A 113,443-nucleotide genomic window follows, 5' to 3' on the forward strand; every position below is an offset into this window, starting at 1 on the left:
CGACTACGCCAAGTCGTCGCTGCGGGTACGGCTTTTGGGCGAGGTCGCCGAGGAGTGGCGGGCCTTCCTGGCGAGCGGCCTGGTCGACGTCGGCCCCGACGACGAGTCGGCCTCGTGGCTGACGCCGTGGGCGGTCCTCCTGGCCGAACGGCCCGAGGAGGCCGCGTCCGAGGTCAGCGCCATGTTCCGGGAGCGCCAGAAGCAGCTCGACCAGTTCATCACGCTCGTCGGACGGCAGCGCAAGGAGTACCAGGCACACGACCTCTTCGAGTTCGTCACCGACAACGAACGGCAGCTCGGCCGGGCCATGCGGCTCTTCGGACTCGTCCCGGCGGGGGAGCCCGGTCCCGCCGTCGGCCCGCCCGAGCCCCTTCCCCAGCCCCGGAGTTCCCGGAGCTGAACAGGGGGACGGGCGGGCGCCCGGCGGCGCCTGCGGTCAGAGCAGCAGCGGCCCGGCGAGGAAGGAGAGACCGGCGGCCAGGGCCATCAGACCCGTCCAGACGACACCCCGCGCGATGTACCGGTGCTTGGCCATTCCGACCCGGGCCAGGATCGGGATCAACTGCCAGATCTCGGCCCGCTCCGCCTCGTCGTCCTGCGACGGGGGAGTGCCGTCCGCCGAGGCCAGTAACGGCAGGCTGAACCGGTTCGGGGCGGGCGGCGGCGCGAGGCGGGGCCGGAGGGCCTGGGCGACGCAGTACACGGCCGGCAGGAAGGCCGCCACGTGCAGCACGAGCAGCCCGGCGGCCACCCACGCCCCCGGACCGCCACGCGTCCACGCCTCGCGCACCACCGCACCCTGCGGTACGGACGCGGCCACGAGACCCGCCTGGACGGCGCCCAGGATGCCGACCTTGGCGTCGGCGAACTGGTTCGACGCCTGGAGCGAGGTGTAGACGGCGAGACCGGAGCGCAGACCGGCCGCCGTGCGCTCCGCGGAGCGCGAACCCGTCGCGGCGGGGCCGGCGTCGGAGCTGTCGGAAGCGTCGGCGGTGCCGCCGGACGCGGCAGCGGAGTGGGACATGGGGAGCCTCCCGGCATCGAGGTGGTCGAGGACTCCCAGTAACGGCCTCGGCCCCGGCCGAGAACAGTCATAAATGCGGATTCGACTCACTTGGGAGAGCACCATGTCCTTCTTGACCCGCGCGCTGCCCGGCCGGCTCCTCGCCGGGGCCCTCGCGCTCTCCGCGGCCGTGGCGGGCAGCGGTTGTGCGGCCTTCGAGGCCCCGAAGGTCCGGCATTGCGCCTGGCTGGACCCGTCGGCCGAGGACGTCGGCGGCACGGCGCGCACCGCCGTGCTGGTCGACCGGAGCTCCTCCGCCCGGCCCGGAGCCCGCACCGCTCCGGGAGCCCCGGTCCCGGACTGGCCCGCGACCCTGGTCCGCAGGCTCGACCTCGCGGGCCTTGAGGGCGGGACCCTCTCCATAGCCGGTTTCGACGGCACCCGCGCGACCGTCGACTGGGAGGCCGAGGCGGCCTCCGTCACCCACGCGGAGGGCACCGACGAAGCGAAGGAGGACCAACGCCGGGCCCGGCGCGGATGTCTGGTGGAGCGGCTCCGGCAGGCGTCGGCCGGGGCACCGCGGTCGGGCCGTACGGACCCGCTGGGCGCCCTGGCGGCGACCGTCGACCAGCTCGGCCCCGGAGAGGGCCGCCGCCGCGTCCTGGTGGCGACCGACGGGCTGGCCAACACGGGCTGCGCCGACCTTCGGCAGGCCGGGTTCGACGGGACCGCGGAGATCGACGCGATCGTCGCGCGCTGCCGCTCGGCGGGTGAACTGCCCGCTCTGCGGGGAGTCGAGGTCCAGCTCGTGGGCATCGGTCTCACGGCCGGCGGACCCGTGCCGACGTCCGTGCAGACCGCCTGGCTGACGACCCTCTGGACGCGCCTGTGCCGGGCGGCCGGCGCCTCCGACTGCCGGACGGAGGCCTCGGGACGCACCCGGAAGGCAGGGGAGCGTGCCGCCGAGCGGCAGGTGGCCGAGGAGCCCGCGGTCACCTTCCCCGCCGTGTCGGAGCGACCCGCCGGGCGGGTCACCACGCTCACGCTCCCCGGTTCGGTGCTCTTCGCGACCGACACCTCCGCCCTGTCGCCGCAGGCGCGCGGCACGCTGGACGCCGCGGCGAAGCGGATCCGGGAGCTGGGGCCCCTCTCCGTCGCCGTCTCCGGGCACACCGACTCGCGGGGCACCGAGGAGCGCGGCAAGCGGCTCTCGCGGGACCGCGCCGAGGCCGTCCGCGCCGCCCTCACCGCGCGCGGCATCGCGGTGGAGTCGGCCCGCGGCCACTCCGACGACCGGCCCCGCTGCACACCCGAGTACCGCGACGGCGAGCCGGACCACGCGGCGATGGCCTGCAACCGGCGGGTCGAGATCGCCGTCACCGTCCGCCGCTGACCCCACCGGCCGGTCCGACCAGGGCCGCACCCCGAGCCACGACCCGGAGAGAAGGACACCGTCCGATGACCGAGAACCACCGAGGCGTCCCCTGCCACCACGGCTGCGGATGCGACATCCGGCACCTGGTGAAGAGCGCCGAACAGGGGCCGGAGCGCACCCCTGAGAACCTCGACAACGGCGAGATGCGGATGCTGCTGCGCGCGGCCCGCGAGGTCGCCGAGATCGTCGGCCACAACCGCGAACAGCTCGCCGCCGCCCGCTCCCGGACCATCGGCACCCACGCCCGGGCCGAGGAGACCCTGCACGCCCTCGCCCGCTTCGAGGCCGCCGCCTCGCTGCGGGCCGCCCGCGCGGCGCACGACGCCGTCGAGAAACGCCATGCCGGGGACGGGGCGCGCGACCGGCGGCGCCGCGACCTGTGGATCAGGGCGTTGCGGTGGCCGGTGATCGCCGCGATGGCCGTCTTCGACGCGTGGTACTTCATGCGGGTGTTCCAGTACCTCACCAGCAGTTCGGAGGCCGTCTCGGTGATCGAGCGGACGGTCTCCTTCCTGCCCGGGGTGGTCCTGGCCCTGGCCCTGCTGCTCTCCGGGCACGTGATCGCCGCGCCGTTGCACGGGATACGGGAGTGGCTGCACGAGCTGAGCGGGCGCCACCCATTCTGGGCGCTGGTCGGCTCCCTCGTGCTGCCCGTGCTCTACCTCCTCTCGGTGCTCTTCGTCGTCACGGTGTGGGCGCTGATGCGGGCGCGGGAGACCGGGGTCGGCGAGGGCGACATCGAGGGGGCGCGGTACGCGCCGGGCTGGGTGGCCGCGCTGATGCTGGTCCTGGCCCTGACCGCCGTCGCGATGAAGGTTGTCGCGCACAATCCGTACGCGGACAGCGCGGCCGAGGCTCGGCGCGGCTTCCTCGAGGAGCGTACGGCGTACGGGCTGCTGGTGCGGGGGGCCGGCGAGGCCCTGCGCGATCACGAGGAGGCGTGGAGCGACCTGTGCGCGGCGCGCGACGAACTGGCCTCGCACGTGCGGCTGGAGAGCATGCGGGTGTGGGAGGCGGCCATCCTGTCCGCCCGCATGCTCCACGGGCAGGCGGGACATCTGCCGCCCACCCCGGCCTCGCTTCCCGCCGGTGCGTCGGCGGAGCCGTCGGCGGCGGCGCTGACGGAGCCCCTCTTCTCGGGGGTGGTGGAGCCGCCGCCGGAGCTGGGCCCGCTGATCGAGGCGCACCGCATCACCCTCGACTACTCGCCGCAGGAACTCCGGCGGCAGCGCGACGAGTTGATCGGACGGATCGATCTTCAGCTCGCGGCGGTGTGAGCGCGTGTGCCGGGCCCTTCACCGCACCGGCCGCTCACGGCCGGTGCGGTGGGGGCGCGTCAGGCGGCGGTCTGCGGGACGAGTTGGGCCGCCAGCCAGGTCGGGACGCCGCCCAGGAGCCGGAAGAGGCGGGTCGCCTCGGCGCGGAGGCGGCGTGCCTCCGGTTCCGTCTCGGTGTCCGCGAGGGCGGTGAGGGCCGGGGCCGTACCGACGAGGAAGCCCAGCTCCTCGCGGATCCGGAGCGACTCGGCGAAGCCGTGTCGTGCCTCGGCCAACTCCCCTTCTCGTAAGGCGAGTCCGGCGAGGTGTCGCCAGGTCGAGGAGAGCAGCAGGGTGTCACCCCGGTCGGCGGCGCCCGCGTGGGCGCGGCGGTAGGCGGCGCGGGCCGCCTGCGGGGAGTCGCCGAGGTTCTGGGCGACGAGCCCGCGCCGCAGGTCGAGCAGCGGGCGCCCGCCTGCGGTGGGGCCGATCAGCGCGGCGGCCCGGCCGAGCGCCACGCGGGCCTCGTCGGCCCGGTCCCGTACGCCGAGCAGCGTCGACGCGTAGGCGAGGTAGCCGCGTTCGCATGCCGCGGCCCCTCGTTCCTCGTCGCTCTGGGCGACCGCCTCGGCCGCCCGCAGGGCCTCCTCGGCGTCGGCCCAGCCCTGTTCGGTGTAGAGACAGCGTTCGATCAGCAGCGCGGCCCGTTCGAGCGCCGCCGCGGGTTCGGCGGCGTGCGGAGTGAGCAGGGCGGCCGCGTCCGTCCAGCAGCCGCGGGATCGCAGCCGCCATATGGCGGTCTCCATTGGGGTCTCCTTGCCGTAGGCAAGGGACGGTTCGACGCTATCCGTTGTTTCGGAACCAGACATGGCGGTGTCCGCCACATTGCCCTCCCCGAGCGCGCCATTGAGCTGTTGAGTTGCCTCGCATCTCAGCACGAAGGGGAGCGCCTGGCCAAGGGGTCGAGTGAATCATTTCACAAGAGCCGTGCGCGCACCGGTATACGGACACGTCCGGTACCCGGGATCGGCGCCTGATCCGGCCGACCTGCGCCCTGTCGGACGGCCCCGTGGGGAGGGCCGGGGCGGCCGCCGGTGAGCGACGCCGGAACCCGCCCCTCCGGCCGCCCCCGGACTCGCCCGAAAAGATGAATCTCGCCCGCCCATGGGTTCCCCCGGCCGCGTTGCCCCGACCGGGTGAAGCACGGGGCCCGGCTCGCGCCTCCGGCGAGTGAGCCTGCCCGGGCCGGCCTGGGGCCTTCGGCGAGTGAGCCGAAGGGGCGCGCGGCTGTCGAAAGGGAGGTCGCGCGCAGGTCCCGAGGTACGAGGGAGCGAGCACGTCCGACTGTCGACAGTCGCACGAAGCGCCCCGGAGGCGAACCGAGCCCTCAAAAAATCAGCTCATGCGGAGGGCGAGGAAGAAGTCGAGCTTGTCCTCCAGGCGCGACAGGTCCCGGCCGGTGAGTTGCTCGATCCGGCCGACTCGGTAGCGCAGGGTGTTCACATGCAGGTGGAGGCGGGTGGCGCAGCGTGTCCAGGAGCCGTCGCAGTCGAGGAAGGCTTCCAGGGTGGGGATGAGTTCGGCGCGGTGGCGGCGGTCGTAGTCGCGCAGCGGGTCGAGGAGGCGGGCGGTGAAGGCGCGGCGGACGTCGTCGGGGACGAAGGGGAGCAGGAGGACGTGGGAGGCGAGCTCGTGGTGGCCGGCGGCGCAGACGCGGCCGGGGCGGGCTGCGGCGACGCGGCGGGCGTGGCGGGATTCTTCGAGGGCGCCGCGGAGGCCTTCGGCGGAGTGGACGGCGGCGCTGACGCCGAGGGTGAGGCGGCCGTCGTCGGCGAGGCCGGAGGTGAGGGGGCCGCGGACGGCGGCGAGGAGGGTGTCGGCGTGGAGGCCGAGGCCGTGGGTGGGGCTTTCGTCCTCGCTGTCGGGGAGGGGGCCTGCGGGCAGGGGGACGAGGGCGATGGCTTCGTCGCCGTGGTGGGCGACGGCGATGCGGTCGGCGGAGTCGGCGCCGACGGTGGCGGGGTCGACGAGGATTTCTTCGAGGAGGGCTTGGGCGACGGGGCCGCTGTCGATGGCGGTTCCGGGGGTGCCTTCCTGGTCCCATTCGACGCGGGCGACGACGACCTGCCAGTGGGGTGCGCTGCCGAGGCCGGGGAGGAGGACGGGGGCGGCGACGCGGAGCCGGGCGGCGATTTCGGCGGGGGCGGCGCCGGTCTGGACGAGTTCGAGGACTTCTTGGGCGAGCCGGCGGCGTACGGTGCGGGCGGCGTCGCGGCGGTCGCGTTCGACGGCGATCAGTTGGGTGACGCCTTGGAGGAGGTCGAGGCGGGCGGCGGGCCAGTCGCCGGCGTCGGCTTCGACGGCGAGGAGCCAGTCGGAGAGCACGGTTTCGCGGACGTCGCGGGAGGCGGGGGCGGCTCCGCGGCCGGTGTTGCGGATCGGGAACAGGGAGTAGGTGGTTCCGCCGAGGGTGAGGCGGTGTGGGCCGCGGCGTCCGGTGCGGGTCGCGGCGAGGTGTTCTCCGGCGAGGGTGGCGGCCAGGCCGGCTTCGAGGGGGTCGCCTGCGCCGGCGATCTGGCGGCCGGTGGGGGAGAGGACCCAGGCGCGAAGGTCCAGGTCGGAGCCGAGGAGGTCGAGGACGACTTCGGGGCCGCCGCCTGCGGGGCCGGAGGTCATGAGGCGTCGGTGGCGGTCGACGACGGCCGCGAGGTCGCCTGCTCGTTCGCCGGAGACCTGTCGAACGACGTGTTCCGTGATCGTTGCGAACGCAACGGTCTCGTTGACCGCGAAGAGGGGCAGGCGGTGGCGCAAACAGGCCTGTACGAGATCGTCCGGGATGTCGCCGAGCTCGGCCTCGCCGGCCGCGAGGGCGGCGACTCCGGCGGAGGCGAGGATGCGGACGAAGGGTTCCGCGTCCGAGGGGTCCCTGAGCCAGGCGAGGCCGGTGAGGACCAGCTCGCCGCCGGACAGGTACCTGCTGGGGTCCTTGAGGTCCGTGGTCATCACGCCGCGGACCGTGCGGTCCAGCTCTTCGTCACCACCGAGCAGGCGCAGCCCCAGCGCGTCGGTTTCCAGCAGTGCGCGCAGCCGCATCTCGTCTCCGCCGTTCCTTGTCGTCCGTCGCGAAAACTGTCGCGTTGTCGTCGGTGGCGTGGCGCCACCGTTTCCAGGGGAAAACGGCGAGGTTGCCGAGCCCCGCCTTTCGTTCGAATCTACAAGACGAACAAGGTCACCAGCCAACTCCTTCATGGTTTCGGTGACTGCACCCCAGCCTGCGGGGCTTGTGTACTAGGCCACACATCGCGTGAACAGCACATGAACATGAAATCGAAGTCGAGGGCCGGCCGTATCCCGGGCCCGCACGACGGACCCCCGATCACTAGAAGCACTAGAAGAGAGCCACCATGGACTTCCTTCGCCCCGCCAGCTGGGAGGAGGCGCTCGCCGCCAAGGCCGAGCACCCCACGGCCGTGCCCATCGCGGGAGGCACCGACATCATGGTCGAGATCAACTTCGACCACCGGCGTCCCCAGCACCTCCTGGACCTGAACCGCATCGAGCTGCTGAGCGAGTGGGAGGTCGGCGAGGAGAACGTGCGCCTCGGTGCCTCCGTTCCGTACACGCAGATCATGGAGCACCTGCGGGCCGAGCTGCCCGGCCTGGCGCTCGCCTCGCACACGGTCGCCTCCCCCCAGATCCGTAACCGCGGCGGTGTCGGCGGCAACCTGGGCACGGCCTCGCCGGCCGGTGACGCGCATCCGGCGCTGCTCGCCGCGGGTGCCGAGGTCGAGGTGGAGTCGGTGCGCGGCAACCGGTTCATCCCGATCGACGCGTTCTACACGGGTGTGAAGCGCAACGCGCTGGAGCCCGACGAACTCATCAAGACCGTCCACATCAAGAAGGCGGACGGCCCTCAGCAGTACTCCAAGGTCGGCACCCGCAACGCGATGGTCATCGCGGTCTGCGCCTTCGGCCTGGCACTGCACCCGGAGACCCGGACCGTGCGCACCGGCATCGGTTCGGCCGCGCCGACCCCGATCCGCGCCAAGGAGGCCGAGGCCTTCCTGAACGCGGCTCTGGAGGAGGGCGGCTTCTGGGAGAGCGGCAAGATCATCACTCCGTCGATCGCCAAGCAGTTCGCCGAGCTGTGCTCGGGTGCCGCGAACCCGATCGACGACGTCCGCGGCACCGCCAAGTACCGGCGCCACGCCGTCGGCATCATGGCCCGCCGTCAGCTCGGCTGGACCTGGGAGCAGTACCGCGGCACCGGCCGCACGCTTGAGGGAGCTGCATAACCATGCGCGTCAATTTCACGGTCAACGGTTGTCCGCAGGAAGCCGACGACGTCTGGGAGGGCGAGTCCCTCCTCTACGTCCTGCGTGAGCGGATGGGCCTGCCCGGCTCGAAGAACGCCTGCGAGCAGGGCGAGTGCGGTTCGTGCACGGTCCGTCTCGACGGGGTGCCGGTCTGTTCCTGTCTGGTCGCCGCCGGACAGGTCGAGGGCCGCGACGTCGTCACGGTCGAGGGCCTGGCCGACTTCGCCAAGCAGCGCGAGGAGCACGGGGCCCACGGCGGCTGCGCCTCCGGCGCCTGCGGCACCTCGCTGGACTCCGCCAAGCAGTGGGAGGCCAAGCCCGGTCAGGACTCGCAGACCGGTGAGGGCATCGAACTGAGCCCGATCCAGCAGGCGTTCATCGACGCCGGCGCCGTCCAGTGCGGTTTCTGCACCCCCGGTCTGCTGATCGCCGCCGACGAGCTCCTGGAGCGTCAGGGCGACCCGTCCGACCAGGACATCCGTGAGGCCCTGTCCGGCAACCTGTGCCGGTGCACGGGGTACGAGAAGATCCTCGACGCGGTCCGCCTGGCGGCCGCCCGTCAGGGAGAGGCGGTCTGACCATGGCTCAGAACACCCGCACGGTTCCGGCCGGTACGCCGACGAACGTCACCCAGAGCCACACCAAGGGCGGCATCGGGGAGTCCACGCTCCGCCCGGACGGCACCCTCAAGGTCACCGGTGAGTTCGCGTACTCCTCGGACATGTGGCACGAGGACATGCTCTGGGGCCAGACGCTCCGCTCGACCGTCGCGCACGCCGAGATCGTCTCCATCGACGTCTCCGAGGCCCTCGCGATGTCCGGCGTGTACGCCGTCCTGACCTACGACGACCTGCCGACCGAGGTGAAGAACTACGGCCTGGAGATCCAGGACACCCCCGTCCTGGCGCACGGCCGGGTACGCCACCACGGCGAGCCGGTGGCCCTGATCGCCGCCGACCACCCGGAGACCGCCCGACGGGCGGCCGCCAAGGTCAAGATCGACTACCGGGAGCTGCCCGTCGTCACCGACGAGGCCTCCGCGCTCGCCGAGGACGCGCCGCTGATCCACGAGGGGCGCGACGACCACCACGCCGGTCACGTCCCGCACCCGAACATCGTGCACCGCCAGCCGATCATCCGCGGCAACGTGGCGGAGGCGCGCAAGCGTGCCGACGTGATCGTCGAGGGCGAGTACGTCTTCGGCATGCAGGACCAGGCCTTCCTCGGCCCGGAGTCCGGGCTCGCCGTGCCCGGCGAGGACGGCGGTGTCGACCTGTACGTCGCCACCCAGTGGCTGCACTCGGACCTCAAGCAGATCGCCCCGGTCCTCGGCCTGCCCGAGGAGAAGGTCCGGATGACGCTCTCCGGCGTCGGCGGTGCCTTCGGCGGCCGCGAGGACCTGTCGATGCAGATCCACGCCTGCCTCCTGGCGCTCCGCACCGGCAAGCCCGTCAAGATCGTCTACAACCGCTTCGAGTCCTTCTTCGGGCACGTGCACCGCCACCCGGCGAAGCTCTGGTACGAGCACGGTGCCACCAAGGACGGCAAGATCACGCACATGAAGGCGCGGATCGTGCTGGACGGCGGCGCCTACGCCTCCGCCTCCCCGGCGGTCGTCGGCAACGCCTCCTCCCTCGGCGCCGGTCCGTACGTGATCGACGACGTCGAGATCGAGGCCGTCGCGCTCTACACCAACAACCCGCCCTGCGGCGCGATGCGCGGCTTCGGCGCGGTCCAGGCGTGCTTCGCGTACGAGGCGCAGATGGACAAGCTCGCGGCCAAGCTGGGCATGGACCCGGTGGAGCTGCGGCAGCTCAACGCCATGGAGCAGGGCACGATCATGCCGACCGGCCAGGTCGTGGACTCGCCGGCCCCGGTCGCCGAGCTGCTGCGCCGGGTCAAGGCCCGCCCCATGCCGCCGGAGCAGCAGTGGCTCGCCGCCGGCGAGGACGCGGACGTCCGCGCCCTTCCCGGTGGTCTGTCCAACACCACGCACGGCGAGGGTGTCGTCCGCGGTGTCGGCTACGCCGTCGGCATCAAGAACGTCGGCTTCTCCGAGGGCTTCGACGACTACTCCACCGCCCGTGTGCGGCTGGAGGTCATCAACGGCGAGCCGGTCGCCATGGTCCACACGGCGATGGCCGAGGTCGGTCAGGGCGGTGTCACCGTGCACGCCCAGATCGCCCGCACGGAGCTGGGCGTCACGCAGGTGACGATCCACCCGGCCGACACCCAGGTCGGCTCCGCCGGTTCGACGTCCGCCTCCCGGCAGACGTACATGACCGGTGGCGCGGTGAAGAACACCTGCGAGAAGGTGCGCGAGTCCGTCCTCGAGATCGGCCGCCGCAAGTTCGGCTCGTACCACCCGGCGTGGGCCACCGCCGAGCTGCTCCTGGAGGGCGGCAAGGTCGTCACCGACGGCGGCGAGGTCCTCGCGGACCTGGCGGACGTCCTCGAGGGCGAGTCCATCGACCAGGAGCACGAGTTCCGGCACCGCCCGACCGTCCCGTTCGACCTGGTCACCGGCCAGGGCGACGGCCACGTCCAGTACACCTTCGCCGCGCACCGCGCGGTGGTGGAGGTGGACACCGAGCTGGGCCTGGTCAAGGTCATCGAGCTCGCCACCGCCCAGGACGTCGGCAAGGCGCTCAACATGCTCTCCGTCGTCGGCCAGATCCAGGGTGGCACCACCCAGGGCCTGGGCGTCGCGGTGATGGAAGAGATCATCGTGGACCCGAAGACCGCGAAGGTGCGCAACCCCTCCTTCACGGACTACCTGATCCCGACGATCCTCGACACGCCGACCATTCCGGTCGACGTACTCGAACTGGCCGACCCCAACGCGCCGTACGGCCTGCGGGGACTCGGCGAGGCTCCGACCCTGTCGTCCACCCCGGCCGTCCTCGCGGCGATCCGGAACGCGACGGGCCTGGAGCTCAACAAGACGCCGGTCCGCCCCGAGGCGCTCACCGGCACCCTGTAGGACTCTCCGGGCGGTGCGTGCCTCCAGGGAACGTCACACCTTCCACCGCCCGTACCGCCCGGAGTACCCCCGGCAGTACCCAGCACCACCAGATCGATCTGAACCATCCCGTTCGTCTCGGGCCGTCCCCCGGGTCGTGCAGCCCACGCAGCATCCCAAATCCCGCAGCGTCTCTGACTTCCCCAGTCTTATGCGGGTGCCCCTTTGAACCTTGGGAGTAGGCCCCATGACCCAGTCGTCTGTGGAGCCCAAGACCGCCTCGGAGGACGCGGGCTCCGGCTCCAACGTCCCCTCCGGCCGTTCTTGGCTCGACCGGTACTTTCACATCTCGGAGAGAGGATCCACCGTCGCGACGGAGATCCGCGGCGGCGTCACCACCTTCATGGCGATGGCGTACATTCTCCTGCTCAACCCCCTGATCCTCGGCGGCAAGGATGTGGACGGCAACGTCCTCAGCCAGCCCGCGCTCATCACGGCGACGGCTCTCGCCGCCGCGGTGACGACCCTCCTGATGGGCTTCTGGGGCAAGGTCCCGCTTGCCCTGGCCGCCGGTCTCAGCGTCTCCGGTGTCCTCTCCTCGCAGGTCATCGCGGTGATGACCTGGCCGCAGGCCATGGCCATGTGTGTGGCCTACGGTGTGGTGATCTGCCTTCTGGTGGTCACCGGCCTCCGCGAGATGATCATGAACGCGATACCGCTGGCGATCAAGCACGCGATCACCATCGGCATCGGTCTCTTCATCGCGATCATCGGCTTCGTCAAGGCCGGGTTCGTGCACGAGAACCCGTCCCCCGGCGGTGGCCCGGTCACGCTCGGCCCCCTCGGTGAACTCCAGGGCTGGCCGGTCCTGATCTTCGCCGTCACCCTGCTGCTGATCTTCGCGCTGCAGGCCCGCAACGTCCCGGGCGCCATCCTCATCGGCATCGTCGCCGGCACGGTCCTCGCCCTGATCGCCAACGCCGTCGCCGACATCCCGGAGAAGGGCGCGGGAGCCTGGTTCTCCGGCTCGCCCGAGCTCCACGGCAGCGCCGTCTCCGCCCCGGACTTCTCGCTCATCGGCGAGGTCTCCTTCAGCGGCTGGGGCGACGTCGGTTACATCACGATCACCATGATCGTCTTCACCCTGGTGCTGGCCGGCTTCTTCGACGCCATGGCCACCATCATCGGTGTCGGCTCCGAGGCCAACCTGGCCGACGACAAGGGCCGCATGCCCGGCCTGTCCAAGGCGCTCTTCATCGACGGCGCCGGCGGTGTCATCGGCGGCGGCGTCGGCGGCTCCGGTCAGACGGTCTTCGTCGAGTCCGCCACCGGCGTCGGCGAGGGTGCCCGCACCGGCCTCTCCTCCGTCGTCACCGGCGCCTTCTTCGCGGCCTGCCTCTTCTTCACCCCGGTCACCGCGATCGTGCCCGCCGAGGTCGCCTCCGCGGCCCTGGTCGTCATCGGCGCGATGATGATGCAGAACGCCAAGCACGTCGACTGGAGCGACCGCTCCGTCGCGATCCCGGTGTTCCTCACCGTGGTCCTGATGCCGTTCACGTACACCATCACCACGGGTGTCGCGGCCGGTGTCATCTCCTACGCCGTCATCAAGGTGGCGCAGGGCAAGGCACGCGAAGTGGGCGCCTTCATGTGGGGCCTGACCGCGATCTTCATCGTGTACTTCGCGATCCATCCGATCGAGAGCTGGCTGGGCGTCAGCTGACGCCCGTACCGCCGCCCTCCACACACGTATCGAGGAGTTCGAGATGCTGGACATCGCCGAAGAGCTGCACCGGTGGGTCGAGCAGGGCCGCGAGTTCGCCGTCGCCACCGTGGTGGCCGTCGGCGGCAGCGCGCCCCGGCAGCCCGGCGCCGCGCTCGCCGTCGACCAGGACGGCACGGCGATCGGATCGGTCTCGGGCGGATGTGTGGAGGGCGCGGTCTACGAGCTGTGCCAACAGGCCCTCGAGGACGGCAGGACCGTCGTCGAGCGCTTCGGATACAGCGACGAGGACGCCTTCGCGGTCGGTCTGACCTGCGGCGGCATCATCGATATCCTCGTCACCCCGGTGCGCGGCGGGGTCTTCCCCGCCGCCCTCCAGGCCGCCGTCTCCGGCGAGGCCGCGGCCCTGGCCCGGATCGTCGGCGGCCCCGCCGACCTGCTGGGCCGGGCGCTGCTGGTCCGTCCCGACGGGTCGTACGACGGCACCCTCGGCGGCCACCCCGAGCTGGACCGCACGGCGGCCGGCGAGGCCTTCGCCCTGCTGGACGCCGGCCGGACCGGCACCGTGGAGATCGGCGAGGACGGCAGCCGCTGCGGGCAGCCCCTCACCCTTCTGGTCGAGTCCTCCGTCCCCGCCCCCCGCATGATCGTCTTCGGCGCGATCGACTTCGCCTCCGCGCTGGTGAGGGTCGGCAAGTTCCTCGGCTACCACGTCACCGTGTGCGACGCCCGACCCGTTTTCGCGACCCCGGCCCGTTTCCCCGACGCCGACGAGATCGTCGTCGAGTGGCCCCACCGCTACCTCAAGGCCGCCGCCGAGGCCGGCGAGACCGACGGACGCACCGTCCTGTGCGTCCTCACCCACGACGCCAAGTTCGACGTCCCGCTGCTCGAAGCAGCCCTGAAGCTTCCCGTCGCCTACGTCGGCGCGATGGGCTCCCGCCGCACCCACGAGGACCGCAACAAGCGGCTGCGCGAGGTCGGCGTCACCGAGATCGAACTGGCCCGGCTGCGCTCGCCGATCGGCCTCGACCTCGGCGCCCGCACCCCCGAGGAGACGGCGATCTCCATCGCCGCGGAGATCGTCGCCAACCGCCGCGGCGGCAGCGGCGTCTCCCTCACGGGCGCGCACACCCCCATCCACCACGACGGGCCGCGCGCACCCGCCGGACGGATAGGCTCCGTCGCGTAGGCGACTGTGGCGCTCCGGCCCCACGACACAGCACGACGGTACGGGCCGGAGCCCGACGGTACGGGCCGGTCCCGGCCGGGTCGGGATCGAGACGCGGACGCGCGGCGGTGCGACCCCCGCCGGTTAGGGTCCGGATCATGGAGATTCGTGACGTACCCGAAGCCCATCTCGACCGCGCCCTCGACCTCGCGTACCTCGTCTTCCACGAACGCCCCGACGAGGCGAAGCGCAAGCACCACCGCGCACTGATGCTGCCCTGCGCACGCGTCGGCGCCTACGACGGGGAGACCCTGGTCGGCTTCGTCGCCGCCCACCCCTTCACCCTCTCCGTGCCCGGCGGCGACCTGCCCTGTCCGGGCCTGACCTTCGTCTCCGTCGCCCCCACCCACCGCCGGCGCGGCGTGCTCTCGGCCATGCTCGGCGAGCTCTTCCGCCGCTGCGGCGAGCGCCGGGAGCCGATCGCCGCACTGTGGGCCTCGGAGGACGCCATCTACGGCCGGTTCGGCTTCGGACCCGCCACCCAGGGCGCCCTCGTCGAGATCGACTCGCGGCGCCCCCTCGCCCTGCGCATCGCCCCCGACGAACGCCCGCTGCGCCTCGTCGACCCGGCGGACGCGCCCGCCGCCGTCGGCCCGTACTACGCATCCACCCGCGCCCTGCGCGCCGGACGGGTCGCCCGCGACGAGGAGCGCTGGAGCGGCGAATGGCTCGCGGACGAGGACGAGGAGGACGACGAGCTGTCCCCGCCCCGGATCGTCGCCCTCGGCGACCCCCTCGCGGGCTACGCCGTCTACCGCACCAAGGGCGAGAACGAGGACACCCGGACCCCCGGCCTGGTCCGCGTCGACGAGCTGGAGGCCGACACCCCGGCCGTCGCCGCCGCCCTCTGGACGTACCTCGCCGCCGTCGACCTCACCGGCACCGTCCGCGCCTGGGGCCGCCCGCTCGACGACCCCCTGCTGCTCTTCGCGGCCGACCGCGACCAGGTGCGGGTGACCGGGCAGTTCCCCGCCCTGTGGGTGCGGCTCGTGGACGTCGGGGCGGCGCTGACCGCGCGGAGCTGGGCCGCCGCCGCGGAGCTGGTGCTCGAGGTGCACGACGCCCGCGTCCCGGCCAACTCCGGCCGCTTCCGGCTCGCGGTGGACGGGCGGAGCGCACGGTACGAGCCGACCGGCGACCCGGTCGACCTCTCCTTCGACGTACGCGACCTCGGCGCCTGCTACCTCGGCGGGACGCGCGTCGCGGACCTGGTCGCCGCGGGCCTGGTGGAGGAGCACACCCCGGGCGCGGCGGCCGCCCTGGACGCTGCCCTGCGCACCGACCGCCTCCCGCACACCGACGACGAGTTCTAGGGGGTGTCCTGCGTGTGAATCATGCCGGGAACGCCAGGCAGGCGCTCCCGCGGGGCCTCGTCAGGCCGTGCCGGGCCGCGTCAGGCCGTTCAGCAGCAGCTCCGCGAGCTGTTCGTACGCCTCCGCGTCGGCGAGGCCCGTCGCCGACGCCACCTGCCGCTGCTGGATGCGGACCATCACCGAGGCGATGACATCGGCCGCGAAGGTCACGTGGACGTCGCGGAAGACGCCCGCGCGCACGCCTTCCTCGATCAGCTGCTGCACCCGCCCGGCCGCCGCGCGCGTGTTGCGTTCGTACACCTCCGCGGCCGGCTCGAAGGCGGCCACGTCGTCGAAGAACCGGGGGGAGACCGGGGCCAGTTCGGCGGCCACCGCCCGCAGATAGGCGGCCAGCCGCTCGGCCGGCTCGGTCTCGGCGGCGAGCACCGACTCCACCCGGGTGGTCGCGCGCCGGAAGAAGTGGACGACGGCCGCCCGGACGAGCTGCTCCTTGCTGTCCGCCAGGCCGTAGAGGGTGCGCTTCGAGCAGCGCAGCCGCGCGGCGAGGTCGTCGAGCGTCAGCTGGGCGAAGCCCTCGCCGACCAGGAGCGCCACCAGCTCCTCGAACAGGGCGGACCGGCGGGCGGCGCCGCGGCCGGTCAGCTTGGGCGCGCCGGCGGCTGAGGTCTCGATCACCCGAACAGTATGCCGGGCGGTCCTTCCGGGGGGTTACGCCGACACCCTTCTGCGCTACGCTAACCGGTACTGCCGTACCACCCCCAGTACCGCTTACCCGGTGGTGCCGAGTGTCACTGGAGTCGCCATGGATGTCGACCGCCTGCTTCCCACCCCCGAAGCCGCGGATCTCATCGCCCTCACGCGGGAGATCGCCGACAAGGAGCTCTCCCCCCGCGTGGACGAGCACGAGGCCGCCGAGACGTATCCCGAAGGTCTCTTCGCCACCCTCGGGGAGGCCGGGCTGCTCGGCCTCGCGTACCCCGAGGAGTTCGGCGGCGGAGGCCAGCCCTACGAGGTGTACCTCCAGGTCCTGGAGGAGCTGGCGGCCCGCTGGGCGGCCGTCGCCGTCGCCACCAGCGTCCACACGCTCGCCTGCCACCCGCTGCACTCCTTCGGCACCCCGGAGCAGAAGGAGCGCTGGCTGCCGGCGATGCTCGAAGGCGAGCTGGTCGGCGGCTACAGCCTCTCGGAGCCCCAGGCCGGCTCCGACGCGGCCGCCCTGACGTGCAGGGCGGAGCGCACCACCGACGGCCCCGGCGGGGACGCGTACCGGATCACCGGCACCAAGGCGTGGATCACTCACGGCGGCAAGGCCGGGTTCTACGCCCTCTTCGCCCGTACGGCCCCGGGCAGCCACGGCATCTCCTGCTTCCTCGCCCCGGGCGCCACCGACGGTCTGACCTTCGGGAAGCCGGAACGGAAGATGGGCCTCCAGGCCGTGCCCACCACCTCCGCCCACTGGGACGGCGCGCTCGTCGACGCGGACCGCCGCATCGGGGAGGAGGGGCAGGGGCTCCAGATCGCCTTCAGCGCCCTCGACTCCGGGCGCCTGGGCATCGCCGCCTGCGCCACCGGCCTCGCCCAGGCCGCCCTGGACGCCGCCGTCGCGTACGCCAACGAGCGCACCACCTTCGGCCGGAAGATCGTCGACCACCAGGGGCTCGGCTTCCTCCTGGCGGACATGGCCGCCGCCGTCGACTCCGCCCGCGCGACCTATCTGGACGCGGCCCGCCGCCGTGACCTCGGCCGCCCGTTCAGCCGTCAGGCCAGCGCGGCGAAGCTGGTCGCGACCGACGCCGCCATGAAGGTGACGACCGACGCCGTGCAGGTGCTGGGCGGGTACGGATACACCCGCGACTTCCCGGTAGAGCGCTACATGCGCGAGGCCAAGATCATGCAGATCTTCGAAGGCACCAACCAGATCCAGCGGCTGGTCATCAGCCGGTCCCTCGTCCGCTGACCCCCGTCTGACGACCCATCCCGCAAGGAGCATCATGGACATCGCCGGATCCGCCGCGCTCGTCACCGGAGCGGCCTCGGGCCTCGGCGCCGCCACCGCCGCCGCCCTCGCGGCGCGCGGCGCGACCGTCTACGGCCTGGACCTGGACAAGGCCGTCGCCGCCTCGGGCCCCCTGCCCGACGGCGTCACCCTGCTCGCCGCCGACGTCACCGAGGAGGGCCCCGTCCGCGAGGCCCTCGCCCGGATCGAGGCCGACGGCGCCGAGCTGCGGCTCGCCGTCAACTGCGCGGGCATCGCGCCCTCCGCCCGCATCCTGGGCCGCAAGGGCCCCCACGACCTCGACCTCTTCCGCGCCGTCCTGAACGTCAACCTCCTGGGCACCTTCAACGTCATGCGCCTCGCTGCCGAGGTCATCGCCCGGCAGGAGGCGGACGAGCACGGCCAGCGCGGACTCGTCGTCAACACCGCCTCCATCGCCGCCTTCGAGGGCCAGGTCGGCCAGATCGCCTACGCCGCCTCCAAGGCGGGGGTCGCCGGAATGACCGTCACCGCCGCCCGCGACCTCGCGCAGTTCGGCATCCGGGTCGTCACCGTCGCGCCCGGCATCGTGGACACGCCGATGATGGCCGGCTTCAGCGACGAGATCCGGGCCGGGCTCGGCGCGAGCGTCACCTTCCCGCAGCGCCTGGCCCGCCCCGAGGAGTACGCCCGGCTCGTCACCATGGTCACCGAGCACGACTACCTCAACGGCGAGACGATCCGGATGGACGGTGCCCTGCGCATGGCGGCCCGCTGACCCGTCGTCCCGGAGGGCCGTGACCCGCCCGGACGCTTCGTAGCACTTGGTGCCGCCTTCGCGTGGCACCAAGTGCCGCTTCGGCGTCCCCGGGGTGTTAGGTTCGGGCCATGGGAACGGGAACAGCGTCGACCAGCTCCGCGAAGCCCGGCATGCGGGACTCCCTCATCGCCGCGGCCTTCCAGCTCTTCCTGGAGCGGGGGTACGAACAGACGACCGTGGACGACATCGTCCGGACGGCCGGGGTCGGCCGCCGGTCCTTCTTCCGGTACTTCCCGTCCAAGGAGGACGTGGTCTTCCCGGACCACGAACAGTGCCTCGCCGACATGACCGCCTTCCTCGCCGCCAGCGAGGACGGCGACGACCCGCTGGTCCGGGTCTGCGACGCGGCCCGGCTGGTCATGCGGATGTACGCCGAGAACCCCACGTTCTCCGTCCAGCGCTACCGCCTCACCCGCGAGGTGACGGGCCTGCGCACCTACGAACTCTCGGTCGTCTGGCGGTACGAGAAGACCCTCGGCGACTATCTGCGCACCCGCTTCGCCGGCCGGCGCGACGGCACCCTGCGCGCCAACGTGGTCGCCGCGGCCGTGGTCGCCGCGCACAACCACGCCCTGCGCCACTGGCTGCGCTCGGGCGGCGAAGGGGACCCGCTGGCGGAGGTCGACAGCGCCCTGGAGTTCGTCCGGGACACCTGGAGCCCGGAGGGCACCCCGGCCGGCCCGGCCGAGGAGGCCGAGGACGTCGTCGTCGTGATCACCAAGCGCTCCACCCCCATGTGGCGGGTGGTCCGTGAGGTGGAGTCGAGCATCGGCGAGAGCTGAGCCGAGGGCCTGCGCCCGACAGGGTTCTGAGTATCTTCAATTAGGGGAACTCAGGTCTTTATTATATGGCACTCAGTGCCATATCTTTGCCCTGCACGGTCGAGCCGCCGAGTGCAAGGAGAAGGCATCGTGTTCCACACGGGACTGAGGAGCGGGTGCGCCGTCCGGACCGAGGAATCGGGCGCAGACGCCGAGCTCTACTTCCAGCGCTGCCGCTGGTGCCACACCCATACGTACCAGCGTCTGCTCTGTCCGACCTGCGGGTCGACCGAGCTGGCGCCCGAACGCAGTGACGGCGAGGGCGTGATCACCGTACGCCGGGGATTCACCGCCGCGCAGGCGGACCTCTGGCCCGTCCACATGACCGAGGGCTTCGTCGTCCGCTGCCGGGTCGACGGCCCGCCGCACGCGGTGCGCCCCGGGGTGCGGGTCCGGCTCTCCTCCGCCGGCACGGAGGCCGCCCACCCCGTCGTCCGCCTCTGCGAAGAGGTCCCCCTCGACGGCTGGCTCTGACGGGGGCGAACCGGGAGACGGGCGACGAGAAGGGCCGGATGGTGGCACCCAGTGCCACCATCCGGCCCTTCTCCGTCACCCGAGCCGGTCCGTCGCCTCGGCCCCGACCGGCCTGGACGACGGACCGGCCGCCTCAGCGGGCGCCGATCTCGTCCGTCAGCTGCGGCAGGACGGCGAACAGGTCGCCGACCACGCCGTAGTCGACCAGATCGAAGATCGGGGCCTCCGGGTCCTTGTTGACGGCCACGATCGTCTTCGAGGTCTGCATGCCGGCGCGGTGCTGGATCGCGCCGGAGATGCCCGCCGCGATGTACAGCTGCGGCGAGACCTGCTTGCCGGTCTGGCCGACCTGGTTGGCGTGCGGGTACCAGCCGGCGTCGACCGCCGCGCGGGAGGCGCCGACCGCCGCGCCGAGCGAGTCGGCCAGCTTCTCGACGACCCCGAAGCCCTCGGCCGCGCCGACCCCGCGCCCGCCGGAGACGACGATGGCGGACTCGGTCAGCTCCGGGCGGCCGGTGGAGACGCGCGGGGTGCGCGAGACGACCCGGGCGGCGTTGCCGGTGAAGGCGACGGTGACCTCCTCGACCGTGCCGGCGGCCGGGGCGGCCTCGGGCGCGGTCGAGTTCGGCTTGACGGTGATGACCGGCACGCCGTGCGAGACCCGCGACTTCACCTGGTACGAGGCGGCGAAGACGGACTGGGTGGCGACCGGGCCCTCGTCGCCGGCCTCCAGCTCCACGGCGTCGGTGATCAGACCCGAGCCGAGGCGCAGGGCCACGCGCGCGGCGATCTCCTTGCCCTCGCCGGAGGAGGTCACCAGGACGGCGGCGACGCCCTTGTCCTTGGCGATCTGGGTGAGCGCGTCGACCTTCGGGACGACGAGCTGCTCGCCGAACTCGGCGCCGTCCGCGACGTACACGGTGGCCGCGCCGTACTCCCCGGCGGTGGCGGCGACGGAGGCCGCCGCCTCGCCGGCGCCGAGCACGACGGCCGTCGGCTCGCCGATCCGGCGGGCCAGCGTGAGGAGTTCGAGCGCCGGCTTGCGGACCGCACCGTCGGCGTGGTCCACGAGAACCAGGATCTCAGCCATGATTCCTTGCTCCTGAACGGTAGTGACGGTGGGTCAGATAAACTTCTGGGAGGACAGGAAGGCGGCGAGCTGCTTGCCGCCGTCGCCCTCGTCCGTGACGATCGTGCCCGCGGTGCGGGGCGGGCGGGCCGTGGCCGACTCGACGAGCGTCCAGGAGCCGGCCAGGCCGACCTCGTCCGCGTCGATGCCGAGGTCGTCCAGGTCCAGCTCCTCGACCGGCTTCTTCTTGGCGGCCATGATCCCCTTGAAGGAGGGGTAACGGGCCTCGCCGGACTGGTCGGTGACCGAGACGACGGCCGGCAGCGGGGCCTCCAGCAGCTCGGTCGCGGCGTCGCCGTCGCGGCGGCCCTTCACGAGACCGTCCGCCACCGAGACCTCGGAGAGGAGCGTGACCTGCGGCAGGCCGAGCCGCTCGGCGAGCAGCGCGGGCAGCACGCCCATCGTGCCGTCGGTGGAGGCCATGCCGCACAGGACCAGGTCGAAGCCGGTCTTCTCCAGCGCCTTGGCGACGATCGCGGAGGTGCCGATCACGTCCGTGCCGTGGATGTCGTCGTCGTTGACGTGGACGGCCTTGTCGGCGCCCATGGACAGCGCCTTGCGCAGGGCGTCCTTGGCGTCGTCGGGGCCGACCGTGACGACGGTGACCTCGGCGTCGTCGGACTCCTCGGAGATCCGCAGCGCCTGCTCGACCGCGTACTCGTCCAGCTCCGACAGCAGGCCGTCGACGTCGTCGCGGTCGACGGTCAGGTCGTCGGCGAAGCCGCGGTCGCCGGTCGCGTCGGGTACGTACTTCACACAGACAGCGATCCTCAGGGTCACGGCCTGGCTCCTTTCAAACGATCAAGCGGTCAAGTGGGAGGCGGTTACGGGAGGTTGCGGGCCATGACGATCCGCTGGATCTGGTTGGTGCCTTCGTAGATCTGGGTGATCTTGGCGTCGCGCATCATGCGTTCGACGGGGTAGTCGCGGGTGTAGCCGTAGCCGCCGAGGAGCTGGACGGCGTCGGTGGTGACCTCCATGGCGACGTCGGAGGCGAAGCACTTGGCCGCGGCGCCGAAGAAGGTCAGGTCGCCGTCGACGCGCTCGGACTTGGCGGCGGCGGCGTAGGTGAGCTGGCGGGCGGCTTCCAGCTTCATGGCCATGTCGGCGAGCATGAACTGCACGCCCTGGAAGTCGGCGATCGGCTTGCCGAACTGCTTGCGCTCGGTGACGTAACCCTTGGCGTAGTCCAGGGCGCCCTGGGCGATGCCGAGGGCCTGGGCGGCGATGGTGATCCGGGTGTGGTCCAGGGTCTTCATCGCGGTGGCGAACCCGGTGCCCTCGGCGCCGATCATCCGGCTCGCGGGGATCCGGACGTTGTCGAGGTAGACCTCGCGGGTCGGGGAGCCCTTGATGCCGAGCTTCTTCTCCGGCGCGCCGAAGGAGACGCCCTCGTCGGACTTCTCCACCACGAACGCCGAGATGCCCTTGGACCGCTTGTCGGGGTCGGTGACCGCCATCACCGTGTAGTACTCGCTCACCCCCGCGTTGGTGATCCACCGCTTCACACCGTTGAGGACCCAGTCCTCGCCGTCACGGACCGCGCGGGTCCGCATCCCCGCCGCGTCCGAACCGGCGTCCGGCTCCGACAGGGCGTAGGAGAACATCGCGTCCCCCTTGGCCAGCGGCCCCAGATACGCGTGCTTCAGCTCCTCCGAACCGGACAGCACCACCGGCAGCGAGCCGAGCTTGTTGACCGCCGGGATCAGCGAGGACGACCCGCACGCCCGCGCCACCTCCTCGATCACGATCACCGTCGCCAGCGCGTCCGCGCCCGCGCCGCCGTACGTCTCCGGCACGTGCACCGCGTGCAGATCGGCCGCCACCAGCGCGTCCAGCGCCTCCTGGGGGAACCGGCCCTCCTCGTCCACCGCCGCGGCGAACGGCGCGATCTTCGCCTCCGCCAGCGCACGGACCGTCTCCCGGAGCATCTCGTGCTCTTCGGACGGGCGATACAGGTCGAAGTCCTTGCCCATGATCTGGAACTCCCCTAAAGACGCGGTTCGGCGACGCTTGTGGCAACGCTGATGGCACTGAGTACCCTCAGCAAAACACACTCAGTGCCATGATGCCAGTGTCAGCGTGTCCGCGCGCCCGCGGGAAACGTAAAACCCCAGGTCAGAGGGGTGCGGGTGGGCAGGCGAGCGGCCGGCTCAGGGGCCGCTCCTCGGCCGGGTCGTCACCACGACGGCGGCCGCCAGCAGCACCACGTTCTTGACGACGAACTCGCCGACCAGGGTCAGCAGCAGGGGATTGGCGTGCTCGAAGGCCATCCGCGGGGTGAGGACGAGGACGGCGAACGTGCCGCACAGGTGCGCCACGAGGACCGGGAGCGCGCCGCCCAGGGCCCGCCCGGAGACGAGCCAGACCCCCAGGGCGACCTCGCCCCAGCCCAGCGCCGGGACGAACCATCCGCCGGTCGCGAACGGCATGACGTCGACGACGAGCCGGGCGGCCGGGCTGAGTCCGATCACCTTGAGCACCCCGAACCACACGAAGACCCCGCCGAGGCCGGCCCGGAGCATCGTGAGGCCGTACCGGTGCAGGCGCGGTGCGAGGTGGTCGAAACGTCGCGTGGACGCCGGGGCGGGGGTCGTCCTGCGGACGGGTCTGAGGTGCGGGGAAACGGTCATGCGCGGCATCTCCAAGTCGACTCGATGCGAGGCGGGATGAGGGGGCTCCGGGAGGGCTCTCCGGAGAGCGGGGCACCGGTCGGATTCCGCCGAAGTGCGGCGGGAGCCCGCGAGCGGCTCGGAAGCGCTCGGGACCGCCGAGGGGTGCGCGGAAGTGCGGAGAAGTGCGACGGACTGCGGAGGGGTGCGACGAGCTGTCGAGGAGCGCGGCGACGTACGGACCGGGACGTGCGGGGAGGTGCCGAGGAGCGCGGGAGCGGCCGGTGGGCGGCCGTCGCCGACTGCGGGGCCCACCGGGCGAGGGCCGCCTCGCACGGGCTCGGTGACGGGTGCGCGGGGCCCGGGGCGGTGTGCGGCGCCGCCCGTCGGCCGGCCCGTCGGCCCGTCGGTGTCGTGGCCCCACGCTAGCCACCTCCCGAGGCCACCGCGACGCCCATCGCTTCCTTGCATGCCTGCGATGGAAGAAGCCGATAGGCCGTTGCCCTGCGCGATCAAATCTCGCCAGCCTGAGCACTGTTCGAGTTCGTGTGTGAACCGCGGACCCGGACCGAGTCCGTCCGCTCTCGGTACGATGCGAAGGAATCCCACGGATGTCTCACCGCCCCGACGCCCACCCGACGACCGCCACCGCCGTCCGCGCCCCGCTGACGCGGCGCCGCGTGCTCACCGCCTCCGCCGCCACGGCCGGTGCCCTCGCTCTCGCGGCCCCCGCCGCCCGCGCGGTCCCGATGAGCTTCGAGGCGGAGACCCGCACCGGCAGACGCGCCCCGGGCGCCGGCGCCGAACCCAGCGTCGTCATCCGCTGGAACCAGGCCACGATGGACGCGATCCTGGGCCGCTACCAGGCCGCCGGCAACCGCTTCGGCCCCGCCACGGTCAACGCCCGCGTCCTGGCCGTCGTCCACAACTGCATCTACGACGCCTGGGCCTGTTACGACCGGGTCGCCTCCGGCACCCGCTTCGGCGGCTCCCTGCGCCGCCCGCGCGCCGAGCGGACGCTCGACAACAAGAACGAGGCCATCAGCTACGCCGCCCACCTGGCCCTGCTCGACTTCTTCCCCGAGTACAAGGTCGCCATCGACTCGATGCTGCGCAGCCTCGGCTACGACCCGGAACTCACCGATCCGCGCCGCAACACCCCTGCCTGGATAGGCCTCCGCACGGCCAGGGCCGTCCTCGCCTACCGCCACGGCGACGGCGCCAACCAGCTCGGCACGCCCCCGTACGCCGACACCACCGGCTACCAGCCGAAGAACCCGCCGCAGACCGCCGGCGCCTTCGACCCGTCCACGGTCGTCGCGGCCGAGCACTGGACCCCGCTGGTCGTCGGCGGCAAGCTCCAGAAGTACCTCACCCCGCAGTTCGCGCTGATGAAGCCGTTCGCGCTCAGCCGCCCCGACCAGTTCACGGTCCCCGCCCCGCCCGCGTACCCCTCGGTCCGGATGACGGCGGCGATCGAGGAACTCATCGACATCAGCGCCCATCTGACGGACGAGCAGAAGTGCATCGCCGAGTTCTGGCTCAACGACGATGTCACCCCGCCCGGCGCCCAGCAGATGTGGGGCCGCTTCGTGTCCGCCCGCGACGGCTACGACGTCGACGAGGACGCCAAGCTCTTCCTCGGCCTCAACATGGCCGAGTGCGACGCGGCCATCGGCTCCTGGGCCGTCAAACTCCAGTACGACTTCGCCCGGCCGTCCACCCTCATCCCGTACGACCGCCGGGGGCAGCAGCTGCGCTCCTGGGGCGGCCCCGGCCAGGGCACCGTCACCATGGACGGCGTCGACTGGGAGGCGTACGTGGCGGTGCCGCCGTTCCCGGCGACCGTCTCCGGGCACAGCACCTTCTCCGGCGCCGCCGCCGAGTTCCTGCGCCGCTTCACCGGCTCCGACCGGTTCGGCGACTCCTACCGCTTCAAGGCCGGCACCTCCACCGTCGAGCCCGGCATCACGCCGCACACCGACGTCGTGCTCATCTGGCCCACCTTCACCGAGGCCGCCGCCCAGGCCGGCATCTCCCGCGTGTACGGCGGCATGCACTGGTCCTTCGACAACGGACCCGGCATCGAGATGGGCCACAAGATCGGCAAGGTCGTCCACCGCCAGGCCCGGCGCTACTTCACCGGCGCCCACCGCTGACCGGCCCCTCCGCCCGACGCACGTCCCCGTCGCACGACCGCCCGCCCCGGCAAGGAGAGAACCCCGTGAGCAACCGGACACAGACGGCCGCGGGCGCGGCCGCCCCGCCGAAGCCGAGCCGCTGGGCGGGCGGCGCCCCGCCCTTCCCCGGCGGCCGCCCGGCCGCCCTGGGCACCCTGGCCACCGTCGTCTCGCTGCTGATCCTGGTGGCGCTCGGCGAGGCCACCGGCCACCTGCTGATGATCGCCCCGCTGGCCGCCACCGCGATGATCATCTGCAGCACGCCGGCGCTGCCCCCCGCCCAGCCCCGCGGCGTCGTCCTCGGCCAGGTCGGCTCCGGAGCCCTCGGGCTCGTCGCCGTCGCCCTGCTCGGCGACTCCCTGTGGGTCGCCGGCCTGGCCGCCGGTCTCACCGTCGGCCTGATGCTCCTCCTGCGGGCCGTCCACGCCCCGGCCGCCGCCACCGCCGTCCTCGCCGTCCTCCAGGACCCGGCGCCGGTCCGCTTCCTCGTCCTGCTGACCGTCGGCAGCGTGCTGCTCGTCGCCGTGGGCCTGGTCGCGTCCCGGACCGGGGTGATCGGCAAGTACCCGACGTACTGGTGGTGACGGGCCCCGCCCCCTTTCCCGCGTCGTCCCTTCCCTCAACGGAGCGCCGATGAACCGTGACAGGCTTCTGGTCACCACCGACCGGATCGACGAGCACCTCTCCGCAGGCACCGCCGGCGACGACCTCGTCCTCGTCGAGATCACCGACGGAGGCAGCCAGGAAGGCCGGATCCCCGGCGCCGTACGCCTCGACTGGAGCGGCGACCTGCAGGACGCCGTACGCCGGGACGTCATCGGCCCCGAGGCCTTCGCCGCCCTCCTCGGCCGGCACGGGATCTCCGAGGACCACACCGTGGTCTTCTACAGCGGCAACAACAACTGGTGGGCCGCCGCCGGGTACTGGCAGTTCCGGCTCTACGGCCACCGCGAGCTCCGCCTCCTGGACGGCGGGCGCGCCCGCTGGGAGGCCGTCGGCGGCCGGCTCACCCACGAGGCGCCCGAGCGGACGCCGGTGACGTACCCCGTCCCCCGGCCCGACGAGTCCGTCCGCGCCCGCCGCGAGGACCTGCTCGACCACATCGGCCGCCACCGGCTGCTCGACGTCCGCTCCCTGGAGGAGTACGTCGGGCGCAGCAACACCCCGCCGGGCGTTCCCGAGGACGTCGGCGTCCGCTGCGGGCACGCGCTCTCGGCGGAGCACATCCCGTGGCACAGCGCCGTCGGCCCCGACGGCACCTTCCGCTCCGACGAGGAGCTGGAGCGCGTCTACGCCGGGGTGGGGGAGGAGGGCACCACCGTCCTCTACTGTCGCGTCGGCTGGCGCTCGGCCCACAGCTGGTTCGTCCTCCACGAGCTGCTCGGCCGCCGTGGGGTGCGCAACTACGACGGCGCCTGGCGGGAGTTCGGCTCCCTCATCGGCGCCCCCATCGTCAACGGCCCGCTGCCGTGGGGCCCCGACGGCATCCCGTCCCTCTTCGCCCAGCGCGCGCCCGGACGCGCGCCCGTCACCTCGGAGGCCACCTCCCGTGCCTGACGTCACCGTGATGCGGAACGTCCTCCGCAGCGGCTTCGACCAGACCGACCTGCCCTGGGTGCCGTGGACCGAACCCGGCCGGGTAGGCGTGGAGTACGTCGTGCTGTGGGGTCCCGACCCCGACGAGGACGAGGACTCCGCCTCCCTGCTGCTGCGCTTCCCGCCCGGCGCGCACGGCGACTTCCACGAGCACCTGGGCCACGAGCTGATGCTCGTCCTCGACGGGACGCTCGACCACAGCGACGGGCGCCGCTTCCACCGCGGCGACCTGGTGGTGGAGGAGCCCGGCACCCGCCACCAGATGTCCAGCGCGGAAGGCTGCACGGTCCTCGCCGTCCGTGCCCGCCCCGCCGCGCCCCGCACGCCGGAGTCCGGCGAGATCACCACCTCGGTGGGCGCGGGAGCCTGACCCCGCCCCGGAGCCGGCCCGGCGGAACACCCGCCGGGCCGGACCCGGCCTGCCCGCGGCCGCCCGGCCCCGGGCCGCCCGGTCGCCGGCGCCCATCGGTTCCGACCGGGCCGGGTCCCGCGCACCCGTACCGCGCCCGTACGCACCTGTCCCGTACGCACCTTCGCCGTACGCACCCGGTACCCGCCCCGCAGCTGTCCCGTACCCGTACCCGTACCGCCCCCGTACCGCACCCGTGCTGTGCGCGGCGACGCGCGTAGCCCGTCACGTGAGAGAGAAGCCATGACCCCTTCCGCAAGGCCGCACCCTTTGCGCAGCCCGGAGACCTCCCGTCGGGTCCTGCTCACCACCGGATCCTCCGACGCGCACACCTGGAACCTCGTCCACCTCCAGCTCTTCCTGGAGGAGCACGGGCACTCCGTCCTCAACCTCGGGCCCTGCGTCCCCGACCAGCTCCTCGTCGACACCGCCCGGATGACGACCCCCGACCTCGTCGTCGTCAGCTCGGTCAACGGCCACGGCCACCAGGACGGACTGCGCGCCGCCCGCGCCCTGCGCTCCGACCGCGAGACCCGCGCCATCCCCATGGTCATCGGGGGGCTGCTCGGCATCTCCCCGCAGGGCGCCGAGGAGCGCACCGCCGAGCTGCTCGAAGCCGGCTACGACGCGGTGTACGCCGACGGCACGGCACCGACCGCCCTGCTCCACCACCTCAGCGAGCTGAGAGGCTCGTGTACCGGGCGGGCCGCGGCGTGACCCATCCCGCCCAGCCCCCGCAGCCCCGACACGCCGCGGCCCCCGGCGACCTCGGAACCTTCGTCCAGGAGGCGGCCGCCGCCGGCGAACTCGTCGTCCAGCCCCGCATGGGCATGCTCTCGCCGCAGGAGATGGCCGCCGGAGTCGCCGCCGTCGCCGGGCTGCCCGAACGGACCGTCGCCACCCTCACCATCGACAGCTACACCCGGGTCGGCGACCACGCCGCCGCCACCGCCGCGCTCCGCGCCGGCCGGCCCCTGAACGGCTTCCCCATCGTCAGCCACGGGCCGCAGACCAGCGCCCGGGTCGCCGCCGCGGCGGGCCGACGCACCCCCGTCCAGGTCAGACACGGCTCCGCCGACCCCATGGCCATCTTCCGCACCATGACCGCGGCCGGCCTCTCCGCCACCGAGGGCGGGCCCGCCTCCTACTGCCTGCCCTACGGCCGCACCCCGCTCGCCGAGTCCGTCGCCGCCTGGCGTGACTCCGTCCAGTACCTCACCGAGGAGAGCCGCGACCACGGCCGCCGCGCCCACCTGGAATCCTTCGGCGGCTGCATGCTCGGCCAGCTCTGCCCGCCCTCGCTGCTCGTCGCGATCTCCGTCCTGGAGTGCCTCTTCTTCGCCGCGAACGGCGCGCGCAGCGTCTCCCTCAGCTACGCCCAGCAGACCCACGCCGGCCAGGACGCCGGCGCCCTCACCGCCCTGCGGATGCTCGCCGACGAGTTCCTGCCGGCGGCGGTGGACCGGCACATCGTCCTCTACACCTACATGGGCGTCTACCCACGGACCGTGCCCGGCGCCCGCCTGCTCCTGCGCCGCAGCGCCGAACTCGCCGTCCGGGGCGGGGCGCAGCGCCTGATCGTGAAGACCGAGACCGAGGCGCACCGCATCCCCACCGTCGAGGAGAACCTGACGGCGCTGCGCACCGCCGCCGACGCCGCACGCGAGGCCCGCGCCCGCGGCCGGCGGCCGGAGCCGGGCGCCACCGACACCGAGGAGATCCTGACCGAGGCCCGCACCCTCGTCACGACCGTGCTCTCGCTCTCCGACGACCTCGGCATCGCCCTGCTCAAGGCCTTCGACCGCGGCCTGCTCGACGTGCCGTTCTGCCTCCACCCGGACAACCGGGGGGAGGCACGCTCCACGCTCGCGCCGGACGGCCGGCTCCAGTGGACCGACCTGGGCTCCCTGCCGCTGCTCACCACCAGCCGAAGGACCATCCCGATGACCTCCCGCCAGCTCTCCGGCATGCTCGGCCGGGTCGCCAGGGAACACGACCAGGCCGCCGAGACCGACCCGCCGCCGGAGCCCTCGCGCCTCACGGCCCCCGCCCCCGGCGGCGCGGGGGAGCCGGCCGAGCCGCTGCGGATCGCCTTCGCCGGCATGGGCCCGCGCGGCCTGTCCGTACTGGAGCGGCTCGCCGCCCGCTGCGCCGCGGACCCGCCGGCCCGGCCGGTGGAGGTCCACGCGGTGGATCCGTACGAGGCGGGGGCCGGTCGGATCTGGCGCACGGACCAGTCGCCGTGGTTCCTGATGAACACCCCGGCCCAGGAGGTCACCATGTTCTCCGGGCCCGCCGACGACGGGCCGCACCGGCCGGGCGCCGGACCCACCCTCGGCGAGTGGTGGGCGCGGGACGACCCCGCTCACGCCGAGCCCGAGGGCTACGCCCCCCGGGTCGTCTACGGCCGCTACCTCGCGTACGTGATGGAGCGCATCGAGGCCACCCTGCCGCCGCCCCTGACCGTGCGCCGCGTCCCGGCCCGGGTGCTCTGCGCCGACCGGACCGGGGACGGCCCGCACCGGCTGAGACTCGACAGCGGGGACGTGCTGAGCGTGGACCGGCTCGTCCTCGCCACCGGACACCCGGTCAACGAGCCCGACGCGGGGCAGCGGGAGTGGCAGCGGTTCGCCCGTACGCACTCCACCCCCGCCCGCCCGCTGCGGTACGTCCTCGGGGGCTCCGCCGGCGAGATGCCGCTCGCCGACATCCCGGCCGGCGCGTCGGTCGGCGTCCTCGGCATGGGCCTGACCTTCTACGACATCGTCACCGAGCTGACCCTGGGGCGCGGCGGCACCTTCGCCGAGGGACAGGACGGCCTGCTGTATCTGCCCAGCGGCAAGGAGCCCCGGATCCTTGCCGCTTCCCGCGGCGGGGTCCCGCTGCTGACCCGGGGGGCCAACCAGAAGGATCCCTCCCACCGTTACCGCGCGCGGCTGTTCACGGCCGAGCGGATGGCCGAGCTGAGGGCGGGCGGTCCGCTCGACTTCGCGGCGGACGTCCTGCCCTGGCTGCTGGCCGAGGTGAATCTGGTGCTGCTCGCCGGCCGCGTCCGGCAGGCCCACGGGGCCGAGGCGGCGGCGCGGTTCACCGACCGCGCGGAGCGGGCGCTGGACCGGCGCGAACCGCCGGACCTCCGCCTGCTGCGGGATCAGGCCTCCGCGTACGACATCGACCGCCGGCCGCTGCACCGGCTCGACACGCTCGCCCGCCCCTTCGCCGGGCGCCGCTTCGGCTCCCCGGCGGAGTTCCACAAGGTGCTCACCGAGTGGTTGCGCGCGGACCTCGCCGAGGCCCGGCTGGGCAACGCGGACGGGCCGCTGAAGGCGGCCGCGGACGTGCTCCGCGACGTACGGCAGACGATCAGGACCGTCGTCGACTTCGGCGGTCTGACCCCCGCCTCGCACCGCTGGTTCCTGGAGGAGTTCGGCCCGGTCGCCGCCATGGTGTCCACCGGCCCGCCGCAGGTGCGCTCGGAGCAGTTCCTGGCGCTGCTCGCGGCCGGCGTCCTCGAACCGGTCGGCCCCGGCGCCCGGTTCGGCGCCGACGCCGGGACGGGACGCTTCACCGTCGAGTCCGCGCAGGTGGAGAACTCCTGGGTGGCCCTCGACGTGCTGGTCGACGCCCGGGTGCCGAGCACCGACATCGGCGCGGACCGTGATCCGCTGATCCGGGGGCTGCTCGCCGACGGGGCCATCCGCCGCTTCGTCAACGCCCCGGAAGCCGACGACGCGTTCGTCACCGGTGGGATCGACTGCACGGACGCCCCCTTCCACCCGGTCCGGGCGGACGGCTCGGTGGACACCGCCACCCATGTGATCGGCATCCCCAGCGAGCACACCCGCTGGTTCACCCAGGTCGGCAGCGGCCGGCCGGGCCCGTGGGGGTCGTTCACCCGGGACGCCGACACGATCGCCGCCGCGCTGCTCGGAGCGGCCTCGTGAACCCGTACGGGCCCGGCGGGGCGGAGGCCGAGGAGGCGTACCGCGAGCACCGGTGGACGGCCGCGCACGAGGAGTACCGCGCCGCCCGTGATCTGCTGCTGCGGCTGCGCGGCGACCGGGAGGCGGCCCGAGCGGCCTTCCGGTGGCCGCGCGCCGAGCACTTCAACTGGGCGCTGGAATGGTTCGACGTCCTCGCCGCGGACAACCACCGGCCGGCCCTGGAGATCCTGGGCCCGCCGGACCCCGGCGACGGCCGGGTCGCCGTCGCCGAGCGGGTCTCCTTCGCCGAACTGTCCGCGCGGTCCGACACGTTGGCCGTGGCCCTCGGGGAGCTGGGGGTCGCCGCGGGCGACCGGGTGCTGGTGCTGCTCGGCACCAGGGTGGAGCTCTGGGAGACGCTCCTCGGCTGTGTGAAGCTCGGCGCGGTCGTGGTCCCCGGCTACCAGGACCTCACCCGGGACGAGGCCGCGGACCGGATCGGCCGGGGCGGCATCCGGCACGTGATCTGCACGTCCGCGCTCGCACCCCTCCTGTCCGGCTCCCCGGTCCCCGGGCTGCGGATCGCGTACGGCACCCCGCCCGGGGAGCGGGGCTGGGTGCCGTACCCGGACACCGGACCGGCCGCCCGGCGGCCCTTCCTGCCCCCGGGCCCGACCCGGGCCGCCGACCCGTCGTTCTGCTACTTCACCTCGGGCACCACCTCGCTGCCCAAGCTCGTGGAGCACAGCCACGCCGGCTACGGCGTCGGCCACCTCTCCAGCCTCTACTGGAGCGGGCTGCGCCCCGGCGACCGGCATCTGAACCTCTCGGCGCCCGGCTGGGCCAAGCACTCCTGGTCCAGCCTCTTCGTCCCCTGGACGGCGGGGGCGACGGTCCTCGCGCCCCCGGACGGCGGCCTTCCGCCCGCCGTCCTGCCCGGCGTGCTCGCCGACCACGGCGTGGAAAGCCTCTGCGCGCCGCCGAGCGCCTGGCGGGCGATGCTGCCGTACGTCTCCGGTGGCCCGGCCGCCCCCCGGCTGAGGGAGGCGACGGCGGCCGGCGAGCCGCTGACGGCCGAGGTCGCGGACGCCGTCGAGCAGGCCTGGGGGGTCAGGGTCCGGGACGGCTACGGCCAGACCGAGGCCACCGCGCTGATCGGCCGCGCCCCGGGCACCCCCGCGGCGCTCTCCCCGCTGGGCCACCCGCTGCCCGGCTACCGCATCGTGCTGCGCGACCCGGAGACGGGCGCCGAGGCGGAGGCGGGGGAGGTGTGCGTGGACCTGACGGAGCGTCCGCCGGGTCTGATGCGGGGGTACGCGGACCGCCCGGACCGTACGGAGGCGGTCTTCGCCGACGGGTACTACCGCACGGGCGACCGGGGCGAGTGGTGTGCGGACGGGTCCCTGCGGTTGCTGGGGCGGCTGGACGAGGTCTTCAAGTCGCACGGCCACCGGATCTCCCCGATGGAGATCGAGGCGGTGCTGCGCCGGCATCCGGCGGTCGCGGACGCGGCGGTCATCCCCTGCCCGGACCCGGCCGGCGGCCTGGCTCCGTACGCCGTCGTCCAGCTCACGGCGGGGGCGGGGGCGGCCAGGGCGGGCGAAGGCGATGGGGAGGAGGCCGGTGTGGCCCGTGTGGAGGAGGAGCTGCTGGCCCTGGCGCGCACCCGCCTCGCGCCGGTCTTCGTCCCCCGGGGCGTGCGCTTCGTCCCCGAACTCCCCCGCACCCGCTCGGGCAAGCTCCGCCGGACGGCCCTGACGGCCCTCGACGTGGGCGACTGAGTACCCCCGGCCGGCGCCGGGTCCCCCGGGGCGGGCCGGACCTCACCCCACCTCCGGGATCGGTCCGCCCCCGCGGGCCGGCCGGGCCCGTCCGCGGACCGCTGTCCACCGCTCCCTCGTTCGCGGGGGCGGTTTCCGGTCGGCTTTCCGTCTCAGGCCGTCGTCGCGGGCTCCCGGTCGACGGACGGGTCGCGCGTGGCGGTGCGCAGGAGGATTTCGGCCACGGACCGGGCGCGTACCGCCGCGTCCGTGGTGCCCTCGCGGAGCGCCGTCACGATGGCGCCGTCGCCGAGGAGGGCGAGCTGGCGGGCGAGCGTCCGGTGGTCCGCGTAGCCGCCGTCGACGAGCAGGCCGTCCAGGACGGCGATGACCTTCTCCTTGTGCTCGGCCGCCACCAGGTGCGCCGGACTCTCCGGGTCCGCCGCCTCGACCATGGTGTTGATGAAGGCGCACCCCCGGAACTCGGCCGCCGCGAAGCGCTCGGCCAGGCCGTCGAAGAGGGCCAGCGGCAGCTCGCGCGGCGGGCGTTCGCTGGCCTCGATCCGTCCCGCGAGCCACCCGCGCCACATGCCGTCGCGGCGTCGGAGCACCTCCACGACCACGTCGTCCTTGCTGGGGAAGTGGCGGTAGAACGACGCGCGGCCCACACCGGATTCGGACAGGATCCGCTCGATCCCGACGGCCCGGATCCCTTCTTCGTAGAACAGACGCTCCGCCGCGCTGAGGAGCCGTTCTTTCGCGTTCGTCGCCATACGAAACGGTACCACTCAGTACCGCGCAGAGTCGCACACCATTGCGGAAGACGGCACTGATCGGTACCGTTCCGATGGTACCGATCAGTTCCGTCTTGGTCCTGCGCTAGGAGAGCTCCATGCCCCGCCTGCCCCAACTGACCGTCGACACCGCCAACGAGGAGCAGCGCGAGCTGCTCGAGGGCACCCTCAAGCAGCTCGGCAAGCTGCCGAACCTCTACGCCTCCATGGCCAACGGCCCGGCCGCGCTGCGCGGTTACCTCGCCATGCGCGAGGCCCTGGTCGGCGGCTCCTTCAGCGCCCGCCAGCGGGAGCAGCTCGCCCTCTACATCGCCCAGCGCAACGACTGCACGTACTGCGTCTCCGCGCACACCCTGCGCGGCGGCAAGGTCGGCCTGAGCGAGCAGGAGCTGCTCGCCACCCGCCATGGCGGCGACGCCGGTGACCCGCACATGGACCAGGTGCTGCGGATCGCCGGGGACATCATCGACACCGGCGGCCGGGTCACCGACGCGGCCCTCGCCGACGCGCGGGCCGCCGGCGTCACCGACGCCGAACTCGCCGAGATCGTCGGCCACATCGCGCTCAATGTGCTGTCCAACTTCTTCAATCACGTTGCGCAACCGGATCTGGACTTTCCGTTGGTCCAGGCCCAGATCGCCGAGTAGAGTCTTCGCGGCCGAGGCAGGGGTGCCGGGCGCGAAGGGGCGCCCGGCACCCCTGTGGCATGTGTGACTGACCGAGTGTGCGACGGACCGGATGGCGTGACCGCCCGACCGGTGCGAGGGACTGCCGCCGGGGGGCGGCGTGGGGGAGTACACGTGGATATCGACGCAAGAACACTCCGGACCTTCCGCGAGGTGACCCTGACCGGGTCCTTCACCCAGGCGGCCCGTCGCCTCGGGTACTCGCAGTCGAGCGTCACCGCGCAGATGCGCGCGCTGGAGAGGCAGGTGGGGGAACCCGTCTTCGAACGGCTGCCCAACGGCGTGCGGCTCACCCGCACCGGAACGGTCATGGGCGAGTACGCGCGGCAGATACTCACCCTGGTGGGGGAGATGGAGGTGGCCCTGCGCCGCCCCGCCGTCACCCCGCCGCGCATGACGGTCGGCATCGTCCCGGCCCTGGCGTACGGGCAGCAGCTCGCCCGCGTCACCCACATCGGCCGGCGGCTGCTCTCCGGCGTCCAGCTCGCCCTGCGGGTCATGGGCACGTCCGAGATCCACGAGGCCTTCCGCTCCGGCGCGATCGACGGCGCCCTGGTCCTCACGGTGGTCGACGCGGTCGACCCCGAGGCCATGCTCGCCGACCAGCTGCGGACCGACCGCTCCGACGACCTCACCGAAGTACGGCTCCAGGAAGTCGAGTTCGTACCCGTCACCGGCCGGGGGAACCGACGGTCGGCCGCCCGTCAGGTGGTCATCGCCGACCCCGACTGTCCCTCGCAGCGCTGGCTGCCCGAGTTCCTCCGGCTGCGCTCGGAGGGACCGCCGGAGATCCACGAACTCGGCTCCATGGCGGGCGTCCGCGCCGCCGCCCAGTCGGGCCTCGGCTGCGCCATGCTCCCCCTGGCGCTGGTCTCCTCGCCCCGCGGGGTGACGGGCCTGCGGCCGCTGCCCGGGGTGCCGAAGATGCGCTGGAACGTTTCCCTCATCTCCAGCCGTACCCCCGCCCGCCCGGCCCTCGACTGGGAGAACCTGACGGAGACGCTCCGCCAGGCCACCGCACTGGCCTGCGGCGTCCACCCCGGCCGCCCGGAGGGCCCGGCCATGGTCCCCGCCCTCGACGACGAGCCCACCCTGGACCCCGAACCGGGCGTCCCCACCTGACCGGTGCCGCGGCCCACCGCCCCCTCCCCGGGCTCAAACCCCGACCGGGCCCGGGGGACACGGGGAGGTGCGCCGCGGCACCTTCCCACCGATCGCGGGGTCGGTGGCCGCCACCCGCCCTCGCCAGGGCGGCCCCGGGAAGTGCGCGGACGACGCTACTTTCGAAACACGCCCTAGAGGGCGTCCAGCTCCCCCAGGCCCAGTGTGCGCAAGGTGTGGTTCGCCATCCGCAGGTGGCCGGCCGCGTTGGGGTGGGCCGCGTCGTCGAGCCAGGCGATGGGGTCCGCGTCGCCGTGGTGCTCCCGCCAGTACGCCTCGTGGTCCACGAGCAGCGCGCCGGTCTCCTCGGCGATCTCCCGGACGGCCCGGCAGTAGGCGGGAAGCGCGGCGCGGCGCTCCCGGCCCGAGAAGCCGATCACCGCGGGCGTGTGGAGGACGATCTGCGTCGCGGGACCCACCCCGGCGATGATCCGGCGCATCGCGTCGTGGAACACCGGCAGGCCCTCCTCCCCGGCGAGGCAGTCGTTGGTGCCGAGGGACACCGACAGCACATCGGGCGCGAACCGGCCGACGAGGCGGTCGTGGAGGGCCAGCACGTCGACCGCGCTCCATCCGGAGACGCCGGTGTTCACCACGGTGTCGGTGAGCCGGCCCAGCTGCCAGCGGACCCGCTCGTGGAGGTGCTCGACCCAGCCGCGGGCGCCGTGCGTGTGCAGGACGGCCTGGGTGATGCTGTCCCCCGTCGCCACCCAGGTCATGGGTCCGTCCGACAGCCTGATCATTGCCCGCCCCTCCCTGCCCGGCCGCCGGGCCTCCCGTGCGGCCGCGGTGTCCCGTCGTCGGGCCATGCTGCCCGGGCAAGATCACCGACGCAACGCCGGGGTGCCCCGACGGCTCAGTCGGAGCGTGCGTCCCGTGCTCCCTCGCTCTCGTCGCCGTCCGCGGCCCCGTCCGCCCGGGCGGCGGCGCGGCGGTACTCGGCGTTGATGCGCTGGGCCTCCTCGAGCTGGTCCTCGAGGATGACGATGCGGCACGCGGCCTCGATCGGGGTCCCCTGGTCGACGAGTTCCCTGGCCCGTGCCGCGACCCGCAGCTGGTAGCGGGAGTAGCGCCGGTGGCCGCCCTCGGAGCGCAGCGGGGTGATCAGCCGCGCCTCGCCGAGGGCGCGGAGGAAGCCGGGGGTGGTGCCGAGCATCTCCGCCGCCCGGCCCATCGTGTAGGCGGGGTAGTCGTCGTCGTCCAGCCGGCCGCCGAGCGCGTCATCCGCTGTCATCTGCACCTCTTCATCGGGAACACGTCGCGGGGCCCCGATGCCGCACGGCACCAGCGCCCCGAGGAATTCAACACCATCTCTCCGCCCCGGTGCCGCGCCGACCTGTGTTTTCGGCCCTGTCTCGCCCCGGGGAGGGACGGAAGGCACCCCGGCCGCACGCCGCCGGGCGTGGCCACGAATAGAATCGGCTTTCATGTCGAAGCCTGACGAGTTGCTCGTTGACATCGCCGCGATGGTGGAGTCCGGGCAGAGCAATCAGATGTCCCTGACCGTGGTCACGGGTGGCACGGTCATCACCGGTCGACTGGCTCCCGAAGCCGTGTGGAGGCAGCGTGTCTCGGAGGTCCTGACGGACTCGGAACGTCTGGGCGAGTTCTCCCGGATCTTCAGTACGTCCGAGGAGACGGGCGGCCCGCCCCGCTATCTGCACTTCCACGTCGCCAGGATCCTCCAGGGCACCGTGGGGATCCCGGAGACGGGCGGGATGTACCGCGTCCTGATCGAGGAGGTCAGCGCGTGGACGGTGGGTGACTTCCGCTACTCCGACCACTGACGCGGCCCGCGCGGGCGTCCCCGCCCGCCGGCCGTACGCGTCGCCGCCACCGCCGTGACCCGAGGGCACGAGGTGGCGGCATACGAGGAGGGCCCGACCGGCGCGCGCCGGTCGGGCCCTCCTCGTATGCCTGCCGGGCGCCTCAGAGGGCGGCCGGCGTGCCGAGCAGTACGGACGCTCGCTCCACCGCACTGCCGAGCGGCGCGGGAGCCGCCTCGGGGCGGAGGCGGCAGGTGAAGCCGAGGAGCGTCATGGCCCGCACGACCTCACCGGCGCTGAAGTCGCGGCGGTCCTGGCGGGTGATGACCTCACCCACCTGCTTGACGGGGAAGGTACGACGGCCGATCGTCACGGACTCGCCGGTGACCGGCTCGGGCTTGATGCCCTTCATGGCGTTCAGGACGTCGTTCTTCGTCAGATCGAACGGGAAACGGGCGATGACGCAGCGCATGGGGCCTCACAGGTGAAAAGGGAGACGGCCCGACGGGCCGAGGGGGGAGGTTCAGGGGGAGAGGGTGAGCACGCCCAGGGCGCAGCCGTGCTCGTCCACGACCGGCGACGCCCCGACCCGGCGGCGGCGCATCGCGTGCTCGGCCTCGGCCATCGGCGTGAACGGTGAGGTGAAGGGCCCGCTGTCGCCGGTGATCTCGCGGAGCCGGACCCGGTCCGAGTACGCGGAGCCCTCCCGTACGGCGGTGAGCTGCGCCTCGGTCAACAGCCCGGTGCACCGCCCGTCGTCGTCGCGCACGAGCAGGTGCCCGGCGCGCGCACTGGCCATGACGGACAGCGCGACCTCGACGGTCATGCCGTCGTCGACCTGCGGCCCGGCCTCGCTCATGGCGTCGAGCACCGTCCCGGTGCGGAAGGGCGCCGGGTGCGCCGTGGGGTGGAGCCGCGTCTGAACCGGTGTCACAAAAGGCCTCCTGCGGAGAGAAGCGGGGCGGGGCGCCCGGGGGTCGTACCTGCGGGCGGCCATCGACGCCCGCCCGAGCCTGCCTACGCCGCCGAGTCGAGGGCCTGTCGACGCTGGGCGGTGCGGCGGGCGGAGGAGGAGGGGCGGGAGCGGCGCGGGCGGCCCGAGGCGGTCCGCTGGGGGCGCTCGGACACCGGCGCCGTGATGACGACCGGGATGCCCGAGGGTGCCTGCGCGCCCGTGATGCGGTGCAGCGCGTCCTCGCCGGAGCGGACCTCGGTGATCCGCGGGCGGATCCCCGCGTCCGACATCAGCCGCGCCATCCCCCGGCGCTGGGCGGGCGTGACGAGGGTGACGACACTGCCGGACTCGCCCGCACGGGCGGTACGGCCGCCGCGGTGCAGGTAGTCCTTGTGGTCCGTCGGCGGGTCGACGTTGACGACGAGGTCGAGATTGTCGACATGGATCCCGCGGGCGGCGACGTTCGTGGCGACGAGCACGGTGACGTGCCCGGTCTTGAACTGCGCGAGCGTACGGGTGCGCTGCGGCTGCGACTTGCCACCGTGCAGCGCCGCGGCCCGGACCCCGCTGCCCAGCAGCTCCTTGGTCAGCCGGTCGACGGCGTGCTTGGTGTCGAGGAACATGATCACGCGGCCGTCACGGGCCGCGATCTCGGTCGTGGTGGCCTGCTTGTCGGCGCTGTGGACGTGCAGCACGTGGTGCTCCATCGTTGTGACCGCGCCGGCCGAGGGGTCCACGGAGTGCACCACCGGGTCGGTGAGGTACCGGCGGACCAGCAGGTCGACGTTGCGGTCGAGGGTGGCCGAGAACAGCATCCGCTGCCCCTCCGGACGCACCTGGTCGAGGAGCGCGGTGACCTGCGGCATGAAGCCCATGTCGGCCATCTGGTCGGCCTCGTCGAGGACGGTGATGGCGACCTGGTTCAGCCGGCAGTCGCCGCGGTCGATGAGGTCCTTCAGCCGTCCCGGGGTGGCGACGACCACTTCGGCGCCGCTGCGCAGCGCGCCGGCCTGCCGGCCGATCGACATGCCGCCGACCACCGTGGCCATCCGCAGCCTGAGGGAGCGGGCGTACGGGGTGAGCGCGTCGGTCACCTGCTGCGCCAGCTCGCGGGTGGGGACCAGGATCAGCGCGAGCGGCTGCCGGGGCTCGGCGCGCTGTCCCGCCGTACGGGCCAGCAGGGCGAGGCCGAAGGCCAGGGTCTTGCCCGAGCCGGTGCGTCCGCGGCCCAGGGCGTCACGACCCGCGAGGGTGTTCGGCAGGGTCGCGCCCTGGATGGGGAACGGAACGGTCACGCCCTCCGCGGTGAGCGCGGCGAGCAGCTGCCCCGGCATGTCGAGGTCGGCGAACGCCTCGACGGCGGGCAGGGCCGGGGTGATCGTCCGGGGGAGGGCGAACTCACCTTGCACGGGTGCCGAACGCCGGCTGGACCCGGCCGGGCGGCTGCGGGAGAAGCGGTCGTTCGACCGGTCCTTGCCGCCGGCGGTGCCACGGTCGTTCGCGCGGTCGTTCATCCGGCCGCCCGCGTGGTTGACGGCGCGGTTGCTCGTGCGGTTGTTCGTGCGTGTGCGGTTCATGTGGAACCTTCCTTGATGCGGCACGTATCAAGGAATTCCCGCGGCAGATGAGCCGCACAGAGAATCGCGAGAACGAGCCAACAGGAGAAACGTCGGGACCGTCGCGGAATACGCGGACGGGGCCGTGCGTCGGAGGGGGCTGCCGGAACGGAGACCCGAGAGGGTGTGCGTCCGGAGCCGGGCGGTACGTCCGCCGTACGGGGCGCCTGCCGAGCGGCGGCACCCTTGAATGCAACGAGCTGGGGCCCGCACCCCAAGGTGCGGGCCCCAGCTCGTACGACGTGCGAGCGTCAGGCGGGAACGATGTTCTCGGCCGTCGGGCCCTTCTGGCCCTGCGCGATGTCGAAGTTCACCTTCTGGCCTTCCTGCAGCTCACGGAAGCCCTGGGCGGCGATGTTCGAGTAGTGGGCGAAGACGTCGGGGCCGCCGCCGTCCTGCTCGATGAAGCCGAAGCCCTTTTCCGCGTTGAACCACTTCACGGTGCCAGATGCCATGTCAATTCTCCTTCGGGGCAGTGCCCGGAGTGCGCACTGTGCGGACTCCGCGTCGCCGCGATGATTGCCCCGCCCGGAAAAAGACCGGAAATACAAAAGCGTTCCCCGCGGCGGAAGACCACCGTCGGGGCGCTTGGGTTTTGGGAACCACAACTGCAACTGACACCGACACTAGCATGGCGAGATCGCCCTTGCGCGGTGAGTAATTCCACGTGAGAGGCGCGGTGAGAAATCCTCACCGCGCCTCGATTCCATATCTCACCCGGCGGTCACAGATATTGCCCCGCCCCGCCCGAAGACTGTCATGGAACGGCCGGAAGAAGACTCGAGGAAGGGCCGGAAAAGGCGAACGGCGTACACCGGGCGGACGGATGCCAGGGAAACGTCAGACGTCCGGGACATCGGGCCCGATCCCCAGCGTGGGCGCGATGGCCCGCCAGATCGTCGCCCTGGCCGAGGCGAGGTCGACCCGGGGATCGTCCAGCATCAGCCGGATGCCGAGCCCGTCACTGAGCGCCAGGACCAGATCGCTGACCGCGGCGACGTCGCACTCCTTGAACTCGCCGGTCTCGACGCCCCGCCGGACGGCCCCGCCCACCCACGCGTGCAGCTGGTCGTACAGGTCCACGGCGAGGTGGCGGGCCGCCGTGTCGCGCTGGGCGCGCACCCACAGCTCCTGCCAGAGCTTCCAGTCCTGGCGGAGCTCCGCGTCCGTCGGCAGCATGCTGCGCAGGATGCGGGCCAGCGCGACCGCCGCCGGGGCCGCGTCGGAGTCGCCCTCGGTGTCCCGGCCCGTCTGGGCGAAGGAGTGCGTCATCGCCTCGGCGAAGAGCTTCTCGCGCGTGTCGAAGTGATAGTGCAGCAGAGCCTTGGAGACGCCGGCGTGTTCGGCCACCTTGCGCATGCTGATGTTCTCGAAACCGATGTCGGCGATCACCTCGCAGGCGGCCATGAGGATCCGCTCGCGTGTCTCGAGTGCGCGCTCGGCCTTGGTCACGTCGGCTGCTCCCCGTGTCGGTGCCCGAAGGGCGGATGGCCCGGCGGACGGGCCCTGGACGCCGCGGCCACCGGCCGCGGGGCGGCCGCCGCCGGGACCGCCGCCGTCGCAGCCGCCCGCGCCGGGACCGCCGGACCCTCATCCTCGCGCATCGCGACCCCCGTTCCGCCATAGGTGTGGAAGCCCCGGCCCGCCTTGCGGCCGAGCAGGCCCGCCTCCACCATCCGGGCGAGCAGCGGCGGCGGGGCGTACAACGGCTCCCCGTACTCCGCGTACATCGACCGCGCGATGGCCTCGACCGTGTCCAGGCCGATCAGGTCGGCCAGGGCCAGGGGCCCCAGCGGATGGGCGCAGCCCAGCGTCATCGCCCGGTCGATGTCCTCGGGCGACGCGGCCCCGGAGTCCGCCATCCGTACCGCCGCCAGCAGATACGGCACGAGCAGCGCGTTCACGACGAACCCGGCCCGGTCCCGGGCGCGGACCACCTGTTTGCCCAGCACGTCGGCGGCGAAGTCCGACGCCCGGCGGGCGGTCCGCTCGGCGGTGAGCAGGGAGGGCACCAGCTCGACCAGGGGGAGGACCGGGACGGGGTTGAAGAAGTGCAGACCGACCACCTGCTCCGGCCGCGAGGTGGCGGCCGCAAGCCGGGCGACCGGGATGGCGGAGGTGTTCGAGGCCAGCACGGCGTCCCGTCGCTCCACGGTCGCGTCGAGCCGGGCGAAGACCTCCCGCTTCGCCTGTTCCTCCTCGGCCACCGCCTCGACGACGAGGTCCCGGTCGGCCAGCGCCGCCAGGTCGGTGGCCATCGTGATCCGTCCGGCCGCGGCGTCCCGTTCGGCGACGGTGAGCCGCCCGGCGTCCACGGCTCGGGCCAGCGAGCGGGTGATCCGCCGCAGGCCGGCGTCCGCGGCCGCCCGGTCCGTCTCCACCACCACGACGTCCCGGCCCGCGCGGGCGCAGACCTCGGCGATCCCCGATCCCATCAGACCGCAGCCCACGACCCCGACGCGCTCGACGTCCGTCATCGGTCCTCCCTCCCCGGTCCTCGACCGGTCAGACGGCGGACGGCATCCGCAGGACGCCCGTGCCGCGCTTGACGAGTTCGCCCGCGACGATCAGGCGCTGGATCTCGGAGGTGCCCTCCCAGATGCGGTCGACGCGCAGCTCGCGGTAGAGGCGTTCGACCGGGTACGTACGGTCGTAGCCGCGGCCGCCGAAGATCTGCACGCACCGGTCGACCACCCGCCCGGCCGCCTCGCTCGCCGACAGCTTGGCGATGGCCGCCTTGGCGTGCAGGGTCTTCCGGTCGGCCGTACCGTCGTCGACCTCCCAGGCAACCTGGTGGGTGTAGGCGCGGTTGACGGCGATGTCGACGGCGCAGTCGGCGAGCATGCCCTGGATCAACTGGTAGTCGGCGATGGGGGAGCCGAACTGGCGCCGTTCGACGGCCCAGTCGCGGGCCAGCTCCAGGGCCCGCTCCGCCGCGCCGATCGTCCGGGCGGCGATCATCAGCCGTTCCTCGCTGAACCAGGCCCGGGTGATGTCGTAGCCGTTGCCGACCTCGCCGAGGACGGCGTCGTCGGCGACGTGCACGTCGGTGAAGGTGAACTCGGGGTGTTCGTAGACGAAGGTGTGCGTCCAGCGCGGCACCCGGGTCATCTCGACGCCCGGCGTGTCCTTGTCCACCAGGAAGAGGGTCGGCGCCCGCTCGTCCCCGGCGTCCCCCGCGAGGGCGAGCACGATCATGAAGTCGGCGTGGTCGCCGACGGTGACGAACCACTTCTCGCCGTTCAGCACCCAGCCGCCGGTGGTCCGCGTCGCCGTGGTCCGCAGACTCTGCGGGTCCGACCCGGCCTCGGGCTCGCTCACCGCGTAGCAGTCACGGCGCTGCCCCTTGATCACCGGGACGAGGTACCGCTCGCGCTGTTCCGGGGTGCAGAACGACAGGGCGTTGGCGGGGCGCCAGACCATGTCCCACAGGGCGCCGGTGAGCCGCCCCAGCTCCGCCTGGACCGTCACCTGCTCCAGGACGGTGAGGCCGGCGCCGCCCCACTCCTCGGGCATGTTGACGGCCTGCAGGCCGCTGTCGAGGACGGCGTCGCGGATCGCGGTGTGGGCGAGCGGGGGCAGGCCGTTGTTCTCCTCGCAGTCCAGTTCGTACGCCGTGATGAACTCGGTGAGCGCGCGCGCCGAGGCCTTGAGCTCCTGCTGACGGGCGGTGAGACGGAAGTCCATGCCGGTGACTCCTCCGGGGTCGGGGTGGGAAGGGGCTTCAGACGGTGGTGGGCAGCGGGCTTCAGACGGTGGTGGGCAGCGCGAGCGCCCGCGTGCCGCGCTTGATCAGCTCGTTGGCGATGATCAGGCGCTGGATCTCGGAGGTGCCCTCCCAGATGCGGTCGACGCGCAGCTCGCGGTACATCCGCTCGACGGGGTACGTACGGTCGTAGCCGCGGCCGCCGAAGATCTGGACGCACCGGTCGATCACCCGCCCGGCGGCCTCGCTGGCCGCGAGCTTCGCCGTCGACGCCTTGGCGTGGAGGGTCTTGCGGTCGGTCTCCGGCCGGTCGGCCTCCCAGGCGACCTGGTGGGTGTAGGCGCGGTTGACGGCGATGTCGACGGCGCAGTCGGCGAGCATGCCCTGGATCAGCTGGAAGTCGGCGATGGGGGAGCCGAACTGGCGCCGTTCGACGGCCCAGTCGCGGGCCAGCTCCAGGGCCCGCTCGGCGGCGCCGACGGTCCGGGCGGCGATCATCAGGCGTTCGTCGGTGAACCACTCCTTGGTCAGCTCGTAGCCGTTGCCGACGCCGCCGAGCACGTCCTCGTCGGGGACGAAGACGTCGGTGAAGGTGAACTCGGGGTGCCCGTTCACCGCGGAGTGCATGAAACGGGGGACCCGGGTCATCGCCACGCCCGGCGCCGCCTTGTCCACGAAGAACAGGGTCGCGGCCCGCTCCGGGCCCGCGTCGGCCTGTACGAGCAGGAAGTCGGCGATGTCGCCGCAGGTCACGAACCACTTCTCGCCGTTGAGCAGCCAGCCGCCTTCGGTACGGGTCGCGGTGCTGGTGCCGGAACCGGGGTCCGAGCCCGCGCCGGGTTCGGTCACCGCGAACGCGTCGAACCGCTCGCCCCGGACGACGGGCAGGAGGTACTTCTCCCGCTGGGCCTCGGTGCCGTACGCGAGGACGTTGGCGGGACGCCAGGGGATGTCCCAGAGGCAGTTGGTGACCTTGCCGAACTCCTCCTCGACGATGACCTGGTCGAGGAGGGAGAGCCCGGCACCGCCCCACTCGGCGGGCATGTTGATCGCGTAGACGCCCGCGTCGATCGCGGCGCGGGTCAGTTCGCGCACGGTGTCGGCGGGCAGCGGGCCGCCCGCCTCCTCCGACTGGTCCTCGTACGTCATCAGGAGCCGGGCGTAGGCGGCGGCCCGGTCCTTGAGCGCGGTCTGCTCGGGGGTGTAGCGGAAGTCCATGTGTCCTCCGGGGCACGGTCGATCGAGGAGTGAGGGGGAGGGGGAAAGGGGGAGGGGGTGAGGGGGAGAGAGGTGAGGGTGGGGCGGTCGGGAGGATGCGGTGGTCAGGCGGAGACGGCCCGGGCGTCCAGGGCCAGGGCGCCGTCCGGGCGCACCAGCAGGGGATTGACCTCCAGTTCGGCGATCTCCGGGTGCGCGGCGGCGATGGTGGTGATCCGCTCGATCACGGCCGCCGCGGCGGCGACGTCCACGGCCGGCCTGCCGCGCACACCGGCCAGCAGCGCGGCGCTCCGCAGACCGTGCAGCAGGGTCCTGGCCCGCCGGGCCGGCACGGGCGCGAGGGCGAAGGCGACATCGCGCAGGGTCTCGGTGAGCACACCGCCGAGCCCCACCATGGCCACCGGCCCGAAGCGGGGGTCGCGGTGCACGCCCACGATCAGCTCGACGCCGTCGGTGAGATCGGCCATCGCCTCGACCGAGTACGAGGGGGCGCCCAGCCGGTCGTGCATCTCGCGGTACGCGGCGAGGAGCGCGTCCCGGTCGGCCAGCCGCAGCGCCACGCCGCCCGCGTCGGACTTGTGCAGGAGGTGCAGGGCCTTCAGCACGTACGGCCCCGGGAAGGCGTCGGCCGCGGCGAGGAGCCCGGCCTCGTCGGTGATCTCCCGCGCGGCGGGGAACGGCACACCGGCGGCGTCGAGGAGCGTACGGACACCGTGATAGCCCAGGTCTCCTGGCGGAGCCTCGGCGGGCGGCACCGAGGTCACCCCCAGGCCGTCACCCCCCGCACGCCCGGTCATCGCGGCCAGCGCCCGCGCGGCGTCCTCACTGGCGGAGAACACCGGCACCCCGGCCTCCACCAGCACCCGGCAGCTCGGCGATCCCGGATACATCGACTGCACGACGAACGGCTTCCCGCCGGCCCCGACCCGCACGGCGATCTCCTTGGCGGCGGCCACCTCCCCGTCCGCGAGCACGGAACCCCCGGCCGGGGCGGAACGGGCCTGTCCCGCGACGGAAGCGGAGGGATCGGTGGGATCGGTGGAGTCGGTGGGGCCCGCGGGGCCGGCGGGGCTGGTGGGTCCCAAGGCGTCGGGGGCTCCGTCGCCCGCCGCCGGCGGGGAGGCGTCCGGGGGCGGGGCGCAGGGGGTGCCCAGGCCGCCCTCGGCGGCCGCGTAGCCGCCGAAGTAGCCGGTCATCAGGATCGCGTCGACCTCCTCGGCGGCGAGCAGGCCGGCGACGGTGTCGGCGTACGAGTGGGGGCGCTGCTCGCCCATGCCCGCGAGGTCGACGGGGTTGCCGACGGCGGACTGTTCCCAGAGGACGGTCCGGAGCCGGTCCTGTGTGGCGCCGGTGAGTTCCGGTACGGCGAGGCCCGCGTCCTCGGCCGCGTCGGCGGCGACGGCTCCGTGGCCGCCGCCGTCGGTGAAGACGGCGGTCCGTCGGCCGCCCGCGCGCCGCGGACCGGCGTTCAGCGCGGCCAGTACGACCGTCATCTCCCGTGGCGTACGGACGAGTTCGACGCCCGCGTCACGGCACGCGGCCGCCACCACGTCGGCCGAGGTGGTGAGCGCGCCGGTGTGCGACTGGGCGCTCCGGGCGGAGGCGGCGCCCCGGCCCGCGGTGAGCAGCACCACCGGCTTGCCCGCCGCCGCGGCGGCCCGCGCGAAGGCCCGGCCGTCGCCGAAGTCCTCGGCGTACACCGCGATCGTCGAGGTGGCCGGGTGCGCGGCGCAGTCCTCGACGAGGTCGACGAGGGTGACGTCGGCCTGGTTGCCGAGCGAGACGAACCGGGAGAAGCCCAGGCCGTGCGGGGCGCCGCGGAGCTGGAGTTCGAGGGCGAGGTTGCCGCTCTGGCTCAGCAGCGCGACGCCGCCGGGTTCGAAGCGGTCCGAGGCGAGGTACAGCTCCGTCGTGTTGTCGGCGACGCCCAGACAGTTGGGTCCGACGAGGACCGCTCCGGCGTCCCGTACCCGCGCGGCGATCGCCCGCTGCCGGGCCAGCCCGGCGGGCCCGGACTCCGCGAAGCCCGCCGTGATGGCGACGATCGCCTTCGCCCCGCAGGCCAGCGCGTCGTCGACGGCGGCCTCGAAACCGGCGCCGGGGACGGCGATGACGACCAGCTCGACGGGTTCGCCGACGGCCGCAAGCGAGGGTGCCGCCGTCCGGCCGAGGACGGTGCCGCCGCGCCGGTTCACCAGATGGACGGGCCGCCGGTGGGCGGGGGCCCGCAGCGCCTGGGAGGCCACCGCGTGGCCGTACTTCGCGGGGTCGTCGCTGGCGCCGACCACCGCGACGGAGCGGGGGTCGAAGAGCGCGGTCAGGTCGCGTCCCATGTCACTTCTCCAGTCGGAGGGCGGAGTTGGGGCAGCTCTCGGCGCAGGCGCGCGCCGCGTCCTCCGCGTCGGGCGGGACGGCGACGGCGAGGACCCGCGCGTAACCCCACTCGTCGAGTTCGACGAGCTCGGGCGCGTGTTCCTGGCACAGTCCGTAGCCCTGGCAGCGGGTGGAGTCCAGCAGGAGTTTCACGGTGTTCCCTTCAGGGCGGGCAGCGGGGTACGGGCCGGGGTGCCGTCGGCGACCCGGGGTACGGCCACGGCGAGGCGGCGGCCGGCGTCCCCCGGCGGGGTGGCGGCGCAGTCCGGGCACGGGGTGCGGAGGTGGGCCTCGGAGAGGCCGGGGAAGGCGCGCAGCAGGCTGCCGGCGGTCCCGGCGGCGGCGTCGAGCAGACCGCACGCGCCGCGCCCGAGCAGGCCCCGCGACCACCGGTCCAACTTGGTGAGGGTGTCCGCGTCCGCCGAGCCCGCGGCGAGGGCGTCGACGGCGTCGCGGATCGCCCCGGTGCCGGACACGCAGACGCCGCACTGCCGGGCGCTCTCCGCCGCGAGGTGCCGCAGCGCGTCGGCGGCGGCGGACACGGGGCAGGCGTCGGAGGCGAGGAAGCGGATCGCCCCGCAGCCCAGCGCGGTGCCCGCCGCGGCGAGCGCGCCCGGTTCGAGGGGCAGGTCCAGGGCGCCGCGGTCGACGAGGCCCCCGAACAGCCCGCCCATCAGCGCCCCCGCCGCGTCCGGGGCGCCGTACGCCGCCGCCAGGGTGCGCAGCGGGACGCCGTACGGCACCTCGGCGAGCACCGGTTCGGCGCGGTCGCCGGAGAGCGTCACCAGCGTGGTGCGGGCGATCCGTTCGCGCAGGTCGGGCCGTGCGGCGGTGAGGGCGATCCGGGCGAGCGTCTCGACGTTGGAGACGAGGGTCGGCGCGCCGCCGACACCCCGCTCGAAGGGGCGGGGCGGCTTGGCGAGCGGCAGTGCGGGGCCGCCGTCGATCCTGCGGATGACCGCGGTCTCCTCGCCCGCGACATAGCTGTGGCCGGTCTCGACGACCTCGACGGGCAGGGGCGGCGGGCGTTCGGCGAGGGCGCGGCGGACGCGGACGGCCGCCTCCGGGTCCGAGAGGTAGACGTAGCCGCGGACGGCGCCGGTGATCGAGGCGGCGTGGGCGAGGCCGTCCAGGACCAGGTGCGGGCGGGCCCGCAGCAGCCAGCGGTCCTTGACCGAACCCGGCTCCCCCTCCTCGCCGTTGGCCACCACGACCGGGGCGCCCGCGCGGTCGCGGACGGCCCGCAGTTTGACGGCGACGGGGAACCCGGCTCCGCCGCGACCGCGCAGACCGGACGCGGCGAGGTGGTCCAGCAGCTCGGCGGGGAGCGGCGGAGCGGCGGCCGCGCCGTGGGCGGGATCGGCGGGGCCGGCGTAGCCGCCGGTGGCGCGGTACGCCTCGGCGGACTCCGCGCGGTCCGGTGCCGCTCCGAGGACGGAACCGGGCGTGGGCCCGGACGGGAATCGGATCGTGGTCATCGGCTGCCTCCTTTCCGGCCGGGGGGCCGAGGGGCCCGAGAGGTTCGGGGGGTGGGTGAGGGCAGGGGTAGCGGGTGGGGCGGAGGGGCCGGTGGGGTCTGGCGGCTCGGTTGCTCGTACGGAGGGTGCGGTGGGGTCCGGCGGCTCGGTTGCTCGTACGGAGGGTGCGGTGGGGTCTGCCCGCTCGGAGCGGACGGCGGTGGCCCCTCGGCCGGGGCCGGCGGTCTCCGCCCTTCCCGGCGGTCCCGCAGGGCCCGTACGGCGTTCTCGAGCGCGGTGCGTTCCCTCGCCGTGTGGTCGTACTCGGCGCCTGGGAGGCCGATGAGCATGCGGTGGTGGTCGAGGACGACCTCGCCGGCGAGGAGCGCGGCCGTGTGGTCGCCCGGCCGTGACCCGTCGGCCACGGCGGTGACCAGGGCGGTGACCTCGGCGAGGTAGCGCAGCCAACTGTGGCGGCTGCCGCGCAGGATCAGCCGTTCCACGCGGCGCCGTTCGGCGCCCGTCCGTTCGGTGGAGACGCCGGGGGCGTGCCGGGACGGGGTGCGCAGGGCGGCGACCGCGGCAGGCAGTTCCCGTTCCGGTTCGGGAGTGAGTCCGAGCCAGTCCAGACGGCGACGACCGCTCATGCGTGCCTCCGGGGAAGGGGAGGGGGCGGGGAAGTGGGGGAGGGAGGAGCGTGAAGGCCGGCCGGATGAGAGGCCAGGCGGGCTGCTTCCACCCCTGTGAGCAGGGTGGATGCGCGAAAGCGCCGGAGCAGCGACAGACGGCAAGAACGCTGACCGATCGGTCAGGGAGTGGTTTCACGCTAGCTGACCGATCGGTCAGCCCACAAGTCTTGACCCCACGGAATTCAGCCACCAGGCTTGCTGTCCAATCGGTCAGCCTGACTCGGCGCCCGCCGCGATCGGCTGCCCGCCGCCGGGCCGCGCGCCCTCGCCGACACCGCTCGACACGGGTGACCGGCGACCGCTCACGGCCCTCCGTAACCGGCCTCCGCTCACCGTCCACGGCCCTCCCCACCGGCCTCCGCTCGCCGTCCACGGCCCCCGCACCGGCCTCCGCTCACCGATCGCGGCCCCCGCACCGCTCACCGACCCGAGCACGGATCACGGACCCACCGACACCTCGATCTCCGACCCGAGCACGGATCACGGACCCACCGACACATCGATCACCGACACCGATCGCCGCACCGCCGGCACCGAGGAGTCATCCGATGCAGTCCAAAGCCCCCGAGACCCCTCTCCCCCTCGAACCGCCCGCCCGGGGCACGCCCCGCGACGCCCCCGGTGACGCCCCCGGCCCGGCGCTGTCCGCCCGCCACTACACCGACCCCGAGGTGGCCGCCGCCGAGATGCGGCACGTCTTCGCCCATTCCTGGCAACTCGTCTGCCACGAGTCCGACCTGCCGGGGCCCGGCGCCAGGCTCGCCGCCACGGTCGCCGACCGGGAGGTCCTGGTCGTCCGCACCGAGGACGGCGGTCTCGCCGCCCACCTCAACGTGTGCCGCCACCGCGGAACCCAGCTGGTCACGGCCCCGGAACCGGCCGGGAAGGCGATCCGGTGCCCGTACCACGGCTGGACGTACCGCCTCGACGGCAGCCTGGTCGGCGCCCCGGAGGCCCGGCAGATCCCCTGCCTCGACAAGCCGCGCCTCGGGCTGTTCCCGGCCCGGGTGGAATCCTTCCTCGGCTTCGTCTTCGTCTCCCTGGACCTCGACGCCGTACCGCTCGCGGAGCAGTGCGCCGGACTCGCCGAGGCGGTCGGTCACTACGCCGGGGCCGACCTGGTCCCGGTCGGCCGCGGCCGTATCCACGACCTGGCCGGCGCCGAAGTGCAGCAGGCCAACTGGAAGGTGGCGGTCGACAACTACCTGGAGGGCTACCACGTCCCCGTCGCCCACCCCGGACTGATGCGGCTGCTCGACTACCAGGGCTACACCTGCGAGATCGAGGAGTCCTACGCCCTCTTCGCCTCGCCCCTGCGCGACAAGCCGTCCTCCAACTGGGCCGAACGCCTCTACCAGCGTGTCGCCGCGCCCATGCCCGGCCTCGGCGAGGACGACCGGCGGGTCTGGCGGTACGCCGTGATCTACCCGAACACCCTCATCGACTTCTATCCCGACCACGTCCTGGCATGGACCGCGATCCCGACGGGGGTCGACCGGGTGGCGGTGCCCGGCGCCTTCTACACCCGCCGCGGGACGGGGCCGCGCACCCGGCTCGCCCGCCGCCTCAACATGCACATCGGCTGGATCACCAACGACGAGGACGCCGAGCTGGTGGCCCGCGTGCAGAAGGGGCTCTCCACCCCCGGGTTCCACCCCGGGCCCCTCTCCCGCCGCGAGTCGGCGGTCGGCTGGTTCGCCGGCCGCATCCGCGCCGACCTGGCCGCCGCGGAGCGGTGAACCGTATGCCCGGCCCGGGGGGCCGTACGGGTGGGCCGCGCCGGCCCCCCGGCGGACGGGCCAGACCCGGCAGACCCGGCCGACCCGGCCGACCCGGCCGACCCGGCTGCCCCGTCGATCCGGCCGATCCCCCCGGTCCCGTCGAACCCGCTGACCCCGTCGAACCCGCTGACCCCGTCGACCTGGCCGGCCCCGGCCGGTCCCGTCGCCGCGGAGGGGTGAACCGCCCCCGCCCGTAGCCGAACGCGCCACGCCGCGCACCGTTCGTCCCCCGCCGTCCCCCTGCGGCCCTACGGAGAGGACACCGATGTCCCCCGAGGCACAGCCCCCGTCACCCCGCTCGTTCCGCCCCCGGCCCCCGCTCTCCCGAAGGGCGTTCCTCCGCGCCGGCACCGGCGTCGGAGCCTCCGCCGCCCTCGGACTCACGGCGGCCGGCTGCGGATTCGCCCCCGTCGACGACGCGGCCGCCCGCGCCGCCGCGGAGGCCCCGATCGACGTCGAGGTCGACGGCGACCTCGTCTACTTCAACTGGGCCGACTTCGTCGACCCGGCCGTCTTCGCGGGCTTCGAGAAGGAGTACGGCGTCAAGGTCGTCCAGTCCAACTTCGACTCCATGGAGGGAATGACCGCCAAGCTCAACGCCGGCAACCGCTACGACATCATCTTCCCCACCGCGAAATGGGCCGAGCGCCTCACCGCCGGCGGCCGGCTGCGGCGCATCGACCACTCCCGGCTGAGGAACGCCGAGGCGGTCTTCGGCGCTTACGACTACTTCGCCGACCCGTGGTACGACCCCGGCTCCGCGCACACCGTCCCCTTCACCATGTACAAGACCGGCATCGGCTGGCGCAGGGACCGCCTCGGCGATCTCACCGGCTCCTGGGACGACCTGTGGAACGACCGTGCCCGGGGCAGGGTCTTCGTCCTCGACGACCGCGACGAGGTGCTCGGCCTGGGCGCGCTCAAGCTCGGCCACGACCTCACCACGGGCGAGCGCGCGGAACTCGACGAGGTCACCGACACGCTGCGCTCCCTCCGCCCCCGGCTGCGCGGCTTCTCCAGCGACAGCTACAACAACCTGCTCAACGGCAACGCCGACATGACGCAGGCCTGGAGCGGTGACATGGCCGCCATGCTCGCCCAGGCGAAGGACCCCCGGGTCTTCGGCTTCGAAACGGCCCGCGAGGGCGCCCCCGTCAACTCCGACTGCTACGCCATCCCCGTCGACGCCCGGCACCCCGGCACCGCGATGCTCTTCATCGACTACATGCTCCGCCCGGAGAACGTACGGCGGAACATCGAGTACATCGGCTACCCCATGCCGGTCCGCGGCAGCGAGGACACCTACGCCGCGCTCGTGGAACCGTTCCCCGACTGTCTGGTGACCGCGGCCGATCTGAAGGCCGACCTCTTCTTCCGTAACGGCACCGCCGAGGCCGAGAAGGCCCGCGACGCCGCCTGGACCGCTGTGAAGGCGGGCTGACATGGCACGACGCCCCCACCACCACCCCGGCTCCCGGGCGCAGACGCGCCTGTGGACCTGGCTCATGCTCCCCGGCACCCTCTGGATGACCGGCTTCCTCGTCGCCTCCCTGCTGCTCGTGGCCACCCTGGCGCTCGGCACCACCGACCCGCTCGGCAATCCGCGCTTCGGGCTCGACTTCGGCAACATCGCCGCCCTGGCCGATCCGGCGTACCGCACCGTCCTGCTCCGCTCCCTCGGCTACGCCCTGATCACCTGCGTGATCTGCCTCGCCGTGGCCTACCCGGTCGCCTACACCATCGCGCTGCGCGGCGGACGCTTCAAGAACCTGCTGGTCGCCGCGATCGTGGTGCCCTTCTTCGCCAACTACCTGGTGCGGATGTACGGCTGGTCGGTCGTCCTCTCCGACGACGGGCCGCTGCTCCGGGCACTGCGCGCGACCGGCCTCGCCGACGGGGACACCAAGATCCTGCAGACGGGCACGGGCGTCGTCGCCGGACTCGTCTACGGCTTCGTCGTCTTCATGATCATCCCGCTGTACGCGGCCATGGAGCGGATGGACCTCTCGCTGATCGAGGCCGGACGCGACCTCTACGGCGGCCCGCTGCGCACCTTCCTCTTCGTCACCGTCCCCGCCACCCGGCAGGGCGCGGCGGCCGGCTGCGTCCTCGTCTTCCTGCCCGCCATGGGCGACTTCGTCAGCGCCCAGCTCATGGGAGGACCCGACCAGATCATGATCGGCAACCTGATCCAGGACAAGTTCTTCCAGGGCCAGAACTGGCCGCTCGGCTCGGCCCTCACCATGCTGCTGATGGCGGTCCTGTTCCTCGGCCTGCTCGGCTATCTGCGGCGCACCCGCAAGGACGAGGCGGAGGCCGCCCGATGACCCTCCGCCCCGCCGCGCACCGCCCGCCCCGCGAGGACGGTCCGCCCGCCGCCCGGCCCCACGGGCCCGCCCCCACCGTGCCGTCCGGGCCGCCCCGCCGGCGCCGCCGCGGCGCGGAGCGCCCGCCGCGCTTCGCGATCGCCGTCACCGTCGTCTTCTTCGCGCTGCTCTACCTCCCCGTCGCCGTCGTCGTCCTCTTCTCCTTCAACTCGGCGAAGTCCCTCACCGTCCTCGACGGACTCAGCCTCCGCTGGTACGGGGCCTTCCTCCGCGACGACGTCCTCCTCGAATCGCTCGGCATGAGCCTGGAGGTGTCCCTGGTCGCCATGGCCGGCTCGCTGGTCCTCGGCGTGGCCCTGGCCCTGGGGCTCGTCCGCGGCCGGAGCCGCCTCGGCGCCTTCGCCGGCCTGGTCATGCTCGTCCCGCTGATCACGCCGGAGATCGTCACCGGCGTCGCGGCCATGCTCCTCTTCAAGGGGCTCGGCATCACCCTGTCCACCACGACCGTGATGCTCGCCGAGATCACCTTCTCCATCTCCTACGTGACGGTGATCCTCCGCTCCCGCATCGCGGCGCTGAACCCCGAGGTCGAAGAGGCCGCGATGGACCTCGGCGCCACCCGGCGGCAGGCCCTGCGCCTGGTGACCCTGCCCGCGCTGCTCCCCAGCATCCTCGCGTCCGCGGTGCTGATCTTCGCCCTGGTCTTCGACGACTTCGTCCTCGCGTACTTCACCACCGGCGTCGACCCGCAGCCGCTGTCCGTCCGCATCTACTCGGCGATCCGGTTCGGCGTCCTGCCCACCATCAACGCCGTCGGCACCCTGATGCTCGCCGGATCCATCGGGCTCATCGCCCTCGCCCTGGCCATCCCGCGCCTCTTCGGCCGCCGCGGCGGCCTCGATCTGCTCTCCGGGAAGTGACCCCATGCCCCACCCGTCCCCGCAGCCGCAGCCGGACCACCAGCCGCCCCCGCACCCGCAGGCGGACCCGACACCGGACCCGCAGTCGCCCCCGACACCGGACCCGCGGGCGGACCCGCCCGCGCAGTCGTCCCCGGACCCGGGGCCGTCCCCCCGCCCCGCCGTCCGGCTCGACCGGATCGGCAAGCGGTACGCCGCCGGCACCTACGCCGTCCAGGGCATCACCCTGGACATCGCACCGGGGGAGTTCTTCTCCCTTCTCGGGCCCTCCGGCTGCGGCAAGACCACCCTGCTGCGGATGATCGGCGGTTTCGCCGACCCCACCGAAGGCGGCGTCCTGCTCGACGGCGAGGACGTCACCGGCCTCCCGCCCGACAAGCGCAACGTCAACACCGTCTTCCAGAGCTACGCCCTCTTCGACCACCTCTCGCTCGCCGACAACGTCGCCTTCGGCCTCAAACGCAAGGGGGTCGGCCGCGCGGAGATCCGCTCCCGGGTGGCCGAGATGCTCGATCTCGTGCAGCTCGGCGGGCTGGCCGGCCGCAAGCCGCCCACGCTCTCCGGCGGCCAGCGCCAGCGCGTGGCCCTGGCCCGGGCCCTGGTCAACCGCCCCCAGGTGCTGCTGCTCGACGAGCCCCTGGCGGCCCTCGATCTCAAGCTCCGCCGCCGGATGCAGGTCGAGCTCAAGCAGATCCAGCGCGAGGTCGGCATCACCTTCGTCTTCGTCACCCACGACCAGGACGAGGCCCTGACCATGTCGGACCGCGTCGCCGTCATGAACGAGGGACGCGTCGAGCAGTGCGGCACGCCCGAGGACGTGTACGAGCGCCCGACGAGCACCTTCACCGCCTCCTTCATGGGCACCTCCAACCTCGTCCCCGGCACCTACCGCACCGGCCGCGTCGTCCTCGACGGGGGCGCGGCCCTGCCCGTCGGCCTCCGGCCCGGCGTCCCCGACGGCAGCCGGGTCAGCCTCTCCATCCGCCCCGAGAAGATCTGGCTCTCCGACTTCGAACCCGACATGGCCAAGGTCGCCGGCGTCGTCCGCGAGACCGTCTACTCCGGGCCCACGACCACGTACCTCATCGAACTGGCCCCCGGCGTCACCGTGTCCGTCCTGGAGCAGAACACCTACCGCTCCCGCATGGAGGACCGGTGGTGCGGCGGCGAGCGGGTCGAGATCGCCTGGAAGCCCGAGCACTGCCTGGTCCTCGACTGACCCGCCCGCCCGCCTGTCCGCCCGTACGTCCGTACGTCCGCATACGTACGGGCGGCCCGACCGAAGGAACACCCCTCCATGAACCACGACGTCATCGTGCTCGGCGCCGGACTCGCCGGGCTCGCCGCCGCACGTGACCTGGCCCGGGCCGGAGCCGACGTCCTCGTCGTCGAGGCCCGCGACCGGGTCGGCGGCCGCGTCGAGCAGACCGCGCTCCCCGACGGCCGCCCGGTCCAGCTCGGCGGCGAGGTGGTGGGCCGGGCCCACACCGCCTACACCGGCCTCGTCGCCGAACTGGGCCTCACCCTCGTCCCCAGCTACGTCGCCGAGCCCGGAGCCCTCACCCGCGCCACGCCCGAGTCCGTCTCCGACGACGACCCGCCCCCCTGGTTCGGCCCCGGCGACGAGACCCGCCACGCCACGACCGCCGCCGCCTTCGCCGCGCTCGCCCGGACCGTCGACCCGGACGACCCGTGGTCCCACCCCGACGCCACCGCCCTCGACCGGCTCTCCGTCGGCGACTGGCTGCGCTCGGAAGGGGCGACCCCGGCCGTCGTACGCCTCTGGGAGATCGGCCAACTCGCCCTCGCCGACGGCTCCTGCGAACGCACCTCCCTGCTCGCCGCCCTGCGCAAGCACGCCGCCGTACCCGGCCCCGTCCCCTACGACTACGAGGCGTGGGAGGGCCTGCGGGTGGCCGAGGGCTCGGCCACCGTCGCCCTCCGCCTGGCCGACGCCCTCGGCGCCCGGGTCCGCACCGGCACGCCCGTGGACGCGGTCGCCGTACGACGGCCCGGCGGCTGCTCCGTACGCCTGGCCGGCGGGGAGACCCTCACCGCCGGCGCCGTCGTCAGCGCCCTGCCCGCCGGCCCGTTCCGCTCGGTCCGCGTCACCGGCGTCTCCGACGGGCGCCTCGCCTCGCTGCACCGCCAACGCCACGCGCTCGCCGCCAAGTTCGTCGCCGTGTACGACAAGCCGTTCTGGCGCGCCCAGGGCCGCAGCGGCCTCTCCGAATGCGAAGGGGTCGTCGGCAGCACCTGGCCGCAGAGCGAGGGCATCCTCTCCGCCCTCGTCCCGCCCGAACGCTACGGAGTCCTGCTCGGCACCCCCGACGCCCTGCGCGCCCCCGAACTCCTCGCCGACATCGCCCGCCTCTACGGCGACGAGGCCCACCGCCCGCTCGCCACCCACCTCCGGCTGTGGGGCACCGACCCGTGGACGCAGGGGTACGTCACCCAGTGGGCCCCCGGCGACGTCATGGCCGTCGGCCCCCGGCACGGCACCCACGAACCGCCCTTCTACGTCTGCGGATCCGACCAGTGGGTGGCGGGCTACATGGAAGGAGCCGTACGCACCGGACGCGCCGCGGCCCGGGAGGTGCTGCGCCATGGCTGACCCGGTCACCAACCACATCGGGGGAGCGGACCGCCCGGCCGCCTCGGGCGCGACGACGGAACTCGTCGACCCGGCCACCGGCCTCGTCCACGGCCACGCCCCGCGCTCCGGCCCGGCCGACACCGACGCCGCCTGCGCGGCGGCCGCCGCGGCCTACCCGCACTGGTCCACGACCACCCCCGCCACCCGGCAGCGGGCCCTGCTCGGCATCGCCGACGCCCTCGAAGCGCACGCCGACGCCCTGGCCGCCGCCGAGACCCGCGACACCGGCAAGCCGCCGGACCGCTTCCTCGCCGACGAACTGCCCGCCGTCGTCGACGCCGTCCGCTTCTTCGCCGGCGCCGCCCGCAACCTGCCGGGCGCCGCCGCGGCCGAGTACACCGAGGGCCGCACCTCGCTGCTGCGCCGCGAACCGGTCGGCGTCTGCGCCCAGATCACCCCCTGGAACTACCCCCTGATGATGGCGGCGTGGAAGATCGCCCCGGCGATCGCCGCCGGCAACACGACCGTCCTCAAGCCCGCCGACACCACGCCCTCCTCGGCCTCGCTCCTGGCCCGGATCGCGGCCGGGCACCTGCCGCCCGGCGTCCTCAACGTCGTCTGCGGCGACCGCGACACCGGCCGCGCCCTGACCACCCACCAGGACGTCGCCCTGATCGCGGTCACCGGCAGCGTCCGCGCGGGACAGGAGATCGCGGCCGCCGCCGCGGCCGGCCTCAAGCGCGTCCACCTCGAACTCGGCGGCAACGCCCCGGTCGTCGTCCACGCCGACACGGACGTCGACGCCACCGCGGACGCCCTCGCCGCGGTCGCCTTCTACAACGCCGGCCAGGACTGCACCGCGCCCACCCGGATCCTGGTGGACCGCCGGGTGCACGACGCCTTCCTCACGGCCTTCGCCGCCGCCACGCGGAAGCACGGCACCGGCTTCGGCCCGCTCAACAACGCCCGCCAGCTCGCCTCGGTACGGGGCCTGCTCGACCGGCTCCCGGCCCACGCCGAGATCGTCACCGGCGGGCAGCCGCTGCCCGGCCCCGGCTTCTTCCACGAAGCCACCGTCGTCGCCGGAGTGCGCCAGGACGACGAGATCGTCCAGGAGGAGATCTTCGGCCCCGTCGTCACCGTCCAGCCGTTCGGGGACGAGGCCGAGGCCCTCCGGCTCGCCAACGACGTCCGCTTCGGCCTGGCCGCGAGCGTCTGGACCGCCGACCACGCCCGCGCGATGCGCGCGACGCGGGCCCTGCACACCGGCATCGTGTGGGTGAACACCCACGGCACCACCGTCTCCGAGATGCCCCACGGCGGCGTCAAGCACTCCGGCTACGGCAGCGACCTCTCCCTGGCCGGGCTCCTGGACTACACCCAGGCCAAGCACGTCATGCTGTGAGCCGCGCGGGGCCCGGGGTTTGGCGCGGATCCGGGGCTGGGCATCCCTCTCTACGGGAATGACCCTGACTCCGACCGGCGAGGTGCCCCAGATGCCCGACACGAGCCCGGAACCGATCGCGACCTTCTGCGGGAAGTGCGACTGCGGCTGCCCGCAGCTCTTCGTGGACGCCGACGCGCCCGACGACAAGCGGGTCCGCATCACCGACGACTTCGGGCAGCAGGTGCAGATGAGCGAGGAGCAGTTCGCCGACCTCGTCGCCCAGGCCAAGGCGGGCGCCCTGGACCGCCTGACCACCGCCCCGGCCTGACCGACCACTGCCCGGGCCTGACCGACCACCGCCCGGACCCCGGACCGCCCGGCCCGGGGTCACGGCGCGGTCAGGCGTCGTCCGCCCCGCGCCCCGCCGCCCCGGTCGCGTCCTCGAACACCCGCAGGATGCGCTCGGCGGCCAGCGTCGCCGTCAACTCGCCCGCGCGCACCCGCTGCTCGAGAGCCGGCGCCAGCGCGCGTACGGACGGATCGGCGTGCAGACGGCCGAGCAGTTCGTCCCTCACCATCGTCCAGGTCCAGTCGACCTGCTGGTCACGGCGGCGGGCGGCGAGGCTGCCGGTCCCGTCGAGCAGCGCCCGATGCTGTTCCAGGCGTTCCCAGACGGTGTCCAGACCGCTCGACTCGCGGGCGCTGCAGTGGAGGACGGGCGGAGTCCAGGCCGCGTCCCTGCCCTGCATCAGACGCAGCGCCCCCGCCAGTTCCCGGGCCGCCGCGCGCGCGTCCCGCTCGTGCGGGCCGTCCGCCTTGTTGACCGCCACGACGTCCGCCAGCTCCAGGACGCCCTTCTTGATGCCCTGGAGCTGATCGCCCGTCCGCGCGAGGGTGAGCAGCAGGAACGAGTCGACCATGTTGGCGACGGCGGTCTCGGACTGCCCCACCCCGACGGTCTCCACCAGCACCACGTCGTACCCCGCCGCCTCCATCACCAGGATCGACTCACGGGTCGCCTTGGCGACCCCGCCCAGCGTCCCGGCGGTGGGGGAGGGCCGGACGAAGGCCGCCGGGTCCACGGCGAGCCGCTCCATCCGCGTCTTGTCGCCCAGGATCGAACCCCCGGTACGGCTCGACGACGGATCGACGGCGAGCACGGCGACCCGATGGCCCAGACCGGTCAGCATCGTGCCGAACGCGTCGATGAACGTCGACTTCCCGACCCCCGGCACACCGCTGATCCCGATCCGCCGCGCCTTCCCACTGTGCGGCAGCAGCTCGGTCAACAACCGCTGCGCCAGCGCGCGGTGCTGGGGGCGGGTGGACTCGACGAGCGTGATGGCACGGGCCACGATCGCCCGCTTCCCGTCGAGAACACCCTTCACATACGCGTCGACGTCGATCACAGGTCGTGCCCGAGGCCGGCCGACAGCCGCCGCACCAGGTCGTGCGCCGCGTCCGGGATCACCGTCCCGGGCGGGAACACGGCCGCCGCGCCCATCTCCAGCAGCGTCGGCACGTCCTGCGGCGGGATCACCCCACCGACGACGATCATGATGTCCTCGCGCCCCTCCGCGGCGAGTTCCTCCCGCAGCGCCGGTACGAGCGTGAGGTGACCGGCCGCCAGCGACGACACCCCCACGATGTGCACGTCCGCCTCCACGGCCTGGCGCGCGACCTCGCCCGGGGTCTGGAACAGCGGGCCGACGTCCACGTCGAAGCCCAGGTCGGCGAAGGCGGTGGCGATCACCTTCTGGCCCCGGTCGTGGCCGTCCTGACCCATCTTGGCGACCAGGATGCGCGGACGGCGCCCCTCGGCCTCGGCGAAGGAGTCCACCAGGCCACGGGTGCGCTCGACGGACGGGGACTCACCGGCTTCGTTGCGGTACACACCCGAGATCGTACGGATCTGGCTCGCGTGCCGCCCGTACACCTTCTCCAGGGCGTCGGAGATCTCGCCGACCGTCGCCTTCGCGCGCGCCGCGCGCACCGCGAGCTCGAGCAGGTTGCCCTCGCCCCCGGCGGCCCGGGTCAGCGCGTCGAGCGCGTCCCGGCAGGCCGTCTCGTCGCGTTCCTCGCGCAGCCGCCGCAGCTTCGCGATCTGCTGGGAGCGCACGGAGGAGTTGTCGACCTTGAGCACGTCGATCTGCTCGTCGGTCTCCACCCGGTACTTGTTCACGCCGATCACCGGCTGGCGTCCGGAGTCGATCCGGGCCTGCGTCCGGGCCGCGGCCTCCTCCACACGGAGCTTCGGGATGCCCGCGTCGATGGCCTGCGCCATTCCGCCGGCCGCCTCCACCTCCTGGATGTGCTGCCAGGCCCGGCGCGCCAGGTCGTACGTCAGCTTCTCCACGTAGGCGCTGCCGCCCCACGGGTCGATCGTCCGGGTCGTGCCCGACTCCTGCTGGATCAGCAGCTGGGTGTTGCGGGCGATCCGCGCCGAGAAGTCGGTCGGCAGCGCCAGTGCCTCGTCGAGGGCGTTGGTGTGCAGCGACTGGGTGTGGCCCTGGGTGGCCGCCATCGCCTCGACACACGTACGCGTCACGTTGTTGAAGACGTCCTGCGCCGTCAGCGACCAGCCGGAGGTCTGCGAATGGGTGCGCAGCGACAGCGACTTGGCGTTCTTGGGGTCGAACTCCCGCACCAGCTTCGCCCACAGCAGGCGGGCCGCCCGCATCTTGGCGATCTCCATGAAGAAGTTCATGCCGATCGCCCAGAAGAAGGAGAGCCGCGGCGCGAACGCGTCCACGTCCAGCCCCGCCTCGCGCCCGGCCCGGATGTACTCCACGCCGTCGGCGAGCGTGTACGCCAGCTCCAGGTCGGCCGTCGCCCCGGCCTCCTGGATGTGGTAGCCGGAGATCGAGATGGAGTTGTAGCGGGGCATCCGCTGCGAGGTGAAGGCGAAGATGTCGGAGATGATCCGCATCGACGGCTTCGGCGGATAGATGTACGTGTTGCGGACCATGAACTCCTTGAGGATGTCGTTCTGGATGGTCCCGGCCAGCTTCTCGGGCGGCACGCCCTGCTCCTCGGCCGCCACGATGTACAGCGCCAGCACCGGCAGCACGGCGCCGTTCATCGTCATCGACACGGTCATCTTGTCCAGCGGGATGCCGTCGAAGAGCTGCCGCATGTCGTAGATCGAGTCGATGGCCACCCCCGCCATGCCGACGTCGCCGGTCACCCGCGGGTGGTCGCTGTCGTAGCCGCGGTGGGTCGGCAGGTCGAAGGCGACCGACAGGCCCTTCTGCCCGGCCGCCAGGTTGCGCCGGTAGAAGGCGTTGGACTCCTCGGCGGTGGAGAATCCCGCGTACTGCCGGATCGTCCAGGGCTGGTTGACGTACATCGTCGGGTACGGGCCGCGGAGGTACGGGGCCATGCCTGGGTAGGTGCCCAGGAAGTCCAGGCCCTCCAGGTCCCGACCGGTGTAGAGCGGCTTGACGGCGATGCCCTCCGGGGTCTCCCAGAGCAGGTCGTCACCGCCGGCCGCCTTCTTGACCGCCGTCCGCCAGTCGTCGGCGCTGCCGTGCGCGGCCGGGGTCCCCAGGTCGATCGCGGAGAAATCGGGGATGGACATCAGGAGACTCCCATGCGGTCGAGCGTGGCGGAGAGCACGGCGACGGCGTCACAGCCGGCGAAGACGTACGTGTCGGCGTCCGGGTACGGTCCGGGGCGGCCCGCGAGGAACACGTGACCGGCCCCCGCCGCCCGCAGCTCCCCGGCGAGCGCCGCGGCCCCCTCCTCGTAGAGCGCGTCGCTGGAGCAGAGGCAGACCTCGGCCGCCCCGCTCTCCTCGAAGGTGCCTTCCGTGACGGCCTCGATGCCGCCCGCCTGGAAGAAGTTGGCGGCGAACGTGGCCCGCGCCGTGTGCGCGGCGGCGGGGCCGAGGGTGGCGAGGAAGACGCGGGGGCGGGCGCCCGTCGCGGCGAGGTGCGCGTCGGAGCGGGCGCGCAGCTCCTCGTACGCGTCGTCGCGCCGGACGCGGGGCAGCCCGCCGGACGGCGGGGCGGGGGCGGGCTCGCGGACGACGGGCTTCTCGGTCAGGTGCGGGAACTCGCTGACGCCGGTGACCGGTTCGCGGCGCGTGGCGAGCTTCGCGCCCCGGGCGGACCAGGTCGCGGCGAGGCGGTCCCGGACCATGCCGGACCGCAGCGCGGCCGCCTGCCCGCCCGCACGTTCGAGGGTGCGGAAGAACTCCCAGCCCGCGTGGGCGAGTTCGTCCGTGAGGCGCTCGACGTACCAGGAGCCGCCCGCCGGGTCGATCACCCGGGACAGGTGCGACTCCTCGATCAGGATGGTCGAGGTGTTGCGGGCGATCCGGCGCGCAAAGGCGTCCGGCAGCCCGAGCGCGTGGTCGAAGGGGAGCACGGTGACCGCGTCGGCCCCGCCCACCCCGGCGGCCAGGGTCGCCACCGTCGTGCGCAGCATGTTCACCCACGGGTCACGGCGGGTCATCATCACCGGCGAGGTCACCGCGTGCTGGATCTGCCCGCCCGCGCCGCTTGCCCCGCAGGCCTCCGCGACCCGGGCCCACAGCCGGCGCGCCGCCCGCAGCTTCGCGATGGTGAGGAACTGGTCGGCGGTGGCGGCGTAACGGAACTCCAGCTGGCCACAGGCCTGCTCGATGTCCAGGCCCGCGTCGGTCAGCTGCCGCAGATAGGCGACGCCGGTCGCCAGCGAGCAGCCGAGCTCCTCCGCGGCGGAACCGCCGGCCTCGTGGTACGGCAGGGCGTCGACGGTCAGCGCCCGCAGCCCCGGGTATTCCTCGGCGCACCGCCGGGCGAGCGCGGCGACCGGTGCGAAGCCGGACGACCGTCCCGTACGGGCTTCGAGGCCGAGGGGGTCGGCGCCCAGGGTGCCGCGCGCCGCCTCGGGGGCGACGCCACGGCGCTCGTACAGCCGCAGCAACTCCGCCGCGGCGTCCTCGGTCCGGTCGCCCGCGTCGAGGGCGACGGGCGCGAGGTCGAGGTAGACGCCGTCGAGGACCGTGTCGAGCGCGTCCGTCGGGATGCCGCCGTCGCCGACGACCAGCCAGAGCGAGGTGACGCCGTTCTCCAGGTCCCCCAGCACCGCCGCGCAGTCGGCGGCCGTGTGCCGTTGCCGTACGTCCCAGCCGCCGAGGGTGCCGCCCTCGGGGCGGCCGCCCCGCACGAACGGGGCGAACCCGGGGAAGCCGGCCTCGGGCGCGGCGTCGTCGGCCGCGTACAGCGGACGGACGCGAAGCCCGTCCTCCAGCGTGGTGGACAGGGCGTCCTCGGCTGCCGCGCCTTCGACGTCCTTGCCCGACTTGCGCAGGACGCCGGCCACCAGGCCCTGCCACTGCTCACGGGACGCGTCGGAGAAATCGGCGGCGAGGGCAAGCCCGTCGTCGGGAAGGACTGTCATGCTCGGATGCTAGGTCAGGGGAACAAAGGAGCAGCAGTCCGCACAGCTGTGACCTTGCCCTCTCCTGGACGCTCTTGAAGCTCCGGGCGGATCCGTTCTATATGAACGGGGCAGCGGGAGCGCCGTCAGCCGGCCGTCACCCGGCGCCCACCGGTCGGTCGGCGCCGGCCGGATCGGGCAGGTCGAGCGCCGGTACGGGGCGGGGGCGCCCGTCGGCGTCGACGGCGACGAAGCTGAGGCGGCCGGTGGCGACCTCGGCGGTCGGGCCGGAGGCGTTCCAGCGTTCGGCGGTGACGCGGACCTCGGCGGTCATCGACGTGCGGCCGGCCCGGACGAGTTCGGCGTGGACGCTCAGCAGGTCGCCGGAGCGGACGGGGGCGAGGAAGGTCATCCGGTCGACCGACACGGTCACGGCGGGACCGTCCGCGTGGCGCCCGGCGGCCGCCGCGGCGGCGTCGTCGATGAGCTTCATCACGACCCCGCCGTGGATGGTCCCGTACAGGTTCGTGTCGTGCTCGCTCATGATGTGGGCGAGGGTCACCCGGGAATCGGCCGGGGTCTTGCGGACGGGGGACGGCAGGGTGGCGGCGTGGTCGGCCACGTCAACTCTCCTTCGCGAGTCGCGGCGGGTCGGATCCGCGCGCACGGGGCCGGGGAGCCCGGAGGCCGGGTGCGCGGGCAGCGGGCAGGTCTTCGGACTCGCGGGCGTGTCCACCGGATCGACCGGCGGTCTCCTACTGGCCGTCGCTTCCCAGGCCCTTGCCGGGTCCAGTGCGTATGACGGCGGTCGTTCCCGCTCACCGCTGCGGGGCAGTCCCGGATTCCCACCGGGTTCCCTCTTACGACGCCTCCCGCCTGGCGGACGGGGCGAACCAGCTGCGCGCTCCAGCCTACGTCCTGCGCGACGCGTCAGTCCGTGGTCTCCGGGGCCGGCCGCGCGAAGTGCCGTGCGCCGGGCACCAGGCACGCGGCGGCCGGGACGAGGAAGCAGGCGGCGGCGCACGCCGCGAGGACCGGCGTGACGCCGAGGAGGCCGATGGCCGGCGCGATCAGGGCGAGACCGACCGGCGCCAGACCGTAGGAGACGAGGAAGTCCAGCGAGGAGACCCGGGCCAGCTTGTCCGGCGCGACCTCGCGCTGCGTGGCCGTGAACCAGGGCACGTTGAACAGCTCGATGCCGATCCCCGCGACGGCGTAGGCGCCGACCACCACCGCCGGGTGGACCGGCAGCACCAGGCTGAGCGGGGCGAAGCCGTACGCCGCGAGGCCGGCGAAGGCGGCCCAGCCCTGGGACCGCGGTCGGACGCGGGCGATGAACAGGGCGCCGCCGAGTGCGCCGACGGTGTACGCGGTCATGGCCGCGGCGAGCACCCACTCGGTGCCGTAACGGTCCCGGCTGATCAGGGGGAGGGCGACGCTGGTGGCGGAGTAGCCGAGGGCGATGACGGCGACCAGGGCGGCGAGACCGGCGAGGAACCAGGGGTGGCGCCGGGCCTCGCGTATGCCCTCGACGAACTCGGCACGGAAGCCCGGGCGGTGCGGGGCGTCCGGTCCGGTGCGGGGCCCGGTGTGTCGGGCGGGGTCGGACGGGCGCGGGGTCGTGGGGGCGGGGGTCGCGGTGGTCGCGCTGCCGGCGGTGCCCCTGCCTCCCCTCGCCGGGACCAGCGCCGCGACCAGCCAGAGCAGCCCGATGCCCAGCAGCAGCCACGCGACGTCGAGGAAGGCCGCGAGCAGTGCGGTCAGCGCGGGCCCGGCGAGCGTGGCGGACCGGACGGCCATCGTCATGGCGGCGTTCGCCTGCTGACGGCGCTCCGGCTGGACGGTCTCGGCCGTGAGCGCCTGGAACGCCGGGCGGCAGGCGCCCTGTCCGGCGCCCGCGAGCGCCGCGGCGGCCGTCATCAGCACGAGGGAGTGCCCGAGGCCGGCCGCGAGGAGGGGCGAGGCGACCGCCGCCGCGAGGGCGGACCAGAAGACGACGGCGCGGCGCGCGTGCCGGTCGGCGAGCACGCCGCCGACGGCGACCGCGAGGAGGAACCCGGCGGTGCGGGCGGCGAGGACCAGGCCGAGCCCGGTGGCGCCCAGATCGCGGTGGAGGACGGCGAGCCCGAGGACGAAGGGCAGCGCCCAGGTCGCGAGACCGGAGGCGGTGGTGCCCGCCCAAAGGCGCAGGAAGGCGAGGTCGCGCAGGACCGAACGCGGCGGTACGTCAGGGGACTTGGCCGCGGTGGCGGTGGATGGGGTGACCACGATGTGGGGTGCTCCTCGGCGAGGGGGGCGAGGTCCGCGACGACGCCCCCGGGGTCGTTAATGAAAATGATTGCCATTACAGTACTCTTCGAACGCGGCGCCCTCGCACCCGGTGCCCCGCTGCCCCGCCACACCCCTGCCCGCCCGTCGCCCCCGGCCCCCGGCCCGTCGCAACCCACCCCGCCCTCGTCCCACCGGAGAGACCCATGCGTCATCCCGCCCGCCTCGGCCTCGCCCTGGCTCTCGCCCTCGCCACCGCCGGCTGCTCCACCGCCCGCCCCGGCCCCGTCGCGCCACCCGCCGCCGGATCGGCCGCCCTCACCAGCTGCGGGCGCCCCCTCTCCCTCGCCGAACCTCCCCAGCGCGCCGTCGCCCTCGACCAAGCCTCCACCGAGACGCTGCTCGAACTCGGCCTCCAGGAGCGGATGGCGGGCACCGCCAACCTCAAGACCAAGATCCCCGCGCGGTACCGGACGGCGTACGCGTCGGTCCCGGTGATCGCCCCGAAGATCGCGACCGGTGAGCAACTCCGCGCCGCCGCGCCGGACTTCGTGGTCGCCGGCTCCGCGGACCTCCTCACCAAGGACCGCGCCGGCACCCGCGAGGAACTCGGCGCCCTCAAGGTCCCCACCTTTGTCAGCGCCGTGGACTGCCCCCAGCACAACCCCGCCGGCAGAACCCCGTTCGACCTGCTCTTCTCCGACTACGAGAACCTCGGCACGGTCTTCGGCGTCCGCCAGCGGGCTGCCGCACTGGCCGCCGAGCAGCGCGCGGCCGTCGCCCGGGCCAGGGGGGCCGCCGCCCATGCCCCCGGGGCCGCGAGCGCGGAGCGGCCCACCGTCGTCTACCTCTACTCCGTCTTCAACGGCATGCCGTACGTCGCCGGCGGAACCGGCCTGCCCAGCGAGATGAGCCGGATCGTCGGCGCCAGGAACGCCTTCGACGACGTCGAGGAGGACTGGCCGGAGGTCACCTGGGAGGAGGTCGCCGAGCGCGACCCCGACATCATCGTGATCGGCGACCTGTCCGAGCGCGGGCGACCCGGCGACAGCGCCGCCGAGAAGCGCGCCACGATGACCCGGCACCCCGTGATCTCCCGGCTGCCCGCGGTCCGTGACGACCGGATCATCGAGGTCCCGGGCATCGAACTGGACCCGTCCGTGCGCTCCGTCCACGCCCTCGGACTCCTCGCCCGGGGAATCAAGGACCTCGGCCATGCCCGCTGACCTGCTGAGCCCCCGGGCCCGCGGCCGCGTGGCGACGGATCCCGCCGTCGAGGCCGGACCCGCCCCGGACGGGCCCCGGGGGGACCGACCCACGGCGGACGGGCTCCCGGCGGGACGGCCGGCCACCCGGCGGGCCCCCTGGTTCGCCCGTACCGACCGCCGATCCTCCGCGGCCCCGGGGACCTCCCCGGTCCTCTCGTCCGTCGCCCTCCCCTCGTCCCCGGCCGGCCGCGGGGCCCTCCTGCTCCTCGCCCTCACCGTCCTGGCCGGATCCATGGCGGCCGCGCTGCGCGTCGGCGCCGCCGAGGTCCCATGGGAGGGCCTCGCCCGCGTCTTCGGCACCCGTCTCGGTCTCGACGTCGAACCCCTGCCCCCGATCGTCGACTCGCTCATCTGGGAGCTGCGGCTGCCCCGCGTCCTGATGGCCGCCCTGGTCGGCGCCTCGCTCGCGGTGTGCGGCACGGTGCTCCAGGCGGTCACGCGCAACGCCCTCGCCGACCCGTACCTGCTCGGCGTCTCCTCCGGCGCGTCGACCGGGGCCGTCGCCGTGGTCGTCCTCGGCGTGGGCGCGAGCACGCTCGGGGTCACCGGCGGCGCCCTCGCCGGCGCGCTGCTCTCGTTCGCGTTGCTGCTGTTCCTGCTGCGGCGCCGGGGCCCGGACTCGGTCCGCATCGTCCTCACCGGCGTCGTGATCGGCCAGCTCTTCACCGCGCTGACCTCGTTGATCCTGATGGCCTCGGCGGACGCCGACACCACCCGGGCCGTCACCCACTGGCTCCTCGGCTCGATGGCGCCGGCCCGCTGGAACGCGGTACTGGTCTGCGCGGTCGTCACCCCGGTCGGACTGCTGGCCGCGTGGCTGTGCGCGAACGCCCTCGACGGCCTCGCGTTCGGCGCGGACACCGCCGCCTCCCTCGGCATCGGGGTACGGCGCACGCGGACGCTGCTGCTCGTCGTCACCGCCGCGCTGACCGCGGTGGCGGTCGCCACCGTCGGTGCCATCGGATTCGTCGGCCTGATCGTCCCGCACGGCGTCCGGTTCCTCGTCGGGCCGACCCACCGCGTCCTGCTGCCGTACGCCGCCCTCGCCGGCGCGGTGTTCCTGGTGTGGACGGACGCCCTGGCGCGGGTGGCGTTCGCGCCACGGGAAGTACCCGTCGGCGTGATCACCGCGCTCCTCGGCGTGCCGCTCTTCCTCCTCGTCCTGCGCAAGAGGGGCGCGCTGTGAGGATCACCGCGGAGGAACTCACCTGGTCGGCCGCCGGAACGCCGATCGTACGAGGGGTCGGCGCCGACATCGCGCCCGGCGAGACGGTCGGACTCCTCGGCCCCAACGGCTCGGGCAAGTCCTCGCTGCTCCGCTGTCTCGCGGGCCTCCGGACCCCCGACACCGGGACGGTCCGCTACGACGGCGCGTCCGTACGGGACTGGAGCGCACGCCGGATCGCCCGCCATGTCGCCTTCGTCGCGCAGGAGCCGGGCGCCGACCACGACCTGCGGGTCGCCGATGTCGTGGGCCTGGGGCGCACTCCGTTCCGGGACCGCTGGCGCGGACCCGACGCCACCGACCGCGCGGTCGTCGCGGCCGCCCTGGAACGCGTCGGACTCACCGCCCTCGCCGGCCGCTCCTGGAAGGAACTGTCGGGCGGTGAGCGCCAACGCGCCCACCTGGCCCGCGCGCTGGCCCAGCAGCCGTACGCCCTCCTCCTCGACGAACCGACCAACCACCTCGACGTCCGGCACCAGCTGGAGTTGATGGAACTGCTGTCCGGCACCGAGCAGACGGTCGTGGTGGCCCTGCACGACCTCTCGCTCGCCGCCCGCCACTGCGACCGGCTGCTGCTCCTGCACCACGGCCGGCTGGTCGCCGCCGGGCCGCCGGCCGCCGTCCTGACGCCCGAACGGCTCGCCGAGGTCTTCGAAGTGGAGGCCGCGCTCACCACGGACGGCCACGGACACCCGACCGTCACCTACCGACGCCCCCTCGCCACCCGCCTGCCCGCCCCGCACCCCGCACCCTGACAAGGAACCCCATGCCACAGACCCAGACCACCCCCTCCGCCCCGGCCCCCGCCTCCGCCGGATCCGTCGACGCGCTCATCGAAGAGGTCCTCGCCGGCGGCGAAGACCACGAACGGGCCGACGCCCCCTCCCGGGGCGACGGCAGCGGCCTGCCGGCTTCCCGGCCCGTCGCGACCAGCGTGTTCTGGATCCACCACGGCACCCGGCTGGCCGGCGGCGACATCACGTACCTCAACCAGTACGTCCTGGTCCGCGTCGGCGGCTCGTTCGGCGGCTGCGCCTTCGAGGCCGGGGAGATCGACCCCGCCGTCTGCCGGGACGCCTCGGGCACCCCGCTCGACGTCCTGCTGCGGGAGGCCCCCCGCCCGTTGCGGATCGCCGCGCTCGACGCCCACCTCTCCGAGACGCGCCCGCACCGGGTGGCCGCCGCGGCGGGCGACGCCGAACCCGTCACCCTCCCCGCAGGTCCTCCGGAGGTCCGCGCCAAGGCCCGGGACGCGGCCATCGCGGGCCTGCTCGACCTCCCGGCGGGCGCCGAGGTCGGCCTGATCGGCGTCGTCAACCCGCTGGTCGCGGCCATCCGCGAGCGCGGCGGCGAACCGCTGCTCTGCGACTTCAACCTCAAGACCACCCAGTGGGGCGACCCCGTCACCGACGACATGCACGCGGTGCTCGACCGCGCCGACGCCGTCGTCGCCACCGGAATGACCCTCGGCAACGGCTCGTTCGACACCATCCTGGAGCGTTGCCGGTCCCGGGGCGTCCCGCTGATCGTGTACGCGCAGAGCGGCAGCGCCGTCGCCCGTGCCTTCCTCGGCTCAGGGGTGACCGCCCTGTCGGCGGAGCCGTTCCCCTTCTCCCAGTTCAGCGCCGACGAGACGGTCCTGTACCGCTACCGGACGGGGCGCGGCGCATGAGCCCCAGCGCCCCCACCGCCCCGGGAGCCCCACTGGGACCTTCCGCCCCGGGAACCCCCGCCCTGGGTGCCCCCGCCCTCACCACCGGCACCGGGCACGCGCCCTGCCACCACGGCGAGATCCTCCAGGGCGTCTTCCGTGACGCCGAAGGACGCCGGTGCGCCGGCCTCGTCACCCTCCCCCTGGCCGGCCCGGGCAGCCGCGCCGCATTCCTCCGCCGGCCCGGCACCCCGCCCGGCGCGCTGACGGCCGTCCCCTCCGGCCGGACGAAGGCCGCGCACGCCGCCGCCCTCGCGGTCGCCGAGTGCGCGCGCCGCACCGGACTCGCCCCCAGCGGCGGGGAGTTGCGGCTGGCCGGTGACGTACCGGTGGGCCTGGGCATGGGCAGCTCCACCAGCGACGTGATCGCCACCGTGCGCGCGGTCGCCGACGCGTACGGGCTGACCCTGACCCCCGACACGGTCGCCCGGCTCGCCGTGCGCGCCGAGCTGGCCTGCGACCCGCTGATGCTGGACGGGCGCCCGGTGCTCTTCGCCCAGCGCGAGGGACGGGTCCTGGAGGTCCTCGGTCCGGCCCTCCCGCCGCTGGTCGTCGTGGGCTGCGCCCTCGGCGGGGGAGCGCCCGTCGACACCCTCGCCCTGCCCGTACGGGAGGCCTCCGACGCCGACGTACGGGACTTCGAACGGCTCCGCGCGCTGCTGCGACGCGCGGTGGCGACCGGCGACGTCCGACTCCTCGGTCAGGTCGCCACCGCCAGCGCCCACCGTGGCCAACAGGTCCTGCACCACCCCGAGTTCGACGCCCTGACCGTCATCGCCCGGCGGACCGGGGCGGCGGGCGTGCAGATCGCGCACAGCGGCGCGGTGGCGGGGGTGCTGTTCGACCCCGCCGCCCGCGGCTGGCGGCACCGCGTACGGAGCTGCCTGCGCGCCCTCGACGCCCACGGCATCCCCACCACCCGCACCTTCACCACCACCACGACGACCCAGGAGGTCCCCGATGGACCAGCACATCGCGGAGGCGATCGGCCGGCCGGACCTGATACGCCTCGACGACCGGCTCGTCTGCCTGCGCTTTGAGACGATGAAGGTGGTCTCCGCCCTCGCCGCGGTCCGCCACCTCCTCGACACCGGAGTCGTACGGCGCGGCGACACCCTCCTCGACAGCTCCAGCGGCATCTACGCCTACGCCCTCGCACTGGCCTGCCACCGGCACGGCATGCGCTGCCACATCGTCGGGTCGACGACGGTGGACCACACCCTGCGCGTCCAACTCGCGGTCCTCGGCGCCACGCTGGAGCGGATGGAGCCGTGCGACGACCTCAAGCTCGACCAGAAGCGCCGGGTGGAACGGATCCACGAGATCCTGGCCGAGCACCCCGAGTACCACTGGATGCGGCAGTACCACGACGACATCCACTACCTCGGCTACCGCCCGATCGCCGACCGGGTCCGCGAGGCGACGGGCGCGGACGCGCTCACCGTCGTCGGCGGCGTCGGCTCGGGCGCCTCCACCGGCGCCCTCGCCCGCTACCTCCGCGAGGCCCCCGACGGCGCCCCGACCGATGTGGAACTGGTCGGCGTCCAGCCCTACGGCAGCGTCACCTTCGGCGCCGAGCACATCGCCGACCCCGAGATCATCATCGCGGGCATCGGCAGCTCCATCCCCTTCGGGAACGTCTCCCACGCGCTGTACGACACCCTCCACTGGATCTCCTTCGACGCGGCCCTCGCCGGCAGCGTCGACCTCCTGCGCCGCCACGCGGTCTTCGCGGGCCTCTCCACCGGAGCCGCCTACCTCGCCGCCCGCCACGAACACACCCGCACCCCCGACCGGACGATCCTCTTCCTCGCCCCCGACACGGGCCACCGCTACGTCGACACGGTCTTCACCCGCCACCGGGAGGCGTCCCCCCTGACGACCCTCACCCCTCACGAGGTGGCCCACCAGGACGACTTGGCACTCCCGTGGTCCCGGATGCCCTGGAGCCGCCGAGGGTGACGGATGGGGCCCAGGCGCGGCGAGGCGCTCGCCCGTGCCCTCGCCGCGTGGGGCGGATGAGCCGGGCACTCGTGCCCACGCCGTGCGGCCGGATCAGGCGGGGTGGCAGAGGGCGTTGTCGACGAGGGTGCGCAGGGCGTCCTCCTGGCGGGCCGCGGTCCGGGGGTCCGCGGGGCGGCTGTGGGCCGAGACCGTGATCGTGCGTCGGCCGTCCGTGGTGGTCGCCGCGCGCAGGACGTATCCGAAGCCGCTCCCCCCGTGCCCGAGGTATCCGCCACCGCAGGACAGGGGGGTGAAGAACAGGCCCAGGCCGTCCTGGGTCCCGGCCGGGTGGCCGCTGCCTTCCGGCACCGGGACCATCGTCCGCATCGCGGCCTGTTCGGCGGGCTTCAGCAGCCGGCCGTCGACCAGGGCTTTGAAGAAGCGGTTGAGGTCGCGGGCCGTGCCGGTCATCGAGCCGTCGGCCCCGCTGTCGAAGGGACGGTAGGGGATCGTGGTGTCGAGCATCGGGCCGTCCGCGGTGAACTGCTGGTAGTCCGACGCGTATGGTCGCGGCAGGAAGGGCCGGGTGCCGGGGGTATCGGTGTGCGTCAGGCCCAGGGGGCGCAGGATGCGGTCGTGGACTTCGCGGTCCCAGGTGCGGCCGGTGACCTTCTCGATGATCATTCCGGCGAGGACGTAGTTCGTGTTGGAGTACGCCCAGCCGTGGCCGGCCGGGAAGGCGGGCTCGTGACGCACGGCCAGGGCGACCAGGTCCTCGGGCGCGTAGGCGCGCCACCGGTGGGCGAAGTAGGTCCGGGCGGTCTGCTCGGGGAAGACGTCGGCGACGTAGTCGGACAGGCCGCTGGTGTGCCCCAGCAGGTCGCGGACGGTGATGGTCCGGCCGTCGTTCCCGGCTCCGGCGACGACCCCGGGAAGCAGCTCCTCCACCGTCTGGTCGAGGGAGACCCGGCCTTCGCCCACCAGCTGCAGCACCACGGTGGCGACGAACGTCTTGGTGGTACTGCCCAGCCGCAGGTAGCCGTCCTCCGGGACCGGGCGACGAGTGACCAGGTCCCTGACCCCCGAGCCGGCCGTGACGGTACCGCGCGGGGTCTCCAGGCGGACCGTCACTCCGGTGACCCCGGCATCGCGCAGGGCGTCGGCGTCACGCTGCACCGGCCACGCGCCGCCGGAGGGCCGCGGCGCGGCCGAGGCACCCGCGGTGAGGAGCGACGACACGGCGGCCAACGCCAGTAGAGCGGTTGATATCCGTAAACGACGAGAACTCATGATCCAAGGCTAGGAATCACCGGACCCTTCCCTCCATCCGGAACACGCCCCGCGTGAACGGGTGCCAGCCGTATGGACAAGGCTTCCGAGCCCGGCCCCCTGCGCCGCTCTCGCACCCCGGATCGAGGAGAGGCGACGGCGGCCGCCTCCCGGCGACCGCCCCACCCCCCTCACCCGATCACGACGAGCAGGTCACCGCCTTCCACCTGCTGGATCCGGCTGATGGCCAGGCGGGACACCCGGCCGTTCTTCGGGGCGGTGATCGAGGCCTCCATCTTCATCGCCTCGATGGTCGCCACCGTCGCCCCCGCCTCGACCTCGTCGCCCTCCGCGACCGCCAGCGTCACCACGCCCGCGAACGGCGCCGCGACATGGCCCGGGTCCGACCGGTCGGCCTTCTCGGTCACCGGGAGGTCGGCGGCCGCCGCCTCGTCGCGGACCTGGATCGGGCGGAGTTGGCCGTTCAGGGTCGACAGGACGGTCCGCATGCCGCGTTCGTCGGCCTCGCCGATCGCCTCCAGTTCGATGAGCAGCCGCACCCCGGGCCCGAAGTCGACGGTGTACTCCTTCCCGGGGCGCAGCCCGTAGAAGAAGTCCTTGCTGTCGAGCACGCTCGTGTCGCCGTACGCCTGCCGGTGTGCCTCGAACGCCTTCGTCGGGCCCGGGAACAGCAGCCGGTTCAGCGTCCCGCGCCGGTCCTCCGCCAGGCCCGCGCGGTCCTCCGCGGTCAGCTCCCGCATCGGCTTGGGGCCGGCGCGGCCCTCCAGCGCCTTGCTGCGGAACGGCTCCGGCCAGCCGCCCGGAGGCGTGCCCAGCTCGCCGTGGAGGAAGCCGACGACCGAGTCGGGGATGTCGAAGCGGTTCGGCGCCGCCTCGAACTCCGCGGGCGCCACCCCGGAGCCCACCAGATGCAGCGCGAGGTCGCCCACCACCTTCGACGACGGCGTGACCTTCACCAGCCGGCCCAGCATCCGGTCCGCGGCGGCGTACGTCGACTCGACGTCCTCGAAACGGTCGCCGAGGCCGAGCGCGACGGCCTGGGTGCGCAGGTTGGAGAGCTGCCCGCCGGGGATCTCGTGGTGGTAGACGCGCCCGGTCGGCGAGTCCAGGCCCGCCTCGAAGGGGGCGTAGACCTTGCGGACGCTCTCCCAGTACGGCTCCAGGTCGCCGACCGCCTGGAGGTCGAGACCGGTGGGCCGGTCGGAGTGGTCGGTCGCGGCGACGATCGCCGACAGCGACGGCTGGGAGGTCGTCCCCGCCATAGAGGCCACCGCGCCGTCCACCGCGTCCGCCCCCGCCTGGATCGCCGCGAGGTACGTGGCGAGCTGGCCGCCCGCGGTGTCGTGCGTGTGCAGGTGCACCGGCAGGTCGAACTCGCGGCGCAGCGCGGAGACCAGGGTGGCCGCCGCGGGCGCGCGCAGCAGGCCCGCCATGTCCTTGACCGCCAGCACGTGCGCCCCCGCGGCGACGATCCGCTCGGCCAGCCGCAGGTAGTAGTCCAGCGTGTACAGCTTCTCCGCCGGGTCGGAGAGGTCGGCGGTGTAGCAGAGCGCGACCTCGGCCACCGCCGTCCCCGTCGCCCGTACGGCGTCGATGGCGGGGCGCATCTGGTCGACGTCGTTGAGCGCGTCGAAGATCCGGAAGATGTCGATGCCGGTGGCGGCCGCCTCCTCCACGAACGCGTCGGTCACCTCGGTCGGGTAGGGGGTGTATCCCACGGTGTTGCGGCCCCGCAGCAGCATCTGCAGGCAGATGTTCGGCACGGCCTCGCGCAGGGCGGCGAGCCGCTCCCACGGGTCCTCCGCGAGGAAGCGCAGCGCGACGTCGTAGGTGGCGCCGCCCCAGCACTCCAGGGACAGCAGCTGCGGCAGGGTGTGCGCCACCGTGGGGGCGACGGCCAGCAGGTCCTTGGTCCGGACCCGGGTGGCGAGGAGCGACTGGTGGGCGTCGCGGAAGGTGGTGTCGGTGACCCCGATCGTCGACGAGGCGCGCAGGCTCCGCGCGAAGCCCTCCGGGCCGAGCGCGAGGAGCCGCTGCCGGGAGCCGGCGGCCGGCTCGCCCGCGGGCAGCGCCGGCAGCTTGCCGGCCGGGGAGATCAGCTCCGGCCGCGGGCCGTGCGGCTTGTTCACGGTGACGTCGGCGAGATAGGTGAGCAGCTTCGTGCCGCGGTCGGCGGAGTGGCGCGCGGTGAGCAGATGCGGCCGCTCCTCGATGAAGGCCGTGGTGACGTTCCCCGCCTGGAAGTCCGGGTCGTCCAGCACGGCCTGCAGGAAGGGGATGTTCGTGGACACGCCCCGGATGCGGAACTCGGCGACCGCGCGCCGCGCCCGGTCGACGGCGGTCCCGAAGTCCCGGCCCCGGCAGGTCAGTTTGACCAGCATCGAGTCGAAGTGGGCGCTGACCTCCGTACCGGCGTGGGTCGTGCCGCCGTCGAGGCGGATGCCGGAGCCGCCGGGGGAGCGGTACGCGCTGATCATGCCGGTGTCCGGGCGGAAGCCGTTGGCCGGGTCCTCGGTGGTGATCCGGCACTGCAGGGCGGCGCCGCGCGGGACGACGGACTCCTGCGTCAGGCCGAGGTCGGCGAGGGTCTCGCCGGCGGCGATGCGCAGCTGCGACCGCACCAGGTCGATGTCGGTGACCTCCTCGGTCACCGTGTGCTCGACCTGGATGCGCGGATTCATCTCGATGAAGACGTGGTTGCCTTCGCGGTCGAGGAGGAACTCCACGGTGCCGGCGTTGCGGTAGCCGATCCGGCGGGCGAACTTCACGGCGTCGTCGCAGATGCGCTGCCGCACCTCCGGGTCGAGGTTCGGGGCGGGCGCCAGTTCGATGACCTTCTGGTGGCGCCGCTGCAGCGAGCAGTCGCGCTCGTACAGGTGGATGACGTTGCCCTCGCCGTCGGCGAGGATCTGCACCTCGATGTGGCGCGGGTCGACCACGGCCTTCTCCAGGAAGACCGTCGCGTCGCCGAAGGCGGACTCGGCCTCGCGGGCCGCCGCCTCGATGGACTCGCGCAGCGTCGCCGGGTCCTCGACCCGCCGCATGCCGCGGCCGCCGCCGCCCGCGACGGCCTTCACGAACACCGGGAAGCCGATGCCGTCGGCGGCGGCCACCAGCTCGTCCACGTCCGTGGAGGGCGCCGAGGAACCGAGCACGGGGACGCCCGCCTCCCGGGCGGCGGCCACGGCCCGCGCCTTGTTCCCGGTCAGCTCCAGGGTCTGCACGCCGGGGCCGACGAACGTGATGCCCGCCTCCTCGCAGGCGCGTGCCAGCTCCGGGTTCTCGGACAGGAATCCGTACCCCGGATAGACGGCGTCGGCGCCGGCCTGCCGGGCCGCCCGGACGATCTCCTCCACGGAGAGGTAGGCCCGGACCGGATGCCCGGGCTCGCCGATCTCGTAGGCCTCGTCGGCCTTCAGCCGGTGCAGGGAGTTGCGGTCCTCATGGGGGAAGACGGCGACCGTGCGCGCCCCCAGTTCGTAGCCTGCGCGGAAGGCGCGAATCGCGATCTCGCCGCGATTGGCCACCAGTACCTTGCGGAACATCATGATCCCTTCACCGTGCCGGTGACGAGCAGCGGGTCGCCGACGCCTCTGCGCGTACGAGGTGCCCGGGGGCGGCCCCGTACGCGTCGAGTCCGGCTCGTTTCGGCCACGCTAAGGGCTGCGTCGTGGCGTACTGAAGGTCCCACGACAGTGACATGGATCATCGCGACCCGGCCGTCTGCGCGGGCGTAAAGAGGGCAGAAGCGGCCTGCCGGCCGGAGAGGGGCCCCGGGGCGGCCCCCGCCTGCGCGGACGGCCCGGTCGCCGAGCACGGTGCCGGTGCTCCGATGACGGAAGAATCCTTTTCGCGTCATGTGGTGCGTTCGGGTGACATCTGTGTGTCGCCCCATTTCTCCATGCCTAAGATCCACCGTTGTGACAGAGAGTCAATACGCCGGGATTCCCCAGGACTCGGCCGATGTGGTGATCCTGGGGGCCGGCCCGGCGGGCCTGGTCCTCGGCAATCTCTTACTCCGCGCCGGCATCGACTGCGTCGTGCTGGAACGCGCCGCCCGCGACCACGTCCGAAACCGGGCCCGGGCCGGCTTCCTCGCCGCGAACACCGTACGGATCCTGGAACGCCACGGCCTGGACGGGGGCCTGCGCCGCCACGGGCAGGAGCACGGCGTCTGCGAGTTCCGCACCGAGGAGGGCCGCTTCCGCCTGGACTACCGGCAGCTCGGCCGGGGCGAGCCGCACACCGTGTATCCGCAGCACGAGCTGGTCGCCGACCTGCTGGACCGGTTCGTCGACGCCGGGGGACGGATCCGCTTCGACACCGAGGCGGTCGCCGTGGCCGACGCCGACGGTCCCACGCCCGCCGTGACCGTACGGGAGCGGGACGGGCGCCCCGGACGGTGGCGGGGACGGTACGTCGCCGCCTGCGACGGCCGCCACGGCGCGGGTCGGCGCGCGCTCCCGCCCGGGGCGGTCCACCGCCACCACCGCGACCACGGCGTCTCCTGGCTCGGCCTGCTCGCCGAGGCGCCGCCGAGCCTGGACGCCGTCGGCTACGCCACCCACCCGCGCGGATTCGCCGGGCACATGGCCCGCTCCGCCGAGATCACCCGCTACTACCTCCAGTGCGCGCGCGGGACGCGGGACGACGCCTGGGGCGACGACCGCGTCTGGGACGAACTCGACCTGCGTATGCGCGCGCACGCGTACGGACCCCTGCGGCGCGGGCGGATCGTCCAGCGGGCCGTCGTCGACCTCGCGTCCGACGTGCTCGAACCGCTGCGCCACGGCTCGCTGTTCCTGGTGGGCGACGCCGCCGCCCTGATCAGCCCGTCCGCCGCGAAGGGCGCGAACCTGGCGGTGCTGGAGGCGGAGATCCTGGCCCGGGCGCTGACGGCGGCCCTCGCGCACGGCGACCCCGAGCCCCTCGACGCGTACTCGGAGCGGTGCCTGGCCCACATCTGGCGGGCGCAGGAGTTCTCCCACTGGATGATCCGCCTCCTGCACGACGCCCCCGGGCCCGACGGTGGCTCCCTCTTCCAGGAGCGGTTGCGCCACTCCCGTATCGCCTCGCTGCGCACCTCACGCGCCCACCAGGACTGGTTCGCCGAGAACTACGTCGGCGTCTGACCGGCCCCCTCTTCCCCCCGGCCCTCTTTCCTCCGCGGCCCTCGCGCGTCCTCCTCCGCCGCGTCTTCGTCCCCGTACCGGGCCCGGCCCGGACTTCCTCCTTCACCCACGGACAGGGAATGCACTCCGAACATCGCTTCACCATGCCCGCATCCACGACGACGACGACGGCGCACACGCACGCGGACGAGGATGCGGAGCGGCTGCGCGCGACGGCCGGATTCGTCCGGGAGCAGGGCACCTCCGACCTGCTCTCCCGTGTCCTGCCCGGCCTCGACGGCCCCGAACTGCGGGCGCTGACGGACCGGTGCCGCTTCGCCCACGCCGCCGTGCTCGTGTTCCCGCCCGACGAGCCCGCGCTCCGGGCCGGCCTGGCGGCCTGCGGACTCTCCGCCGAGGCCCCGGCGCGGCCCAGTGTCGTCGTACGCGAACGCCTCGCCGCCCGCCACCGGCGCAGCCCCGAGGATCTTGACGTAAGGATTCTCCGTCCGGTGGTCCACGGCCCCGCCGGGGAGCACCGGACGGTCGAGGTGTTCGCCCTGACGGTGCCGGCCGGCTCGGGCCTGTCCGCGATCGTCGAGGAGGAACGCCGCCTGGACCACGAGGCACACCTCGCCTTCGACGTCGAGCGGCCCGACCCCCTGGTGCTGCGCGGGCTGTTGGCGAGCTTCGCGCGCCACGGCGCGGCCGCCGACGGAGGCGGCTACAACCCGCACGAGAACGGCACGGTCTTCTACTTCACCGCCCCGGACGGTACGAAGACGCCGTACCGGCGCGTCGAGCTGTACGCGGGCGGGGACCACCGGGACGTCCTGGCCGAGCACCTCGGCCGTCCGCTCGTCCCGGCGGACCGCCCGCGCCGGCCCGGCGCGCCGCGGCCGGCGGAAGCGCTGCTGTGGCTGCTGACCGGCGCCTGGACCACCCAGGCCCTGGCGGCGTGCGCGCGGCTCCGGCTGCCGGAGGCCATGCACCGCCACCCCGGCGCCTCCACCGCGGAGCTGGCCCGGTCCGTCGGCGCCGACCCCGACAGCCTGGCGACCCTGCTGCGGTACCTCGCCATGCTGGGCGTGGTCGTCGAAGGCCCCGACGGCTTCCGCCTCACCGATGTCGGCGCCCTCCTGGACGCGGACGCCCCGGGCTCGATGCGGCCCCTGGCGCTGATGTACGGCGGCCCCTTCTACGAGTCCTTCGCGCACCTGACCCACACCGTGCGCAGCGGAGAGCCCGGCTTCGAGCACCTCCACGGCGAGAACCACTTCGACCACTTCGCCCGCGACCCCGAACTCGCGGCCCTGTTCGACCGGTCCATGGCGTCCAGCGCCGCCATGTTCGACCCCCTCCCCGCGCACCCGGTCCTCACCGCCGCCGCCACCGCCCCCGGCCGCCCCCGCACCGTCGTCGACATCGCCGGCGGTACCGGAGAACTCCTCGGCCGGGTCCTCACCGCCCACCCCACCCTGCGCGGCATCCTTCTCGAACGTCCGCACGTCCTCGACGCGGCGCGCGCCCGGCTGGCCGCCACCGACGCCGGCGGGCGGTGCTCCTACCGGGCGGGCGACTTCGCGGACGTCCCGAAGGGCGGCGACGTCTACCTCCTCTCCCGCGTCCTGCACGACTGGGACGACGACCGCTGCCGGAGCATCCTGCGCCACTGCGCCGACGCCATGCCCCCGCACGCCGACCTCCTCGTCGTCGAACGGCTCCTGCCGGCCGACGCCACCCCCTCGCTCGCCACCGCCTGGGACCTCCACATGATGTGCAACACCGGAGGCCGCGAGCGGACGGCCGAGCACTACGCCCGGCTGCTCGCCGCCGAGGGCCTCGACCTCCTCGGCCACAGCCCGCTGGCGCTGGGCGCCCACGTCCTGCACGCCCGCAGGACCTGACGCGTCCACCCGGCCCCGCTCATTCGGGCGGGGCCGGGTGGGGGATGCCGTGATCGGTGAGGAGCCGGCGGAGGGCCTCGTTGTCGCGCTGGAGCTCCTGGAGGTGGGCGCGCAGGGGCTGCAGGGCCTCGTGCAGTTCGGCGGTGGTGTAGCGGGGGGTGATGTGCTGCGGGCAGTTCCAGTCGAAGGCCTCGATGGTGATGAGGACGAGGCGTTCGACGATGGGCGGGTGGGGGTGCGTGGGGGTGGCCGGGCGGCTGAGGCGCCGGGTGAGCTCGGGGTGGGCCGCGGGGGAGGCGATGGCGGCGTGGCCGAGGATCTTGAGGCGGGTCCGGTTCGGGTAGTCCGTGAGGATCAGGGCCACGCGGGGGTTGTCGTCGAGGTTGCCGTTGGTGATGTATTGGCGGTTTCCGCGGTAGTCGGCGTACGCCAGCGTCCGGGCGTCCACGGGGTGGAGGAAGCCGGGGGGCCCGCCGCGGTGCTGGACGTAGGGCCAGTCGCCGGTGTTGACGGAGGCGATGTAGAAGCTGTCGCGCTCGGCGATGAAGTGCTCTTCGTCCGGGCCCAGCCGGTCGGGCTCGGGCCCCTCGGCCCGGGCCATGCGCTGGTAGCCGCGGGCGCTTCCGGCGGCGGTCTGGTGGTGCTGGACGGCGGGGGTGAAGAGGAGTTGGGCGTACCGGCTGGTCATGGGGTGGTCACCACCAGTAGAGGGGATAGCGGGGGGTGGTGCGTTCGAGGGCGGAGCGGACGAGTCCGATGGCGGTGATGATCACCGTGGCGAAGGCGAGGAGCACGAGGAAGAGCCACGTGGGGGGCTGGGTGACCACGACGATGACGGCCGTGGCGGCGGCGGGGGAGTGGGGCGTACGAGCGGCCATCATGGCGCCGAGCGCGAGTCCGCCGGCGAGGGCGGCGGCCCAGGTGGAGGAGCCGGCCACGGCGAGGGTGGCGAAACCGGTCAGGGCGGAGACGAGCTGCCCGCCGATCACGCTGCGGGGCTGGGAGAGGGGGAGCGCCGGGGCGCCGAAGACGAGGGCGGCGCTGGCGGCGAGCGGGGGGACGAGCATGGGCTGGTCGATGAGGGTGCCGGCCAGGACGACCGCGGTCAGGGCGACGGCGGCGGCCACGGTGGAGACGAGGATCGTCCGAGGGGCCGGGCGGGCCGGCGCCTTGCTGGCGAAGCGGCCGCCCGCGGGTGCCGTCGCCGGCCCGGGTGCCGGTGTCGCGGGCGCGGGAGTGGGGGCCGCCGCGGCGGGTGGATCGGGGGTCGTCGCGGGGGCCGCGTGGGCGGCGGTGTCGGACATGGGACCTGCTCCTGTCGATCGGAGGGGCGGCGGAGGCGGGGTGGTGCGGAGGGTGCCGGGGTACGGCGGCGGTGCCGGAGTACGGCGGCGGTGCCGGGGTACGGCGGTGTGCCGGGGCCGCCTGTCGGGCAAGGCGGCTCCGGCACACCGTGGAACGGGGTGGTGCGGGTCAGAAGCGAGCGGTGGCCTTGGAGGCGACCTGGTAGCCGAGGGTCAGCGCGGCGGCGTTGTCCCACTCGAAGTGCACGCCGATGTACTTCCGGCTGTCGGCCTTCTCCTTCGCGGCGGCGGAGAAGGACGGGAACGAGCGGGTGACGCCCTGGGCGAAGGGGTCGTCCGTGCCGGCGCTGAAGGCGAGGTCGTCACGGCCGAAGTGGTTCTTCAGCGCGCCCGCCCACGCCGCGGCTATGCCGGAGTGGCCGGAGACGTAGGTGGGGAAGTTGGGGCTGAAGCTGTTGCCCGCGAGGTCGCTCTCCAGCGGCTGCCAGGCCGGGTCGGCCGTGAGGTCCGGGTTCGGGACCTGGTCGGCGAAGTTGATGGCGTGCTGGGGCCGCCACAGGTCCCAGTCGGTGTCGAACTTGGAGTCCCAGATCGCGATGGCGGCGTCGGCGAGGGAGACCGACAGCTTCGCGAACAGCTTGGCGGAGTCGAAGGAGCCGCCGTAGGGGCGGTACTTCTTGTAGATAGCGATCGTGTGGTCGTACTGCTGGCCGACGGGCTTGTAGGTGCCGTCGACGTCGTTGGCCCAGTAGTGCGCGATCTGGGTCTGGTCGGCGGTGCGGACGGTGGAATTCTTCCCGCCGACGGCCTTGACCTCGTTGACCTGGGCGGCGTACTCCGGGCTCTTGAGCATCTGCTCCGGCGTGGTGAACCCGGCCGGCTTGGCCGGACGCAGCTGCGATCCGCTGGTGAGCGCGAACGGCTTGACCTTGCCCCAGTTGGGGGCGCCGACGGGCTTGTTCGGGGCGGGGATCCAGTGGCCGGGGCCGGTGGTGACGACGTACGGCGTGGTGTTGACCGAGCCGTCGTTGGTGCGGTGCGCGATGATCGCGTTGGCGGTCTTGACACCGAGCTGGCTGCCCAGCTGACGCTCGGCGGCGGTGCCCCGGTCGGGCAGGGCGCGGGCGGTGTTGAACGCCTGGGTGAAGTCCACGGTGGGGAAGGAGCTCTTCAGCGCGGTGTAGGCGGCGTGGTCGACCGCCGAGTCGACCGCTCCGTACCGGCCCGCGGCGGAGGCGTCCTTGGTGAGGTACGGCTTGCCGACCGTGCTGATGGAGTTGACCGCGTCGTAGATGGCGATGTTCATGATCGCGCCACCGCGGGTGAGCGGACCCGGCGTGCCGCCGACCTTGCGGAAGGCGTCGAGGATGGCGTTGTTCCAGTACAGGACGCGGTCGGGGGTCGCACGCGCGCCCGTGTCCGTGTCCAAGGAGGCCGCGCCAGCCGGGGTGGTGGAGACGGCGGCGGCGAGCACGAGGCCGGCGATGGCGGCCTTGGCGAGACGGCGGCGGCTCGGACGTGTGGAGAGCATCAAGGGTCCTTGTCTGTCTGACGGCGGGTCATCACCACCGACGCGGTGGCCCCGGGTGTGCGGGTCCTGGCGTTCCCGGGCGCCCTTGAGCGGGGCCTGATCCCGGGTGGTGGGGGGCGGTTCCGGCGGCTCGGCGGCCTTCCGGTCCGGTGGTGACGACGTTAGAGCCGCGCGACGGCCCTTCCTGATCACGTCTCAGATGGCTGATATACCGGAATCCGATACCAGCACGTCAGCCGCTCATAACGGCTCGTTCGGCAAGGGCCGTTAGAGACGAGGGTGGGGTGAGGGCCGGGTCAGGGGCGGTCGGACGGGGCGGGGCCGCGGTGGTGACGGCTGTAGTGGCGCGCGGCGCGGGCGCGGTTGCCGCAGCCGGGCGAGCACCATGCGCGCCGGGGCGGAGTGCGTTCGAAGTACAGGACGCAGCCCGGGGCGAGGCAGGGCTTGACCTCGAGGTGGGGGGAGGTCATCAGGCGGACGACCTCGTGGGCGAGTTCGGCCTGGCATTCCAAGAGCGGACCGCCCCCGCCCGTGAGGACGGACTGGGGCCGGCAGCCGGGCTCCCATATCAGGACCGGCCACGAACGCCCGAGCCCACCGGCCCGGTTGAGCTGGGCGACGTCCCGCGGGTCGGGTGCCTGCCCGAGGACCTGGGCCTCGATCAGACTCCGTGCGGCGTCGCGCAGCTGCTGGAAACACGCCACGTCCGAGGGGGCGATCCGCGCCAGGTCCCCCTCGCTCGGCGCGGTCGCGAACCGCTCGCGACACGCCCATAGCCACCAGGCGAGTTCGCGGGTTCCGGCCAGCCCGTCACGCAGGCAACCGCGCACCGCGTAATGGGTGTTGATGAACTCCAGGGCCAGGGGTTCGCCCAGCAAGGGCGGGCCTTCGGCGGGTGAGTGGGGTGCGAGCGGAGGGTGGGGGGACATCCAGGTTCCTTCGACGTCGTTGATGCGGGGACGACTTGCCGAGCGACGCGACGGCATGTCAGGATCCCATGACTAACGGGGGTATCCGCAGCGATGCGTTAGGGCAACGCTTAGCGGCAGGGTACGGCGTGCTGGTGCTCGGGGGCGAGCGGTAAGAGAACCGGCACGGCCCGGAGGAGCGTTCTCGCAGAACAGTCAGACGAACTGCGCCCGTTGCGGTCGACCGGACCGCGCGCGGCGCATTCCGACGCAAGATCTCTCACTCTTGGGGACAGCAATGGTATTGGATCTCGCCTTTCACCACCTGCGAACATTCAGAGAAGTCGCCCAGCAGGGCAACGTCTCGAAAGCGGCTCGCAACCTTGGATATGCCCAATCCAGCGTCACGAGTCACATCAAGGCCCTCGAAACGAAACTCGGTTATCCACTGTTCAGAAGACTTCCGCACGGTGTCCGGCTCACTCCGCACGGTGAGATCGTGAAAGAATACACCGAACGCATTTTCCAGACCGTGAACGAGCTGTCCGGGGCGCTGCACCCCGGAGCCGAGGCCGAAGGCCGGGTGCCGCTGGGCGCCGACGCGCTCCTCATGGAGCAGCGGGTCGGCCACCTCATCCGCGAGACCCGCTACCGCTATCCCAAGGTGCAGGTCTCCCCGCGCGCCACCAGCTTCCTGAACGTCGCCGAGGCGGTCCTGCGCGGTGAACTGCCGCTCGCCCTGGTGGCCCTGGACGAGGGGGCCCCGGCCCTGCCGGCGGAGCTGACCGCGGAGAAGCTTCCGCCGTTGCCGCTGGTCCCCGTCGGTTCGCCGTCCCTGGCGGCCGCCGACGACCTCGCCCACGCCCTGCGCAGCGTCCGCGTCCTGACCATCAACGCCGAGTGCACCTGCCACCGGCCCCTCCTGGCCGCCCTGCGCGACCGCTACGGCATCGACGCGCCCGTCATCGAGGCCGGTTCGGTCGGGGGAGTGCGCGAACTGGCCCGCTCCGGCTACGGCGTGGCGATGCTCCCGCCCGAACCCTCCCTGGCCGCCCAGCACCTCGCGGTCATCCCGACCCTCCCCTCCTGCGAACTGGACGTACGGGTCCTCTACGCCCAGCCCGAGCACCTGAGCCAGGCCGCCCGCTCGGTCCTGGAGCTCCTGCGCCGCCTGCCCTTACCCGCCGCCGGCACCGACCGCATGGCCGCCGTCACGTCGTTGACGGTCCTCAACCAGCAGACGGACAACCGGCCCTTGCACCAGATCGCCTCCTAGGGCGTCCGGGCCGCCGGCCCCGCCAGGCCGCCGGCCGCGTCGTACCACCGGCCGGGTCGTACCACCGCCCGCCGCCTCGCCGTCCACGCCGCGAAGCCGTACGCCGCGACACCGCGAAGCCGTACGCCGCGACACCGGGAAAACAACCGGGAAAACAACCGGGAAACACCTGCGGCACGGCCCCGGAAATCGCTTCAGTCGATTTCTCCCAGGGGTCGTGCCCTTTGTGCTGTCCGGGTCTCGGACGGTAAGTCCGGTCAGAGATCCATCTGTTACCCCGATATCTCCTATCGAAAACATTCGAATCGCACGGATGTTTCTCTCATAGCCTTTTCGAGCGGCCGGATTTCAGCCGCATCGGAGGAGAGCATGAGGGAGATCATGGAAAACGTCCTCTACGTCCAGAACGTGTTCCGCAGCGGGTTCGACCTGAACGAGCTGGAATGGACCACCTGGAGCGAGCCGGGCCGAGTCAGCGTGGAGCACGCCGTTCTGTGGGCCCCCGACCAGGAGAAGAAGGAAGACTCCGTCGGCCTGCTGCTGCGCTTCCCGCCCGGCGCCCACGGCGACTTCCACGAGCACCTCGGCTACGAGCTGATGCTCGTACTTGACGGAGTACTCGACCACAGCGACGGACCTTCCTATGTCAAGGGCGACCTGATCGTCGAAGGCCCGGGCACCGAGCACCAGATGTCCAGCCGCACCGGCTGCACCGTCCTGGCCATCCGCACCCGGCCGGCCGAGGCCCGGACGCCGGGCAAGGAGATCCGCCCCGTCGGCGTGACCGCCGCCGTGTGACCGGAAGGGACGGGGCCGCGTACTCCACGCCCTGGCCGTCCGGCCCCGTCTCCTTCCTCTCCCGACCGCCCACGCCACCGGAAAGAACCCCAGATGTCTGTGCCCGCACCCCTCCCGACGACCGCTCCGGCCCGCTCCGGCTCGCGCGTCCTGGTCTCCAGCGTCTCCTCCGACTCCCACACCTGGAACCTGGTCTTCCTCCAGTTGCTCCTGGAAGACCTCGGCCACCAGGTCACCAACATCGGCGCGTGTGTGCCCGACGAGCTGCTGATCGCCGAATGCCGCCGGCTGCGGCCGGACATGGTCGTGGTCTCCAGCGTCAACGGCCACGGGGCGCTGGACGGCAGCCGGCTCATCCGCCGCCTGCGCGAGCAGCCCGACCTCACCGACCTGAAGGTCGTCATCGGAGGCAAGCTCGGCATCCGCGGCGGCGAGGGCGAGTCCCACAGCGCCGCCCTGATGGAGGCGGGGTTCGACGCCGTCTTCGAGGACGCCGCGGGCATCGCCCCCTTCCGCCACTACCTCGCCGGAGCCGCCGCCCCGCTCGAAGCGGCTGGTGCGCGGTGAACGCGCGGCCCACCGGCTCGGCTCGGCCCGACGGCCCGTCCCGGCCGGACGGTTCCGTCCGGTCCGACGACTCCCGGCTCCCGGCCGGCGCGTCACCGTCGTCCGGTCCGCAGCGGTCCGCCGCGTCGTCGCGGCTCGGCGCGTTCGCCTCCGCCGTCACGCGGGCCCGCGGCGAAGGGGTCCTGGTGGTCCAGCCCCGGATGGGCATGGCCACCGTCGAGGAGATGGGCCGGGGCCTGGCCGCGGTGAAGAAGGCCCGCGCCCGGGTCGTGGGCACCATCACCCTGGACAGCTACACCCGGGTCGGGGACCACGAGTCGGCCCGCCGCGCCCTCGCCGGCGGCCGCGACCTCAACGGCTATCCGATCGTCGCCCACGGCTCTGCCGTGACCCGCCGCCTGGTCGACGCCGTCGCCCCGGCCGGGGACGGCTTCGCCGTCCAGATCCGCCACGGTTCGGCCCGGCCGTACGACATCATCCAGGCGCTGCTGGACGCCGGCCTGGACGCCACCGAGGGCGGCCCCGTCTCCTACTGCCTGCCCTACAGCCGTACGCCGCTGGCCGAGTCGGTCGACAACTGGGCCCGCAGCTGCGACCTGCTGGCCTCCCGCCCCGGCACCCATCTGGAGAGCTTCGGCGGGTGCATGCTCGGTCAGCTCTGCCCGCCGAGCCTGCTGGTGGCCCTGTCCGTCCTGGAGGGCATCTTCTTCCGGCAGCGCGGTCTGGGCAGCGTCTCCCTGAGCTACGCCCAGCAGACCAGCCGCGCCCAGGACATCGAGGCCCTCCACGCGCTGCGCACCCTGGCCGCGGAACACCTCGGCGGCATCGACTGGCACGTCGTCCTCTACAGCTACATGGGCGTCTTCCCGCGGACCGTCGAAGGGGCCCTGGAGCTGCTGCGCGACAGCGCCCGGCTGGCCGCGGCCACCGGCACCGAGCGGATGATCGTCAAGACACCCGCCGAGGCGCACCGCATCCCCACGATCGCCGACAACATCACCGCGCTGGAGGAAGCCGCCCGCGCCGCAGCCCACGCGCCGCCCGCGGACGCCCCGGACGGCGAGTTCGGCGTCCTCGCCGAAGCCCGCGCCCTGGTGGAGGCCGTCCTGGAGCTCCATCCCGACGTCGGCCAGGGATTCGTCCGCGCCTTCGAGCGCGGCGTCCTGGACGTCCCCTACTGCCTGCACGCCGACAACGCCCAGCGCGCCCGCAGCTTCATCGACGCCCGGGGCAGCCTGCAGTGGCTGCGGGCCGGGTCCATGCCCGTGACCGCCGTCAGCGGCGGCGCCCACACCGGTGTCCGCGCGGAGGACCTGCTGAGGATGCTCGGCCACGTCCAGGACTCCTACGACCAGGCCGCGCTGACCGGCGCCGTCCCGGCCGTCCCGGCGCTCGACTCCCGTACCGCCTGAACCTCTCCCCTGAACTCTCTGCCGCAGGGCCGGGGCCGTACCGCCCGCACGGTCCCGCCGCACGCCCGCACGCCCGCACGCCCGTACGCCCGTACCGCCCGTGACTTCCGCCGTACGCCCGGCATGCCCGGCCCGCCCGAACCAGCGACCTCAAGGACTGCCCGTGTTCTCCAGCCCCGCCCCCCTCGACATCGCCGTCATCGGCAGCGGCCCCCGCGGACTGTCCGTCCTCGAGCGCCTGGCCTGCCGCCTCGTCCAGGACCACCAGGAACACGGGGGCCGGCAGGACCATCCGGCCCCCTCGGCGCACGGGGTGGCCACGTCGCCCCGTGACGGCCTGGGCGGGCGGGGTCCTCGCCGCCCCGTGCGCATCCATCTCGTCGACAACGCCGAGATAGGCGCCGGACGGGTCTGGCGCACCGACCAGGATCCCTGGTTCACGATGAACACCGTCGTCAGCCAGATCACCATGTACTCCGGCGACGCCGACGACGGCCCCGCCCGCCCCGGCGCCGGCCCGTCCCTCGGCCAGTGGCTCGCGGCCACCGCCGCCGAGGGGGAGGTGCCCTGCGGACCCAACGACTACGCATCCCGGGCGCAGTACGGGAACTACCTCAAGGCCGTCTACCGCTCCATCGTCGCCGCGCTTCCGCCGGGCGTCGAACTCGTCGCCCGCAAGGCGACCGTGACGGCCGTGCGGCCGCGGCCCGACGGCGGCTTCCTGCTGGACCTGGACGACGCCGCCGGCCCGCTCGCGGTCGACCGCGTGGCGCTGACGACGGGCCACCCGCGGAACGCCGCGGACCCCTTCGACGCGGCCATGGAGCACTTCGCCGCCCGCCACGACGGCGTCCACTACCTCCGCGGGGACTCGGCCGCGGACATGCCGCTGGGGGAGGAGACCATCCCGGCGGGCAGCACGGTCGCCATCCGCGGCCTCGGCCTGTCCTTCTACGACGTGATGCTCTCGCTGACCGTGGGGCGGGGCGGGGTGTTCAAGGCGGCCGCCGACGGCACGTACGCGTACGTCCCCAGCGGCCGCGAGCCCCACATCGTCGCCGGGTCCCGCAGCGGGCTGCCGATCCCGGCCCGAGGCCGCAACCAGAAGCCGGCCGACCACAGCCACCGGCCGCGCTTCCTCACCTCGGCGGCGCTGACCGCGGCCCGCGCCGCGCGTGCGGCCACCACCGGCAGCGGGCAGCTCGACTTCGCCGAGGACGTCCTGCCGCTGCTGCTCGCCGAAGTGGCCTACGTCTACTACACCACCGCCCGGCGCACCCGTCCGGGCGCCGGCGCCGACACCGGGTTCGCCCGCGCGCTGGCCGACGCGCTGCACCACGGGCACGACCTGACCGCGCTGCTGCGGGAGGCGGGGCTGGGAGACCTGGAGCCGCTCGACCTCAAGCGCCTGGCCCGCCCCTTCGATGACGCCGCGTTCACCGACCCGGATCACTTCCGCGGCGTCCTGCTGGAGGTCATGCGCCGGGACCTGGACCAGGCCCGGCTCGGCAACGCGGACGGCCCCCTCAAGGCCGCCCTCGACGTACTGCGCGACATCCGCAACATCGTCCGGGAGGCGGTCGACTTCGGCGGCCTGCTGCCCGCCTCGCACACCGGCGACTTCGAGCGGGGGTTCCTGCCGATGAACGCCCTGCTGTCGGCCGGCCCGCCGCTGGAGAGGGTCGAGCAGCTCTACGCGCTGATCACCCAGGGCGTCGTCGAGGTCGCGGGCCCGGGCACCGTCTTCACCACCGACGAGGCCGCCGCCGCCTTCTCGGTGTCGTCCGCGCAGGTCGCCGGCTCGGTCCGGCGGGCCACGGTCCTCATCGACGCACGGATCCCCACCCCGGACCTCCAGCGCGACACCTCGCCGCTGACCCGGCAGCTCCTCGCGGACCGCCTGGTGCGTCCCTTCACCATCCACGGCCCCGACAGCGGGCACGAGACCGGCGGCCTGGACGTCACCCCGGCGCCGTACCACGTGCGCGACGCCGAAGGAGCGGCCCGGCCGGGCCTGTTCGCGCTCGGCATCCCCACCGAGCACACCCGCTGGTTCACGCAGGTCGGCTCCAGCCGTCCCGGCACCGGCCGCACCCTCTTCTACCGGGACGCCGACGCCCTCGCGCTCGCCCTCCTCGACCCGACCACCGACCAGCGGCCGCTCGCCGCCGCCGGCCAGGCCCGGAGCACCTCATGACCCTCTCCGCCCCCTCGCCCGCCACCCTGCCCGGGGCGCTCCCCGGCGCCGCGGACGCTGCCCCCCACGTGCGTCCTGCCGACTCGCCCGCCACCGCGGCCTTCCGGCACGCCCGTGACACGCTCCTGGCGCACCGCCTCGACCTGGACGCCGCCCGCGCCGCGTTCGCCTGGCCGGAACTGACCCGGTTCAACTGGGCTTTGGACTGGTTCGACGTCGTCGCCCGCGACAACGACCGACCCGCCCTGCACCTGATCGGCCCCGGCGGCCCGGCGGGCGACCGGATCCTCACCTACGCACAGCTCGCCGCCCGCTCCGACCAGGTCGCCAACTGGCTGCGCGGGAAGGGCGTACGCCGCGGCGAGGCGATCCTGCTGGCCCTGGCCAACCGGGAGGCGGTGTGGGAGGCGATGCTCGCGGCGATCAAACTCGGCGCCGTCGTCATTCCCACGTACACCACCGCCACCCCGGCCGAACTCGCCGACCGCATCACCCGCGGACGGGTCCGGCACGTCCTGGCCGAGGCCTCCGTCACCGACCGCTTCGGCCCGGTGGGCGGATGGACCGCGATCAGCGTCGGCGGAGCCGTCGACGGCTGGCTCGACTACGACGATTCCCGCGCGGCGCCCGCCGGGTTCACCCCCGACGGTCCGACCGACGCGGGCGCCCCGCTCTTCCGCTACTTCACCTCCGGCACCACCTCCGCGCCCAAGATGGTGGAGCACACCCACACCAGCTACCCCGTGGGCCACCTGTCGGGCATGTACTGGAACGGCGTCACCCCGGGGGACCTGCACCTCAACATCTCCCTGCCCGGGTGGGCCAAGCACGCCTGGAGCTCGTTCTTCGTGCCCTTCAACGCGGAGGCCACCGTCCTGGCCCTGCCGGCGGAGGACGCCACCCCGCCACGGATCCTGGACGTGCTGCGCACCCGCAGGCCCACCACCTTCTGCGCTCCGCCCACGGTGTGGCGGGGCCTGCTGGCGGCCGGTCTCGGCGAGGCGCCGCCCGGGCTGCGCGAGGCGGTCTCGGCCGGGGAGCCGCTGGACGCCGAGCTGATCGCGGCGGTGCGCGGGCGGTGGGGGATCGAACTGCGGGACGGATTCGGCCAGACCGAGACCACCGCGCAGATCGGGACCACCCCGGGCGCCCGGGCCGTCCCGGGCCGGATGGGCCGCCCGCTGCCCGGTTACGACGTCGTGCTGCTCGACCCCGAGACCGGCGCGGAGACCGCCGACGGCACGCCGGGCGAGCTGTGCCTCGGTCTCGACCCGCGTCCGGCCGGCGTGATGAGCGGCTACACCGGCGATCCCGAGCGCACCGCCCGCGCGTTCGCCGGCGGTCTGTACCGCACCGGCGACCTCGCGGTGCGTCACGCGGACGGCAGCCTGGCCTACCTCAGCCGGGCGGACGACATGTTCAAGTCGTTCGACCACCGCATCTCCCCGCTGGAGCTGGAGCAGGTCCTGCTGCGGCGGCCGGACGTCGCCGACGCCGCGGTGGTGCCGGTGCCCGACCCGGTGGGTATGTGGGTGCCCAAGGCCTTCGTGGTGCCGGCCGCGGGCGTCGAGGCCGGCCCGCGAACCGCCGCCCTCCTCTTCGAGGCGCTCGACGCCGAGCTGCCGCCGGAGAAACGGGTGCGCGTCCTGGAGTTCGCCGGCGCCCTGCCCCGTACCGCGTCCGGCAAGGTGCGCCGGGCCGCGCTCAAGGAGCAGGTGCCGGGGCGGGAGTTCGCCGCGCCCGTGGGGTGAGCGGGGCGGACAGAGGGGCGGGCACCGGCCCGGGAACGAGCCGGTGCCCGCCTTCGGTCTGCGGTGGGGCGCGCCTCGCATGCGGTGGGACGCCTCGCATGCGGTGGGCGCCCGCGCCTGTGGTGCCGTGCGCGGTGGGGCGGTCGACGGGCCGTCGACCGCCCCGTCCCGTCAGCCGTCGGTGGCCTGCTTGCGGCGGGAGTAGTGCCGGTGGGCCTTGGCGCGGTTACCGCATCCGACCATCGAGCACCAGCGGCGGCCGCCGTTCTTCGAGACGTCGTAGAAGTGCAGGACGCACTCGGGGTTGGCGCACTTGCGGATGCGCTCCGGGTTCTCGTCGAGGAGCTGGAGGTAGACCTCGGCAGCCGTCCAGGCGGCGAGCCAGCCGGGGGAGTCGGTCTCGACGACCGAGCGGGGGCCGTCCTCGTCCAGGAGGCGCCGGATTCGCCCGTGGCGGAGGGTCTCATTCAGGTCTTCGGCGGCGGCCTGTCCGCCGGCTCCGCTGTCCACCAGCGAGGCCAGCGCGGTGCGGGTGGCCAGCAGGGCGTGGAGGGTCTCCTCCGTGGCGGGGACCTGCTCGCCCAGGTCGGCGGAGTGCAGCCAGATGGCCAGGCCGTCGGGGTATCGCAGCAGGTCGTGCAGGGTTCCGTCGTCTATCCAGCGGGTGTTGAGCAGGTCGAGCGGCAGGGGCTCCCCGATCAGGGGGCGCGGGTCCGCGGCAGGTCCGCGGGCCGGGTTCGTACGCATGAGGCTGCCCTTTCGTGTCGTCGGTGCATCTGACCACATGGCCAGATTCTAACCACTGAAAAGCATTTCACCGGTTGACTCCGCTTCGATTCAACCACTAAAGTTCACATCAACGGTTAGCCGGGAACGGCCCGGCGCCGTCACCTATCGAGAGAAGGCCCTCCCATGACGCAGTCCATCGCCGACAAGCCCCTGCAGACCGGCCACGTCGGCCTGAACGTCACGAACCTGGAGAAGTCGCTCCCCTTCTACATCCGGGTCTTCGGCTTCGAGATCCTGGCCGAGGGCAAGGACGACAGCCAGCGCTGGGCCTTCCTGGCCCGCGACGGCCGGCTGATGCTCACCCTGTGGCAGCAGAGCCAGGAGTCCTTCTCCGGTGGGGCCGCCGGCCTGCACCACCTCTCCTTCCAGGTGGACTCCATCGAGGACGTCAAGGCGGCCGAGGCGGTCCTGCGCGAGCTGGGCGCCGACTTCGCCCACGACGGCGTCGTCTCCCACGGCGAGGGCGCCGGCTCCGGCGGCATCTTCTTCGCCGACCCCGACGGCATCCGCCTGGAGATCTACGCCCCCTCCGGCGCCGAGAGCGCCCCCGCCCCGACCGGTGCCGCGCCGACCTGCGGCTTCTTCTAGGAACAGGGACCGCGGGCTGCCACGCCCTGGCAGCCCGCCCCCCAACCCCCCTCTCAGGACCCCCCAGCGGGGATCCGCGACACCTCCCCGCGTCACCGCCTCGGAAGGAGCCGGACATGGGCGTCTACCACCACGGCGAACGCAGCGTGCAGGAGCGAGCGGGCCTGCTCGACCACGCCGGGTTCTCCTCCGGGGCCATCAAGAGCGAGATCCCCGACATCGCCGTCGACTTCCTCGCCCAGCAGCCGATGCTCGTCATCGGCGCCGCGGACGACCACGGCGCCCTGTGGGCCTCCCTGCTCACCGGCGCCCCGGGGTTCCTCACCGCCACCGGGCCGGCCTCCCTGACCGTCGACGCCGCCCCGCCGGCCGGTGACCCCCTGCACCCGGCGCTCACCCGCCCCGCCCGCCTCGGCATGATCGCCATCGAACCCGCCACCCGACGCCGCATGCGGATGAACGGCACGGCGAGCCCCCACGGCACCGGCCTGCACGTCGACCTCGACCAGGTGTACGCCAACTGCCCCAAGTACATCCAGAAACGCACGCCCACCACCGCGCCCACCGCCGACGCGCCCGACCCGACCCGCCGGCACGGCACCGAACTCACCCCCGGGCAGCTGGCCTTCGTGGCGCGGACCGACACCTTCTTCATCGCCACCGCCGACCGCGACGGCAACGCCGACGCCTCCCACCGCGGCGGCCACCCCGGCTTCCTCCAGGCCCTGAGCCCCACCCGCCTGCGCTGGCCCGACTACGTCGGCAACGCCATGTTCGGCACGCTCGGCAACCTCGAGGTCAACCCCCGGGCCGGCCTCCTGCTGCCCGACTGGTCCACCGGCACCCTCCTGCAGCTCACCGGCACCGCCACCGTCGACTGGGACCCCGGCCACGCCGCCGCCGTCCCCGGCGCCCAGCGCATCGTCGAATTCACCGTCGAACACGCCGTACAGAGCGACCACGCCTCCCCGCTGCGCTGGACCGCCCCCCAGTACTCGCGCTTCAACCCCCCGGCGCCCCAGCCCCTCGAAGGAGCCTCCGCATGACCCTGAAGATCACCGTCGACATGACCCTGTGCGAAAGCCACGGTCAGTGCGTCTTCGCCGCCCCCGAGGTGTTCTCCTTCGACGACGAGGACTACCTCCTCTACACGGCCGAACCCGGCGAAGCTCAGCGCGACGCCGTCGTCAAGGCCGCCGCCGCCTGCCCCGTCCGCGCCATCCGCCTCGAGGGATAGCCATGCCCGCCCACCCCGAGAAGATCGTCGTCGTCGGCGCCTCCCTCGCCGGCCTGCACGCCGTCCGAGCGCTGCGCGCCGCCGGCCACCACGGCCCCCTCACCCTCGTCGGCGCCGAGGAGCAGCCGCCCTACGACCGGCCGCCGCTGTCCAAGGACTTCCTCACCGGCCACACCACCGCCGAGGACCTCACCCTGGACGCCCCCGCCGAGCTGGGCGTCACCGAACGCTACGGCTCCCCGGCCGTCCACCTCGACACCGACGGCCGCGCGGTCCACCTCGCCGACGGCTCCACCGTCCCGTACGACGGAGTGGTCATCGCCACCGGCGCCGGCGCCCGCCCCTGGCCCGCCCCGACACCCACCGGCGTCCACACGCTGCGCACCCTCGCCGACGCCCGCGCCCTGAAGGACGACCTCGCGGCGACCCGCCGACGGCTCCTGATCGCCGGCGGGGGGTTCATCGGTTGCGAGGTCGCCTCGGTGGCCCGCGCGCTCGGCCACGAGGTCACCCTCGTCGCCCCCGAACCGCTGCCCCTGCAGGCCGCGATCGGCGCCGACGCGGCCGGCTTCCTCACCCGCCTCCACCACGACGCCGGCGTCGAGATCCTCACCCGCACCACCGTCACCGCCCTCCACGGCGAGCCCCGCGTCACCGGCGCCACCCTGGACGACTCCTGGCAACTGGCCGCCGACACCGCCCTCCTCGCGCTCGGCGCCGTCCCGCACACCGGCTGGCTGGAGGACTCCGGCCTCGCCCTCGACCACGGCCTTCTCGCCGACGCCCACACCCGCGTCCTAGGCGCCGACGGCCGCGCCCACTCCCGTATCGTCGCCGCCGGCGACGTCACCCGCTTCCCCCACCCCCACGCACCCGAGCCCCTCGCCCTCGGCCACTGGAGCCACGCCATCGAGCAGGCCCGGGCCGCCGCCCACACCCTGCTCCACCCGACCGCGCCCGCCACCTATCGGCCGGTCCCCTCCTTCTGGTCCACCCAGTACGGCGTCCGCTTCCGCGCGGTGGGACTTCCCCGCTACGCCGACCACCACGAGGTCCGCGAACTCGACCCGGCCGCCCGGCGCCTCGACATCGCCTACTACCGCCAGGGCCGCCTGATCGGAGCCCTCACCGCCAACCGCGCGGCCCGCATCACCGCCTACCAGGCGACCCTCACCGAAGACCTCACCACCCCACCCGCCCCCAGCACCCCGCGGGCGGCCTGACCGCAGACCGCACGGGGCGGGACGCCGCCGACGACACCGACGTGGCGGATGCCTGCGGCGCTCCGGCCTGCGGCTCCGTGGTGCGCACGCCTCCTCGGTCTGTGGCCCGCGGTCCGGCGCACGGCGAGCAGGTCCGCGGCCATGTCACCGGTGGCAGGTGCGCGTGAGTCCGGTGTAGGCCCGCATGAGGGGGCGGTCCCGGTGACCGTCGCCCGACCGGTTGTGCACGAGACGGTGCTGGTTCAGCGGCAGAGTTCCATGATGGCGTCGTCGAAGTCGGGGAACTCCTGGGCCGCCAGCTCGATCACGGCTGCCGCTGGCCGGCGCTGGTGTGGTGCGCATCCTTCGGCGATGGCTGCCAACTCCGGATTGGGGCGCGCCTTCCAGTCCGGCTCGTACGAGGTGGCGGCCTCCCAGGGGCCGAAGCCGTCGGCCAGGAGCCACAGGAAGTCACCCAGGTCGCGGGCGACGACTCCCGTCTCTCCCTCGGACCCAAGGAAGACAACGGGCTGCTCGGCCAGGAGCCGGCCGGGGCGGATGACCCAGAATGCCGCGTACCCGCCGGTGCCGTCCTGTCCGAACACGCGGAAGTCGCTGCCGTCCAGTTCGCTGTTCCCGGTCCATGCTTGGAACCACTCGGTGGTCTCGGCAGCGGACAGGAAAGCCGGGAACGGCTCGAAGTCGACCCCGGTCTTCCCGTCGGCGTAGTCGAATCGAACGGCCATGGCAGCGGCCAGCACGGCGGGGAACTGCCGGTCATCGGTGAGCGTCACAGGGACAGGCTAGCCAGGGGATCGGACATCGACGCTCTACGAGCCGGGTTGTTGGACGACTGCCGTCTGTCAGAGGTCGGGGGAGACTGGGCAGACCTGGTCGCGACAACGGGTAGCACAGGAGATGCTGCGCCACCCCTCATCGACCGTTCGGGCTGGGTTCAGCAGTCGTAACGGTGGGTGTAGGGGGTGCCCGGGCAGGTGTGGCACACGAAGAAGTACATGCCGCCGAGGTCGCCCAGGTCCATGTGGTGTCCGAACGTGTCGAGGACGGCGGGGTCCGCCTCGGCTCGCCAGGGCGGGATCGTGGTTTGGTCCTGGCTGGGGTTCCGCTCGTCCAAGGGGAGCCAACGGCCCATGCCCGCCTCAGTCGCGGTGACGCTGAGCAGGTCATCGCGTTCAGCTAGGACGGCCCGGAGGCCTGGTCAGTCGACCTGGGCCACGAACGGCTGACCGCCCCCAGGCCTGTGGGCAGCGCAAGCCTGGGGGCGGCGATCTCCAGGTGTCGTCGGCGCTGAGCGCGGGGCTCGCGGACGGTTCAGGGCGGAGTCAACACGGTCATGCCCGGAGCCATCCAGGTCGAGGCCGAGAACACCCTCCCCGCCCGGCACCGTGCGCGGCCCGAGGACCAGATCAAGCGGCAGTGCGTCCCGCGCCGTGGCCGGCCCGGGGACGTCGCCGGCCTGGTGGCGTTCCTCGTGGGCCCCTCCGCCTCGTTCACCACGGGGCAGTCCGTCCACGTCGACGGCGGCTGGCTGGTCCACTGAGACCGTCAACAAGCAAGGAGACGAACCGAAATGATCGAACGAGTCCGCGCCGTCCTCGTCACCGCCGACGACACGATGCTGGTCATCCGCCGCACCAGGCCCGGCATCCCCGAGTACTGGGTCCTGCCCGGCGGAGGTGTCGAGCCCAGCGACGAGTCCCGGGAGGCCGCCCTCAACCGGGAGATCCACGAGGAGATCGCGGGGAAGGCCGACATCGTCCGCCTCCTCCACACGATCGAGACCGACGACGAGCGCCAGCTCTTCTACCTCGCCCGCATCGCGACCTGGTCCTTCGACGACCGCACCGGCCCCGAGTTGAGTGCCGAAGGCCGGGGCGAGTACGCGCTGGAGGAGGTCCCGCTGACCCTGGAGGGGCTCGACGGCATCGACCTCAAGCCCGAGGAGATCGCCCAGGTGCTGAAGGGAGCCATCGGCGCCGGAAGCCTCGGAGTCGCGGCATCGCTCTGAGCTGGCCGCGTGCTCGAGGCCGGTGAACCGTTTGCGGCCCTGCCGGTCGGTCAGGTGCCGGGCGGCGGCGTGGCCGGATCCCGTGAAGGCCATGAGCCCGGCCGCCGTGGTGTGGGCCAGTGACTCCTGGAACCAGGCGTAGTCCTTCGCCTGCACGTGGCAGCCCCGTACGGATTCCTCACGTTCGCCTGGAACGGTGGGGCGTTCAGGTTCGGCTCACGGCCTTCCGCCGGGGACAGCCGGCCTCCGCTGCCGAGTGCCTGGAGTGCGTGGACGGTCATCGTGCCGCCGTCCGTCGGGAGCTGCGTGCTGAACAGCAGGCCGGGGGTCTCGTTCCACGCTCCGATGTGGACTGCTTCGGCGTGGGCCGAGGCGGAGGCCAGCTGCCCGGCGGAGGTGGCGGCGTCGCTGTGGTTGCCCTTGCATGCGAGGGGGATGACGAGGGACGGCTCTTCCGGCCGCCATACCTCGGCAAAGTTCTGGGGGCGGTAGCGGTACTTCACCTTCTCGCCCTTGTCCCTGGTGGTGAGGGCCCAGCCCGCGCGTAACGCCGTGTCGGCGGGGACGATCGTCACCGAGTGGTCGGGGAAGCGGCTGCCCAGCATGTGCTCGGTGAGCGTGAGCGCGAAGCCGATGCCGAGCTCGCCGGACTGCAGCGACTTGTAGTGGTCCGCGATGCGGTGGCCCTCGTCGGTGCGGCCAAGGAAGGAATTGCGACCGTGGGCCAGGGCCTGGGTGTACTTGAGCGCGCCCCAGTGTTCCGCCAGCCCGCGCCCCAGCGCCGCGCATTCTCCCCGGATTCTCCCCAGGGACAGGGGACAGCCCTTCTCGGGCATTCGCATTCGTGGAGTTGGTCAGGCGATCCGGGGGCCGCTACAGCCAGTCCCGCCTCTTGAAGATGACGTACAGGCTCGTGCAGACCACGGCCATCAGGAGAATCGCGAAGGGGTAGCCGGCTGCCCACTGGAGTTCCGGCATGGTTTCGAAGTTCATGCCGTAAATGGTTCCCACGAGTGTGGGTGCGAAGAGGATGGCCGCCCAAGCCGAGATCTTCTTGATCTCCTCGTTCTGCTCGAAGCCGGCTTCCGCCAGGGCGCGCATCTCCGCGTTCTGTTGTTGGGTGACCAGCGTCGCGTTGACCGTGAGGATCTCCGTCAGGGCCTGGCGGAAGCCGTCCACGCGTTCGCTGGTGTGGGTGACGTGGTCGGCGACGTCGCGGAGGTAGCGCTGGAGTTCCTCGTCCGTGCCGTATTTGGCGAAGCCGGCCATCAGGGCGTGCAGCATGCCCACCAGGGGGCGGGTCGCGCGTTGGAACTCGACCATTTCGCGGGAGAGTTCGTAGATGCGGCGGGAGACCGCGGGGTCCCCGCCGAAGACCTCGGTCTCGATCTCGTCGATGTCGTTCTGGACGCCCTCCACCACCGGGGCGTAGCCGTCGACCACCGCGTCGAGGATCGCGTACAGCACCGCCTCCGGCCCGAGCGCCAGGAGTTCGGGGTTCTCCTCCATGCGGTGGCGCACCGCCGAGAGGTCCGGGGCGGCGCCGTGGCGGACCGTGATCACGAAGTCCCGGCCGACGAAGACGTGCAGCTCGCCGAAGTCGACCTCCTCTTGGGCGTCGAGGTAGCGCGCCGCGCGCAGGACGACGAAGAGGGTGTCGCCGTAGCGCTCCAGCTTGGGGCGCTGGTGAGCCTCCAGGGCATCCTCGATCGCCAGCTCGTGCAGGTCGAACTCGGCTGCCAGCGAGTGGAGTTCGGCCTCCGTCGGACGGTGCAGGCCGATCCACGCCATGCCGTCCGGGTGCTTGCGGAGCTGGCGGAAGATCTCGGCGAGCGAGCCGGGGGAGGAGACCCGGTGACCTTCGCGGTACAGCGCCCCCTGCACCACGCTCGAGCGGGCTGCCGACCCCTCATCGGGATCGGCCGGCGGCGCCGGAGTGGTGTCGGCCGGCGGCTCCGGCTGACGCCGCCAGGCTGCGCGGGGGCGACGTTCCGGCATCGTGGGTCCACCCTTCGAGGTCGAGGTCGAGGTCGAGGTCGAGGTCGAGGCGGCGGGATCGCGCGGTCGAGGTCGAGGTCCTCGGCCCCCCGGGGACGTCGGCAGGATATACGGGGCGCCTCACGCCGGGGCGGAGGCGAGCCAGCGCCACCGCCGTACAAGACCACCGCCGCGCGCTCTCGCCGGCAGCACCACCCCCGCTGCCGCATCAAGCCCCCTCCCGCGGTGGAAAACTGCCCCTCCTCCGGCCCTTGCGGACCAAAACTGTCCTCAAGTCGCCGTACCGTTCCCACCATGGCCTCCACGACGAACGCCCCGGTCCTCACCGCCCGTGCCCTCGGGCGCGCCACGCTCGCGCGGCAGTCGCTGCTGAGCCGTACCGCGCTGTCCGCCGAGGACGCCGTCTCGCACCTTCTCGGGCTGCAGGCGCAGAACATCAAGCCGCCCTACTACGCACTCGCCGCCCGTCTCGCCGGCTTCCGGCCCGAGGCGCTCTCCGCGCTGATGGAGGAGCGGAAGGTCGCCCGGATCGTCACCATGCGGTCCACCATCCACACCCACACCGCCGAGGACGTGTTCACCCTCCGGCCCCTCGTGCAGGCCGCCCGCGACCGCGAGCTCACCCTCTTCCGCAAGGGTCTCGACGGCGTCGACCTCGACCGGCTCGCCGTCCTCGCCCGCGAGCTCGTCGAGGAGCGGCCCCGGACCCCGAAGGAGATCCGGGAGGCGCTCCTCGTGGAGTGGCCGCACGCCGACCCGCAGTCCCTCGGGACCGCCGCCCGCTGTCTGCTGCCGCTGGTGCAGGTCACCCCGCGCGGCCTGTGGCGCCGCAGCGGACAGGTGTGTCTGACCACCGCCGAGACGTGGCTCGGCCGCGCCGCCGAGCCCGCACCCGCCCCCGACGCGACCGTCCTGCGCTACCTCGCCGCCTTCGGACCCGCCTCCGTCAAGGACATGCAGACCTGGTCCGGCCTCACCCGGCTCCGTGACGCCTTCGAGCGCCTGCGCCCCCGGCTCCTCACCTTCCGCGACGAGCGCGGCGTCGAGCTCTTCGACGTGCCCGACGCCCCCCGCCCCGACGAGGACGTCCCGGCCCCGCCGCGCTTCCTCCCCGAGTTCGACAATGTGCTGCTCTCCCACGCCGACCGCTCCCGGCTCGTGCCCGCCGAGGCGAAGGACCGCACCTGGAAGGGGAATCAGGCGTACTGCGTCTTCCTCCTCGACGGTTTCCTCGCCGGGCTGTGGCGCCTGGAGGAGTCCAAGGAGCGCACGACGATGACCATCGAGCCCTTCGGCCGCCCCGGCAAGGCCCAGCGGGACGACCTGACCGCGGAGGCCGAGCGCGTGCTCGGCGTGATGGCGCGCGAGGGACTGCCGTACGAGATCCGGTTCGGCGCCGTCGCCCTCTAGGCGTCCACGCGTAGAGCCGTCCGCCGTGCAGCCGCCGTGCAGCCGCCGTACGCCGCCGCGTGGAGCCGGGTGTGCCTCGTCCCCCGGGGCGGTCACGGTCCGTCCCACGGCAGCAGCCCCGCCCGACGGGCCGTCACCACCGCCTCCAGCCGGGTGTGCGCCCCCAGCTTCCGCATGGCCGAGCGGAGGTACCCCTTCACCGTCTCCGGACGCAGGCCGAGCCGCGACGCGGCCACCGCGTTGGTCGCCCCCGAGGCCACCGTCGCCAGGACCTCCGTCTCGCGCGGCGTCAGCGTCACCCCCGGCGGCCGGTCGACCCCGTGCGCCGCCGTCCGCGGGCCCGGTCCGGCCGACGCCGTCTCCAGGCGTCCGCAGACCGCGAGCAGCCGCGCCCGCAGCTCCGGATCGCCGACCAGGAGCGCCAGCCCCCGCAGCTCCTCCTCCGCCTGCCGCACCTCCTCCCACGACGCCCCCGCGACCGCCCCAGACCCCGGCGCCGCGCCCGCCCCCGGCAGGCGCACGGGCCCGATCCGGGCCTCGTCCCTTACCGCCAGCGCCTGTTCCACGTCCCGGGCCGCCGCCACCGCCGCGTCGAAGACGCGGTCGCCGATCGGCAGCGCATCACGCAGCGCCCCGTACAGCACCCCCCGCACCTTCCGCCGTACGACGACGGGCACGGCGACCACCGACCGCAGCCCCTCCGCCGCCACCGGCCCGTCGTACTCGTGCGTGATGTGCCGGGCGGAGGCGTAGTCCGTGACCGCGCACGGCCGCGACAGGGCCAGGCACCTCCCGCCCAGGCCGCTGCCCGTCGTGATCGACAGACCGTGCAGGACCGGCGTCACGGCGCCGTCCACGTCCGCGATCCGCAACCGGCGGCCGTCGTGGAGCAGCCCGCCGAAGACCACCTGCAGCCCGGTGGTCCGGCGCAGTCGCAGCAGCGCCGCGCGCATCTCCCCCTCGTGCGTCCGCCGAGTCCGCTCGCTCACGGAACCTCTCCTTCACCCCCGAACGGGGGTAGTGAGACCTGGGTCACCGATTACACGATGTCCCTGACCGGTCCCGCAACGAGGAGGACACATGACGGCCACCAGCGCGACGGAGAGGTTCCGGGCCGCCCGGGACTTCCTGCTGGAGCACCGCGAGGACTACGCCACGGCGTACGAGGGCTTCGCCTGGCCCCGCCCCGAGCGTTTCAACTGGGCCCTCGACTGGTTCGACGTCATCGCGGCCGGCAACGACAGGACCGCGCTGCACCTCGTCGAGGAGGACGGTTCCGAGACGCGGCTGAGCTTCGCCGAGATGTCCGCCCGTTCCGCCCGGGCCGCCAACTGGCTGCGCGGACAGGGCGTGCGTGCCGGAGACCGGATCATCGTCATGCTCGGCAACCAGGCGGAGCTGTGGGAGACCGCGCTCGCCGCCATGAAGCTCCGCGCCGTCGTCATCCCCGCGACCCCGCTGCTCGGCCCGGCCGATCTGCGCGACCGGGTCGAGCGCGGCCGCGCCCGGCATGTGATCGTGCGCGCCGAGGACACGGACAAGTTCGACGACGTACCGGGGGAGTACACCCGGATCGTCGTCGGAGGCGAGCGCGCGGGCTGGGCCGGCTACGAGAAGGCGTACGGCGCGTCCGAACGCTTCGAACCGGACGGGGTCACCCGCGCGGACGACCCGCTGATGCTGTACTTCACCTCCGGTACGACCGCCCGCCCCAAGCTCGTCGAGCACACCCACACCTCGTATCCCGTCGGCCACCTCGCCACCATGTTCTGGATCGGACTGAAGCCCGGCGACGTGCATCTGAACATCTCCTCGCCCGGCTGGGCCAAGCACGCCTGGTCGAACCTCTTCGCGCCGTGGAACGCCGAGGCCACCGTCTTCCTCCACAACTACACCCGCTTCGACCCGGCCCGGCTGCTCGCCGAGATGGAGCGGAACGGGGTGACCAGCTTCTGCGCCCCGCCGACGGTCTGGCGGATGCTGATCCAGGCCGATCTCACGCAGCTGAAGCGCCCTCCGCGCGAGGTCGTCGCCGCGGGCGAGCCGCTCAACCCGGAGGTCATCGAGTCCGTACGCCGGGCCTGGGGCGTCACCATCCGGGACGGGTTCGGCCAGACGGAGACCGCCGTCCAGGTCTCCAACAGCCCGGGCCAGCGGCTCAAGGAGGGCTCCATGGGCCGGCCGAGCCCCGGCTTCCGGGTCACCCTCGTCGACCCCGTCAGCGGGCGCGCGGACGTCGACGAGGGCGAGATCTGCCTCGATCTCTCCAACGACCCGGTGGGCCTGATGACCGGCTACCACGGCGACCCCGAGCGGACGGCCGAGGCGATGGCCGGGGGCTACTACCGCACCGGGGACATCGGTTCCCGCGACGCCGAGGGGTACATCACCTACATCGGCCGGGCCGACGACGTGTTCAAGGCCAGTGACTACAAGATCAGCCCGTTCGAGCTGGAGAGCGCACTCCTGGAGCACGAGGCGGTCGCCGAGGCCGCCGTCGTCCCGGCGCCCGACCCGCTGCGGCTCGCCGTCCCGAAGGCGTACGTGGTCCTCGCGGAGGGCTGGGCACCGGATGCCGAGACCGCGAAGGTGCTCTTCGCGCACTCCCGCGCGGTGCTGGCGCCGTACAAGCGGGTGCGGCGCATCGAGTTCGCCGAGTTGCCGAAGACCGTGTCGGGCAAGATCCGGCGGATCGAGCTGCGCGAGCGCACCGCGAAGGGCGAGGGCACGGAGTACGCGGAAGGGGACCTCGCATGACGCTGTCGTACGCCCACGGGGCGAGCACCACCCCGCTCCTCGGGGACACGATCGGGGCGAACCTCGACCGGGCCGTCGCGACCTGGCCGGAGCGCGAGGCGCTGGTCGACGTCCCCGCCGGGCGCCGCTGGACGTACGCGCAACTCGGTGCGGACGTCGAGCGGTTGGCCGACGCGCTGCTCGGCAGCGGGGTCGCGAAGGGCGACCGGGTGGGGATCTGGGCGGTGAACCGCGCCGAGTGGGTGCTCGTGCAGTACGCGACCGCCCGCATCGGCGCGATCATGGTGAACATCAACCCCGCCTACCGTGCGCACGAGTTGGCGTACGTCCTGCGGCAGGCCGGCGTCTCGCTGCTCTTCGCCTCGCTGCGCCACAAGACGAGCGACTACCGCGCGATGGTCGAGGAGGTCCGCGCGGAGTGTCCGGAACTGCGCGAGGCCGTCTACTTCGGCGATCCGAGCTGGGACGCGCTGCTCGCCCGTCCCGCGGGGGGCCGCCGGCCGGCCGAGCTCTCCTGCGACGAGCCGGTCAACATCCAGTACACCTCCGGTACGACGGGCTTCCCCAAGGGGGCCACCCTCTCCCACCACAACATCCTCAACAACGGGTTTTCCGTCGGGGAGATGATCGCCTACACCGAGCACGACCGCGTCTGCGTGCCCGTTCCCTTCTACCACTGTTTCGGCATGGTGATGGGGAATCTCGCGGCCACCTCGCACGGCGCCTGCCTGGTCATCCCCGCCCCTTCCTTCGACCCCGCGGCCACCCTCCGCGCGGTCGAGGAGGAGCGGTGCACCTCGCTGTACGGCGTGCCGACGATGTTCATCGCGGAGCTGAACCTCCCCGACTTCGGGGCGTACGACCTCTCTACGCTGCGCACCGGGATCATGGCGGGTTCCCCCTGCCCGGTGGAGGTGATGAAGCGGGTCGTCGCGGAGATGAACATGGCGGAGGTGTCGATCTGTTACGGGATGACCGAGACCTCTCCCGTCTCGACCCAGACCCGCCGCGACGACGACCTGGAGCGGCGGACGGGTACGGTCGGCCGGGTCATGCCGCACGTCGAGGTGAAGATCGTCGACCCGGCCACGGGCCTGACGGTGGAGCGCGGGACGGCGGGCGAGCTGTGCACCCGGGGGTACAGCGTGATGCTGGGTTACTGGGACGAGCCGGAGAAGACCGCCGAGGCGATCGACCCGGGCCGCTGGATGCACACCGGGGACCTCGCGGAGATGCGGGAGGACGGGTACGTCAGGATCGTCGGCCGCATCAAGGACATGATCATCCGGGGCGGGGAGAACGTCTACCCGCGCGAGATCGAGGAGTTCCTCTACGGCCACGAGAAGATCGCCGACGTCCAGGTCGTCGGCGTGCCCGACGAGCGGTACGGCGAGGAGATCCTCGCCTGCGTGATCCCGCGCGACCCGGCCGACCCGCCGACCCTGGAGGACGTCACGGCCTTCTGCCGCGACCGGCTTGCGCACTACAAGATCCCGCGCCGGGTGGAGATCCTCGCGGAATTCCCGATGACCGTGAGCGGGAAGGTACGGAAGGTGGAGCTGCGACGGCGGTACGGGGGTGAGGGCGGGGGCGGCGCGCGCTGATCCGCCGCGCCGCGCCGCGCCCGACCAGGGTCCGGGGAGCGGAAGCGCTCACCCGGCCCCCAGCCGGGCACCCGTCCCCGGGGCCGTCGGCATCCGCCCCGCCGCGCGCGCCTCTCGTCTCCCGCCCGGCCGGAGGCCGGGAGCGCCGCCGCGCGCCCCCCTCGTCACCCGCCCGGCCGGAGGCCGGGAGCGCCGTCCCCGGCCAGCTCCCGGCGCATGCACACCCGCGGCCAGGTCGCCAGGCCGTGCGCCGCCTCGGCCCGTTGGATGGCCCGCAGGCCGGCGGTGAGCGCCGGGTCCGCGTCGGTGAGGGCGCGGAAGCCGAGGCGGGTGTAGTACGGCGCGTTCCACGGCACCTCGCTGAAGGTCGTCAGCGTCAGCGCGGTCAGCCCCCGCCGCCCCGCGCCCGCGGCCAGGTGCTCGATGAGCGAGCGTCCGATGCCGCGGCGGGCGGCGGCCGGGTGCACCGAGACCTGTTCGATGTGGGCCGCCCCGTCGACCGGGTCCGTGAGCAGATAGCCGATCGGGAGGTCGGCCGCGTCGGCCGCCACCCAGGCGCGGCCGGCCCGCCGGTAGGTGTCCAGGACGTCCAGGGAGAGCGGTTCGTCGTCGGCGATGGCCGCCATGCCGAGGGAGCGGAAGGGCTCGCCCGCGGCCCGTTCGATGTCCTGGAGCACGGGGAGGTCGGTCGGTGTGGCCGCTCGGATGCGCATACGACGAGTATGGCGCGCGGCCTCAACGGGTGTCGCGGGCCAGCAGACCGCCGTCGCGGGAGAACCGGGGCAGGAACAGGGCGAGGGCGGGGTCGCCGTACAGCGCGACGTACAGCTGGACCAGCTCCCCGTCCGAGACCTCGGCGCGGTCCGCCGGCAGCGGGTGCCGCTCGCGGAGCCCCGCCAGGAGCCGGTGCGCGGCGCGCGAGGTCGGCGGCAGCCGGAGGAGCACCGCCGCCCCCGCCAGCGGGACGGCCACCAGGGCGAGGGCCAGGACGAGCCCGCCGCCGGACGGCATGGCGGTCAGCAGCCCCGCCGCCAGCGTGAGCGGTACGCAGCCGAGCAGGGCCCGCACGAGCGGCGCGCGCCCCGGAGGCCGTACGAGACCGGCGCGCCCCAGCTCGCCCCACAGCGCGTCGACGGCCCGGCGCGCGGCCGGGCGGGCCGCCAACGCCCTTATGTCCAGAGCGCGTTGAAGTGAGCGGTGCACTCCGAGCTGTATCGGGTCGCGGGTCTGTCCCGGGCCGCCGTTGGCGCGAATGGTGCCCTTGCGCCCGGCGGCCACGGCTCCCCGCTGGTGCAGGGCGACGAGGGCCACGGTGACGGCGGCCCGCCGTCCGCCCCGCAGGAGGGCGAGCGCCTGCGGAGACAGCTCCACCCCCCGCGGGCTGCGGTTTCGCAACAGAACCGCCGCCGCGACCAGTTGGCCGCAGGCCGCGGCGAGGAACCACCACATCTCGATCGGCATCACGCCCACCCCCCAAGGGAGTTGTGCCCACGAGAAGCTTGATCGTCACGCGGCGCATGGCCGGATTCCATGGCCCGTAACGCCCGTTTGTGGGGTGGTATCCACCCTTTCTGAGCTCGGAATCATTTATTCCAAGCACCGCACAACTTTCGAGTAGCGTAATTGGCCGATCGCGAAAGGTTGACGGACGGCATTCCCGATCATTAGCTTGTCGGATGCCGCGCACACCATGCCCGGCCGCACGGCCTGAAATACTGCTCGACTCCCTGCAGAGGATCACCCCTTCCTCGCAGGTCCGAATACGGTCACCCGCCAGCCGGAGGCAGTACGTTGTATGAACACCCGAAAACGGGTGGGTTTGCGCTCGTGGCGTTCCCCCCACCCGTACAGTCCTTCACGCACCTTTCCCGCCCCCGCCGGGCCCCCCTGATCTGCGTCGGGGCCCCTGTAGCGAGCCAGTCGGCGGTGTTCTGACGGTCGTCCCGGTAGACGGCCCATCCTCTGCGGTTGCGAACCCATATCACGTCCGGCGTGCCTAGTGCGTCCTTTTTCCGCACTCCGTCACATGCCTGAGATGTGTCATGCCCATGCCCTTTTGAGGCCCATTCCGCATCACCTTTTCCCGACCCTTTACTGACGATCATTTTGCCTGGCTGGAAATCGCCTGCCTTGGTCCGGACTTTTATCGGACACGGGTGAATTCCGGCTGTCCGCCGTACACGAGTCGAAAGGTCCCGGCTGCGATGACCCACGCCCCCACTAAGGTCCTCACCAGGAAGCGCGTCCTGCCCAGCGGCGAGAACGGATCCCTCTGGGCCGCGCGGCCGTCCTACGGCGTCTTCGAGTTCCGCGGCAGGAAGCTGCGCATCGGCGTCGACGACCCTTCCGAGGTGCTGTTCCCCACCGACTGCGGCCTCAGCTTGGTCGCCGCGCTCGACGGTGAGCACGCCCTGGACCTCGAAGGCGTCCGCGCGCTCGACGTCGGCTGCGGTTCCGGCCTCTACACCGTCGCGCTGCTCGCCGCCGGCGCCGCGCACGTGACCGCGCTGGACATCAACGCCGCCTCGGCGCCCGAGACCCGGTCCAACGTCGAGCTCAACGGCCTGGACACCGGGCGCCTCTCCTGCGTGACGGCCGACCTGGCGCAGTACACCCCCGCCACCAAGTTCGACCTGGTCGTCACCAACCCGCCGCACCTGCCGCACGACCCGAGCTACGCCACCGACAACGGCCTCGAGACCGCCCTGGTCGCCGGCCGGAACGGCCGCGCGCTGTACGACGCCGTCGTCGCCCGCATGGACGACCTCCTCGCCCCTGGCGGCCGGCTGATCATGGCGCACTCCTCGCTCGCCGACGTCCCGCGCACCATCGCCGATCTCGAGATGCGCGGCTACGAGTGGCGCACGCTCGAAGTGTGCGAGATGGACATTCCGCTGCTGGCCTACGCGGAGCACAAGGAGACCATGCTCGGCATTCTCGAGGCCCAGCGGGCGATCGGCAGCGCCGAATTCGAAGGAGAGCGGTTCTCGGTCCACGCGCTGGAGTTCCGGCGGCCGGCCGACGCCGCGCTGTGAACCCCCGGAACTCCGCCGCGCGTTCCGAGCCGCAATTCAGCCCGCAGAGCTCCGCACCGCACCACCACACCACGAGGGACATCAGATGACCGCTGAGACCGCTGAGGGAAGCACGCTGCGCGTCACGGCAGCCGAGGTGAACGGACTGCTCGGCCGCTATATCACGGAGACGTTCGACGCCGACCGGAAGGCCGCGCTGCGCGAGCAGTTCGCCTCGGAACACATCGTCCCGCTCCGGCAGCTCTGTCCGCCCGAACTCTTCGCGCCGATCAAGGACGAGGCCTGCTCCATCATGGACAGGTACGGGGTGAACCACGACCTCGTCTTCGAGATCACCGACAACACGCCGCGCAGCATGACCACGGTCGGGCAGCCGGTGATCAAGGACGAAGGCCCGCTGATCGACGCCTTCTACTTCTCGTCCGAACTTCTCGGATTCGTCTCCGACATCGTCGGCGAGCAGGTGCACTCCTGCCCGTACGCCGGCGAGCACTACGTCATCAGCCGCCTCGGCAGGTCCGGTGACACCCACGGCTGGCACTGGGACGACTACACCTACGGCATCATCCTGGTCCTCGAAGCCCCGCACTACACCGAGGGCGGATTCGTCCAGGCCGTCCCCCACACCTCCTGGGACAAGGAGAACCCGGACGTCTACGGCGCCCTGATCAGCAGTCAGGTCCGTTCGTACGCGCTGGAGGCGGGCGACGCGTACGTCGTCAAGACCAACACCACGATGCACCGCGTGCACCCCATCCGCGGCGAGGGCCGCCGCACCATCGTCAACATGACGCTGGCCAGCTCCGAGGACCTGACCAAGTCGCTGACGCACGAGACCAACGACACCCTCTTCGGTGGCGTCCGGGACCCCCGAAGTGCCGGCTGAACCGATGCGGCCGTCCACCGAGGAGCCGTCGGTGCCCTCCCGTGAGCCGATGCCGTCCCACCGCACCGAGACCCCGCGCGCCGGCGACGGCGTGCGCCCCGGCCGGTCGACACAGCCGCGTGAGACGATGCGCGGCCTGCCGCGCGCCGTGCAGCCCTTCCTGACCTGGGTGACCGGAGTGCCCCTGGCCGGTGCCCGGCCGCGGGTGCTCTGGCGGCCGACCCTGGCCCTGATCGCCGGGGCCGTGCAGACCGCCTTCGGCATCGCCCTCGGCGTCTACGCGCTGACCTGCCCGTGGTACGTCCTCGTCCCGCTGGTGCTGCTCTCCTGGCCCACCACCGCCGGCGGCATGCGCCGCCTCGACGTGGTCGTCGTCCACCAGACGCTGCACAAGATGTTCACCGGCTCCACCGCCGGGAACCGCGTCGTCAGCGAGATCATCACCACCCTGCTGTGGCGCCCGCCGTACGACGGGAACCGCCAGGAGCACCTCACCCACCACGCCTTCCCCTGCTCCCTCAAGGACGGCGACACCGTCTACCTGCAGAGCACCGGCGCCCGGCCCGGCATGACCCGGCGGGAGTTCCGGCGCTACCTGCTCAAGGCCGTCCTGTCCCCGGCGCACCACTGGGGTTTCCTCTCCAGCCGGATCCGCGCCAACTTCCTCGCCCGGTCGCCGCTCTACCGCATGGTGATGGCGTACACCTACCTCGCCGGCACCGCCGCCTTCCTCTGGTTCACCGGCTGGTGGCTCCCCTGGCTGCTCTTCTGGTTCCTCCCGGCCACCTTCTTCTTCCAGAACCAGACCCTGCTCTACACCCTCAGCGAGCACCGCTGGTGGCTGTACGACAACGCCGAGCGGCTCACCAAGGCCCAGCGCGACCAGCTCACCTTCGGCCGCTTCTGCGGCGCGCCCGTCCCGGACACCACCGGCGCCGGACCGCTCGCCCGCTGCGGCGCCTGGACCGGCTGGTGGCTGCGCATGGTGCTGCTCTACGCGCCGTACCGGACGTGGATACTCGTCGGCGACACCGTCCAGCACGACCTCCACCACGTCCGCCCGAAGGTCGACTGGGCGAACTCCTCCTGGATCCGCAACGAGGACCTGGCGACCGGCAACGCCGAACGCTACTTCGAGGCGTGGGGCGGCCTGCTCACCCACGTGTACGTCGGCAACAGCGTCCGCGACTGGGTCACCGCCACACCGTCCGCACCACTCACCACCACCAGGACGGGGTGACCCGATGACCTCCGGACCCCACTCCGTGCTCGTCGTCGACGGCACCGGACGCGGCCACGCGATCTGCGACCTGTTCACCCGCACCGACCCGCACGTGACCGTCCACTACGGCCCCGGCTGCGACGTCGTCGACCACCCGCGCATCCTGCCCGCCGGCTCGATCAGGCTCGACGATCCCCGCACGGCCCTCGACTACCTGGCCGCGCACCCCGTCGAGTTCGTCTTCGTCTCCAACATCGACGCCCTGTCCCAGGGGTACGTCGACGAGCTGCGCCGGGCCGGCCACCGGGTCATCGGGCCCACCGCGGCCGCCGCCGCCCTGGAGTCCAGCAAGACCCGCGGCAAGGAGTTCTGCCGCGACCACGGCATCCCCGTCGCTGAGTTCGAGGTGTTCACGGACGCGGCGAAGGCGAGGGAGTACGTCGCCTCGCGGCCGTACCACTGTGTCGTCAAGACCGACGGGCTCACCCCGGACGGCGACGGATCGGTGGTCTGCGACACCCCGGGCGAGGCCCTCGCGGCGATCGACCGGTTCGAGGCGGAGGCCGCGCGCGCCGCCGACGCCGGCGACGGCCCCGGGCTGCGGCTCGTCGTCGAGGAACGCCTCACCGGCCGCGAGATCTCGGTGTTCGCCCTCCTCGACGGCGACAGCGCCCTCGTCTTCCCGACCGCCATGGACTACAAGCGCACCCTGGAGGCCGACGCCGGCAAGAACTGCGACGGCATGGGGTCCGTGGCCCCGCACCCGTACGACAGTCCCGCGCTGTGCGAGGAGCTGCGCGCCACGCTCGTCGACCCGCTGGTGCGCGGACTGCGGGCGGAGGGGCTCGACTTCACCGGCTTCGTCTACATCGGCGCCATGCTCACCCCCCGCGGCCCGGTCGTCATCGAGATCAACGCCCGGTTCGGCGACTCCGAGGCCCAGGTCGTCCTGCCGGGCGTCCGCAGCGACTTCACCGAGCTGTGCCGCGCCGTCCTCGCCCGCGACCTCGCCCGGCACCGGCTCGACACCGACGGCCTCGCCCGCTGCTCCGTCGCCCTGGTCCAGGGCTGCCTGGACCAGGCCGACCCGCAGGCCCTGGTCGGCTGGCCCTTCGGCGCCTTCGCCACCGGCCAGCCGGTCCACGGCCTGGACCGGTCCGACGGGCCCGCCGAGCCCCGCCCGGCCGACGGCCCCGCCGAGACGGTCGTCTTCTGCGCCAACGTGCGCCGCGACACCGCCGGCGTGCCGCGGACCACCGGCGGCCGCGTCGTCCACGTCGTCGGCGCCGGGCGGACGCCCGAGCAGGCCCGGCGCAGGGCCTACGACCGCATCCAGCGCATCTCCTTCCCCGGCATGCGCTACCGCACCGACATCGGGGCCGAACCGGCCGCGGCCACCGCGCCGCACGCCGACGCCGTCCCCACAGGGAAGTGAGAACGCCATGCCCCGCAGAAAAGCGTTCGTCCTCTTCGAGCTGATGAACGCCATGCTCTACACCGCGCAGGAGGCCAAGGCGCGAGGCTTCGACATCGTCGCCCTCAACCACAACCCCCTGTGCGCGGCCGGCCCCTTCACCGTCCCGGACGGCCTCGTCGACGAGCGCGTCACCATCGCCTCGTGGACCGACACCCCGGCGCTCGACGCCGTCCTGAAGGACCTGGCCGACCGGTACGACATCGTCGGCACGCACAGCATGTTCGAGCCGACCCTGCCCCACCAGGCCGCCCTGCGGCAGCTCGCCGGCCTCCCGACGACCGACCCGGCGACCCTGCTGCGCATCCTCGACAAGACCCGGGTGCGCGCCACGCTGCACGACGCGGGCCTCTCCGCGCTGCGCGGAGTCCCGCTCGACGAGGCGCTGGCCTGGGAGAACTGGGAGTTCTCCCGGGCGGCCGTCCTGAAGCCCGCCAACGGCACCGGCAGCGCGCTCTGCTTCGAGGTCTCCACCCTCGCCGAACTGCGCGACACGGCCGAGCGGGTCCGCACCGCCGACGTCGTCAACCCCCTGATGCGCGACTACATCCGGGCCCACGGCGGCTTCGTCCTGGAGGAGAAGGCCGAGGGCGAACTCCTCTCCGTCGAATCCGTGGTGCACCGCGGCGAGGTCGGCTTCGTCACCCTCACCGGACGGTACGTCCTCGCCGCCGACCCGGTCGTCGAGCAGGGCATGCAGACCCCCTACCACCACCCGCGCCTCGCCGAGCTGGTGGAGAAGTCGCGCGCGGTCCACGAGTGCCTGGGCTTCCACCACGGGCCCACCCACCTGGAGTTCATGGTCGCCGACGACGGCACCGCCGAACTCATCGACTTCAACCCGCGCGCCGCCGGCTTCGCCTCCCCGGTGTCCATCGGAGAGGCGTACGGACTCGACTACGCGAGCGTCCTCGTCGACGTCGGCTGCGGCATCGCCCCGGACCTCGGCTTCACCGCCCGGCCGCCCCGGTACGCGGTCGAGATGGTGGTCCTGCCCCCGCCGGGCA

Annotated in this window: 100 protein-coding genes, 2 pseudogenes and 1 riboswitch (2 of these 103 only partly in view); of the genes and pseudogenes, 60 read left to right on the forward strand and 42 right to left on the reverse strand. The window is 73.2% G+C overall.

Features of this window, described 5'->3' with window-relative positions:
- Positions 1-400, forward strand: the 3' end of a protein-coding gene (locus ACFZBD_RS22140; RefSeq protein WP_391141957.1) for a hypothetical protein. It extends 485 nt beyond the left edge of the window; 400 of the gene's 885 nt are visible here — the last part of the coding sequence; its start codon lies beyond the left edge, outside the window; the stop codon is at positions 398-400.
- A gap of 36 nt (positions 401-436) precedes the next feature.
- Here ACFZBD_RS22140 and ACFZBD_RS22145 read toward each other — a convergent pair whose 3' ends face one another.
- A complete protein-coding gene (locus tag ACFZBD_RS22145) occupies positions 437-1,024 on the reverse strand; it encodes a hypothetical protein (RefSeq protein WP_391141958.1) in 588 nt (195 codons plus the stop codon).
- A gap of 103 nt (positions 1,025-1,127) precedes the next feature.
- On the opposite strand from ACFZBD_RS22145, the gene ACFZBD_RS22150 reads away from it, so the two are divergent.
- Together ACFZBD_RS22150 and ACFZBD_RS22155 are read left to right on the forward strand one after the other, a co-directional pair.
- Positions 1,128-2,396 (forward strand): OmpA family protein, encoded by a 1,269-nt coding sequence (locus tag ACFZBD_RS22150; RefSeq protein ID WP_391141961.1) that lies wholly within the window; start codon positions 1,128-1,130, stop codon positions 2,394-2,396.
- A gap of 65 nt (positions 2,397-2,461) precedes the next feature.
- A complete protein-coding gene (locus ACFZBD_RS22155) occupies positions 2,462-3,715 on the forward strand; it encodes a hypothetical protein (RefSeq protein WP_391141963.1) in 1,254 nt (417 codons plus the stop codon).
- A gap of 59 nt (positions 3,716-3,774) precedes the next feature.
- Here the strand turns inward: ACFZBD_RS22155 and ACFZBD_RS22160 are convergent, their stop codons facing one another.
- Together ACFZBD_RS22160 and ACFZBD_RS22165 are read right to left on the reverse strand one after the other, a co-directional pair.
- Positions 3,775-4,563 (reverse strand): hypothetical protein, encoded by a 789-nt coding sequence (locus ACFZBD_RS22160; RefSeq protein WP_391141966.1) that lies wholly within the window; start codon positions 4,561-4,563, stop codon positions 3,775-3,777.
- A 526-nt stretch (positions 4,564-5,089) separates the two neighbouring features.
- Positions 5,090-6,787, reverse strand: coding sequence for a PucR family transcriptional regulator ligand-binding domain-containing protein (locus ACFZBD_RS22165; RefSeq protein WP_391141969.1), 1,698 nt, complete (start codon positions 6,785-6,787; stop codon positions 5,090-5,092).
- A gap of 311 nt (positions 6,788-7,098) precedes the next feature.
- Between ACFZBD_RS22165 and ACFZBD_RS22170 the strand changes: the two genes are divergently transcribed.
- The 6 genes from ACFZBD_RS22170 (at position 7,099) to ACFZBD_RS22195 (ending at position 15,239) form a co-directional block, all read left to right on the forward strand.
- Entirely contained in the window at positions 7,099-7,989 is an 891-nt protein-coding gene (locus ACFZBD_RS22170; RefSeq protein WP_391141972.1) for an FAD binding domain-containing protein, read from the forward strand.
- Positions 7,990-7,991: 2 nt separating this feature from the next.
- Positions 7,992-8,588: a 2Fe-2S iron-sulfur cluster-binding protein gene (locus ACFZBD_RS22175; protein ID WP_391141975.1), complete on the forward strand. Its 597-nt coding sequence runs from the start codon at positions 7,992-7,994 to the stop codon at positions 8,586-8,588.
- A gap of 2 nt (positions 8,589-8,590) precedes the next feature.
- The gene (gene pucD, locus ACFZBD_RS22180; RefSeq protein ID WP_391141978.1) at positions 8,591-10,993 is read left to right on the forward strand and encodes a xanthine dehydrogenase subunit D; all 2,403 of its coding nucleotides are present in this window, start codon (positions 8,591-8,593) and stop codon (positions 10,991-10,993) included.
- A gap of 226 nt (positions 10,994-11,219) precedes the next feature.
- Positions 11,220-12,695, forward strand: a complete 1,476-nt coding sequence (locus ACFZBD_RS22185) for a solute carrier family 23 protein (RefSeq protein ID WP_391141980.1) — start codon at positions 11,220-11,222, stop codon at positions 12,693-12,695.
- Positions 12,696-12,738: 43 nt separating this feature from the next.
- The gene (locus ACFZBD_RS22190) at positions 12,739-13,887 is read left to right on the forward strand and encodes an XdhC family protein (RefSeq protein WP_391141982.1); all 1,149 of its coding nucleotides are present in this window, start codon (positions 12,739-12,741) and stop codon (positions 13,885-13,887) included.
- 137 nt (positions 13,888-14,024) lie between these two features.
- Positions 14,025-15,239 (forward strand): GNAT family N-acetyltransferase, encoded by a 1,215-nt coding sequence (locus ACFZBD_RS22195; protein WP_391141985.1) that lies wholly within the window; start codon positions 14,025-14,027, stop codon positions 15,237-15,239.
- A gap of 60 nt (positions 15,240-15,299) precedes the next feature.
- Here the strand turns inward: ACFZBD_RS22195 and ACFZBD_RS22200 are convergent, their stop codons facing one another.
- Positions 15,300-15,914 carry a TetR family transcriptional regulator gene (locus ACFZBD_RS22200; RefSeq protein ID WP_391141987.1) on the reverse strand — a complete coding sequence of 205 codons (615 nt, stop codon included), beginning with the start codon at positions 15,912-15,914 and terminating at the stop codon, positions 15,300-15,302.
- A gap of 127 nt (positions 15,915-16,041) precedes the next feature.
- Between ACFZBD_RS22200 and ACFZBD_RS22205 the strand changes: the two genes are divergently transcribed.
- The 4 genes from ACFZBD_RS22205 (at position 16,042) to ACFZBD_RS22220 (ending at position 19,329) form a co-directional block, all read left to right on the forward strand.
- Positions 16,042-17,196, forward strand: a complete 1,155-nt coding sequence (locus tag ACFZBD_RS22205; RefSeq protein WP_391141990.1) for an acyl-CoA dehydrogenase family protein — start codon at positions 16,042-16,044, stop codon at positions 17,194-17,196.
- A 34-nt stretch (positions 17,197-17,230) separates the two neighbouring features.
- Positions 17,231-17,992 (forward strand): SDR family NAD(P)-dependent oxidoreductase, encoded by a 762-nt coding sequence (locus ACFZBD_RS22210; RefSeq protein ID WP_391141992.1) that lies wholly within the window; start codon positions 17,231-17,233, stop codon positions 17,990-17,992.
- A gap of 110 nt (positions 17,993-18,102) precedes the next feature.
- Complete coding sequence (locus tag ACFZBD_RS22215) at positions 18,103-18,816, forward strand: TetR family transcriptional regulator (protein WP_391141994.1); 714 nt, start codon at positions 18,103-18,105, stop codon at positions 18,814-18,816.
- 129 nt (positions 18,817-18,945) lie between these two features.
- Positions 18,946-19,329, forward strand: coding sequence for a zinc ribbon domain-containing protein (locus ACFZBD_RS22220; RefSeq protein ID WP_391141996.1), 384 nt, complete (start codon positions 18,946-18,948; stop codon positions 19,327-19,329).
- 133 nt (positions 19,330-19,462) lie between these two features.
- On the opposite strand, the gene ACFZBD_RS22225 is transcribed toward ACFZBD_RS22220, so the two are convergent.
- From ACFZBD_RS22225 to ACFZBD_RS22240, 4 genes are all read right to left on the reverse strand, one after another.
- Positions 19,463-20,419 (reverse strand): FAD-binding protein, encoded by a 957-nt coding sequence (locus ACFZBD_RS22225; protein ID WP_391141999.1) that lies wholly within the window; start codon positions 20,417-20,419, stop codon positions 19,463-19,465.
- A 33-nt stretch (positions 20,420-20,452) separates the two neighbouring features.
- Positions 20,453-21,238, reverse strand: a complete 786-nt coding sequence (locus ACFZBD_RS22230) for an electron transfer flavoprotein subunit beta/FixA family protein (RefSeq protein ID WP_391142001.1) — start codon at positions 21,236-21,238, stop codon at positions 20,453-20,455.
- Between the two features lie 44 nt (positions 21,239-21,282).
- Positions 21,283-22,434: an acyl-CoA dehydrogenase family protein gene (locus ACFZBD_RS22235; protein WP_391142003.1), complete on the reverse strand. Its 1,152-nt coding sequence runs from the start codon at positions 22,432-22,434 to the stop codon at positions 21,283-21,285.
- Between the two features lie 177 nt (positions 22,435-22,611).
- Positions 22,612-23,091, reverse strand: a complete 480-nt coding sequence (locus ACFZBD_RS22240) for a hypothetical protein (RefSeq protein WP_391142006.1) — start codon at positions 23,089-23,091, stop codon at positions 22,612-22,614.
- 590 nt (positions 23,092-23,681) lie between these two features.
- On the opposite strand from ACFZBD_RS22240, the gene ACFZBD_RS22245 reads away from it, so the two are divergent.
- From ACFZBD_RS22245 to ACFZBD_RS22275, 7 genes are all read left to right on the forward strand, one after another.
- On the forward strand, positions 23,682-25,229 hold the full coding sequence (locus ACFZBD_RS22245) for a DUF6851 domain-containing protein (protein ID WP_391142008.1): 1,548 nt from the start codon (positions 23,682-23,684) through the stop codon (positions 25,227-25,229).
- Positions 25,230-25,294: 65 nt separating this feature from the next.
- The gene (locus ACFZBD_RS22250; protein WP_391142011.1) at positions 25,295-25,834 is read left to right on the forward strand and encodes an HPP family protein; all 540 of its coding nucleotides are present in this window, start codon (positions 25,295-25,297) and stop codon (positions 25,832-25,834) included.
- Positions 25,835-25,883: 49 nt separating this feature from the next.
- A complete protein-coding gene (locus tag ACFZBD_RS22255) occupies positions 25,884-26,807 on the forward strand; it encodes a rhodanese-like domain-containing protein (RefSeq protein WP_391142014.1) in 924 nt (307 codons plus the stop codon).
- Positions 26,800-27,216 carry a cupin domain-containing protein gene (locus ACFZBD_RS22260; RefSeq protein ID WP_391142017.1) on the forward strand — a complete coding sequence of 139 codons (417 nt, stop codon included), beginning with the start codon at positions 26,800-26,802 and terminating at the stop codon, positions 27,214-27,216. Before ACFZBD_RS22255 ends, ACFZBD_RS22260 begins: the two co-directional genes overlap by 8 nt.
- A gap of 282 nt (positions 27,217-27,498) precedes the next feature.
- Positions 27,499-27,972 (forward strand): cobalamin-dependent protein, encoded by a 474-nt coding sequence (locus tag ACFZBD_RS22265; RefSeq protein ID WP_391142020.1) that lies wholly within the window; start codon positions 27,499-27,501, stop codon positions 27,970-27,972.
- Positions 27,969-31,199, forward strand: coding sequence for an FAD/NAD(P)-binding protein (locus ACFZBD_RS22270; protein WP_391142022.1), 3,231 nt, complete (start codon positions 27,969-27,971; stop codon positions 31,197-31,199). The genes ACFZBD_RS22265 and ACFZBD_RS22270 overlap by 4 nt, the downstream gene beginning before the upstream one ends.
- The gene (locus tag ACFZBD_RS22275) at positions 31,196-32,959 is read left to right on the forward strand and encodes an AMP-binding protein (RefSeq protein ID WP_391142023.1); all 1,764 of its coding nucleotides are present in this window, start codon (positions 31,196-31,198) and stop codon (positions 32,957-32,959) included. Before ACFZBD_RS22270 ends, ACFZBD_RS22275 begins: the two co-directional genes overlap by 4 nt.
- A 152-nt stretch (positions 32,960-33,111) precedes the next feature.
- On the opposite strand, the gene ACFZBD_RS22280 is transcribed toward ACFZBD_RS22275, so the two are convergent.
- Complete coding sequence (locus tag ACFZBD_RS22280) at positions 33,112-33,711, reverse strand: TetR family transcriptional regulator (RefSeq protein WP_391142024.1); 600 nt, start codon at positions 33,709-33,711, stop codon at positions 33,112-33,114.
- A 119-nt stretch (positions 33,712-33,830) separates the two neighbouring features.
- Between ACFZBD_RS22280 and ACFZBD_RS22285 the strand changes: the two genes are divergently transcribed.
- The gene (locus ACFZBD_RS22285; RefSeq protein ID WP_391142025.1) at positions 33,831-34,379 is read left to right on the forward strand and encodes a carboxymuconolactone decarboxylase family protein; all 549 of its coding nucleotides are present in this window, start codon (positions 33,831-33,833) and stop codon (positions 34,377-34,379) included.
- A gap of 153 nt (positions 34,380-34,532) precedes the next feature.
- Positions 34,533-35,540: a LysR family transcriptional regulator gene (locus ACFZBD_RS22290; protein WP_391142027.1), complete on the forward strand. Its 1,008-nt coding sequence runs from the start codon at positions 34,533-34,535 to the stop codon at positions 35,538-35,540.
- A gap of 173 nt (positions 35,541-35,713) precedes the next feature.
- Here ACFZBD_RS22290 and ACFZBD_RS22295 read toward each other — a convergent pair whose 3' ends face one another.
- Both ACFZBD_RS22295 and ACFZBD_RS22300 read right to left on the reverse strand, forming a co-directional pair.
- Positions 35,714-36,322: a GDSL-type esterase/lipase family protein gene (locus ACFZBD_RS22295; RefSeq protein WP_391142028.1), complete on the reverse strand. Its 609-nt coding sequence runs from the start codon at positions 36,320-36,322 to the stop codon at positions 35,714-35,716.
- 113 nt (positions 36,323-36,435) lie between these two features.
- Entirely contained in the window at positions 36,436-36,813 is a 378-nt protein-coding gene (locus ACFZBD_RS22300; protein ID WP_391142031.1) for a MerR family transcriptional regulator, read from the reverse strand.
- 193 nt (positions 36,814-37,006) lie between these two features.
- Here ACFZBD_RS22300 and ACFZBD_RS22305 point away from each other — a divergent pair, with 193 nt between their 5' ends.
- The gene (locus ACFZBD_RS22305; protein WP_391142033.1) at positions 37,007-37,366 is read left to right on the forward strand and encodes a hypothetical protein; all 360 of its coding nucleotides are present in this window, start codon (positions 37,007-37,009) and stop codon (positions 37,364-37,366) included.
- A 142-nt stretch (positions 37,367-37,508) separates the two neighbouring features.
- Here the strand turns inward: ACFZBD_RS22305 and ACFZBD_RS22310 are convergent, their stop codons facing one another.
- The 12 genes and pseudogenes from ACFZBD_RS22310 to ACFZBD_RS22365 form a co-directional block, all read right to left on the reverse strand.
- A complete protein-coding gene (locus ACFZBD_RS22310; RefSeq protein WP_391142034.1) occupies positions 37,509-37,817 on the reverse strand; it encodes an SCO5918 family protein in 309 nt (102 codons plus the stop codon).
- A 51-nt stretch (positions 37,818-37,868) separates the two neighbouring features.
- A complete protein-coding gene (locus ACFZBD_RS22315) occupies positions 37,869-38,204 on the reverse strand; it encodes a CBS domain-containing protein (RefSeq protein WP_391142230.1) in 336 nt (111 codons plus the stop codon).
- 158 nt (positions 38,205-38,362) lie between these two features.
- A complete protein-coding gene (locus ACFZBD_RS22320; RefSeq protein ID WP_391142036.1) occupies positions 38,363-39,877 on the reverse strand; it encodes a DEAD/DEAH box helicase in 1,515 nt (504 codons plus the stop codon).
- 290 nt (positions 39,878-40,167) lie between these two features.
- Complete coding sequence (locus tag ACFZBD_RS22325; RefSeq protein WP_030693997.1) at positions 40,168-40,371, reverse strand: cold-shock protein; 204 nt, start codon at positions 40,369-40,371, stop codon at positions 40,168-40,170.
- A 385-nt stretch (positions 40,372-40,756) separates the two neighbouring features.
- Positions 40,757-41,368 (reverse strand): TetR family transcriptional regulator C-terminal domain-containing protein, encoded by a 612-nt coding sequence (locus tag ACFZBD_RS22330; RefSeq protein WP_391142039.1) that lies wholly within the window; start codon positions 41,366-41,368, stop codon positions 40,757-40,759.
- A gap of 170 nt (positions 41,369-41,538) precedes the next feature.
- A pseudogene (locus ACFZBD_RS22335) lies at positions 41,539-42,393 on the reverse strand (3-hydroxybutyryl-CoA dehydrogenase); the annotation flags it as partial.
- A 28-nt stretch (positions 42,394-42,421) separates the two neighbouring features.
- Positions 42,422-43,603 carry an acyl-CoA dehydrogenase family protein gene (locus tag ACFZBD_RS22340; RefSeq protein WP_391142041.1) on the reverse strand — a complete coding sequence of 394 codons (1,182 nt, stop codon included), beginning with the start codon at positions 43,601-43,603 and terminating at the stop codon, positions 42,422-42,424.
- Between the two features lie 61 nt (positions 43,604-43,664).
- Positions 43,665-44,840: an acyl-CoA dehydrogenase family protein gene (locus tag ACFZBD_RS22345; protein ID WP_391142043.1), complete on the reverse strand. Its 1,176-nt coding sequence runs from the start codon at positions 44,838-44,840 to the stop codon at positions 43,665-43,667.
- Positions 44,841-44,944: 104 nt separating this feature from the next.
- Entirely contained in the window at positions 44,945-47,173 is a 2,229-nt protein-coding gene (locus ACFZBD_RS22350) for an acetate--CoA ligase family protein (protein ID WP_391142045.1), read from the reverse strand.
- A 1-nt stretch (position 47,174) separates the two neighbouring features.
- A complete protein-coding gene (locus tag ACFZBD_RS22355; RefSeq protein ID WP_391142048.1) occupies positions 47,175-47,366 on the reverse strand; it encodes a ferredoxin in 192 nt (63 codons plus the stop codon).
- A complete protein-coding gene (locus ACFZBD_RS22360; RefSeq protein ID WP_391142050.1) occupies positions 47,363-48,691 on the reverse strand; it encodes an NADH-ubiquinone oxidoreductase-F iron-sulfur binding region domain-containing protein in 1,329 nt (442 codons plus the stop codon). Before ACFZBD_RS22360 ends, ACFZBD_RS22355 begins: the two co-directional genes overlap by 4 nt.
- Complete coding sequence (locus ACFZBD_RS22365; protein ID WP_391142053.1) at positions 48,688-49,317, reverse strand: hypothetical protein; 630 nt, start codon at positions 49,315-49,317, stop codon at positions 48,688-48,690. The genes ACFZBD_RS22360 and ACFZBD_RS22365 overlap by 4 nt, the downstream gene beginning before the upstream one ends.
- Before the next feature lie 590 nt (positions 49,318-49,907).
- On the opposite strand from ACFZBD_RS22365, the gene ACFZBD_RS22370 reads away from it, so the two are divergent.
- The 8 genes from ACFZBD_RS22370 to ACFZBD_RS22405 all read left to right on the forward strand — a co-directional run bounded on the left by ACFZBD_RS22370 (position 49,908) and on the right by ACFZBD_RS22405 (position 58,698).
- Positions 49,908-51,098, forward strand: a complete 1,191-nt coding sequence (locus ACFZBD_RS22370; RefSeq protein WP_391142055.1) for an SRPBCC family protein — start codon at positions 49,908-49,910, stop codon at positions 51,096-51,098.
- 307 nt (positions 51,099-51,405) lie between these two features.
- Entirely contained in the window at positions 51,406-52,581 is a 1,176-nt protein-coding gene (locus ACFZBD_RS22375) for an extracellular solute-binding protein (protein WP_391142057.1), read from the forward strand.
- 1 nt (position 52,582) lies between these two features.
- The gene (locus tag ACFZBD_RS22380) at positions 52,583-53,467 is read left to right on the forward strand and encodes an ABC transporter permease subunit (RefSeq protein WP_391142059.1); all 885 of its coding nucleotides are present in this window, start codon (positions 52,583-52,585) and stop codon (positions 53,465-53,467) included.
- Positions 53,464-54,387, forward strand: coding sequence for an ABC transporter permease subunit (locus tag ACFZBD_RS22385; RefSeq protein WP_391142062.1), 924 nt, complete (start codon positions 53,464-53,466; stop codon positions 54,385-54,387). The genes ACFZBD_RS22380 and ACFZBD_RS22385 overlap by 4 nt, the downstream gene beginning before the upstream one ends.
- 4 nt (positions 54,388-54,391) lie before the next feature.
- Positions 54,392-55,606, forward strand: a complete 1,215-nt coding sequence (potA, locus tag ACFZBD_RS22390) for a polyamine ABC transporter ATP-binding protein (protein WP_391142064.1) — start codon at positions 54,392-54,394, stop codon at positions 55,604-55,606.
- A gap of 78 nt (positions 55,607-55,684) precedes the next feature.
- Positions 55,685-57,001: an FAD-dependent oxidoreductase gene (locus tag ACFZBD_RS22395; protein ID WP_391142066.1), complete on the forward strand. Its 1,317-nt coding sequence runs from the start codon at positions 55,685-55,687 to the stop codon at positions 56,999-57,001.
- The gene (locus tag ACFZBD_RS22400) at positions 56,994-58,388 is read left to right on the forward strand and encodes an aldehyde dehydrogenase family protein (protein WP_391142069.1); all 1,395 of its coding nucleotides are present in this window, start codon (positions 56,994-56,996) and stop codon (positions 58,386-58,388) included. The genes ACFZBD_RS22395 and ACFZBD_RS22400 overlap by 8 nt, the downstream gene beginning before the upstream one ends.
- Before the next feature lie 91 nt (positions 58,389-58,479).
- Complete coding sequence (locus ACFZBD_RS22405) at positions 58,480-58,698, forward strand: hypothetical protein (protein WP_391142073.1); 219 nt, start codon at positions 58,480-58,482, stop codon at positions 58,696-58,698.
- A 70-nt stretch (positions 58,699-58,768) separates the two neighbouring features.
- Here the strand turns inward: ACFZBD_RS22405 and meaB are convergent, their stop codons facing one another.
- The 5 genes from meaB to ACFZBD_RS22430 all read right to left on the reverse strand — a co-directional run bounded on the left by meaB (position 58,769) and on the right by ACFZBD_RS22430 (position 66,005).
- The gene (meaB, locus tag ACFZBD_RS22410; RefSeq protein WP_391142075.1) at positions 58,769-59,779 is read right to left on the reverse strand and encodes a methylmalonyl Co-A mutase-associated GTPase MeaB; all 1,011 of its coding nucleotides are present in this window, start codon (positions 59,777-59,779) and stop codon (positions 58,769-58,771) included.
- Positions 59,776-61,950, reverse strand: a complete 2,175-nt coding sequence (gene scpA, locus ACFZBD_RS22415; protein ID WP_391142077.1) for a methylmalonyl-CoA mutase — start codon at positions 61,948-61,950, stop codon at positions 59,776-59,778. The genes meaB and scpA overlap by 4 nt, the downstream gene beginning before the upstream one ends.
- The gene (locus tag ACFZBD_RS22420; RefSeq protein ID WP_391142079.1) at positions 61,950-63,758 is read right to left on the reverse strand and encodes a methylmalonyl-CoA mutase family protein; all 1,809 of its coding nucleotides are present in this window, start codon (positions 63,756-63,758) and stop codon (positions 61,950-61,952) included. Before ACFZBD_RS22420 ends, scpA begins: the two co-directional genes overlap by 1 nt.
- Positions 63,759-63,894: 136 nt before the next feature.
- A complete protein-coding gene (locus ACFZBD_RS22425) occupies positions 63,895-64,359 on the reverse strand; it encodes a hotdog domain-containing protein (RefSeq protein ID WP_391142081.1) in 465 nt (154 codons plus the stop codon).
- Positions 64,360-64,445: 86 nt separating this feature from the next.
- Positions 64,446-64,600: riboswitch (cobalamin riboswitch) on the reverse strand.
- A gap of 67 nt (positions 64,601-64,667) precedes the next feature.
- The gene (locus tag ACFZBD_RS22430) at positions 64,668-66,005 is read right to left on the reverse strand and encodes an MFS transporter (RefSeq protein ID WP_391142084.1); all 1,338 of its coding nucleotides are present in this window, start codon (positions 66,003-66,005) and stop codon (positions 64,668-64,670) included.
- A 206-nt stretch (positions 66,006-66,211) separates the two neighbouring features.
- On the opposite strand from ACFZBD_RS22430, the gene ACFZBD_RS22435 reads away from it, so the two are divergent.
- From ACFZBD_RS22435 to ACFZBD_RS22460, 6 genes are read left to right on the forward strand one after another with little or no spacing between them, the layout of a single operon-like run.
- Complete coding sequence (locus ACFZBD_RS22435; protein WP_391142088.1) at positions 66,212-67,231, forward strand: ABC transporter substrate-binding protein; 1,020 nt, start codon at positions 66,212-66,214, stop codon at positions 67,229-67,231.
- Positions 67,221-68,459 carry an iron chelate uptake ABC transporter family permease subunit gene (locus ACFZBD_RS22440; protein ID WP_391142090.1) on the forward strand — a complete coding sequence of 413 codons (1,239 nt, stop codon included), beginning with the start codon at positions 67,221-67,223 and terminating at the stop codon, positions 68,457-68,459. Before ACFZBD_RS22435 ends, ACFZBD_RS22440 begins: the two co-directional genes overlap by 11 nt.
- A complete protein-coding gene (locus ACFZBD_RS22445) occupies positions 68,456-69,253 on the forward strand; it encodes an ATP-binding cassette domain-containing protein (RefSeq protein ID WP_391142092.1) in 798 nt (265 codons plus the stop codon). The genes ACFZBD_RS22440 and ACFZBD_RS22445 overlap by 4 nt, the downstream gene beginning before the upstream one ends.
- An 11-nt stretch (positions 69,254-69,264) precedes the next feature.
- The gene (locus tag ACFZBD_RS22450; protein ID WP_391142095.1) at positions 69,265-70,170 is read left to right on the forward strand and encodes a Rossmann-like domain-containing protein; all 906 of its coding nucleotides are present in this window, start codon (positions 69,265-69,267) and stop codon (positions 70,168-70,170) included.
- Positions 70,167-71,249 (forward strand): GHMP kinase, encoded by a 1,083-nt coding sequence (locus ACFZBD_RS22455; RefSeq protein WP_391142097.1) that lies wholly within the window; start codon positions 70,167-70,169, stop codon positions 71,247-71,249. The genes ACFZBD_RS22450 and ACFZBD_RS22455 overlap by 4 nt, the downstream gene beginning before the upstream one ends.
- The gene (locus ACFZBD_RS22460) at positions 71,170-72,171 is read left to right on the forward strand and encodes a pyridoxal-phosphate dependent enzyme (RefSeq protein WP_391142100.1); all 1,002 of its coding nucleotides are present in this window, start codon (positions 71,170-71,172) and stop codon (positions 72,169-72,171) included. The genes ACFZBD_RS22455 and ACFZBD_RS22460 overlap by 80 nt, the downstream gene beginning before the upstream one ends.
- A gap of 93 nt (positions 72,172-72,264) precedes the next feature.
- On the opposite strand, the gene ACFZBD_RS22465 is transcribed toward ACFZBD_RS22460, so the two are convergent.
- Positions 72,265-73,443, reverse strand: coding sequence for a serine hydrolase (locus tag ACFZBD_RS22465; protein WP_391142102.1), 1,179 nt, complete (start codon positions 73,441-73,443; stop codon positions 72,265-72,267).
- Between the two features lie 170 nt (positions 73,444-73,613).
- Positions 73,614-76,988 carry a pyruvate carboxylase gene (locus ACFZBD_RS22470; RefSeq protein WP_391142232.1) on the reverse strand — a complete coding sequence of 1,125 codons (3,375 nt, stop codon included), beginning with the start codon at positions 76,986-76,988 and terminating at the stop codon, positions 73,614-73,616.
- 375 nt (positions 76,989-77,363) lie between these two features.
- Here ACFZBD_RS22470 and ACFZBD_RS22475 point away from each other — a divergent pair, with 375 nt between their 5' ends.
- Positions 77,364-78,575 carry a 4-hydroxybenzoate 3-monooxygenase gene (locus ACFZBD_RS22475; RefSeq protein WP_391142103.1) on the forward strand — a complete coding sequence of 404 codons (1,212 nt, stop codon included), beginning with the start codon at positions 77,364-77,366 and terminating at the stop codon, positions 78,573-78,575.
- A gap of 143 nt (positions 78,576-78,718) precedes the next feature.
- Positions 78,719-80,461, forward strand: coding sequence for a methyltransferase (locus ACFZBD_RS22480; protein WP_391142105.1), 1,743 nt, complete (start codon positions 78,719-78,721; stop codon positions 80,459-80,461).
- 19 nt (positions 80,462-80,480) lie between these two features.
- Here the strand turns inward: ACFZBD_RS22480 and ACFZBD_RS22485 are convergent, their stop codons facing one another.
- From ACFZBD_RS22485 to ACFZBD_RS22500, 4 genes are all read right to left on the reverse strand, one after another.
- Positions 80,481-81,149 carry a pyridoxamine 5'-phosphate oxidase family protein gene (locus tag ACFZBD_RS22485; RefSeq protein WP_391142106.1) on the reverse strand — a complete coding sequence of 223 codons (669 nt, stop codon included), beginning with the start codon at positions 81,147-81,149 and terminating at the stop codon, positions 80,481-80,483.
- 7 nt (positions 81,150-81,156) lie between these two features.
- Positions 81,157-81,765, reverse strand: coding sequence for an HPP family protein (locus tag ACFZBD_RS22490; protein WP_391142109.1), 609 nt, complete (start codon positions 81,763-81,765; stop codon positions 81,157-81,159).
- 169 nt (positions 81,766-81,934) lie between these two features.
- A complete protein-coding gene (locus ACFZBD_RS22495; protein WP_391142111.1) occupies positions 81,935-83,296 on the reverse strand; it encodes a hypothetical protein in 1,362 nt (453 codons plus the stop codon).
- Positions 83,297-83,592: 296 nt separating this feature from the next.
- On the reverse strand, positions 83,593-84,225 hold the full coding sequence (locus ACFZBD_RS22500) for an ABATE domain-containing protein (protein WP_391142113.1): 633 nt from the start codon (positions 84,223-84,225) through the stop codon (positions 83,593-83,595).
- Between the two features lie 277 nt (positions 84,226-84,502).
- Between ACFZBD_RS22500 and ACFZBD_RS22505 the strand changes: the two are divergent.
- The 7 genes and pseudogenes from ACFZBD_RS22505 to ACFZBD_RS22535 all read left to right on the forward strand — a co-directional run.
- Positions 84,503-84,688, forward strand: a pseudogene (locus ACFZBD_RS22505) (LysR family transcriptional regulator); the annotation flags it as partial.
- A 15-nt stretch (positions 84,689-84,703) separates the two neighbouring features.
- Positions 84,704-85,480 (forward strand): LysR substrate-binding domain-containing protein, encoded by a 777-nt coding sequence (locus ACFZBD_RS22510; RefSeq protein ID WP_391142235.1) that lies wholly within the window; start codon positions 84,704-84,706, stop codon positions 85,478-85,480.
- 369 nt (positions 85,481-85,849) lie between these two features.
- The gene (locus tag ACFZBD_RS22515; protein ID WP_391142115.1) at positions 85,850-86,278 is read left to right on the forward strand and encodes a cupin domain-containing protein; all 429 of its coding nucleotides are present in this window, start codon (positions 85,850-85,852) and stop codon (positions 86,276-86,278) included.
- A 93-nt stretch (positions 86,279-86,371) separates the two neighbouring features.
- The gene (locus ACFZBD_RS22520) at positions 86,372-86,845 is read left to right on the forward strand and encodes a cobalamin-dependent protein (RefSeq protein ID WP_391142117.1); all 474 of its coding nucleotides are present in this window, start codon (positions 86,372-86,374) and stop codon (positions 86,843-86,845) included.
- Complete coding sequence (locus ACFZBD_RS22525; protein WP_391142120.1) at positions 86,842-88,257, forward strand: methylaspartate mutase; 1,416 nt, start codon at positions 86,842-86,844, stop codon at positions 88,255-88,257. The genes ACFZBD_RS22520 and ACFZBD_RS22525 overlap by 4 nt, the downstream gene beginning before the upstream one ends.
- Positions 88,258-88,420: 163 nt before the next feature.
- Positions 88,421-90,454 (forward strand): FAD/NAD(P)-binding protein, encoded by a 2,034-nt coding sequence (locus ACFZBD_RS22530; protein WP_391142121.1) that lies wholly within the window; start codon positions 88,421-88,423, stop codon positions 90,452-90,454.
- On the forward strand, positions 90,451-92,205 hold the full coding sequence (locus tag ACFZBD_RS22535; RefSeq protein WP_391142124.1) for an AMP-binding protein: 1,755 nt from the start codon (positions 90,451-90,453) through the stop codon (positions 92,203-92,205). The genes ACFZBD_RS22530 and ACFZBD_RS22535 overlap by 4 nt, the downstream gene beginning before the upstream one ends.
- Positions 92,206-92,376: 171 nt before the next feature.
- Here ACFZBD_RS22535 and ACFZBD_RS22540 read toward each other — a convergent pair whose 3' ends face one another.
- Complete coding sequence (locus ACFZBD_RS22540; protein WP_391142126.1) at positions 92,377-92,952, reverse strand: CGNR zinc finger domain-containing protein; 576 nt, start codon at positions 92,950-92,952, stop codon at positions 92,377-92,379.
- A gap of 165 nt (positions 92,953-93,117) precedes the next feature.
- Here ACFZBD_RS22540 and ACFZBD_RS22545 point away from each other — a divergent pair, with 165 nt between their 5' ends.
- From ACFZBD_RS22545 to ACFZBD_RS22560, 4 genes are all read left to right on the forward strand, one after another.
- Positions 93,118-93,582: a VOC family protein gene (locus ACFZBD_RS22545; protein WP_391142128.1), complete on the forward strand. Its 465-nt coding sequence runs from the start codon at positions 93,118-93,120 to the stop codon at positions 93,580-93,582.
- Positions 93,583-93,698: 116 nt separating this feature from the next.
- Entirely contained in the window at positions 93,699-94,628 is a 930-nt protein-coding gene (locus ACFZBD_RS22550; RefSeq protein WP_391142131.1) for a pyridoxamine 5'-phosphate oxidase family protein, read from the forward strand.
- A 2-nt stretch (positions 94,629-94,630) separates the two neighbouring features.
- Positions 94,631-94,819 (forward strand): ferredoxin, encoded by a 189-nt coding sequence (locus ACFZBD_RS22555; RefSeq protein WP_391142238.1) that lies wholly within the window; start codon positions 94,631-94,633, stop codon positions 94,817-94,819.
- Between the two features lie 2 nt (positions 94,820-94,821).
- Positions 94,822-96,042, forward strand: coding sequence for an FAD-dependent oxidoreductase (locus ACFZBD_RS22560; RefSeq protein WP_391142134.1), 1,221 nt, complete (start codon positions 94,822-94,824; stop codon positions 96,040-96,042).
- A gap of 242 nt (positions 96,043-96,284) precedes the next feature.
- On the opposite strand, the gene ACFZBD_RS22565 is transcribed toward ACFZBD_RS22560, so the two are convergent.
- Together ACFZBD_RS22565 and ACFZBD_RS22570 are read right to left on the reverse strand one after the other, a co-directional pair.
- Positions 96,285-96,815, reverse strand: a complete 531-nt coding sequence (locus ACFZBD_RS22565; protein ID WP_391142137.1) for an SMI1/KNR4 family protein — start codon at positions 96,813-96,815, stop codon at positions 96,285-96,287.
- A 161-nt stretch (positions 96,816-96,976) separates the two neighbouring features.
- Positions 96,977-97,174 carry a hypothetical protein gene (locus ACFZBD_RS22570; RefSeq protein WP_391142140.1) on the reverse strand — a complete coding sequence of 66 codons (198 nt, stop codon included), beginning with the start codon at positions 97,172-97,174 and terminating at the stop codon, positions 96,977-96,979.
- A 201-nt stretch (positions 97,175-97,375) separates the two neighbouring features.
- On the opposite strand from ACFZBD_RS22570, the gene ACFZBD_RS22575 reads away from it, so the two are divergent.
- Positions 97,376-97,582: an SDR family oxidoreductase gene (locus tag ACFZBD_RS22575; protein WP_391142142.1), complete on the forward strand. Its 207-nt coding sequence runs from the start codon at positions 97,376-97,378 to the stop codon at positions 97,580-97,582.
- Between the two features lie 30 nt (positions 97,583-97,612).
- Positions 97,613-98,050 carry an NUDIX domain-containing protein gene (locus ACFZBD_RS22580; protein ID WP_391142145.1) on the forward strand — a complete coding sequence of 146 codons (438 nt, stop codon included), beginning with the start codon at positions 97,613-97,615 and terminating at the stop codon, positions 98,048-98,050.
- Positions 98,051-98,100: 50 nt separating this feature from the next.
- Here the strand turns inward: ACFZBD_RS22580 and ACFZBD_RS22585 are convergent, their stop codons facing one another.
- Positions 98,101-98,892, reverse strand: a complete 792-nt coding sequence (locus ACFZBD_RS22585) for a hypothetical protein (RefSeq protein ID WP_391142148.1) — start codon at positions 98,890-98,892, stop codon at positions 98,101-98,103.
- Positions 98,893-98,923: 31 nt separating this feature from the next.
- On the reverse strand, positions 98,924-100,048 hold the full coding sequence (locus ACFZBD_RS22590) for a CorA family divalent cation transporter (RefSeq protein WP_391142151.1): 1,125 nt from the start codon (positions 100,046-100,048) through the stop codon (positions 98,924-98,926).
- Between the two features lie 294 nt (positions 100,049-100,342).
- Between ACFZBD_RS22590 and ACFZBD_RS22595 the strand changes: the two genes are divergently transcribed.
- A complete protein-coding gene (locus ACFZBD_RS22595; RefSeq protein WP_391142153.1) occupies positions 100,343-101,458 on the forward strand; it encodes a DNA glycosylase AlkZ-like family protein in 1,116 nt (371 codons plus the stop codon).
- 92 nt (positions 101,459-101,550) lie between these two features.
- Here the strand turns inward: ACFZBD_RS22595 and ACFZBD_RS22600 are convergent, their stop codons facing one another.
- Entirely contained in the window at positions 101,551-102,411 is an 861-nt protein-coding gene (locus tag ACFZBD_RS22600) for a LuxR C-terminal-related transcriptional regulator (protein ID WP_391142240.1), read from the reverse strand.
- A 127-nt stretch (positions 102,412-102,538) separates the two neighbouring features.
- On the opposite strand from ACFZBD_RS22600, the gene ACFZBD_RS22605 reads away from it, so the two are divergent.
- Positions 102,539-104,215 carry an AMP-binding protein gene (locus ACFZBD_RS22605; protein ID WP_391142155.1) on the forward strand — a complete coding sequence of 559 codons (1,677 nt, stop codon included), beginning with the start codon at positions 102,539-102,541 and terminating at the stop codon, positions 104,213-104,215.
- Complete coding sequence (locus tag ACFZBD_RS22610) at positions 104,212-105,819, forward strand: AMP-binding protein (RefSeq protein ID WP_391142158.1); 1,608 nt, start codon at positions 104,212-104,214, stop codon at positions 105,817-105,819. Before ACFZBD_RS22605 ends, ACFZBD_RS22610 begins: the two co-directional genes overlap by 4 nt.
- A gap of 164 nt (positions 105,820-105,983) precedes the next feature.
- On the opposite strand, the gene ACFZBD_RS22615 is transcribed toward ACFZBD_RS22610, so the two are convergent.
- Together ACFZBD_RS22615 and ACFZBD_RS22620 are read right to left on the reverse strand one after the other, a co-directional pair.
- Positions 105,984-106,532, reverse strand: a complete 549-nt coding sequence (locus ACFZBD_RS22615) for a GNAT family N-acetyltransferase (RefSeq protein WP_391142160.1) — start codon at positions 106,530-106,532, stop codon at positions 105,984-105,986.
- Between the two features lie 22 nt (positions 106,533-106,554).
- Positions 106,555-107,280 (reverse strand): TIGR04222 domain-containing membrane protein, encoded by a 726-nt coding sequence (locus tag ACFZBD_RS22620; protein WP_391142162.1) that lies wholly within the window; start codon positions 107,278-107,280, stop codon positions 106,555-106,557.
- 743 nt (positions 107,281-108,023) lie between these two features.
- Between ACFZBD_RS22620 and ACFZBD_RS22625 the strand changes: the two genes are divergently transcribed.
- From ACFZBD_RS22625 to ACFZBD_RS22645, 5 genes are all read left to right on the forward strand, one after another.
- The gene (locus tag ACFZBD_RS22625; protein ID WP_391142164.1) at positions 108,024-108,854 is read left to right on the forward strand and encodes a methyltransferase; all 831 of its coding nucleotides are present in this window, start codon (positions 108,024-108,026) and stop codon (positions 108,852-108,854) included.
- Positions 108,855-108,939: 85 nt separating this feature from the next.
- Entirely contained in the window at positions 108,940-109,740 is an 801-nt protein-coding gene (locus ACFZBD_RS22630) for a hypothetical protein (RefSeq protein WP_391142167.1), read from the forward strand.
- Positions 109,741-109,771: 31 nt separating this feature from the next.
- Complete coding sequence (locus ACFZBD_RS22635) at positions 109,772-110,980, forward strand: fatty acid desaturase (RefSeq protein ID WP_391142170.1); 1,209 nt, start codon at positions 109,772-109,774, stop codon at positions 110,978-110,980.
- Between the two features lie 4 nt (positions 110,981-110,984).
- Entirely contained in the window at positions 110,985-112,397 is a 1,413-nt protein-coding gene (gene purD / locus ACFZBD_RS22640) for a phosphoribosylamine--glycine ligase (protein WP_391142173.1), read from the forward strand.
- 7 nt (positions 112,398-112,404) lie between these two features.
- A protein-coding gene (locus tag ACFZBD_RS22645) for an ATP-grasp domain-containing protein (protein WP_391142175.1) crosses the window boundary here: on the forward strand, positions 112,405-113,443 show its 5' portion. The gene runs 281 nt beyond the window's last position; only the first 1,039 of its 1,320 coding nucleotides appear in the window; its start codon is at positions 112,405-112,407; its stop codon lies off the right edge, out of view.

Source organism: Streptomyces sp. NPDC008121, from assembly GCF_042957155.1.
Lineage (GTDB): Bacteria > Actinomycetota > Actinomycetes > Streptomycetales > Streptomycetaceae > Streptomyces.

Bases quoted from the DNA above. Each gene is read 5' to 3' on its own strand.
- ACFZBD_RS22245 (WP_391142008.1), top strand. From the start codon at position 23,682: ATGTCTCACCGCCCCGACGCCCACCCGACGACCGCCACCGCCGTCCGC.
- ACFZBD_RS22165 (WP_391141969.1), bottom strand. From the start codon at position 6,787: ATGCGGCTGCGCGCACTGCTGGAAACCGACGCGCTGGGGCTGCGCCTG.
- ACFZBD_RS22160 (WP_391141966.1), bottom strand. From the start codon at position 4,563: ATGTCTGGTTCCGAAACAACGGATAGCGTCGAACCGTCCCTTGCCTAC.
- ACFZBD_RS22595 (WP_391142153.1), top strand. From the start codon at position 100,343: ATGGCCTCCACGACGAACGCCCCGGTCCTCACCGCCCGTGCCCTCGGG.
- ACFZBD_RS22190 (WP_391141982.1), top strand. From the start codon at position 12,739: ATGCTGGACATCGCCGAAGAGCTGCACCGGTGGGTCGAGCAGGGCCGC.
- ACFZBD_RS22560 (WP_391142134.1), top strand. From the start codon at position 94,822: ATGCCCGCCCACCCCGAGAAGATCGTCGTCGTCGGCGCCTCCCTCGCC.
- ACFZBD_RS22470 (WP_391142232.1), bottom strand. From the start codon at position 76,988: ATGTTCCGCAAGGTACTGGTGGCCAATCGCGGCGAGATCGCGATTCGC.
- ACFZBD_RS22280 (WP_391142024.1), bottom strand. From the start codon at position 33,711: ATGGCGACGAACGCGAAAGAACGGCTCCTCAGCGCGGCGGAGCGTCTG.
- ACFZBD_RS22285 (WP_391142025.1), top strand. From the start codon at position 33,831: ATGCCCCGCCTGCCCCAACTGACCGTCGACACCGCCAACGAGGAGCAG.
- ACFZBD_RS22460 (WP_391142100.1), top strand. From the start codon at position 71,170: ATGGACCAGCACATCGCGGAGGCGATCGGCCGGCCGGACCTGATACGC.
- ACFZBD_RS22385 (WP_391142062.1), top strand. From the start codon at position 53,464: ATGACCCTCCGCCCCGCCGCGCACCGCCCGCCCCGCGAGGACGGTCCG.
- ACFZBD_RS22205 (WP_391141990.1), top strand. From the start codon at position 16,042: ATGGATGTCGACCGCCTGCTTCCCACCCCCGAAGCCGCGGATCTCATC.
- ACFZBD_RS22345 (WP_391142043.1), bottom strand. From the start codon at position 44,840: ATGGACTTCCGCTACACCCCCGAGCAGACCGCGCTCAAGGACCGGGCC.
- ACFZBD_RS22305 (WP_391142033.1), top strand. From the start codon at position 37,007: ATGTCGAAGCCTGACGAGTTGCTCGTTGACATCGCCGCGATGGTGGAG.
- ACFZBD_RS22395 (WP_391142066.1), top strand. From the start codon at position 55,685: ATGAACCACGACGTCATCGTGCTCGGCGCCGGACTCGCCGGGCTCGCC.
- ACFZBD_RS22590 (WP_391142151.1), bottom strand. From the start codon at position 100,048: ATGCCGGAACGTCGCCCCCGCGCAGCCTGGCGGCGTCAGCCGGAGCCG.
- ACFZBD_RS22570 (WP_391142140.1), bottom strand. From the start codon at position 97,174: ATGGGCCGTTGGCTCCCCTTGGACGAGCGGAACCCCAGCCAGGACCAA.
- ACFZBD_RS22150 (WP_391141961.1), top strand. From the start codon at position 1,128: ATGTCCTTCTTGACCCGCGCGCTGCCCGGCCGGCTCCTCGCCGGGGCC.
- ACFZBD_RS22465 (WP_391142102.1), bottom strand. From the start codon at position 73,443: ATGAGTTCTCGTCGTTTACGGATATCAACCGCTCTACTGGCGTTGGCC.
- ACFZBD_RS22295 (WP_391142028.1), bottom strand. From the start codon at position 36,322: ATGATCAGGCTGTCGGACGGACCCATGACCTGGGTGGCGACGGGGGAC.
- ACFZBD_RS22455 (WP_391142097.1), top strand. From the start codon at position 70,167: ATGAGCCCCAGCGCCCCCACCGCCCCGGGAGCCCCACTGGGACCTTCC.
- ACFZBD_RS22495 (WP_391142111.1), bottom strand. From the start codon at position 83,296: ATGCTCTCCACACGTCCGAGCCGCCGCCGTCTCGCCAAGGCCGCCATC.
- ACFZBD_RS22620 (WP_391142162.1), bottom strand. From the start codon at position 107,280: ATGCCGATCGAGATGTGGTGGTTCCTCGCCGCGGCCTGCGGCCAACTG.
- ACFZBD_RS22370 (WP_391142055.1), top strand. From the start codon at position 49,908: ATGCAGTCCAAAGCCCCCGAGACCCCTCTCCCCCTCGAACCGCCCGCC.
- ACFZBD_RS22600 (WP_391142240.1), bottom strand. From the start codon at position 102,411: ATGCGCGCGGCGCTGCTGCGACTGCGCCGGACCACCGGGCTGCAGGTG.
- ACFZBD_RS22480 (WP_391142105.1), top strand. From the start codon at position 78,719: ATGCCCGCATCCACGACGACGACGACGGCGCACACGCACGCGGACGAG.
- ACFZBD_RS22235 (WP_391142003.1), bottom strand. From the start codon at position 22,434: ATGGGCAAGGACTTCGACCTGTATCGCCCGTCCGAAGAGCACGAGATG.
- ACFZBD_RS22325 (WP_030693997.1), bottom strand. From the start codon at position 40,371: ATGGCATCTGGCACCGTGAAGTGGTTCAACGCGGAAAAGGGCTTCGGC.
- ACFZBD_RS22575 (WP_391142142.1), top strand. From the start codon at position 97,376: ATGCCCGGAGCCATCCAGGTCGAGGCCGAGAACACCCTCCCCGCCCGG.
- ACFZBD_RS22320 (WP_391142036.1), bottom strand. From the start codon at position 39,877: ATGAACCGCACACGCACGAACAACCGCACGAGCAACCGCGCCGTCAAC.
- ACFZBD_RS22630 (WP_391142167.1), top strand. From the start codon at position 108,940: ATGACCGCTGAGACCGCTGAGGGAAGCACGCTGCGCGTCACGGCAGCC.
- ACFZBD_RS22610 (WP_391142158.1), top strand. From the start codon at position 104,212: ATGACGCTGTCGTACGCCCACGGGGCGAGCACCACCCCGCTCCTCGGG.
- ACFZBD_RS22540 (WP_391142126.1), bottom strand. From the start codon at position 92,952: ATGCGTACGAACCCGGCCCGCGGACCTGCCGCGGACCCGCGCCCCCTG.
- ACFZBD_RS22240 (WP_391142006.1), bottom strand. From the start codon at position 23,091: ATGACCGTTTCCCCGCACCTCAGACCCGTCCGCAGGACGACCCCCGCC.
- ACFZBD_RS22155 (WP_391141963.1), top strand. From the start codon at position 2,462: ATGACCGAGAACCACCGAGGCGTCCCCTGCCACCACGGCTGCGGATGC.
- ACFZBD_RS22450 (WP_391142095.1), top strand. From the start codon at position 69,265: ATGCCACAGACCCAGACCACCCCCTCCGCCCCGGCCCCCGCCTCCGCC.
- ACFZBD_RS22625 (WP_391142164.1), top strand. From the start codon at position 108,024: ATGACCCACGCCCCCACTAAGGTCCTCACCAGGAAGCGCGTCCTGCCC.
- ACFZBD_RS22265 (WP_391142020.1), top strand. From the start codon at position 27,499: ATGACCCCTTCCGCAAGGCCGCACCCTTTGCGCAGCCCGGAGACCTCC.
- ACFZBD_RS22550 (WP_391142131.1), top strand. From the start codon at position 93,699: ATGGGCGTCTACCACCACGGCGAACGCAGCGTGCAGGAGCGAGCGGGC.
- ACFZBD_RS22380 (WP_391142059.1), top strand. From the start codon at position 52,583: ATGGCACGACGCCCCCACCACCACCCCGGCTCCCGGGCGCAGACGCGC.
- ACFZBD_RS22365 (WP_391142053.1), bottom strand. From the start codon at position 49,317: ATGAGCGGTCGTCGCCGTCTGGACTGGCTCGGACTCACTCCCGAACCG.
- ACFZBD_RS22360 (WP_391142050.1), bottom strand. From the start codon at position 48,691: ATGACCACGATCCGATTCCCGTCCGGGCCCACGCCCGGTTCCGTCCTC.
- ACFZBD_RS22485 (WP_391142106.1), bottom strand. From the start codon at position 81,149: ATGACCAGCCGGTACGCCCAACTCCTCTTCACCCCCGCCGTCCAGCAC.
- ACFZBD_RS22225 (WP_391141999.1), bottom strand. From the start codon at position 20,419: ATGGCTGAGATCCTGGTTCTCGTGGACCACGCCGACGGTGCGGTCCGC.
- ACFZBD_RS22545 (WP_391142128.1), top strand. From the start codon at position 93,118: ATGACGCAGTCCATCGCCGACAAGCCCCTGCAGACCGGCCACGTCGGC.
- ACFZBD_RS22350 (WP_391142045.1), bottom strand. From the start codon at position 47,173: ATGGGACGCGACCTGACCGCGCTCTTCGACCCCCGCTCCGTCGCGGTG.
- ACFZBD_RS22400 (WP_391142069.1), top strand. From the start codon at position 56,994: ATGGCTGACCCGGTCACCAACCACATCGGGGGAGCGGACCGCCCGGCC.
- ACFZBD_RS22520 (WP_391142117.1), top strand. From the start codon at position 86,372: ATGTCTGTGCCCGCACCCCTCCCGACGACCGCTCCGGCCCGCTCCGGC.
- ACFZBD_RS22310 (WP_391142034.1), bottom strand. From the start codon at position 37,817: ATGCGCTGCGTCATCGCCCGTTTCCCGTTCGATCTGACGAAGAACGAC.
- ACFZBD_RS22195 (WP_391141985.1), top strand. From the start codon at position 14,025: ATGGAGATTCGTGACGTACCCGAAGCCCATCTCGACCGCGCCCTCGAC.
- ACFZBD_RS22145 (WP_391141958.1), bottom strand. From the start codon at position 1,024: ATGTCCCACTCCGCTGCCGCGTCCGGCGGCACCGCCGACGCTTCCGAC.
- pucD (WP_391141978.1), top strand. From the start codon at position 8,591: ATGGCTCAGAACACCCGCACGGTTCCGGCCGGTACGCCGACGAACGTC.
- ACFZBD_RS22500 (WP_391142113.1), bottom strand. From the start codon at position 84,225: ATGTCCCCCCACCCTCCGCTCGCACCCCACTCACCCGCCGAAGGCCCG.
- ACFZBD_RS22210 (WP_391141992.1), top strand. From the start codon at position 17,231: ATGGACATCGCCGGATCCGCCGCGCTCGTCACCGGAGCGGCCTCGGGC.
- ACFZBD_RS22170 (WP_391141972.1), top strand. From the start codon at position 7,099: ATGGACTTCCTTCGCCCCGCCAGCTGGGAGGAGGCGCTCGCCGCCAAG.
- ACFZBD_RS22185 (WP_391141980.1), top strand. From the start codon at position 11,220: ATGACCCAGTCGTCTGTGGAGCCCAAGACCGCCTCGGAGGACGCGGGC.
- ACFZBD_RS22440 (WP_391142090.1), top strand. From the start codon at position 67,221: ATGCCCGCTGACCTGCTGAGCCCCCGGGCCCGCGGCCGCGTGGCGACG.
- ACFZBD_RS22340 (WP_391142041.1), bottom strand. From the start codon at position 43,603: ATGGACTTCCGTCTCACCGCCCGTCAGCAGGAGCTCAAGGCCTCGGCG.
- ACFZBD_RS22615 (WP_391142160.1), bottom strand. From the start codon at position 106,532: ATGCGCATCCGAGCGGCCACACCGACCGACCTCCCCGTGCTCCAGGAC.
- ACFZBD_RS22420 (WP_391142079.1), bottom strand. From the start codon at position 63,758: ATGACAGTCCTTCCCGACGACGGGCTTGCCCTCGCCGCCGATTTCTCC.
- ACFZBD_RS22300 (WP_391142031.1), bottom strand. From the start codon at position 36,813: ATGACAGCGGATGACGCGCTCGGCGGCCGGCTGGACGACGACGACTAC.
- ACFZBD_RS22175 (WP_391141975.1), top strand. From the start codon at position 7,992: ATGCGCGTCAATTTCACGGTCAACGGTTGTCCGCAGGAAGCCGACGAC.
- ACFZBD_RS22315 (WP_391142230.1), bottom strand. From the start codon at position 38,204: ATGAGCGAGGCCGGGCCGCAGGTCGACGACGGCATGACCGTCGAGGTC.
- ACFZBD_RS22405 (WP_391142073.1), top strand. From the start codon at position 58,480: ATGCCCGACACGAGCCCGGAACCGATCGCGACCTTCTGCGGGAAGTGC.
- ACFZBD_RS22490 (WP_391142109.1), bottom strand. From the start codon at position 81,765: ATGTCCGACACCGCCGCCCACGCGGCCCCCGCGACGACCCCCGATCCA.
- ACFZBD_RS22535 (WP_391142124.1), top strand. From the start codon at position 90,451: ATGACCCTCTCCGCCCCCTCGCCCGCCACCCTGCCCGGGGCGCTCCCC.
- ACFZBD_RS22435 (WP_391142088.1), top strand. From the start codon at position 66,212: ATGCGTCATCCCGCCCGCCTCGGCCTCGCCCTGGCTCTCGCCCTCGCC.
- ACFZBD_RS22215 (WP_391141994.1), top strand. From the start codon at position 18,103: ATGGGAACGGGAACAGCGTCGACCAGCTCCGCGAAGCCCGGCATGCGG.
- ACFZBD_RS22605 (WP_391142155.1), top strand. From the start codon at position 102,539: ATGACGGCCACCAGCGCGACGGAGAGGTTCCGGGCCGCCCGGGACTTC.
- purD (WP_391142173.1), top strand. From the start codon at position 110,985: ATGACCTCCGGACCCCACTCCGTGCTCGTCGTCGACGGCACCGGACGC.
- ACFZBD_RS22515 (WP_391142115.1), top strand. From the start codon at position 85,850: ATGAGGGAGATCATGGAAAACGTCCTCTACGTCCAGAACGTGTTCCGC.
- ACFZBD_RS22585 (WP_391142148.1), bottom strand. From the start codon at position 98,892: ATGCGAATGCCCGAGAAGGGCTGTCCCCTGTCCCTGGGGAGAATCCGG.
- ACFZBD_RS22580 (WP_391142145.1), top strand. From the start codon at position 97,613: ATGATCGAACGAGTCCGCGCCGTCCTCGTCACCGCCGACGACACGATG.
- potA (WP_391142064.1), top strand. From the start codon at position 54,392: ATGCCCCACCCGTCCCCGCAGCCGCAGCCGGACCACCAGCCGCCCCCG.
- ACFZBD_RS22255 (WP_391142014.1), top strand. From the start codon at position 25,884: ATGAACCGTGACAGGCTTCTGGTCACCACCGACCGGATCGACGAGCAC.
- ACFZBD_RS22375 (WP_391142057.1), top strand. From the start codon at position 51,406: ATGTCCCCCGAGGCACAGCCCCCGTCACCCCGCTCGTTCCGCCCCCGG.
- scpA (WP_391142077.1), bottom strand. From the start codon at position 61,950: ATGTCCATCCCCGATTTCTCCGCGATCGACCTGGGGACCCCGGCCGCG.